The organism is Serratia sp. JSRIV001, from assembly GCF_019968745.1.
In the GTDB taxonomy this organism is placed as follows: Bacteria; Pseudomonadota; Gammaproteobacteria; order Enterobacterales; family Enterobacteriaceae; genus Chania; species Chania fonticola_B.
In genome coordinates this window covers 517,986-633,328 of the sequence record NZ_CP074147.1, presented here as the reverse complement: position 1 = coordinate 633,328, position 115,343 = coordinate 517,986, and the positions used below count along the sequence as shown (strand labels likewise).

The 115,343-nt window shown below is 52.9% G+C and carries 100 protein-coding genes and 1 tRNA gene (2 of these 101 cut by a window edge); 67 read left to right on the top strand and 34 right to left on the bottom strand.

Annotation, left to right across the window (positions count from 1 at the left end; all coding sequences use genetic code 11):
- From dptH to KGP17_RS02790, 5 genes are all read right to left on the bottom strand, one after another.
- A protein-coding gene (gene dptH / locus KGP17_RS02810) for a DNA phosphorothioation-dependent restriction protein DptH (RefSeq protein WP_223498812.1) crosses the window boundary here: on the bottom strand, nucleotides 1-1,997 show its start. The gene continues 3,091 nt to the left of window position 1, outside the view; only the first 1,997 of its 5,088 coding nucleotides appear in the window; its start codon is at nucleotides 1,995-1,997; the stop codon falls past the left edge of the window.
- Complete coding sequence (dptG, locus tag KGP17_RS02805) at nucleotides 1,978-3,300, bottom strand: DNA phosphorothioation-dependent restriction protein DptG (RefSeq protein ID WP_223498811.1); 1,323 nt, start codon at nucleotides 3,298-3,300, stop codon at nucleotides 1,978-1,980. Before dptG ends, dptH begins: the two co-directional genes overlap by 20 nt.
- Before the next feature lie 4 nt (nucleotides 3,301-3,304).
- Entirely contained in the window at nucleotides 3,305-4,951 is a 1,647-nt protein-coding gene (gene dptF, locus KGP17_RS02800; RefSeq protein ID WP_223498810.1) for a DNA phosphorothioation-dependent restriction protein DptF, read from the bottom strand.
- A 226-nt stretch (nucleotides 4,952-5,177) separates the two neighbouring features.
- A complete protein-coding gene (locus KGP17_RS02795) occupies nucleotides 5,178-6,443 on the bottom strand; it encodes an integrase arm-type DNA-binding domain-containing protein (RefSeq protein ID WP_223498809.1) in 1,266 nt (421 codons plus the stop codon).
- Nucleotides 6,444-6,629: 186 nt separating this feature from the next.
- Nucleotides 6,630-6,714 (bottom strand) — tRNA-Leu (locus KGP17_RS02790).
- Between the two features lie 532 nt (nucleotides 6,715-7,246).
- Here KGP17_RS02790 and KGP17_RS02785 point away from each other — a divergent pair.
- From KGP17_RS02785 to KGP17_RS02690, 20 genes are all read left to right on the top strand, one after another.
- Nucleotides 7,247-8,014: a DeoR/GlpR family DNA-binding transcription regulator gene (locus KGP17_RS02785; RefSeq protein WP_223498808.1), complete on the top strand. Its 768-nt coding sequence runs from the start codon at nucleotides 7,247-7,249 to the stop codon at nucleotides 8,012-8,014.
- A gap of 27 nt (nucleotides 8,015-8,041) precedes the next feature.
- The gene (gene denD, locus KGP17_RS02780) at nucleotides 8,042-9,004 is read left to right on the top strand and encodes a D-erythronate dehydrogenase (protein ID WP_179252849.1); all 963 of its coding nucleotides are present in this window, start codon (nucleotides 8,042-8,044) and stop codon (nucleotides 9,002-9,004) included.
- Nucleotides 9,004-10,392: a GntP family permease gene (locus tag KGP17_RS02775; RefSeq protein ID WP_223499601.1), complete on the top strand. Its 1,389-nt coding sequence runs from the start codon at nucleotides 9,004-9,006 to the stop codon at nucleotides 10,390-10,392. Before denD ends, KGP17_RS02775 begins: the two co-directional genes overlap by 1 nt.
- Nucleotides 10,393-10,678: 286 nt before the next feature.
- Nucleotides 10,679-11,245: a TetR/AcrR family transcriptional regulator gene (locus KGP17_RS02770; RefSeq protein ID WP_021179131.1), complete on the top strand. Its 567-nt coding sequence runs from the start codon at nucleotides 10,679-10,681 to the stop codon at nucleotides 11,243-11,245.
- Nucleotides 11,246-11,285: 40 nt separating this feature from the next.
- A complete protein-coding gene (locus tag KGP17_RS02765) occupies nucleotides 11,286-12,080 on the top strand; it encodes a winged helix-turn-helix domain-containing protein (RefSeq protein WP_223498807.1) in 795 nt (264 codons plus the stop codon).
- A 3-nt stretch (nucleotides 12,081-12,083) separates the two neighbouring features.
- Nucleotides 12,084-12,605, top strand: coding sequence for a FidL-like protein (locus KGP17_RS02760; RefSeq protein WP_223498806.1), 522 nt, complete (start codon nucleotides 12,084-12,086; stop codon nucleotides 12,603-12,605).
- Between the two features lie 576 nt (nucleotides 12,606-13,181).
- Nucleotides 13,182-13,460, top strand: coding sequence for a BMC domain-containing protein (locus tag KGP17_RS02755; protein WP_004249182.1), 279 nt, complete (start codon nucleotides 13,182-13,184; stop codon nucleotides 13,458-13,460).
- 24 nt (nucleotides 13,461-13,484) lie between these two features.
- On the top strand, nucleotides 13,485-13,769 hold the full coding sequence (locus tag KGP17_RS02750; protein WP_021807825.1) for a BMC domain-containing protein: 285 nt from the start codon (nucleotides 13,485-13,487) through the stop codon (nucleotides 13,767-13,769).
- A 14-nt stretch (nucleotides 13,770-13,783) separates the two neighbouring features.
- Nucleotides 13,784-14,062 (top strand): BMC domain-containing protein, encoded by a 279-nt coding sequence (locus KGP17_RS02745; protein ID WP_021179127.1) that lies wholly within the window; start codon nucleotides 13,784-13,786, stop codon nucleotides 14,060-14,062.
- Nucleotides 14,063-14,150: 88 nt separating this feature from the next.
- The gene (locus KGP17_RS02740; RefSeq protein WP_094982212.1) at nucleotides 14,151-15,767 is read left to right on the top strand and encodes an acetaldehyde dehydrogenase (acetylating); all 1,617 of its coding nucleotides are present in this window, start codon (nucleotides 14,151-14,153) and stop codon (nucleotides 15,765-15,767) included.
- A 22-nt stretch (nucleotides 15,768-15,789) separates the two neighbouring features.
- Complete coding sequence (locus tag KGP17_RS02735) at nucleotides 15,790-16,047, top strand: EutN/CcmL family microcompartment protein (RefSeq protein WP_021179125.1); 258 nt, start codon at nucleotides 15,790-15,792, stop codon at nucleotides 16,045-16,047.
- An 18-nt stretch (nucleotides 16,048-16,065) separates the two neighbouring features.
- Nucleotides 16,066-17,220, top strand: a complete 1,155-nt coding sequence (locus KGP17_RS02730; protein ID WP_094982213.1) for a 1-propanol dehydrogenase PduQ — start codon at nucleotides 16,066-16,068, stop codon at nucleotides 17,218-17,220.
- Nucleotides 17,221-17,290: 70 nt separating this feature from the next.
- Nucleotides 17,291-20,710: a choline trimethylamine-lyase gene (gene cutC, locus KGP17_RS02725; protein WP_223498805.1), complete on the top strand. Its 3,420-nt coding sequence runs from the start codon at nucleotides 17,291-17,293 to the stop codon at nucleotides 20,708-20,710.
- Between the two features lie 64 nt (nucleotides 20,711-20,774).
- The gene (cutD, locus tag KGP17_RS02720; RefSeq protein ID WP_021807820.1) at nucleotides 20,775-21,725 is read left to right on the top strand and encodes a choline TMA-lyase-activating enzyme; all 951 of its coding nucleotides are present in this window, start codon (nucleotides 20,775-20,777) and stop codon (nucleotides 21,723-21,725) included.
- A 10-nt stretch (nucleotides 21,726-21,735) separates the two neighbouring features.
- Complete coding sequence (locus tag KGP17_RS02715; protein ID WP_115160406.1) at nucleotides 21,736-22,170, top strand: BMC domain-containing protein; 435 nt, start codon at nucleotides 21,736-21,738, stop codon at nucleotides 22,168-22,170.
- Nucleotides 22,171-22,205: 35 nt separating this feature from the next.
- Nucleotides 22,206-22,841 carry a phosphate propanoyltransferase gene (locus KGP17_RS02710; RefSeq protein ID WP_115160405.1) on the top strand — a complete coding sequence of 212 codons (636 nt, stop codon included), beginning with the start codon at nucleotides 22,206-22,208 and terminating at the stop codon, nucleotides 22,839-22,841.
- Nucleotides 22,842-22,851: 10 nt separating this feature from the next.
- A complete protein-coding gene (locus KGP17_RS02705) occupies nucleotides 22,852-23,520 on the top strand; it encodes a hypothetical protein (protein ID WP_059199583.1) in 669 nt (222 codons plus the stop codon).
- A gap of 54 nt (nucleotides 23,521-23,574) precedes the next feature.
- Nucleotides 23,575-23,934: a multidrug efflux SMR transporter gene (locus tag KGP17_RS02700; RefSeq protein WP_223498804.1), complete on the top strand. Its 360-nt coding sequence runs from the start codon at nucleotides 23,575-23,577 to the stop codon at nucleotides 23,932-23,934.
- Between the two features lie 11 nt (nucleotides 23,935-23,945).
- On the top strand, nucleotides 23,946-24,275 hold the full coding sequence (locus KGP17_RS02695) for a multidrug efflux SMR transporter (RefSeq protein WP_021179117.1): 330 nt from the start codon (nucleotides 23,946-23,948) through the stop codon (nucleotides 24,273-24,275).
- 181 nt (nucleotides 24,276-24,456) lie between these two features.
- Complete coding sequence (locus KGP17_RS02690) at nucleotides 24,457-26,253, top strand: glycoside hydrolase family 28 protein (protein WP_223498803.1); 1,797 nt, start codon at nucleotides 24,457-24,459, stop codon at nucleotides 26,251-26,253.
- A 101-nt stretch (nucleotides 26,254-26,354) separates the two neighbouring features.
- On the opposite strand, the gene lptG is transcribed toward KGP17_RS02690, so the two are convergent.
- Both lptG and lptF read right to left on the bottom strand, forming a co-directional pair.
- Nucleotides 26,355-27,425, bottom strand: a complete 1,071-nt coding sequence (lptG, locus tag KGP17_RS02685) for an LPS export ABC transporter permease LptG (protein ID WP_021807815.1) — start codon at nucleotides 27,423-27,425, stop codon at nucleotides 26,355-26,357.
- Nucleotides 27,425-28,519, bottom strand: a complete 1,095-nt coding sequence (gene lptF, locus KGP17_RS02680; RefSeq protein ID WP_021807814.1) for an LPS export ABC transporter permease LptF — start codon at nucleotides 28,517-28,519, stop codon at nucleotides 27,425-27,427. The genes lptG and lptF overlap by 1 nt, the downstream gene beginning before the upstream one ends.
- A gap of 280 nt (nucleotides 28,520-28,799) precedes the next feature.
- Here lptF and pepA point away from each other — a divergent pair, with 280 nt between their 5' ends.
- The 5 genes from pepA to KGP17_RS02655 all read left to right on the top strand — a co-directional run bounded on the left by pepA (nucleotide 28,800) and on the right by KGP17_RS02655 (nucleotide 36,426).
- Complete coding sequence (gene pepA, locus KGP17_RS02675; protein WP_021179114.1) at nucleotides 28,800-30,311, top strand: leucyl aminopeptidase; 1,512 nt, start codon at nucleotides 28,800-28,802, stop codon at nucleotides 30,309-30,311.
- Between the two features lie 81 nt (nucleotides 30,312-30,392).
- Complete coding sequence (locus KGP17_RS02670; protein WP_021179113.1) at nucleotides 30,393-30,842, top strand: DNA polymerase III subunit chi; 450 nt, start codon at nucleotides 30,393-30,395, stop codon at nucleotides 30,840-30,842.
- 14 nt (nucleotides 30,843-30,856) lie between these two features.
- A complete protein-coding gene (locus tag KGP17_RS02665) occupies nucleotides 30,857-33,733 on the top strand; it encodes a valine--tRNA ligase (protein ID WP_059199580.1) in 2,877 nt (958 codons plus the stop codon).
- A gap of 171 nt (nucleotides 33,734-33,904) precedes the next feature.
- The gene (locus KGP17_RS02660; protein WP_223498802.1) at nucleotides 33,905-34,408 is read left to right on the top strand and encodes a GNAT family N-acetyltransferase; all 504 of its coding nucleotides are present in this window, start codon (nucleotides 33,905-33,907) and stop codon (nucleotides 34,406-34,408) included.
- Between the two features lie 410 nt (nucleotides 34,409-34,818).
- A complete protein-coding gene (locus KGP17_RS02655) occupies nucleotides 34,819-36,426 on the top strand; it encodes a GMC family oxidoreductase (RefSeq protein WP_223498801.1) in 1,608 nt (535 codons plus the stop codon).
- A gap of 5 nt (nucleotides 36,427-36,431) precedes the next feature.
- Here the strand turns inward: KGP17_RS02655 and miaE are convergent, their stop codons facing one another.
- Nucleotides 36,432-37,193, bottom strand: a complete 762-nt coding sequence (gene miaE, locus KGP17_RS02650; RefSeq protein WP_223498800.1) for a tRNA isopentenyl-2-thiomethyl-A-37 hydroxylase MiaE — start codon at nucleotides 37,191-37,193, stop codon at nucleotides 36,432-36,434.
- A 44-nt stretch (nucleotides 37,194-37,237) separates the two neighbouring features.
- Nucleotides 37,238-37,663 carry a ribonuclease E inhibitor RraB gene (rraB, locus tag KGP17_RS02645; protein WP_059199578.1) on the bottom strand — a complete coding sequence of 142 codons (426 nt, stop codon included), beginning with the start codon at nucleotides 37,661-37,663 and terminating at the stop codon, nucleotides 37,238-37,240.
- A gap of 162 nt (nucleotides 37,664-37,825) precedes the next feature.
- Between rraB and argF the strand changes: the two genes are divergently transcribed.
- The 9 genes from argF (at nucleotide 37,826) to ridA (ending at nucleotide 46,333) form a co-directional block, all read left to right on the top strand.
- Complete coding sequence (gene argF / locus KGP17_RS02640) at nucleotides 37,826-38,845, top strand: ornithine carbamoyltransferase (RefSeq protein ID WP_021807807.1); 1,020 nt, start codon at nucleotides 37,826-37,828, stop codon at nucleotides 38,843-38,845.
- Between the two features lie 221 nt (nucleotides 38,846-39,066).
- Nucleotides 39,067-40,635 carry an ABC transporter substrate-binding protein gene (locus KGP17_RS02635; protein ID WP_223498799.1) on the top strand — a complete coding sequence of 523 codons (1,569 nt, stop codon included), beginning with the start codon at nucleotides 39,067-39,069 and terminating at the stop codon, nucleotides 40,633-40,635.
- Nucleotides 40,636-40,646: 11 nt separating this feature from the next.
- Nucleotides 40,647-41,699 (top strand): ABC transporter permease, encoded by a 1,053-nt coding sequence (locus KGP17_RS02630; RefSeq protein ID WP_223498798.1) that lies wholly within the window; start codon nucleotides 40,647-40,649, stop codon nucleotides 41,697-41,699.
- Nucleotides 41,696-42,517, top strand: a complete 822-nt coding sequence (locus tag KGP17_RS02625; RefSeq protein WP_021807803.1) for an ABC transporter permease — start codon at nucleotides 41,696-41,698, stop codon at nucleotides 42,515-42,517. The genes KGP17_RS02630 and KGP17_RS02625 overlap by 4 nt, the downstream gene beginning before the upstream one ends.
- Nucleotides 42,510-43,346 carry an ABC transporter ATP-binding protein gene (locus tag KGP17_RS02620; protein WP_021807802.1) on the top strand — a complete coding sequence of 279 codons (837 nt, stop codon included), beginning with the start codon at nucleotides 42,510-42,512 and terminating at the stop codon, nucleotides 43,344-43,346. Before KGP17_RS02625 ends, KGP17_RS02620 begins: the two co-directional genes overlap by 8 nt.
- A complete protein-coding gene (locus tag KGP17_RS02615) occupies nucleotides 43,333-44,049 on the top strand; it encodes an ABC transporter ATP-binding protein (protein WP_223498797.1) in 717 nt (238 codons plus the stop codon). Before KGP17_RS02620 ends, KGP17_RS02615 begins: the two co-directional genes overlap by 14 nt.
- A gap of 348 nt (nucleotides 44,050-44,397) precedes the next feature.
- Entirely contained in the window at nucleotides 44,398-45,333 is a 936-nt protein-coding gene (gene pyrB / locus KGP17_RS02610) for an aspartate carbamoyltransferase (protein ID WP_021179101.1), read from the top strand.
- 12 nt (nucleotides 45,334-45,345) lie between these two features.
- A complete protein-coding gene (gene pyrI / locus KGP17_RS02605; RefSeq protein WP_021807800.1) occupies nucleotides 45,346-45,810 on the top strand; it encodes an aspartate carbamoyltransferase regulatory subunit in 465 nt (154 codons plus the stop codon).
- Nucleotides 45,811-45,946: 136 nt separating this feature from the next.
- Entirely contained in the window at nucleotides 45,947-46,333 is a 387-nt protein-coding gene (gene ridA / locus KGP17_RS02600) for a 2-iminobutanoate/2-iminopropanoate deaminase (protein ID WP_021179099.1), read from the top strand.
- A 57-nt stretch (nucleotides 46,334-46,390) separates the two neighbouring features.
- Here the strand turns inward: ridA and KGP17_RS02595 are convergent, their stop codons facing one another.
- From KGP17_RS02595 to mgtA, 4 genes are all read right to left on the bottom strand, one after another.
- Nucleotides 46,391-47,599, bottom strand: coding sequence for a hypothetical protein (locus tag KGP17_RS02595; protein WP_223498796.1), 1,209 nt, complete (start codon nucleotides 47,597-47,599; stop codon nucleotides 46,391-46,393).
- 425 nt (nucleotides 47,600-48,024) lie between these two features.
- Complete coding sequence (gene metC / locus KGP17_RS02590) at nucleotides 48,025-49,212, bottom strand: cystathionine beta-lyase (protein ID WP_223498795.1); 1,188 nt, start codon at nucleotides 49,210-49,212, stop codon at nucleotides 48,025-48,027.
- Nucleotides 49,213-49,346: 134 nt separating this feature from the next.
- Nucleotides 49,347-51,740: a beta-N-acetylhexosaminidase gene (locus KGP17_RS02585; protein ID WP_223498794.1), complete on the bottom strand. Its 2,394-nt coding sequence runs from the start codon at nucleotides 51,738-51,740 to the stop codon at nucleotides 49,347-49,349.
- A 155-nt stretch (nucleotides 51,741-51,895) separates the two neighbouring features.
- Nucleotides 51,896-54,604 (bottom strand): magnesium-translocating P-type ATPase, encoded by a 2,709-nt coding sequence (mgtA, locus tag KGP17_RS02580; RefSeq protein ID WP_094982225.1) that lies wholly within the window; start codon nucleotides 54,602-54,604, stop codon nucleotides 51,896-51,898.
- 412 nt (nucleotides 54,605-55,016) lie between these two features.
- Here mgtA and treR point away from each other — a divergent pair, with 412 nt between their 5' ends.
- The 4 genes from treR to KGP17_RS02560 all read left to right on the top strand — a co-directional run bounded on the left by treR (nucleotide 55,017) and on the right by KGP17_RS02560 (nucleotide 61,768).
- The gene (gene treR, locus KGP17_RS02575; RefSeq protein WP_223498793.1) at nucleotides 55,017-55,964 is read left to right on the top strand and encodes a trehalose operon repressor TreR; all 948 of its coding nucleotides are present in this window, start codon (nucleotides 55,017-55,019) and stop codon (nucleotides 55,962-55,964) included.
- A 190-nt stretch (nucleotides 55,965-56,154) separates the two neighbouring features.
- The gene (treB, locus tag KGP17_RS02570; RefSeq protein WP_021179093.1) at nucleotides 56,155-57,570 is read left to right on the top strand and encodes a PTS trehalose transporter subunit IIBC; all 1,416 of its coding nucleotides are present in this window, start codon (nucleotides 56,155-56,157) and stop codon (nucleotides 57,568-57,570) included.
- A gap of 18 nt (nucleotides 57,571-57,588) precedes the next feature.
- Nucleotides 57,589-59,253 carry an alpha,alpha-phosphotrehalase gene (gene treC, locus KGP17_RS02565; protein ID WP_223498792.1) on the top strand — a complete coding sequence of 555 codons (1,665 nt, stop codon included), beginning with the start codon at nucleotides 57,589-57,591 and terminating at the stop codon, nucleotides 59,251-59,253.
- 481 nt (nucleotides 59,254-59,734) lie between these two features.
- The gene (locus KGP17_RS02560; RefSeq protein ID WP_223498791.1) at nucleotides 59,735-61,768 is read left to right on the top strand and encodes a glycoside hydrolase family 3 N-terminal domain-containing protein; all 2,034 of its coding nucleotides are present in this window, start codon (nucleotides 59,735-59,737) and stop codon (nucleotides 61,766-61,768) included.
- Nucleotides 61,769-61,960: 192 nt separating this feature from the next.
- Here the strand turns inward: KGP17_RS02560 and KGP17_RS02555 are convergent, their stop codons facing one another.
- Nucleotides 61,961-62,485, bottom strand: coding sequence for an NAD(P)H-dependent oxidoreductase (locus KGP17_RS02555; protein WP_179252830.1), 525 nt, complete (start codon nucleotides 62,483-62,485; stop codon nucleotides 61,961-61,963).
- Between the two features lie 104 nt (nucleotides 62,486-62,589).
- On the opposite strand from KGP17_RS02555, the gene KGP17_RS02550 reads away from it, so the two are divergent.
- From KGP17_RS02550 to nrdG, 3 genes are all read left to right on the top strand, one after another.
- The gene (locus KGP17_RS02550; RefSeq protein WP_218519932.1) at nucleotides 62,590-63,477 is read left to right on the top strand and encodes a LysR family transcriptional regulator; all 888 of its coding nucleotides are present in this window, start codon (nucleotides 62,590-62,592) and stop codon (nucleotides 63,475-63,477) included.
- 311 nt (nucleotides 63,478-63,788) lie between these two features.
- Nucleotides 63,789-65,927, top strand: coding sequence for an anaerobic ribonucleoside-triphosphate reductase (gene nrdD, locus KGP17_RS02545; protein WP_166733970.1), 2,139 nt, complete (start codon nucleotides 63,789-63,791; stop codon nucleotides 65,925-65,927).
- A 278-nt stretch (nucleotides 65,928-66,205) separates the two neighbouring features.
- Nucleotides 66,206-66,670, top strand: coding sequence for an anaerobic ribonucleoside-triphosphate reductase-activating protein (nrdG, locus tag KGP17_RS02540; protein WP_021807485.1), 465 nt, complete (start codon nucleotides 66,206-66,208; stop codon nucleotides 66,668-66,670).
- Here nrdG and KGP17_RS02535 read toward each other — a convergent pair.
- Together KGP17_RS02535 and KGP17_RS02530 are read right to left on the bottom strand one after the other, a co-directional pair.
- Nucleotides 66,667-66,942, bottom strand: coding sequence for a type II toxin-antitoxin system RelE/ParE family toxin (locus tag KGP17_RS02535; protein WP_059199563.1), 276 nt, complete (start codon nucleotides 66,940-66,942; stop codon nucleotides 66,667-66,669). The genes nrdG and KGP17_RS02535 overlap by 4 nt on opposite strands.
- 8 nt (nucleotides 66,943-66,950) lie before the next feature.
- Nucleotides 66,951-67,238, bottom strand: coding sequence for a type II toxin-antitoxin system RelB/DinJ family antitoxin (locus KGP17_RS02530; protein ID WP_021179086.1), 288 nt, complete (start codon nucleotides 67,236-67,238; stop codon nucleotides 66,951-66,953).
- A 297-nt stretch (nucleotides 67,239-67,535) separates the two neighbouring features.
- Here KGP17_RS02530 and phnF point away from each other — a divergent pair, with 297 nt between their 5' ends.
- Genes phnF through phnP form a run of 10 tightly spaced genes read left to right on the top strand, consistent with a single transcriptional unit; the run spans nucleotide 67,536 to nucleotide 75,182 of the window.
- Nucleotides 67,536-68,264, top strand: coding sequence for a phosphonate metabolism transcriptional regulator PhnF (phnF, locus tag KGP17_RS02525; RefSeq protein ID WP_223498790.1), 729 nt, complete (start codon nucleotides 67,536-67,538; stop codon nucleotides 68,262-68,264).
- A complete protein-coding gene (phnG, locus tag KGP17_RS02520) occupies nucleotides 68,265-68,708 on the top strand; it encodes a phosphonate C-P lyase system protein PhnG (RefSeq protein WP_179248704.1) in 444 nt (147 codons plus the stop codon).
- Between the two features lie 3 nt (nucleotides 68,709-68,711).
- Nucleotides 68,712-69,308: a phosphonate C-P lyase system protein PhnH gene (phnH, locus tag KGP17_RS02515; protein ID WP_223498789.1), complete on the top strand. Its 597-nt coding sequence runs from the start codon at nucleotides 68,712-68,714 to the stop codon at nucleotides 69,306-69,308.
- Complete coding sequence (locus tag KGP17_RS02510; protein ID WP_021179082.1) at nucleotides 69,293-70,378, top strand: carbon-phosphorus lyase complex subunit PhnI; 1,086 nt, start codon at nucleotides 69,293-69,295, stop codon at nucleotides 70,376-70,378. Before phnH ends, KGP17_RS02510 begins: the two co-directional genes overlap by 16 nt.
- Nucleotides 70,371-71,222, top strand: coding sequence for an alpha-D-ribose 1-methylphosphonate 5-phosphate C-P-lyase PhnJ (locus KGP17_RS02505; RefSeq protein WP_021807491.1), 852 nt, complete (start codon nucleotides 70,371-70,373; stop codon nucleotides 71,220-71,222). Before KGP17_RS02510 ends, KGP17_RS02505 begins: the two co-directional genes overlap by 8 nt.
- Nucleotides 71,222-72,010, top strand: a complete 789-nt coding sequence (gene phnK, locus KGP17_RS02500; RefSeq protein ID WP_024483394.1) for a phosphonate C-P lyase system protein PhnK — start codon at nucleotides 71,222-71,224, stop codon at nucleotides 72,008-72,010. The genes KGP17_RS02505 and phnK overlap by 1 nt, the downstream gene beginning before the upstream one ends.
- 13 nt (nucleotides 72,011-72,023) lie before the next feature.
- The gene (gene phnL / locus KGP17_RS02495; RefSeq protein WP_218519935.1) at nucleotides 72,024-72,728 is read left to right on the top strand and encodes a phosphonate C-P lyase system protein PhnL; all 705 of its coding nucleotides are present in this window, start codon (nucleotides 72,024-72,026) and stop codon (nucleotides 72,726-72,728) included.
- The gene (gene phnM, locus KGP17_RS02490) at nucleotides 72,725-73,861 is read left to right on the top strand and encodes an alpha-D-ribose 1-methylphosphonate 5-triphosphate diphosphatase (protein WP_021807494.1); all 1,137 of its coding nucleotides are present in this window, start codon (nucleotides 72,725-72,727) and stop codon (nucleotides 73,859-73,861) included. The genes phnL and phnM overlap by 4 nt, the downstream gene beginning before the upstream one ends.
- Nucleotides 73,861-74,415, top strand: coding sequence for a ribose 1,5-bisphosphokinase (gene phnN / locus KGP17_RS02485; RefSeq protein ID WP_218519937.1), 555 nt, complete (start codon nucleotides 73,861-73,863; stop codon nucleotides 74,413-74,415). Before phnM ends, phnN begins: the two co-directional genes overlap by 1 nt.
- A gap of 17 nt (nucleotides 74,416-74,432) precedes the next feature.
- Nucleotides 74,433-75,182, top strand: a complete 750-nt coding sequence (phnP, locus tag KGP17_RS02480; protein ID WP_059199557.1) for a phosphonate metabolism protein PhnP — start codon at nucleotides 74,433-74,435, stop codon at nucleotides 75,180-75,182.
- Here phnP and KGP17_RS02475 read toward each other — a convergent pair.
- From KGP17_RS02475 to KGP17_RS02465, 3 genes are all read right to left on the bottom strand, one after another.
- Nucleotides 75,177-75,812 (bottom strand): NAD(P)H-binding protein, encoded by a 636-nt coding sequence (locus KGP17_RS02475; RefSeq protein ID WP_223498788.1) that lies wholly within the window; start codon nucleotides 75,810-75,812, stop codon nucleotides 75,177-75,179. The genes phnP and KGP17_RS02475 overlap by 6 nt on opposite strands.
- A 67-nt stretch (nucleotides 75,813-75,879) precedes the next feature.
- Nucleotides 75,880-76,935, bottom strand: coding sequence for a DUF1176 domain-containing protein (locus KGP17_RS02470; protein WP_209523773.1), 1,056 nt, complete (start codon nucleotides 76,933-76,935; stop codon nucleotides 75,880-75,882).
- Nucleotides 76,936-76,965: 30 nt separating this feature from the next.
- Nucleotides 76,966-77,397, bottom strand: a complete 432-nt coding sequence (locus KGP17_RS02465; RefSeq protein WP_021807499.1) for a YhbP family protein — start codon at nucleotides 77,395-77,397, stop codon at nucleotides 76,966-76,968.
- Nucleotides 77,398-77,826: 429 nt separating this feature from the next.
- Between KGP17_RS02465 and speFL the strand changes: the two genes are divergently transcribed.
- The 3 genes from speFL (at nucleotide 77,827) to potE (ending at nucleotide 81,813) form a co-directional block, all read left to right on the top strand.
- Nucleotides 77,827-77,931 (top strand): leader peptide SpeFL, encoded by a 105-nt coding sequence (speFL, locus tag KGP17_RS02460; protein ID WP_112363015.1) that lies wholly within the window; start codon nucleotides 77,827-77,829, stop codon nucleotides 77,929-77,931.
- Between the two features lie 286 nt (nucleotides 77,932-78,217).
- Entirely contained in the window at nucleotides 78,218-80,380 is a 2,163-nt protein-coding gene (speF, locus tag KGP17_RS02455) for an ornithine decarboxylase SpeF (protein WP_223498787.1), read from the top strand.
- A gap of 116 nt (nucleotides 80,381-80,496) precedes the next feature.
- Nucleotides 80,497-81,813 carry a putrescine-ornithine antiporter gene (gene potE / locus KGP17_RS02450; RefSeq protein WP_021807501.1) on the top strand — a complete coding sequence of 439 codons (1,317 nt, stop codon included), beginning with the start codon at nucleotides 80,497-80,499 and terminating at the stop codon, nucleotides 81,811-81,813.
- Between the two features lie 75 nt (nucleotides 81,814-81,888).
- Here the strand turns inward: potE and KGP17_RS02445 are convergent, their stop codons facing one another.
- Nucleotides 81,889-83,319 (bottom strand): 6-phospho-beta-glucosidase, encoded by a 1,431-nt coding sequence (locus KGP17_RS02445; RefSeq protein WP_223498786.1) that lies wholly within the window; start codon nucleotides 83,317-83,319, stop codon nucleotides 81,889-81,891.
- Between the two features lie 37 nt (nucleotides 83,320-83,356).
- On the bottom strand, nucleotides 83,357-84,796 hold the full coding sequence (gene ascF / locus KGP17_RS02440) for a PTS cellobiose/arbutin/salicin transporter subunit IIBC (protein ID WP_037376527.1): 1,440 nt from the start codon (nucleotides 84,794-84,796) through the stop codon (nucleotides 83,357-83,359).
- A 198-nt stretch (nucleotides 84,797-84,994) separates the two neighbouring features.
- Between ascF and KGP17_RS02435 the strand changes: the two genes are divergently transcribed.
- The 6 genes from KGP17_RS02435 to KGP17_RS02410 all read left to right on the top strand — a co-directional run bounded on the left by KGP17_RS02435 (nucleotide 84,995) and on the right by KGP17_RS02410 (nucleotide 92,838).
- The gene (locus tag KGP17_RS02435; protein WP_223498785.1) at nucleotides 84,995-86,014 is read left to right on the top strand and encodes a LacI family DNA-binding transcriptional regulator; all 1,020 of its coding nucleotides are present in this window, start codon (nucleotides 84,995-84,997) and stop codon (nucleotides 86,012-86,014) included.
- 962 nt (nucleotides 86,015-86,976) lie between these two features.
- The gene (locus KGP17_RS02430) at nucleotides 86,977-87,519 is read left to right on the top strand and encodes a fimbrial protein (protein WP_223498784.1); all 543 of its coding nucleotides are present in this window, start codon (nucleotides 86,977-86,979) and stop codon (nucleotides 87,517-87,519) included.
- Between the two features lie 58 nt (nucleotides 87,520-87,577).
- A complete protein-coding gene (locus KGP17_RS02425; RefSeq protein ID WP_223498783.1) occupies nucleotides 87,578-88,345 on the top strand; it encodes a molecular chaperone in 768 nt (255 codons plus the stop codon).
- Nucleotides 88,311-90,881, top strand: coding sequence for a fimbria/pilus outer membrane usher protein (locus KGP17_RS02420; RefSeq protein ID WP_223498782.1), 2,571 nt, complete (start codon nucleotides 88,311-88,313; stop codon nucleotides 90,879-90,881). Before KGP17_RS02425 ends, KGP17_RS02420 begins: the two co-directional genes overlap by 35 nt.
- Before the next feature lie 11 nt (nucleotides 90,882-90,892).
- Nucleotides 90,893-92,053, top strand: a complete 1,161-nt coding sequence (locus KGP17_RS02415) for a fimbrial protein (RefSeq protein WP_223498781.1) — start codon at nucleotides 90,893-90,895, stop codon at nucleotides 92,051-92,053.
- Nucleotides 92,054-92,058: 5 nt separating this feature from the next.
- Nucleotides 92,059-92,838: a molecular chaperone gene (locus KGP17_RS02410; RefSeq protein ID WP_223498780.1), complete on the top strand. Its 780-nt coding sequence runs from the start codon at nucleotides 92,059-92,061 to the stop codon at nucleotides 92,836-92,838.
- Nucleotides 92,839-93,163: 325 nt separating this feature from the next.
- Here KGP17_RS02410 and KGP17_RS02405 read toward each other — a convergent pair whose 3' ends face one another.
- The 6 genes from KGP17_RS02405 to KGP17_RS02380 form a co-directional block, all read right to left on the bottom strand.
- Nucleotides 93,164-93,811 (bottom strand): helix-turn-helix transcriptional regulator, encoded by a 648-nt coding sequence (locus KGP17_RS02405; protein ID WP_223498779.1) that lies wholly within the window; start codon nucleotides 93,809-93,811, stop codon nucleotides 93,164-93,166.
- A 142-nt stretch (nucleotides 93,812-93,953) separates the two neighbouring features.
- A complete protein-coding gene (locus KGP17_RS02400; protein ID WP_223498778.1) occupies nucleotides 93,954-94,583 on the bottom strand; it encodes a response regulator transcription factor in 630 nt (209 codons plus the stop codon).
- A gap of 80 nt (nucleotides 94,584-94,663) precedes the next feature.
- On the bottom strand, nucleotides 94,664-95,863 hold the full coding sequence (locus tag KGP17_RS02395; protein ID WP_223498777.1) for a fimbrial protein: 1,200 nt from the start codon (nucleotides 95,861-95,863) through the stop codon (nucleotides 94,664-94,666).
- Between the two features lie 17 nt (nucleotides 95,864-95,880).
- Nucleotides 95,881-98,418: a fimbria/pilus outer membrane usher protein gene (locus KGP17_RS02390; protein ID WP_223498776.1), complete on the bottom strand. Its 2,538-nt coding sequence runs from the start codon at nucleotides 98,416-98,418 to the stop codon at nucleotides 95,881-95,883.
- 35 nt (nucleotides 98,419-98,453) lie between these two features.
- Entirely contained in the window at nucleotides 98,454-99,191 is a 738-nt protein-coding gene (locus tag KGP17_RS02385) for a molecular chaperone (RefSeq protein WP_223498775.1), read from the bottom strand.
- 65 nt (nucleotides 99,192-99,256) lie between these two features.
- Nucleotides 99,257-99,778, bottom strand: a complete 522-nt coding sequence (locus KGP17_RS02380; RefSeq protein ID WP_223498774.1) for a fimbrial protein — start codon at nucleotides 99,776-99,778, stop codon at nucleotides 99,257-99,259.
- Nucleotides 99,779-101,650: 1,872 nt separating this feature from the next.
- Between KGP17_RS02380 and KGP17_RS02375 the strand changes: the two genes are divergently transcribed.
- The 4 genes from KGP17_RS02375 to KGP17_RS02360 all read left to right on the top strand — a co-directional run bounded on the left by KGP17_RS02375 (nucleotide 101,651) and on the right by KGP17_RS02360 (nucleotide 106,700).
- Nucleotides 101,651-102,178, top strand: coding sequence for a LuxR C-terminal-related transcriptional regulator (locus KGP17_RS02375; RefSeq protein ID WP_223498773.1), 528 nt, complete (start codon nucleotides 101,651-101,653; stop codon nucleotides 102,176-102,178).
- A 404-nt stretch (nucleotides 102,179-102,582) separates the two neighbouring features.
- Nucleotides 102,583-103,236: a response regulator transcription factor gene (locus KGP17_RS02370; RefSeq protein ID WP_223498772.1), complete on the top strand. Its 654-nt coding sequence runs from the start codon at nucleotides 102,583-102,585 to the stop codon at nucleotides 103,234-103,236.
- A gap of 31 nt (nucleotides 103,237-103,267) precedes the next feature.
- Nucleotides 103,268-106,294, top strand: a complete 3,027-nt coding sequence (locus KGP17_RS02365) for an ATP-binding protein (RefSeq protein ID WP_223498771.1) — start codon at nucleotides 103,268-103,270, stop codon at nucleotides 106,292-106,294.
- A 136-nt stretch (nucleotides 106,295-106,430) separates the two neighbouring features.
- Nucleotides 106,431-106,700 (top strand): GIY-YIG nuclease family protein, encoded by a 270-nt coding sequence (locus tag KGP17_RS02360; RefSeq protein ID WP_371822170.1) that lies wholly within the window; start codon nucleotides 106,431-106,433, stop codon nucleotides 106,698-106,700.
- On the opposite strand, the gene KGP17_RS02355 is transcribed toward KGP17_RS02360, so the two are convergent.
- Complete coding sequence (locus KGP17_RS02355) at nucleotides 106,687-107,190, bottom strand: GNAT family N-acetyltransferase (protein WP_223498769.1); 504 nt, start codon at nucleotides 107,188-107,190, stop codon at nucleotides 106,687-106,689. The two genes, KGP17_RS02360 and KGP17_RS02355, sit on opposite strands and share 14 nt — an antisense overlap.
- Nucleotides 107,184-107,705 (bottom strand): SCP2 domain-containing protein, encoded by a 522-nt coding sequence (locus tag KGP17_RS02350; protein ID WP_223498768.1) that lies wholly within the window; start codon nucleotides 107,703-107,705, stop codon nucleotides 107,184-107,186. The genes KGP17_RS02355 and KGP17_RS02350 overlap by 7 nt, the downstream gene beginning before the upstream one ends.
- 288 nt (nucleotides 107,706-107,993) lie before the next feature.
- Between KGP17_RS02350 and KGP17_RS02345 the strand changes: the two genes are divergently transcribed.
- Together KGP17_RS02345 and KGP17_RS02340 are read left to right on the top strand one after the other, a co-directional pair.
- Complete coding sequence (locus tag KGP17_RS02345; RefSeq protein WP_021179065.1) at nucleotides 107,994-108,989, top strand: peptidase U32 family protein; 996 nt, start codon at nucleotides 107,994-107,996, stop codon at nucleotides 108,987-108,989.
- Nucleotides 108,990-108,997: 8 nt separating this feature from the next.
- Entirely contained in the window at nucleotides 108,998-109,876 is an 879-nt protein-coding gene (locus KGP17_RS02340) for a U32 family peptidase (RefSeq protein WP_223498767.1), read from the top strand.
- A 35-nt stretch (nucleotides 109,877-109,911) separates the two neighbouring features.
- On the opposite strand, the gene KGP17_RS02335 is transcribed toward KGP17_RS02340, so the two are convergent.
- The 3 genes from KGP17_RS02335 to KGP17_RS02325 are packed head-to-tail and all read right to left on the bottom strand — an operon-like array spanning nucleotide 109,912 to nucleotide 113,158.
- Nucleotides 109,912-111,054, bottom strand: a complete 1,143-nt coding sequence (locus KGP17_RS02335; RefSeq protein ID WP_021179063.1) for an ABC transporter permease — start codon at nucleotides 111,052-111,054, stop codon at nucleotides 109,912-109,914.
- The gene (locus KGP17_RS02330) at nucleotides 111,051-112,205 is read right to left on the bottom strand and encodes an ABC transporter permease (RefSeq protein WP_021807510.1); all 1,155 of its coding nucleotides are present in this window, start codon (nucleotides 112,203-112,205) and stop codon (nucleotides 111,051-111,053) included. The genes KGP17_RS02335 and KGP17_RS02330 overlap by 4 nt, the downstream gene beginning before the upstream one ends.
- A complete protein-coding gene (locus KGP17_RS02325) occupies nucleotides 112,187-113,158 on the bottom strand; it encodes an HlyD family secretion protein (RefSeq protein WP_021179061.1) in 972 nt (323 codons plus the stop codon). The genes KGP17_RS02330 and KGP17_RS02325 overlap by 19 nt, the downstream gene beginning before the upstream one ends.
- Before the next feature lie 203 nt (nucleotides 113,159-113,361).
- Here KGP17_RS02325 and KGP17_RS02320 point away from each other — a divergent pair, with 203 nt between their 5' ends.
- Nucleotides 113,362-114,387 carry an LLM class flavin-dependent oxidoreductase gene (locus KGP17_RS02320; protein WP_059199546.1) on the top strand — a complete coding sequence of 342 codons (1,026 nt, stop codon included), beginning with the start codon at nucleotides 113,362-113,364 and terminating at the stop codon, nucleotides 114,385-114,387.
- 34 nt (nucleotides 114,388-114,421) lie between these two features.
- Here KGP17_RS02320 and yedF read toward each other — a convergent pair whose 3' ends face one another.
- Nucleotides 114,422-114,661, bottom strand: coding sequence for a sulfurtransferase-like selenium metabolism protein YedF (gene yedF / locus KGP17_RS02315; RefSeq protein ID WP_021179059.1), 240 nt, complete (start codon nucleotides 114,659-114,661; stop codon nucleotides 114,422-114,424).
- A protein-coding gene (yedE, locus tag KGP17_RS02310) for a selenium metabolism membrane protein YedE/FdhT (RefSeq protein ID WP_223498766.1) crosses the window boundary here: on the bottom strand, nucleotides 114,658-115,343 show its 3' portion. It continues 529 nt past the right edge of the window; only the last 686 of its 1,215 coding nucleotides appear in the window; its start codon lies beyond the right edge, outside the window — the gene reads right to left on this strand; it ends in the stop codon at nucleotides 114,658-114,660. Before yedE ends, yedF begins: the two co-directional genes overlap by 4 nt.

Below are 115,343 nucleotides of genomic sequence, written 5' to 3'. Positions count from 1 at the left end.
TGCTCCAACTCCGCTACGATAGTTTCTGCCAGTTGTAGATGGTAAGCCAGCACTAACGGATGCAGCGGTGAAAGGCGCTCATGACTATCAACGCGGCAGACCCCCAGATGCAGAAGGCGTTTCTCCTGCGCCGTCAGCGCTCTGCTCAGGCCGATTTGCTGGAGAGCCTGCTCAAACGTCGTAACAATGTAACTGACCAGCGTGCGGTATTCCGCTGACCACGACACCAGACTCGGCAGGGTACTACGACGCTGATAGTAGGCAAATAACTGCTCATAGGCACTATGGAGAGCGGGGTAGTTGGCAAGAAGTTCATCCAGCTTAAACTCGCTATCGTCATTTCCCGTCCCCAGCAGACGTCGCTCAATTAATGAGGCTTCCAGTATTAATAACTGCTGCCGAACACTGACAACCTTGTGCTCGGTATTATCGAGAATGATACGCCCTTTCAGTTGGTTCCAGGTTGCATTACCCACTTCTTTGAAAAGCTTATTGAAACGACTCTGGTCGAAAAGCAGCGGCAGCGTTAACCCTTCTTCAGCCCCCGGCCCCTCGATGTTAAACGACAGGCGGGATTCGCCGGAAACGAGCGCAAACTGAACCAGGTCACTTTGATTCGCCAACGTCTCAAAATTCACTTGGGCATAATGCTGGCTGTCTATGTCTTCGCTCTCGTCATCCAGCATACAGGTTAGGCTGCCCGACTCAGCAATACGCAGCACGTTATCTTCCAGTTGGAGCGTTATTTGCCCTTGCCCTTTACCGGGTTCAACGCGGTAGCAGTGCTGAATATCGTTTAGCCAGAATTGTCCCTGCTCAACCAACAGCAGGCGGAATTTATACTCTTCGGCTGAATTATTGCGGTTGATCAGTTCAAGACTAAAGAAGCAGGGACGCCCGTCAAAAGGCACCGACGCCATAATACGCGAGGTCTTGCCCCCCGCCCGACTGGTGCGCCAGAAAGGCGCGTTTTTTAACTGGCGATTATGGGCAATCTTTATCTGGTTGTCCTGAAGATCGTTTCCCTGAAAACTGAACTCCAACTCAGCTTTTGATTGTCCCGGCTGTATCTGCACCAGTAGACTGATATCGCGTTTGCCCGCCTTGCTGGCGCTTTTTGCTCGTTGCCAAACCTCTCCATTTTCGACAGAAACATTCTCCAGCACAAGTTTCTGTTCGCTGTTCTGTTCTTTCTCTTTCCTGTAGTCGGAAAAATCAAGCTCACGCCAGTCCTCTTTATCGACAAAGTGTTCCTGAATGAATTTCGTACTGAATTCGGTCAGTACATTTTCCAATTGTCCGCTGTAGCGTTCAACACTGTCTTCTATCTGGCGATATAATTTACGGTTTTCATTCAGCCTGGTGCGCAGCTGTTTCTGACTATAGTTCAGTAGTTCATCATCTTTAAATAGATGAAGCTCGGAGAAATCCAAATTGCCATCATCCAGCAGACGATACAGCGACGAGAAACCAAATACGGTAGCACCTTCATCCAGTACCGTCACCAGTTGATCATCCAGCAAGCAGCGGGACAATTCCGAACGGTTACTGTCGGTAGTAATGAGCTTTTCCAGTTGATGACTGAAGGTTTGCGGGAACCAGATAGCATCCGGTGCCGCCACGTCTTTCGTACTGTTAATCAGGGTATCGAGCATGCTGTTGTGAATAATCAACAGTGCCGTGTGGGCAAAAATACCGCTGCGCCCTGCCACTTCATCGCGCAGATGGGAAATATAGTTTTCCGTAAATGCCGGAGCCTCAGCACCGTGCAATACCGGAATAAGCTGAACACCATTACAGGGGAGGCAATCAATATGTTGCCCCGGCGCAATCTCCAGCTGATTTCCATCCGCCAAGGAGACAAATGCCTGCCAGAGTTTTAAGGCATTATCGGGATCGGGAGATTTAAACTGGTAACGCTCACCCGGCTGAATGATGCCGCCAACCCATTCAATAAAGGTTTCCGCCAGATAGGTTTCATACTGTTTTACGGACATATACGGCATCTCCACTGTCACTCATTCGCTCAACATTTCCCATGCGTTCATAAAACGACACCAGCGTTTGCGCCGACTGGTTATCCAGATAAAAGCCGCGTTGTTCAAAACCGCGGAGCAGTTCATGCAGGCGGAGTTTGTCATTTTTTCCAACGGTGAGGTTAGTTAGTAACAGCAGACGATCCTGATTCAGCACCAGTACCTTTCCCGCCCGACCGCGCACCTGAATGAAGTCAGTGCAAATCTGATTTTCCAACTCGTTGACGTATTTACGGTTCACTGTCGCACGGTCAGTTTTTTTACCCTGGAACTGCTCAACGGCAACGGATAATAACTGTTTGAAGGCACTTTCCAGGTTTGTAGCACGTTCACGAAGCGGGAGGCCGCGATCCACAATAAAGTCTTGTAAATAGACGTTAAGGTCATTTAATACCTGAGAAGATGAGTCAGAATCATTCAGAGTGTCCTGATAAATCTGCCATAGCGGACGCTTTTTCTGTCCTTTCCCCCATTGCAAAACCTCCAGTGCAGAGAGCAGCGGGAAAAGTTTTTCACTCTGGCTGGCGAACAATTTATAGCCATAACGCTTCACTTTATCCCGTTCCGAGCTGGCTTTTTCGCTATCAAGAATAAAAAACAGCGATTTGCTTTGTGGTTCTCCGTCCTGCCAGTTGTCCAGATTGAGCGCCAGTTGAGCACACCAACTAAAGGCGTACAAACGCAGGGTGTTCGTTAATTCTTGTAAAAGGTACTGTGGATGTTCCGCCAGAAACACCAGATCGGACTGAAAACACGTTACCATATACGGAAGATAGGATTGCTCTTCGGCAAACGGCCCTTTCCCCAATAACTTTATTTTTTCATTGAGCTTATTCAGCATTTTCTGCTCAATGTAGTTCAGTCTGTCCTGTATGGGATAACGAAGGCTGAAATCGCCCATCAAATTGGCAAACAGCGTACCAAGACGTTTATCTGCCGTTGAACCCGCACTTATTTTTTCACCGGAAAACTGGGCATGAAACAGTAAAAAAAGTGGGGAGACACGGAAAATATCCTGACTGGAAAAATACATTCGCTCAAGCACCGACCAGAAGGCAGGCTCATCAAGCAGCTCCTGCAAATGTGTTTTACAATCATCACGGAATTGGTCGGGATCGTAGGCTTCGATTTTGCGCTTCAGGGCATAGCTAAGGACCAGACCGGTGACAAATTGCCAGTTAACATCGTTATTTTTATTGCGTACCGGCAGGTAACTATCCAGTTGATTGTTACCCACTTTTAACGCAGTTGCGATAGGATACATTCTACTACCCCTCCATGCCGCTAATAGTGATCATATCGTCATCCGCCTTTGCGCGATAAACCCGTTGTCCAGCATCATAAAATTTGATTTCGCTGCTAGATTTAGCCTTTTTCGCAATCAACTCAACAATTTCATCCAGTAACACGATGGCGTTTTTATCGTATTTATTCGGACGATATCCATTATTCAACTTGTCCAATAGTTCAAACAAATTAAGTCCGATATGGATATGCGGCAGTGGGTTTTGCCCCACTTTTAAATAGACATCGAAGCCTGTTGAATGAGCCGTATGTTTATTTCTGATGGCGTCCCAGTCAGGCCTCACCTCTACCGGCGCAGTTATTTTAACCCCACCAAATTCACCCAAGAAGAACTCTTCTTTTTGCATACTTAATTCAGGTGCTTTACGGTTAGCGTAGCGCTGGATACCCGCGATAAGCTCAAAAGCATAGAAGCGATTCAGTAATTTTTTCTGTTCAGAGTCTGCAGTATAGTTTCTATGCAGATGCCAGATTTCTGAGTAACGTTCAAACAGCGATTCATTAAAGAATGCTGAAAATTTCCGGTGGTAATTATTTCCCAGTGATTCGTGTTGTAGCAGCCAAAAAAGCCGGACCAACGAAGTTGCGTCACCAAGCTTAACACACTGGCGATCAAACTTAATGTGCAACGGCTCAATTGCGGCTAAAAAATCGTCTAGTTCGGAGTCAACCAGTCCAAGTTCATAGCGCAAAATGAACTGGTCAAGTTCATAGGTGTGCAATCTGGCAGGATCAAAATCGGAAACTTTTTTAATCAGGTCATTTTCTGCACCGGTGAAAAGGTTATCAAATAAGTAACCTGGTCCCATCAGCAGGTGATGCAAAAAATCTAGCAGCGTTCTGGTCGTTACAAACTGGTCTTTAATTAACCTAGCTTTAAATAGCTGCGTAATTAACACATTCTGCACACCAGGTAAGCAAAGCAATTTATAGTTCGAGACCTCTTTAAGATCTGGACTAACTGACTCATCTCGCCGAAAAATAAACTGGAATAAATTATTATCATCATCACGGGTTAAATTATCTAATAAGGTTTTAATAAATGATGAGTATTGTTTATTTTCGTCAAACTGGAATTTAGGGTAGTGTTCAAAATCAAAAAAAGAACAATTTTCGTTACGGTAAGGGCGGCTTGCGTCCTGCTTAGCTAAAAATGAGTCAATTGCAGACCGGACCACCTGGTGGCATTCAGCACCTTCTCTGGCAAAATTGGCGAGCATCCCGGTGTTGATGCCAATGAGAAGCGGAGATGATTGCTGATGATGGTTAGCGAACAAATCATTCAAGGCATCAATGGCTGATTGTCGAGGGGCGAAGCTATGCGTGGCATCCAGGTGGAAACTAAATCGCCGCTGATAACGTGGATCTGACTGGCAACGGGTTAAAATTTCGGACTTTCCATCCCCGCTACTACCGCACAAAAAAATGATTTCACCTGGCTTAGCAAAATCTAAATAACGCTGCAATTCAGTTTCAATTTCTTGTTTAACAAAGAGTTGTTCCTTTAACTGATCGAATTCATCTTTCTGGCGGTGTGTCACGGTGGTGACGGAAAACGAAGATGACTTCGCAAGTACACCCAACGCTTTACGTAATGTGATTGCGCTCATAACTTCATGTTCTCTAAAGAATGAATACCCTTATTCTATACAAGCTAACAATTGAGCACCATATGCCTTTTTCTCCAGGTACGCTCAACGGTTTGTAAAATCCCTTGAAATCAATACGCGGGCATCTACGAGACTATTAACAATCATGGAATTGCAGCCAACTTTCACCAACGAGCCTACCTAACAAAGTGTGACGGTAGGCTCTATTGCTTTCTTTTACACCGCATTAACGCTTTGACGGCGTAGCAGTCTTGGCAAAATCAAACGGACTCACCCCCTTCTCCCTATTCGCATCCAAGAAGTCAGCCCACCACTGCAGCATTAACTTACGCTCATCCAGGTGCTCAGCCTTATGAATGTATGCTGCTCGCACAGAGTTGCGTTCCATGTGACTCATCTGCCGCTCAACGGCATCCTTCGACCATAAACCCGATTCGATCAATGAACTACAGGCCATAGTCCTAAAACCGTGGCCGCAGACTTCAACCTTTGTGTCATATCCCATTACTCGTAATGACTTGTTCACCGTGTTTTCACTCATTGGCTTGCGTGGGTCGTGGTCGCCAATAAAGATCAGGTCATGGCTGCCACTGAACTTCTGTATTTGCTTCAGGATGCTCAACGCTTGCAGTGAAAGCGGCACCAAGTGCGGAGTTCGCATTTTAGAGCCACGATGAGAGTGTTTTACACCTTCGATCGGTTCACGCTCAGGGGGAATAGTCCACATGGCGGTTTCAAAATCGATCTCTGACCAACGGGCAAATCGTAGTTCGCTGGAGCGGATAAAAATCAATAGCGTCAACTCCACCGCCAGCCGTGTTAACGGTCTGCCGGTGTAGCTATCAATTCGCTGAAGCAGTTCTGGAGTTCGCTTTAATTCCAGCGCCGGACGGTGTTGCCGATTGCTGGATGCAACAGCGCCTGCCATTTCCTGAGCCGGGTTGTAGTCAATCAGACCACTCTGTACGGCGTAACGCATTATCGCGGTCGAACGTTGTTGAAGGCGTGATGCCACTTCAAGACGCCCGGATTGCTCTACGACTTTGATCGGGGCTAACAGGTCACGGGTTTTAAGCTCGCCAATATTACGTTTGCCGATAGCGGGGAAGAGATTATCTTCCAGGCTTTTCAGCACGCGCTTGCTGTGTTCTTCCGACCACTTCTTATTGGTGGCATGCCATTCGATAGCGACCTCTTCAAAAGTACGAGCCTCATTCTGCTCGACCTTATCAGTTTTCTTTTTATCGCTTGGATCGATGCCGTTCGCTATCTGCTTGCGAGCTTCATCACGGCGGGCCCTGGCATCCGCCAGGGAGACGTCTGGATAGACACCTAAAGCCAGCATCTTTTGCTTCCCACCAAAGCGGTACTGCAAACGCCAGTACTTAGAGCCATTCGGGTGAACAAGAAGATGCATGCCATTGCCATCGGTCAGCTTGTATTGCTTCTCCTCAGTCTTGGATGTCCTGACTTTAATATCTGTTAATGCCATGGTTATCCCCTCCCCGTTGGTACACGCATTATCGAACCAAAAATACCATCATCTGTACCAACATCTGTTGGTAGATGTGGGTTGATGTCGGTTGACACTGAGAGAGTTAATATAGCGGGAAAGGTAGGTAAATACTGGATTTCAGGCATAAAAAAAGACCTCAATTGAGGTCTATTTACATACTGTTGGTGCCGAAGGCCGGACTCGAACCGGCACGTATCTCTACGGTTGATTTTGAATCAACTGCGTCTACCGATTTCGCCACTTCGGCACTGAAGTAGTATGCGGAAAACGTGGGCATTATACCTTCCCACTTGCCTCGCGCAACACTTATCAAGCATTCAACGAGTTGAATGTTGAAAAAAACGTCACCCGTCGATTTTTTCGGCTTACTCTGCTTATTTATTACCCTGGGCTTACCCAGTCAACGCGGCTAGAAGGTGTTGGAACAGTGGTGCAGGGCTCAAGCTATTAACGGGCGCAGCATGCAGCGCTCCTACGTTTTGCACCCGATGAAGTTTGTCAGCATGCTGTCCGAGCCCGGCAATCCCCTCACCACCATCCTGCACTTTTTTGTTACACCTCACACTTTTCATCACAACCTTCTGTGACTCCCAACATCGAAAAATAAAAACACAACATATTGAATATAAATAATTTTATAACAATACATCCTGCCACTCCCCCACCTCCCTTATGTGACAACCCTCGTTTATTTGTTAAATCCAATGATTGAATATTAATAACATAACAAAAAATAACAGCCACCCAGCGGCACCATCGCTACCGACCAGGAGTTGAGCATGATCCCATCGGAACGCCGCGATTTTATCTATCGCTATGTACATGAGTATCAGTTGGTCACCATCGTGGCCCTGGCCGAGTTGATGAGCGTTTCACATATGACCGTCAGGCGCGACATCCATCAACTGGAAGAAGAAGGCAAGGTGATTAGCGTCAGTGGCGGTGTGCGCCTGAGTGACGCGCTACGCCAGGAGCTGGCCTACAAAGAGAAGGCCCAACTGCATCACCGGCAGAAGCGAGCAATCGGCAAATATGCCGCCGGGTTGGTCGAAGATGGCCAAGTGGTCTATCTGGACGCGGGCACAACCAGCTTCGAGATCGCCCGCCAACTGGCCGAACGCTTCAACCTGACCGTAGTCACAAACGATTTTTCCATTATCCAGCACCTGATGAATCGCCCCCAGCTCAACCTGTTTCACACCGGTGGGCGGGTCGATCAGCGCAACTATTCCTGCGTCGGCAGCTGCGCCGCCATGCTGTTGCGCACCTTGAATATCGACGTGGCCTTTATCAGCACCAGTTCCTGGGATCTGGAACATGGTCTATCTACCCCACACGAGGAGAAAGTGCTGGTGAAACAGGCGCTGCTGGACGTGGCCCGGCGCAAGGTACTGGTCTCCGACAGCAGTAAATACGGCAAGTACGGCATGTTTCGCGTCTGCTCGCTGGCGGCGCTCGACGACATCATCTGCGATGCTGCCCTGCCGTCAGAAACGCAGCAACAACTCCAAGAGCGTGGCGTGCGGCTGCACAGCATCAACCTCTGATAACACCCCCTACAAAGGAATATAACCATGAAGGTCATCATTACTGGCGGAGCAGGTTTTTTGGGTCAACGCTTGGCAGCCGCGTTGCTGCAAGACAATACGCTACCTTTTGACGAACTGGTGCTGGCAGATATCCAACAACCTAACGCCCCGCTAGCCGATCCGCGAGTTCGCTGCCTGGCGCTCGATCTCACTCAACACGATGCCGCCGATCGGCTGATCGACAACGATTGCAGCGTGCTCTATCACCTGGCCGCCATCGTCAGCAGCCATGCGGAAAGCGATTTCGATCTCGGGATGCAGGTGAACTTTGACGCCACTCGCAAACTGTTGGAAGCCGCGCGCCGCAATGCCCCGGCAATGAAGTTTATCTTCACCAGCTCGCTGGCGGTGTTTGGCGGCCAGCTTCCGGCCACCGTCACCGATGAGTGCGCCGTGCAGCCACAATCCTCCTATGGCGCGCAAAAGGCCCTGTGTGAACTGTTGATCAACGATTACGCCCGCAAAGGGTTCGTCGATGCGCGGGTGCTGCGACTGCCCACCATCAGCGTGCGCCCCGGCAAGCCGAATAAGGCAGCGTCCTCCTTTGCCAGCGGCATCATCCGTGAACCATTGCACGGGGAGCCTTCAGTCTGCCCGGTCTCCCCAGAGTTGACGCTATGGCTGTCCAGCCCTGGCACCGTGGTACGCAACTTTATCCATGCCGCCACGTTGCCTACCGCGCAGTTCGGCACCTCACGCATCGTCAACCTGCCCGGCATCAGCGTCACAGTAGAGCAGATGCTAGCCGCACTGGAAGAGGTGGCCGGTGAGCAGGCTAGTGCCAAGGTGAACTTTGTGCCGGACGAAGCCATCAATCGCATTGTCGCCAGTTGGCCGGGCAACTTCGATATACAACGTGCATTGGCGTTGGGGTTCCGTGCCGATGAAAACTTCCAGCAGATCATCCGCGCCTTTATGCGTGATGAGATGCCACAGGCCGGGAGCTGATTATGGCACTTTATACTCCCATCATTGGTTTGGCGGTGGCCGTGTTCGTACTGGTGTGGCTGGTATTACGCACGCGGGTTCATGCATTGATCGCCATGCTGGCAGCAGCCTCTATCGCCGGGATCAGCGGCGGGTTGAGCGCCATGCAGACGGTAGATACCATCTCCAAAGGGTTTGGCAGCACGCTCGGCAGTATCGGGATTGTTATTGGCCTGGGGGTGATGATGGGCCGCGTGCTGGAAGTTTCCGGCGCGGCGGAGCAGATCGCCTTCAGCTTTATCAAGTGGCTGGGTAAAAAGCGCGAAGAGTGGGCGTTGGCGATCACCGGCTATATCGTCAGCATCCCGATTTTTGTCGATTCGGCCTTCGTCATCCTTTATCCGTTGGTCAAGGCACTGGCCAAGAAGGGTAAACGCAATCTTCTGACACTCGGCGTAGCCTTGGCGGGTGGCCTGATCATTACCCATCACGCAGTTCCACCAACACCGGGTCCATTAGGGGTGGCGGGGATTTTCGGCGTGGATATCGGCGCTATGATGCTGGCCGGGCTGGTGTTAGCCATTCCCTGCGTGATCGGCATTGTGATCTATGCGCGCTGGCTCGGCACCTATTACCCGGATTTTACACCAGAAGACCAGGAAGATGAGCCGGACGACCTACGGGCCGCCCACCAGCGCTATCTGGCTGAGAAAGAAGCCAAGGTGCTGCCGAGCTTAACGCTATCGCTGCTGCCAATCATCGCCCCCATCGTGCTGATCTTTATCAATGCGGTGAACACTATGCTGGCCAAGGCTGAAGGAATGTCCTGGCTGGGGGAAAGCCTGTGGGGACAAGCCTTTGCCTTCCTCGGCGCACCGGTGATTGCGTTGGCCATCAGCGTCCTGCTGGCGGTTTACACCCTGATGCCCAAGGTCGACAAGCACGAGACGCTGGAGCGGCTGGAGGAAGGCTTGCAGGCCGCCGGGATTATCTTGCTGGTGACCGGTGCCGGTGGCGCGCTAGGGGCGGTATTACGTGAAAGTGGCACCGGCACCTTGCTGGCGCAGCACGTCGCCAATCTGCCGCTGTCCCCGGTATTGATCCCATTCTTTATCGCTACGCTGGTGCGCTTGATACAGGGGTCGGGCACCGTTGCCATGATCACCGCAGCGTCTATCTCAGCTCCTATTGTTAGCCAGTTGCCCGGCGTCAATATGCTCGCTGCCGCGCAGGCCGCCACCATGGGCGCGCTGTTCTTCAGCTACTTTAACGACAGCATGTTCTGGGTCGTCAACCGGATGATGGGGATTAAGGACGTGAAGCAGCAGATGATGGTCTGGTCAGTACCCACCACCCTAGCCTGGGCGATCAGTCTGGTCGGTGTCCTGATACTGGATTGGTTGTTGTAAACGCCCCTCACCCCAACCCTCTCCCACCGTAAGAACCAAGACACTATCAACACTTGTATGGGGGAGAGGGAGCTTGTTCGGAGCAGCCGTCAGGTGCCGCTTTATACCTTTAGGTATCCCGCCATGAAGCCTGACGCTCCAATTAAGCTAGCAAAAACTTTCCTAATTACTTGATAAATAAAATAGTTTGACCTACCTATCATTATTCAAGATTGGTCTGACCTTTAGGGGAAGCGGATTGACCTCGATCAAAAATGACATACCGGCTGGTCGGTATGATCGCCGCATGAATACCCACGTACATCGCAAAAAAGACCCGGAACGGCTGCAAGAGCAGCTGCTGGAAGCCGCTAGTATCATCGCAGCCAAAGATGGGATTGCCGCGCTGTCGTTAAACGCCGTCGCCAAACAGGCTGGGGTCAGCAAGGGCGGGCTGCTACACCACTTTCCCGGCAGGCAGGAGCTAATCCACGCGCTGTTTATTCGCCTGCTGGCCGTGATGGATCGCGGCATTATGGCGCTAATGGCCGAGGACGATAACCCACGCGGGCGCTTCTCCCGGGCCTATCTGATGTATCTGGCAGGTATCAGTGAAAGCGACACCAGCCGTCAATTGGCCCTGCTGTCGCTGGCCATGCCGCATGAAATGGTGTTGCGTAAATGCTGGCGGGACTGGGTGCTGCAACATCTGGCCAACGCCGATGAACTGGATCGCAGCTACGTAGGTAACCTGGTGCGCTATGGTGCAGACGGCCTATGGCTATCTGAACTCACGGAAGGAGTCACTATGACGCCGGAAGAGCGGCTTGCATTGGTGACGAGGCTGGCGGCAATGACCTTCGAGGAGCTTTAACCTCCGCGGTTCGCGGGCAGCCAATCACCCAGGGGCGATAATGAAATACAAAATTAATGCCTTTCTTATTTATGACGCCACCGAAGGCTCGCTAAAGCTGGACGACGGCGGCAAGTCAGATAGCCAGCTCACCATCACTGCCAACGCCCTGCTGTTCTTCATGATCCAGCATCCTGGCGTGATCAGCCGCGATACGGTGATGCAGCGAGTGTGGGACGACAACGGGCTGATGTCCTCCAACAGCAACCTGAATCAGTACCTGAGCATCCTGCGTAAAGCCTTCCGCCGTTATGGCATTGAGAACGTGATCGTCACCGTGGCCAGGGGCCGGCTAGAAATCAACCCAGAGCTGACGATCGAGGTGATCGATGATTCCTTGGTGCATCCGGTGATACATGCCAGCGAACATCAATCCTCTGCCGAGATGGCTCCAGAACCAACGCCGGTAGCGGCGGTCATCACCAGCAACGATCGCGACTGGGGTTATGCCGGGGCGATGATATCGCTGTTGGCCATCGCGCTGATCGGCTGGTCGTGGAGTAACAACGGCAGCCTGACCCCTCTCACCTTCACCCCCGTCGCGCAGGACCCCATTGAGGTGTTATCCACCGACACCATGATAAATCCAAGAATGCGCGACAATTACCTGAAAAACTTTATTGCCGTCAAAGAAAAAAAGAACATCAAGTATGATAAAGACGAACGTTTTCTGTTCTTTTATGGTGATAAGCTGCAATCCAACGGTTTAGGCCGGACGTTTCTCGCACACTGTGCCAAACATCAAGATAATACATTCAGCTACTGCGATAACTATTTTTATTATTCATGGAAATAAATTATGAAAACAATCGGCTGGGGGAGAAGGCTGTTTGCCGTCTCTATCATATTGCTACTGGTCTCACTATTTATCACCGTTAAGCAGAATGTTATCCGGCGCGATGATATTTTAAACTGCTCAACCAAAGCCATTATGCATTTTGAAGACACCGTCACTGAATCCGTTAACGTCAATATTCACTTTAACTTTAATGCCAAAGGTAAAGGTTCGATCGTGGTGGAAGGATATTCAGACTCCGAGGTAGGCTGGCTTTATTTGCAACGCTACGTACAGTTTGATTATACCAGCAAGCGCGTTTCCCCCGGCGCCCGCTATTATCAGATCAACCGCTGGGTTTCCAGCAAGTCCTCTATCGATCAATCACCCGACGTGATCTTCGATTACTTTATGCGGGAAATGTCAGACAGCCACGACGGCCTGCAATTGGCAATGGGGAAAATCAATGCCGACACCGTGCTGCTCAGTTCGATCAACTCCCCATTGTTTATCTGCGCGTTAAAACCCGGCAGCCAGTTAGAGTAACGCCCGTTCCCCAGCAAAGCTGTTCCCCCTTGTCATAAGCCTCTGGCCTGCCTCTCATTACCCCAAAAACCCCCCTGATAGTCATAATGCCTACCGGTTATTCGACGATCGCTATTTCCCCCACCCCCAATCCTCTCCCCAAAAAGGAGAGGGAGCTAGTACGGTGATATCAGTAACAACGGCGGTCAATATGTAGCACGTGAAGCTACTCAAATAGCCACGGCAAAAACCTGCGCTACTCCACAGTCTGCAAGCCCCTCCGCTACCTAAAAAACCCATTTGAATACCATAGATTTAACATTCTTTTCCGCCCTTAAGTGAATGCCAAAACCCGCCATTTCTTGCCAGGGAGCAGAACTATTCTCGGGCTGATTATCAGAGCAAAAAGATAAACAGGGGATAAATAGAGGCTTATTATTAGAACAAAAAACTAAATAGATATCGATTAATGAATTTATATTTTGAATAACCACCGGAGGGGTATAGTGCCCTTAGCCGTCGGAAACCTTGATCCCCTCATGGCCGAACGGCACAGCAGATGACAACTCATAAACCGGCTTTGTGGAGGAAACAACAATGGGTGATGCATTAGGCTTAATCGAAACCAAAGGGTTGGTGGCCTGTATTGAAGCGGCGGATGCCATGTGCAAGGCGGCCAACGTCGAACTGATCGGCTATGAAAACGTCGGTTCCGGCCTGGTCACCGCCATGGTGAAAGGTGACGTCGGTGCGGTAAAAGCCGCCGTCGATTCCGGCGTGGAATCCGCACAACGCGTGGGTGAAGTAGTGACTTCACTGGTTATCGCCCGCCCACACAACGACATCAACAAAATCGTGATTAAGCACAAAGCGTAAACAGCGCATCAAGGAGAACGGATCATGGGTGACGCATTAGGATTGATTGAAACCAAAGGGCTGGTGGCCTGTATTGAAGCCGCCGATGCGATGTGCAAAGCGGCCAACGTGGAGCTGATCGGCTATGAGAACGTCGGTTCCGGCCTGGTTACCGCGATGGTGAAAGGCGACGTGGGCGCGGTCAAGGCGGCGGTGGATTCCGGTATCGAATCGGCCAAACGCGTGGGTGAAGTGGTTACCTCACTGGTCATTGCCCGCCCGCATAACGATATCCAGAAAATCATCTCGCAGTACAAAATCACCGAATAACAAGGAATTCACTGATGAAAGATGCACTCGGATTGATCGAAACCAAAGGGTTGGTGCCCGCCATCGAAGCCGCCGATGCCATGTGTAAGGCCGCCAATATTGAACTGATTGGCTATGAAAACGTCGGCTCCGGCCTGGTCACCGTGATGGTGAAAGGCGACGTGGGTGCCGTTAACGCAGCGGTGGAATCCGGTATTGAAGCCGCCAGCCGAATTGGCGAAGTGATTTCATCCCGGGTTATTGCACGCCCACATAATGATATTGAGAAAATTGCCTCACAGCATAAGGCGTAATTCAGCCTGATCACCGGCGGTGGCAGATAAGTACTCTACCCGATTGCAGCAAGTAAAAAATTAAACTCCTATTCAGGGGAATAGACTAATGACCACATTAGATCCGGATTTACAATCCATTCAGCAGGCTCGCACGCTGATTAAAAATGCCAAACAGGCACAATTGCTGTTTGCCAAATATTCACAGGAAAAGATCGACGGCATTATTAAACATATTGCCAGCGAAGCGGCCAGGCATGCCGAAGAATTGGCGAAGATGGCCCATGAAGAAACCGGCTTCGGCAATTGGCAAGACAAGGTGTTAAAAAACATTTTCGCCTCTGAAAAAGTTTTTGAGCATATTAAGGATTTAAAAACCGTCGGTATTATTCGTGACGACCAGCAGAATAAAGTGATGGACGTGGGCGTCCCGTTAGGGGTTATTACTGCCCTGGTGCCGTCGACCAACCCAACCTCAACTATTTTCTATAAAACGCTGATCGCGCTGAAGGCCGGGAACGCCATTATTTTCTCCCCGCACCCTAATGCGCGCCAGTGCAGCCAGCGGGCGATTGAAATCGTCAAGCAGGCTGCGCTTCAGGCCGGTGCCCCAGCAGGTATCGTTGACGGCCTGACCCAGCTGACGCTGGAAGCCACCAAAGCTCTGATGCACAGCAAAGACGTCGCGCTGATCCTGGCTACTGGCGGCGAAGGCATGGTTCGTGCGGCCTATAGCTCCGGCACGCCAACCATCAGCGGTGGCCCAGGCAACGGCCCGGCGTTTATCGAACGCAGCGCCAATATCCAGCAGGCGGTGAAAGACATCATCACCAGCAAGACCTTCGATAATGGCGTGATCTGCGCCTCTGAGCAGTCGATCATCGTGGAAAAGTGCATCTATCAGGATGTACACCGCGAGTTGCTGGCTCAGGGCTGCTACTTCATGAACGACGATGAATCTGCCCGCCTGGCCAATATCCTGTTACGCCCGAACGGCATGATTAATCCTGAAGTGGTGGGCAAAACCGCCATCTACCTCAGCGAACGCGCCGGGTTCTGCGTACCTGCGACCACCAGAGTGCTGATTTCATTGCAAAACAGCGTCTCGCGTAAAAACCCTTACGCCCGTGAAAAACTCTGCCCGGTGCTGGGGCTGTACATCGAAGAAGACTGGATGAGCGCCTGTGACCGCGTGGTGGAGTTGCTCACCAACGAAGGCCTGGGGCATACGCTGGTCATCCACACCCAGAACCAGCAGGTGATCCGCGAGTTTGCGCTGCAAAAACCGGTGCACCGCATCCTGATCAATACGCCCGCCGCGCTTGGAGGCATTGGCGCAACCACGAATCTTATACCTGCGTTAACGCTCGGTTGCGGTGCCGTTGGTGGCGGCTCCAGCTCGGACAACGTCGGCCCGATGAACCTGCTGAACGTACGTAAAGTCGGCTATGGCGTTCGTAGCATCGAGGATCTGCGCCAACCACAACCCGCAGCTCAGCCGTGCAGCGCGCCAATCAACCATAGCACCAGCATCTTCGACGATAACCGCTTTGCAGCTCCAACGGCGGCGGTAACCCCGCAGGCCGCACCGGCACCGCTGTATGCCCAGGGCGACGATCGTTTCGGGGCGGTCACCCGCGCAGTGGTTAACGCCGCAGCCAATGACATCACCGAAGAAAGCGTCGAACGGATCATTACTGAAGTGCTTGGACGCCTGTCCCGGTAACACATCAAACAAGGGTGAAAACATGATCCTCGCAAAGGTAACCGGCCATGTGGTGGCCACACAGAAAAGTGACGAACTACGCGGCAGTAACCTGCTGCTGGTCACGGCGCTGGGTGACGACTTGGAAGCCATCAAAGATCGCACCTACGTTGCCGTCGATAGCGTCGGTGCCGGTGAAAACGATCTGGTGTTGGTGGAAGAGTATTTCGCACTGAGTAAAGACCGCTACAAGGCCATGTCGATCGTTGCCATTGTCGAGAAGGTTCACCGGGAGCGTTAAGAGTAAGAGGAAGTAGGCATGAATGAGTTTCTGATTAAGCCAAAAATCCATTTCGGTGAGGATGCGCTGCTCGCGCTGAGCAGCTTGCCTGGACGCTCGGCGTTTTTGGTCACCGATCAGGCGATGGTGAAGTTTGGCTTGGCCGAGCGGGTGACCAGCCTGCTCCAACAGCAGCAGATCCGCTGTCGTCAGTATGACCAGGTGGCCTCAGACCCGGATATTTCCGCCATCGTCAGCGGCATGAAGCTGATGGATGACGACTACCCGGACCTGGTGATTGCCTTGGGCGGCGGCTCGGTCATCGATGCCGCCAAGGCGGTGATGTATGCGCTGTGGCATTGCCGTAAAGACAGCGGCCGCAGCAAGCCTTGTTTTGTCGCCATCCCCACCACCAGCGGCACCGGTTCCGAAGTCACCAGCTTCTCGGTGATCAAGTCCCGCAGCCAAAAGCTGGTGTTGGTGGACGAGTTCATGCTGCCCGACATCGCCATCCTCGATCCTCAGCTAGTGAAGTCGGTGCCGGCCAGTATTACCGCCGATACCGGGATGGATGTGCTGTGCCACGCCCTGGAGGCCTATGTCTCCCGCAAGGCCAGCGACTTCAGCGATGCGATGGCCGAAAAAGTGGTGCAGATGGTATTCGGCCACCTGCTGACCTGCTACCAACAGGGCAACAACCTGCCAGCGCGGGAAAAAATGCACAACGCTTCATGCATGGCCGGGATGGCGTTCACCAACGCATCGTTGGGCATTACCCACAGCCTGGCGCACGCCCTCGGCGGCATGTTTGGTATACCGCATGGCCGAGCCAATGCGCTGCTGATGACCTCGGTGGTCGCCTTCAATGCCGACGTTGACGGCAACTGCGACACCCCGGCCGCGCACAAATATGCCGCTCTGGCGCGCCTGTTGGGGCTGCCAAGCACCTCGGTACGCGATGGCGTCAATAGCCTGCTGGTGGCGATCGAAACGCTGAAACAGGAAATGCAGCTACCGGCCAATCTGCAAGCCGCAGGGGTGGAGGAACACCGCTTCCAGGTTTGCCTTGGCGAACTGGCCACGCAGGCGTTGCACGACAGTTGCACGCCAACCAACCCGCGCGACGTTAACGCGGCAGATTTGGAGAAACTGTACCGCCTCGCCTACAGCGGCGGCCCGGTACAGCTTCAATAACGCACTCATTACAGTCAACGGATTTTGCCAATTTGTGTGAAAGCCGCAGGACATCAGGAGAGATTTGAACATGGCCCATTATTCACTGACGCCACGCGTAAAACTGCTGGCAGAAAGACTCTTATCCCAAAACAGCACCATCAGCACCGAACGTGCCGCCATTCTGGAAACGCTGGGTGGCGATGTGGCCGGCATGCCGCAGTTGGTCAAGAATGCCAAGCTGTTCAATGAGCTGGTTAAGCAACTGCCCGGCTACATCGGCCCCGATGAGCTGATCATCGGCAGCCAATCCTCCATCCCGCGCGCCGCCGTGTTCCACAGCGAAAGTGAACTGCGCAGTCCTTCGGCCTTCACCGCCTTTGGCCAGACCTCACCGGACTATCTGGCGGTGATCACCAAAGGGCTGTTCGCCATCGAGGCCGAAATGGAAGACCGCGCCAGAAGCATCGGCAGCGCTGTCAGCCGTTCCGGGCTGGACGAGGTCAACCAATGCCGCGCCATGATCTACGCCTGCAATGCAGCGATGCATCTGGCGCAGAAACTGGCCAGCAAGGCCGAAAACATGGCGACGGTAGAAAACCATCCTTACCGCAAGGCGGAGCTGCAGGAAGCGGCTGCCATGCTGAAAAAAGTCCCGGCTTACGGGGCCAGCAGCTTTAAAGAGGCTTGCCAGTCGTTCTACTTCTTCCAACTGACGCTACATCTGGAAAACGGCAGCTACGCGGTTTACCCAGGCGGCTTCGACAAGCTGCTGTACAGCTTCTATCAGCAAGACGTCACCCGTGGCGTGCTGACGCCGGAGCAGGCTTATGAAATCGTCGAGTGCCTGTGGCTGAAGCTGTGCGAGCTTTCCGAAGTGCGCGCACCACGTGAGCTGGATGGCTATCCGATGTTTGACGCCATGCTGCACGGCGTGCGCCTGGACGACCCGGCATTGGTGATCAACGATCTGTCCGCCATGCTGCTGGCAGCCCGTAGCAATCTGATGACGCTCAACAGCAACCTGCAGGTAAAACTGTTTGCTGGCCAGGCGGCTGCTCGCCCGCAGTACAGTGCGCCATCGGCCCCGTTCGTGGCGGCCTCGGCGCAAGACGTGGCAACGCACAAACTGATGGAAGGGCTGACGCCGCGCCTGCAACGCCTGCGTGACAACTACCTCGATGCTCGCCCTAGCGTCTCTATCTATCGCGCCATCACCTTTACCGAGATGGCAAAAAACAACCCGGGTCTGCCAACCATTCTGCTGCGCGCCAAGTCTTTCCGTGCCGCCTGTGAAACCGCGCCGATCCTGATCCAGCAAGATGAGCTGATCGTCGGCCATCCGTGCGGCAAACCACGTGCTGGGGCATTCTCACCGGATATCGCCTGGCGCTGGGTGCGTGACGAACTGGACACCATGGGCACCCGTCCGCAGGATCCATTTATTATCTCCGAGGCCGACAAGAAGACGATCCGTGAAGAGATCGTGCCATTCTGGGAAGGCCGTTCGCTCGATGAGATCTGTGAAGCACAGTACCGCGAAGCGGGCGTTTGGGCCTTCAGCGGCGAAACCTTTGTCAGCGATCTTTCCTACCACCAGATTAACGGCGGCGGCGACACCTGCCCAGGCTACGACATCCTGCTGTTCACCAAAGGGATGAACGGTATCAAGGCCGATGCCCAGCAGCATCTCGCGGCGCTGAGCATGGAAAACCCGGCGGATATCGACAAGATCTACTTCTACAAAGCGGCCATTGAAACCTGTGACGGCGTGGTGGCCTACGCCAAACGCATCGCAGATAAGGCCCGTGAACTGGCCGCCGTTGAGCAGGATCCAGCGCGCCGTGCCGAGCTGCTGACCATCGCAGAAACCAACGAGAACGTCCCAGCCAACCCACCGAAGACCCTGCAAGAAGCGCTGCAAAGCATCTGGACGGTGGAGTCGCTGTTTGAAGTGGAAGAGAACCAGACCGGGCTGTCGCTGGGCCGTCTGGATCAGTATTGCTACCCGATGTACCAGGCCGATATCGCCTCTGGCCGCCTGACGCAGGAACAGGCGCTGGAACTGTTGCAGGCCTTCATCATCAAGTGTGCCGAACTGATGTGGATGTCCAGCGAACTGGGCGCCAAGTACTTCGCCGGTTACCAGCCGTTTATCAACCTGACCATCGGCGGGCAGAAACGCAGCGGTGGCGATGCCTGTAACGACCTGACCTATCTGATCATGGACGCCGTACGCTTTGTCAAAGTGTACCAGCCGTCGCTGGCCTGCCGTATCCATAACCAGTCACCGCAGAAGTACATGGAGAAGATCGTCGACGTGGTGAAAGCGGGTATGGGCTTCCCGGCCTGCCACTTTGATGATTCGCACATCAAGATGATGCTGCGCAAGGGCTTCGACTTTGAAGACGCGCGCGACTACTGCCTGATGGGTTGTGTAGAGCCGCAAAAATCCGGCCGCATCTATCAGTGGACCTCCACCGGCTATACCCAATGGCCGATTGCCATCGAGTTCGTGCTCAACCGTGGCCGCATGGTGCTGTTCGACAGCTATCAAGGCTTGGATACCGGTGAGCTGAGTACCCTGAAAACCTACGAAGAGTTCGACAATGCGGTGAAGGCGCAGATCGCGCACATCGTCAAACTGTCGGCTATTGGCACCGTGATCAGCCAGCGTGTCCACCGCGACGTGGCACCAAAACCACTGATGTCGCTGCTGGTGGAAGGCTGTATGGAACAGGGTAAAGACGTAGCCGCCGGTGGCGCAGTGATCAACCACGGCCCAGGGCTGATCTTCTCCGGCCTGGCGACCTATGTCGACTCCATGGCCGCGATCCGCAAGCTGGTATATCAGGATGGTAAATACACCCTGGAGCAGATCCGTGACGCACTGCTGGCCAACTTTGAAGGCTTTGAACAGCTGCGCCGCGACTGTCTGAACGCGCCGAAGTACGGCAATGACGATGACACGGTCGATCAGTACGCGCTGGACATCACCGAGTGGACCGAGCGCGAGTGCCGCAAGTACAAGATGCTCTACTCCACGCTGAGCCACGGCACCCTGTCGATTTCCAACAACACGCCGATCGGTGAACTGACCGCCGCAACGCCAAACGGCCGCTTGGCCTGGATGCCACTCTCCGACGGGATCAGCCCGACGCAGGGTGCGGACAAGCAGGGCCCAACCGCCATCATCAAGTCCGTCAGCAAGATGAACGTGGAAACCATGAACATCGGCATGGTGCACAACTTCAAGTTCCTCAAAGGGCTGCTCGATACCCCGGAAGGCAAGAACGGGCTGATCACCCTGCTGCGTACCGCGTCCATTCTGGGCAACGGCCAGATGCAGTTCAGCTACGTGGATAACGAAGTACTGAAGCAGGCGCAGGTAGAGCCAGAGAAATATCGCGACCTGATCGTCCGCGTAGCCGGTTACAGCGCCTACTTCGTCGAGCTATGCAAAGAAGTGCAGGACGAAATCATCAGCCGTACCGTTATTGAGAAGTTCTGACCTTAGCCTTGGATAAGACAGGGATGTCTTATCCCATCAGCCTTCGAAGAAAGGGGAAAATAGTATGGATAACACGCTGGAGAAAAAGGGTCGGATATTCAATATCCAGAAATACTCGATCTATGACGGAGACGGTATTCGCACCCTGATTTTTTTCAAAGGTTGTAACATCCTCTGCGCCTGGTGCGCCAACCCCGAGGGGCTCACCAGCAATTTCCAGGTGATGTATTCACATGATTTGTGCGTTGACTGTGGGCAATGTGTTGATGTCTGCCCGGTGGGGATCCATTCCCAGCGCCAAAACGCACAAGGCGATCTCAAGCACCACCTCGATCGCAACATAGACTGCATCGGTTGCCGCAAATGCGAAGAAGTCTGCATCTCCGGCGCGCTGGACATCATGGGCAAGGACGTCACGGTGCAGGAGTTGATGGATATCATCCTGCAGGACGTCGATTTCTATCATGCCTCTGGCGGTGGCGTCACCTTGGGCGGTGGCGAGCTGAGCCTGCAAACCGACTTTGCAGCCGCGCTGCTGACCGAATGCAAAAAACAGATGATCAACACCGCCATCGAAACCAATGGCACCACCACTTTAGCCAATTATGAAAAGCTGGCGACCTGCACCGACATGTTCCTGTTCGATATCAAGCATATCGATAGCGCACGGCATAAAGCGTTGTTTGGCGTCGGCAACGAGGGCGTAAAAAGAAACCTGGAGCGCCTGGTGGAACTGGGCAGCCATATCGTGGTGCGCATGCCTTTGGTACGCGGCTATAACGATTCTTACGATGCCATCACCGGTGCCATTGACTATGTCATGGCCCTGGCACGCAAAGGCAATATCAGCCGCATCGACGTTTTGCCTTATCACCAGTTGGGTAAAAACAAATACCAGCGGCTCGACATGATCTATCCGGTCAAAGACGACCCAAGTTACAGCAATGAAGAACTGGACCAACTGGCGGCTTTTTTCCAGCGCTTTGACTTTGATATCCGCCTGGTAAGGCACTAAGGAGATGGAGATGAACTTAAGCCTGGGAGTGATTGAAACCTATGGCCTGACCGCCGCGATCCACGCGGCCGATGCGGCCTGTAAATCCGCTGCGGTAACGGTGCTGGGATACAAGAAGATTGGTTCCGGCCTGGTTAGCGTGTTCTTTGCCGGGGAAATCAGCGCGGTGAAAACCGCCATCGACAGCGGTGTGGCAGTGATCAAACAACCGGCGTTTATCAAAGGCCAGTTGGTGATTGCCCGCCCGGAAAAACAGGTTGTCGCGCTGCTGACCGGGCTGAAAGGCAAGGAGCTTACGCCGCCAGCGGCCAAAGTACAGCAAGAAACGCCTGCGCCAGTAGCAGAAGTGGCCGCCCCGCAGGCAGAGGCCGCAGCGCCGGTAGTCGAAGCCCCTGTTGCCGACAACAAACCCGCACGCACCGGCGGCAAGAAAGAGTCTAAATAACCGTACAGCTTCTGAGATCGGGTAGGAATAACAGTATGTTTAATGAGTCGTTACTGGAAAGGATCCGCCATAACCTGGCAGATAACTATGCTTCTCCCACCGGCATCGCCATCCCGGTTGGGGTCTCTAACCGGCATGTCCATCTGTCGCAGCAGGATATTGAAAAGCTGTTTGGTGCGGGCTATCGGCTAACGCCATGCAAAGAGCTACGCCAGCCTGGGCAGTTCGCCGCGAAAGAGTGCGTGATGATCGTCGGCCCAAAAGGCTCGCTCTCCAAGGTGCGGGTGCTGGGGCCTGCGCGCGAATGTACTCAGTTGGAAATCTCCAAGGCGGACTGCTTTACCCTGGGGCTGAAGGCTCCGGTACGCGAATCCGGCAATCTGAACGCCTCCGGTGACGCCATGCTGGCTGGCCCGGCGGGCTACGTTTCGCTGCATTCACAGGTGATTTGTGCCCAGCGCCATATCCATATGAACCCGCAGGATGCCGCCAGGTTGGGCGTGCAGAACGGGCAGAAGGTGCGGGTGAAAGCGGCAGGCGTGCGTGGGCTGATCTTTGACGAAGTCATCGTGCGGATCAAAGCCAGTTTTGCTCTGGAACTGCACATTGATACCGATGAAGCCAACGCCGCCGGGCTGGCTTCCGGTGACAACGTGGTTATCGTTCCCTAAGGCGGCAAATATGATGCAGCGTGAAATCATCGATAAGTTGGTCAGTGAAGTGCTCTCACGGATGCGGCCACGGGCGTTGGTGTTGTTAACCGCAGCGGATGGTTACCACGAAATTATCCGCGCGCGCTTGCAGCACTGCCAGGCGTTCTCGCCGGTGATCCTGTTTAGCGATAATGCCCGGCAGTTTCACGCAGAAACAGATTGGAGCCAACTAGGGCCAATCACTTCGCTGGCGGAAATCAGTCAAACCGGCGCGTTGGATAATATTGAGCGGGTATTAATTCCTTTTCTCGATTTCGCGACGGCGGCAGAAGTGGCCAATGGTTTATTACAGTCTGATGCTGCCCGGTTTATTCATCTGGCTCGAATGAGCGGCAGGCCAATTATGGCGCTGGATTATAACTGCAACCCGAACAGCGAATTAAATCAGCTGAAAGGCCTGAGCCGCGCAGGTGAAAATGCCCCTCAGGCAGATTATCTGCCAAAGCTGGCGGCACAAGGCATTGAGCTCTGTACGTTGGATCGGATGCTATCGGCCCAGCCCACAGCTACGGAGCCGTTGGCAGCACCGACGCAGGGCTACGTAACGCTTAGCGAACTCAAGCGACTCAATGGTCGTTCACCACCGGGAGCCAAGCTGACCGATTTGGCATTGGAATATAGCCGAGGGAAAAAATAACCAAGCTTCAAAATTTCACTTTATATCAATAATTATTAATCAGGAGCGAACTCTATGTCTACCAAGGCAAAAGCATGGGTATGGATGTTATTGGTCATCTTCTCCGAGACCTCGGCCACCTCAACCTTAAAAATGTTTGATAACAGCGAAGGTACCGCCAAGACGTTATTACTCGGCTTGATCGTCGTGTTGTACTGCGTTTGTTATTACTCGTTATCCAACGCGGTGAAATACATTCCTGTCGGCCTGGCTTACGCCACCTGGTCAGGCACCGGGATTTTACTGGTCTCAAGCCTGGGCATGCTGTTTTACGGCCAGCACCCTGATATGCCAGCCATTATCGGCATGATCGTGATTGCCAGCGGCATCGTGATCATGAACCTCTTTTCCAAAATGGGCTCCTCCGAAGAATAAGGGTATCAACTATGTTTAACATTGGCTTCTTGTGGCTGGCACTGTCGATTGGTTCAGAAATCACCGGGACCTCGATGATCAAAAAAACCAACAACTTTAAAAAGCTGGGGCCTTCGGTGCTGGTGATTAGCGCTTACTGCCTGTGCTATTTCGCCCTGACCAAAGCGATGGGGTTTATCCCGGTGGGCGTCGCCTACTCGCTGTGGTGCGGCTTTGGCATCGTCGGGGTGACCTTCGTTTCCATGCTGCTCTACAAGCAGAAACCGGATCTCCCTGCCATCTTCGCCATGGCGCTGATCATCGGCGGTGGCGTCATCATGAATATCTTCTCGCAGATGTAAGATCTCAGCCCCTTGCAGCGCAGCGGCAACGTTGCACTGTAGGGGGCTGATTGACGCCATCAATAAGTAATGCTGGCTAATGATTTGACGCTGCATAATCCAGATATGTAATAGTTGCAGTCACGTATTTTGCAAGACAATATCTAATTTCGGAACGGTGTTTCATTATTAGGGATAAATCATGCAAAGAAATATCAAGTCATTATCAGCTATGGCGATTTTTCTGCTGGCCCTGACGGGTTGTGATAACTCGGATGGTAGTGTCGCCTCTCCTGTTGAGCCAGTTAAACCCGTTGTTCCCCCTGAAACTGAGAAACCTGTCGCTGACCGCAGTGGTGCCTGGCCAGCCTCAGCCCTTAACGATCCCGAATTGGCCGGGAAAGAACCAGTAATACCTGAAGTCTGCCAAACACTCTCAGCCGAACTGAACCAGAATGCCAAAGGGCTACTGGATGAAGCCATTGATGCTGACGTGAATGATTCCCAACCCGATACCCAACGTATTCAAGCCGCGATCGACGCCTGCAACACCGGTGCCGTTAAACTGGTCGCTGGCAGTAACGAAGAGAATGCGTTCTTGAGCGGCCCACTTACGCTAAAAAGTGGCGTCACACTCTGGGTAGATCAAGGGATCACCCTGTTTGCCTCACGTAGCCCGGTGGATTACCAGATTGCCGGTAAGAATAACTGCGGCGAAACCGCCAGTGCCGATAATGGCTGTAACGCATTGATTACCGCCACCGATGCGATAAACAGCGGCGTGATTGGTGAAGGTATTATCGACGGACGAGGGGGAGCAGTGCTCACCAGCGGAAAATATGCCGATATCCTAACCTGGTGGGATGTAGGCGCATTAACCAAAACCGTTTCCGGCGCCAATCAGAACAACCCGCGGCTAATTCAGGTCACCAACAAGAATTCCGCCAAGCCGACCAGCCAGAACTTCACGCTGTATAAGATCACCTTACAGAATGCACCCAAATTCCACTTTGTCCCCAGTGGGGTCAATGGAGTGGTCGTCTGGGGCGTGAAGGTGTTAACGCCTTCACTGGCCTATACGGTTCCAGGCTATGATTGCCCGAAAGGGACAACCCCTGCGACATCGGGTTCCCCTAACTATACCCGATCAAGCACCTGCTTTACCCCGGATACGACCAAGAACACCGACGCGATCGATCCTGGCCAATCGCAGAATGTCCTGATTGCCTATAACCACATCAGTACCGGTGATGACGGTATTGCCATCAAAGCCCATAGCAGCAATGCCTGTGTCCCACCGATTGCCGAAAAGTATGCAGGGCAGTTGCCTATTTACACCGTCAGCAACGTCAAAATTCTGCATAACCGCCTCTACTTCACCCATGGCATGTCAATCGGCAGTGAAACCGACTGCGCGGTCAAAGACGTGGAGATTCGGGATATGAGCATTGACGGCCATGATGCTGACTTTGCCGTCGGCGTGCGTATCAAAACCGATATGAGCGTTGGAGGAGAGGTGAGGAACATCAACTATGATGGCATTTGCATCCGCCGCGCTCAGGAAGCGCTGACCATAGATACCTATTACAGCAAAAAAACCGGCCAGGCCTACCCCGATATTCAAGATGTCACCATCAAGAATTACCACTATGTGGATACGCCAGACTCCATTTATAACGGAGATAACGTTCGGGTCACCTTACGCGGCTTCAGCTCTGATGGCCAGGATCTGCCATTAAGAAATATTGTGCTCGATAACACCGTGTTTGACAGCTCACCACAGTTGGCTAGCAAAGCCTCGGCAACAATCCCTGCCGCACCTTCTTATGCCCAGATCCTGATGGGACCTGGCCCGGTATCCCTGGCGGATCTGCTGTTGGAGGCTGCGAACAACGGTGCCGCAGAGTTTGAAGTGCTGGATAACCGTAATGGATCCGAAGAGCCTTACGATTGCCGCGAAGCCTTTGCACTGTTCCCTTCTAGCGCCTCTGCACTCTAAGCGAAAAACGGGCAGGATCTCTCCCACCCGTCTTTCCTCTGCTCCGGTGACTAACACATCGCGGCTTTGATTTGCATACAGGCCCAGTCTATTGGGCCTGACTATTTCCGCTTCAGCAGCAAAACAAGGCTGATCAACAGGAACAGCAAGCTTGGCAACAGGGCACCCAGAATTGGCGGCATGCTGTACACCATGCTCAGCGGGCCGAAGATCTGATCCAGCACGTAGAACAGGAAGCCGAAGCTGATACCGATCACCACTCGCACGCCCATCGGCACGCTACGCAGCGGGCCAAAGATAAACGACAGCGCCATCAGCATCATCACCGCCACCGACAGCGGCGAGAAGATCTTGCTCCACATATTCAGCTGATAACGGCTGGCCTCCTGGCCACTCTGCTTGAGGTACTTCACATAGTTGTGCAAGCCGCTGATGGAAAGCGAATCCGGATCCAACGCCACCACGCCCAGCTTGTCCGGGGTCAGGTTGGTTTTCCACACCCCGGTCAGCGTCTGGGTACTGGTGACCTGATTCGGATTGGTCAGATCGGAAGTATCCACCTGCGAAAGCTGCCACGCGCCGTCTTCAAAATCTGCGGTACCGGCATAGCGAACCGTCTCTAACCGGCGCTGATCGTTGAAGTGGTAAATGTTGACGCCAGCCAGCTCTTTTTCACCCGCCACCCGTTCGATGTAGATAAAGTCGTTGCCGTCCTTCGCCCACAGGCCGCTCTTGGTGGAAAGCAGTGAGCCGCCGTACATCTGCTGTGCGCGGTAGTTACGCGCCATCTGTTCGCCCTGCGGTGCCACCCATTCGCCGATTGCCATCGTCAGCAAGACCAGCGGAATAGCGGTTTTCATCACCGACCCAGCAATCTGCAGCCGGGTGAAGCCAGAAGCTTGCATTACCACCAGTTCGCTACGCGTAGCCAGGGTGCCCAAACCGAGCAATGCCCCTAGCAGCGCCGCCATCGGGAAGAAGATCTCAATATCCTTTGGCACGCTGAGCAGGGTATAAACCCCCGCACCCAGCGCCGAGTATTCACCCTGCCCGACTTTACGCAGCTGATCGACAAACTTGATGATGCCGGAAAGCGAAACCAGCATGAACAGCGTCATCATGATGGTGTTGAAAATCGTTTTACCGATATAACGGTCCAGTACACCAAACATCAGGCCGCTCCTCTCAGGCGTGCACGCAGTTTGCGCATCGGCACGGTATCCCACAGGTTAAGTGCCAGAGCAATCGCGAAGTACGCCAGGTTCACCAGCCACATCCACACCAACGGATCCAGCTTGCCCTTACCGGCATTGGAACGCAGCGAGGTCTGCAGCAGGAAGAAGATCAGATACAGCAGCATCGCTGGCAACATGCTCAGCACTCGGCCTTGGCGCGGGTTGACCACGCTAAGCGGCACCACCAGCAGCGCCATCAGCACCACGGAAACCACCAGCGTCAGACGCCAGTGGAATTCGGCGCGCGCATCCGGTTCATTCGATTCCCACAACGTGCGCATCGACATCTGCTCGGACTGGGTATTATCGATAGTGACCGACTGATGGCCGATAACCGCTTTATAGTCGGTGAAGTCGGTAATGCGGAAATCACGCAGCAGCGCGGTGCCTTCAAATCGGGTGCCTTTGTCCAGGGTGACAACCTGCGATCCGTCGCGACCCTGATTGATCATTCCATGCTCGGCCACCACTACCGAAGGGCGTTGGTTACCGTTCGGGCGTAGCTGCGCCAGGAACACGTCGTTGAAGGTGTTGCCCTTTACGCTGCCGACAAACAGCACAGCGTTACCATCCTGTGAGGGTTGGAACTGCCCTTCAGCCAGCCCGGCAATGCTGGGGTTGGCTTTGGCTTCGGCAATCACTTCGTCCTGATGGCTGGCCGCCCATGGCCCGACCCAGAAGACGTTTACCGCAGCCACCGCCGAGGTAAAGATCGCCAACACCATAGCGGCAATGATCAGGGTCCGTTTCCCCAGACCGCAGGCGTGCATAACGGTGATTTCGCTTTCGGTATACAACCGTCCAAGCGTCATCAAGAGGCCAAGAAACAGGCTTAAGGGCAAGATTAGCTGCGCCATCTTCGGCACACCCAATGCAAGCAGGGATAAGACTAAATTTGTCGGGATATTGCCGTCGACCGCATCACCTAACACCCTGACCAGGTTCTGACAAAAGAAGATCAGAAGCAGGATAAACAGGATGGCAATTTGGCTCTTCAGCGTTTCCCGTACCAGATATCTAATGATGATCACGCTTATTACGCCTGTGAAAACTTGTCTTTTTGCAGGAAAATCGATAGTTTCATCGCTAATCCGCCATTTTTTCTCATCATGTGGCAACCTTCACAGCTAAAATAGTATTAGAACATCAAGCTGTTTGGCCTTCCTATAGGAACAGACCTATAGTAGCCAAAACAGAACGTTTACGCCGTTCAGGTTAACCTAGTTAGTTAACTCAATGACGGAAGATCTTGGCGGAGCAGATCATTCTAGCCGTAGCTTTCGTCGTTGTCTTTAAGATTCAGGAGAGTGCATGGAGTTCAGTGTAAAAAGCGGTAGCCCGGAAAAACAGCGCAGCGCCTGTATTGTAGTAGGTGTTTTCGAACCACGCCGCCTGTCACCTATCGCAGAACAGCTCGACAAAATCAGTGATGGTTATATCAGCGCACTACTGCGCCGGGGCGAACTGGAAGGCAAAGTCGGGCAGACGTTACTGCTGCACCATGTGCCGAACATTCTCTCCGAACGCATCCTGCTGATTGGCTGTGGCAAAGAGCGCGAGCTCGATGAACGCCAGTACAAGCAGGTGATCCAGAAAACCATCAATACCCTTAACGACACCGGTTCCATGGAGGCCGTCTGCTTCCTGACAGAACTGCACGTCAAAGGCCGCAATACTTACTGGAAGGTGCGCCAGGCGGTAGAAACTGCCAAAGAAACGCTCTACACCTTCGATCAGTTGAAGAGCAACAAGGTGGAGCCACGTCGCCCGCTGCGTAAAATGGTGTTCAACGTGCCAACCCGCCGCGAACTGACCAGCGGTGAACGTGCCATCCAGCACGGCCTGGCCGTGGCTTCTGGCATCAAGGCCGCCAAAGATCTCGGCAATATGCCACCAAACATCTGTAACGCCGGTTATCTGGCCTCACAGGCACGTCAGTTGGCCGATGCCTTCAGCACCCACATCACCACCCGCGTCATCGGCGAACAGCAGATGAAAGAGCTGGGGATGAACGCCTATCTGGCGGTCGGTGCCGGTTCGCAAAATGAATCGCTGATGTCGGTGATGGAATATAAGGGAAATCCTAACCCGGACGCTAAGCCGATCGTGCTGGTAGGTAAAGGGTTGACCTTCGACTCCGGCGGCATCTCGATCAAACCGGCCGACGGCATGGACGAGATGAAATACGACATGTGCGGTGCGGCAACCGTATACGGCGTCATGCGTGTGGTGGCAGAACTGAACCTGCCGCTGAACGTGATCGGCGTGCTGGCTGGCTGCGAAAACATGCCGGGTGGACGAGCCTATCGCCCAGGCGACGTGTTGACCACCATGTCGGGCCAGACGGTAGAAGTGCTGAACACCGACGCCGAAGGCCGTCTGGTACTGTGCGATACCCTCACCTACGTGGAACGCTTCGAGCCAGAGCTGGTGATTGATATCGCCACTCTGACCGGTGCCTGCGTGATCGCACTGGGCCACCACATCACTGGCCTGATGTCGAACCACAACCCGCTGGCTCACGAGCTGATCGGCGCTTCCGAGCAATCGGGTGACCGTGCGTGGCGCTTGCCGATGGCCGACGAGTATTACGAGCAGTTGGATTCCAACTTTGCGGATATGGCCAACATCGGCGGCCGCCCAGGTGGTGCCATCACCGCCGCGTGCTTCCTTTCACGCTTTACCCGCAAGTACAGCTGGGCGCACCTGGACATCGCCGGTACCGCCTGGCGCTCCGGCAAGGCCAAAGGGGCCACTGGCCGCCCGGTAGCCCTGCTGGCGCAGTTCCTGCTCAATCGTGCTGGTCTAAACGGCGACGATTAAATCCGCGCGGTAATTCAGGTATAATCACCGAGGGCACAGCACGCTGTGCCCTTACATTTTTTGGCCACGGTGAATTGAATCATGAAACAGGCAACGTTCTACCTTCTTGAACACGCAGAACCCGCTGGTGCGCTCAGTGCACACGAGGCTGTGGCCTGTGCCGTTGCCGCCGAAAGATGGCGCGCTGGCAAGCGGGTGCTGATCGCCTGTGAAAGCCAGGAGCAGGCCCAGCGGCTGGACGAAGCCCTGTGGCAACGTGAGCCACACCAATTTGTACCGCACAACCTGGCAGGCGAAGGGCCAAACTTTGGCGCCCCGGTCGAGCTGTGCTGGCCAGGTAAACGCGGCAATGCCCCGCGCGATCTGCTGATCGCCCTGCTGCCGCAGTTTGCAGATTTTGCTACTGCTTTCCATGAAGTGGTAGACTTCGTCCCTTACGAAGACACCTTGAAACAGTTGGCGCGCGAACGTTACAAAGCCTATCGCAGCGTCGGCTTCCATTTGACCACGGCCACGCCGCCAACTAACTGAACCTTGAAATAAAAATGGAAAAGACCAACACCGATCTCGATACCGCCTATGACCCAACCCAGATCGAACAGAAGCTGTACGATCACTGGGAAAGCCAGGGCTATTTCAAACCGAATGGCGATACCAGCCAGGAAAGTTTCTGCATCATGATCCCGCCGCCGAACGTTACCGGCAGCCTGCATATGGGCCACGCGTTCCAGCAGACCATCATGGACACCATGACCCGCTACCAGCGCATGCAGGGTAAAAATACCCTGTGGCAAGCCGGTACCGACCATGCCGGTATCGCGACCCAGATGGTGGTTGAGCGCAAGATCGCCGCAGAAGAAAATAAAACTCGCCATGATTATGGCCGCGACGCGTTTATCGACAAAATCTGGCAGTGGAAGGACGAGTCCGGCGGCACCATCACCCGCCAGATGCGCCGTCTGGGCAACTCCGTGGATTGGGAGCGCGAGCGCTTCACCATGGATGAAGGCCTGTCCAACGCGGTGAAAGAAGTGTTTGTCCGCCTGTACAAAGAAGACCTGATCTACCGTGGCAAACGCCTGGTGAACTGGGATCCAAAACTGCGCACCGCCATCTCCGATCTGGAAGTGGAAAACCGCGAGTCCAAAGGTTCCATGTGGCACCTGCGCTATCCGCTGGCCGATGGGGCAAAAACGGCGGAAGGCAAAGACTACCTGGTGGTTGCCACCACCCGTCCGGAAACCGTGCTGGGTGATACCGGCGTAGCGGTAAACCCGGAAGATCCACGCTACAAGGATCTGATTGGCAAAGAGATCATTCTGCCATTGGTGGGCCGCCGCATCCGCATCGTGGGTGACGAGCACGCCGATATGGAGAAAGGCACCGGCTGCGTGAAAATCACCCCGGCGCACGACTTCAACGACTATGAGGTGGGTAAGCGTCACGGCCTGCCGATGATCAATATCCTGAGCTTCGACGGTGACATCCTCGAAGTGGCAGAGGTGTTCGATACCCTGGGCGAAGCCAGCACCGCCTACAGCGGCGAGCTGCCAGAGCAGTTCCGTGGCCTGGAGCGCTTTGCTGCGCGTAAAGCCGTGGTTGCCGCCTTTGACGAACTCGGCCTGCTGGAAGAGATCAAACCTCACGATCTGACCGTGCCTTACGGCGACCGTGGCGGCGTGGTTATCGAGCCAATGCTGACCGACCAATGGTACGTGCGTACCGCGCCGCTGGCGAAAGTCGCGGTGGAAGCGGTTGAGCAAGGTGAGATCCAGTTCGTGCCTAAGCAGTACGAAAACATGTACTTCAGCTGGATGCGCGATATCCAGGACTGGTGTATCTCCCGTCAGTTGTGGTGGGGCCACCGCATCCCGGCCTGGTACGACGCCGAAGGCAAAGTGTACGTTGGCCGCACCGAAGAAGAAGTGCGCCGCGAAAACAACCTGGGTGCCGACGTGGCGCTGAACCAGGACGAAGACGTGCTGGATACCTGGTTCTCCTCCGGCCTGTGGACCTTCTCGACCCTGGGTTGGCCAGAGCAGACTCCAGATCTGAAGACCTTCCACCCGACCAGCGTGCTGGTCAGCGGCTTCGACATCATCTTCTTCTGGATTGCCCGCATGATCATGCTGACCATGCACTTCGTCAAAGATGAAAACGGCAAACCGCAGGTTCCGTTCAAGACCGTGTACATGACCGGCCTGATCCGCGACGACGAAGGGCAGAAGATGTCCAAGTCGAAGGGTAACGTCATCGATCCGCTGGATATGGTTGACGGTATCTCGCTGGAAGACCTGCTGGAGAAACGTACCGGCAACATGATGCAGCCGCAGTTGGCAGAGAAAATCCGCAAGCGCACCGAGAAGCAGTTCCCGAACGGCATCGAACCGCACGGCACCGACGCCCTGCGCTTCACCCTGGCAGCACTGGCCTCTACTGGCCGTGACATCAACTGGGACATGAAGCGCCTGGAAGGCTACCGCAACTTCTGTAACAAGCTGTGGAACGCCAGCCGCTTTGTACTGATGAACACCGAAGCGCACGACTGCGGCTTCAACGGTGGCGAAATGCAGCTCTCCTTGGCCGACCGCTGGATCCTGGCCGAATTCAACCGCACGGTGAAAGCCTACCGTGAGGCGCTGGACACCTATCGCTTCGATATCGCGGCGGGCATCCTGTACGAATTCACCTGGAACCAGTTCTGCGACTGGTATCTGGAATTGACCAAACCGGTCGTGATCAACGGCAGCGAAGCGGAACAGCGTGGCACACGTAATACGCTGATCACCGTGCTGGAAGCGTTGCTGCGCCTGGCGCACCCAATCATTCCATTTATCACCGAAACCATCTGGCAGCGCGTCAAGCCTCTGACCGGTGAAACCGCAGACACCATCATGCTGCAGCCGTTCCCGGCCTTCGACGCCGCGCTGGAAGACCAGCAGGCATTGAACGATCTGGAATGGATCAAGCAGGCGATCATCGCGGTGCGTAACATCCGCGCCGAGATGAACATCGCGCCAAGCAAACAGCTGGAAGTGCTGCTGCGTAACGCCAATGGTGATGCCCAACGCCGCGTACAGGAAAACCAGAGCTTTATCGAACGCCTGGCACGCCTGAGCTCTATCACCCTGCTGCCTGCAGGCGAGAAAGGCCCGGTTTCGGTCACCAAGCTGGTAGACGGTGCCGAACTGCTGATCCCGATGGCTGGCTTTATCGACAAGGATGCGGAAATCGCGCGCCTGTCGAAAGAGATGGGCAAGCTGGATGGTGAGATTGCGTCTATCGAAGGCAAGCTGTCCAACGAAGGCTTTGTGGCTCGCGCACCGGAAGCGGTAGTGGCCAAAGAGCGTGAACGTCTGGCAGCCTGCAAAGAAGGCAAGCTGAAGCTACAGGAACAGCAGGCGACTATCGCCGCGCTGTAATCTGCGAGCTACCGATCAAAAACAGCGGGTGATTTTTCCCCGCTGTTTTTTTATCGGCATTGCCAAGGGCCAGGCTTAAGTGTTATTACAAAGTATTATTGATGCGGTGCATTCCGTAATAACAACGAAATTCCGGGGCCCTTCAGGTTCCCTTTGATGGTGAGTAAAAACATGACAACAGCTACCCCAGTGCGTCTTCTGGTACGCCCAATCACGGCCGAGGACAACGCCGCGATTGCTCACGTCATTCGCGAAGTCTCCGCCGAGCATGGCCTGACGGCGGATAAGGGTTATACCGTTTCCGATCCCAATCTGGACGCCTTGTTCCAACTCTATAGCCAACCGCGCAGTGCCTACTGGGTGGTGGAGATAGACGGTCAGATTGCCGGTGGGGGTGGCGTTGCGCCGCTGCAAGGCGGGGAACCCGACGTCTGCGAATTACAGAAAATGTATTTCCTACCGGTACTGCGTGGCAAAGGTTTGGCAAAACGCCTGGCGCTGCAGGCGCTGGAGTTTGCCCGCCAACAGGGATTCGGCCGTTGTTATCTGGAAACCACCGCCACGTTGCAGCAGGCGATCGGTCTGTATGAGCATCTTGGTTTTGAGCATATCGGCTATGCCATGGGTAATACCGGCCACGGTGACTGCGAAGTCACCATGCTGAAAGCGCTTTAACATTAGCGATCTACATACCCCTCACCCTAACCCTCTCCCACAGAGAGAGGGGACCGAATGTGCCACGATTTGCTCCTTCGCCTGACTGTAACTTCGTATCAACACCCTCTGCTTCCATAGTCACAGTTCTACACTGCCCCTATTCACAACTCCGGGCTAGCTCCCTCTCCTTGGGGAGAGGGTTGGGGTGAGGGAGAGAGCACATCACTCACAAATAAAATTATTAATATCTACATCATTCGAAAAATTACACGGTAATTATATATTTCAACCAGTTAAATTGATTCTACATGCTTAAATGTAAATTTATTGTGATATTCATTAATAAATTAACGATCGCAAATTGACCTACTGTTCTGCTGAGTTACTCTGCCATGACAGTCTCTAACCATCACGCACAGGGAACGGTCATGTCAGAAAATAACTTCGATTACATCATTGTTGGCGCAGGCTCGGCGGGTTGCGTGTTGGCGGCACAGCTCATCCGCCGTACCCAGGCCCGTATCCTGCTGCTGGAAGCCGGTGGCGACGACAATAATCTGTTTATCAAAATGCCCGCTGGGGTCGCCAAGATCATCGCCAAGAAAAGCTGGCCGTATGAAACCGAACCAGAGCCGCACGCCAATAATCGCCGCATGCAGATCGCCCAGGGCAAGGTGCTGGGCGGCAGTAGCTCGGTCAACGGTATGATCTATCTGCGCGGCCAACCGCAGGATTACGACGACTGGGCGCATCAATATGGCTGTACCGGCTGGAGCTATCAGGACGTGCTGCCCTACTTCAAACGCGCCGAAGCCAATGAAAGCCTGGCGGATGAGTATCACGGCAACGAAGGGCTGCTACCGGTCAGCGAGAACCGCTACCGCCATCCGCTCAGCATGGCGTTTATCCGCGCGGGCCAGGAGTTGGATCTGCCCTACCGCAACGACTTTAATGGTGAAAATCAGCACGGCGTAGGTTTCTACCAGACCACCACCCACAATGGCGAACGCGCCAGCACCTCCCGCACCTATCTGCAAGCCGTGCGCGATAGCTCGCGGCTAGTGGTGAAACTCAACGCGCTGGTGCATCGCGTCACCTTCGAAAACAACGTGGCAACTGGAGTGGTCTACAGCCTGAACGGTGGCAATGAGATCGCCGCCCATGCCAGCCAGGAAGTGATCCTCAGCGCCGGGGCGATTGGCTCACCGAAGATCCTGATGCTGTCCGGCATCGGCCCGCGCGAACATCTGGAGCAGTTAGGCATTACGCCGCTGGCCGATCTGCCGGTGGGCAAAAACTTCCACGATCACCTGCATATGTCGATTAACGTCAGCACCCGCGAACCTGTCAGTCTGTTCGGTGCCGACCGGGGATTACAGGCGCTACGCCACGGTGCAGAGTGGCTGGCGTTTCGCAGCGGCGTATTGACCTCTAACGTACTGGAGGGGGCCGCCTTTGCAGACTCCCTGGGTAATGGCAGGCCAGACGTGCAGGTACATTTCCTGCCGATTCTGGACAGTTGGGACGACGTGCCCGGCGAACCGCTACCGGCAATCCACGGTATGTCGCTCAAGGTCGGTTATCTGCAACCCAAAGCGCGTGGCCAGGTGCAGTTACGCAGCCGTAACCCTGCCGATCCGGTCAAGCTACAGGCCAACTACCTTGGTCATCCAGACGATCTGGCAGGCAGCATTCGCGCGGTGAAATTTGGCCTGCGCTTCCTGGAAACCGCCTCTCTCAAGCCGTTGATTAAAGATCTGCTGATGCCACAACCGGCGTGGGTGAACGATGAAGCGCAGATGGAGGAGTTTGTGCGTAACTTCTGCAAGACGGTCTACCACCCAGTGGGTAGTTGCCGGATGGGGAAAAATACGGAGGACTCGGTGACCGACTTGCAGCTACGAGTGCATGGCTTTGAGCACCTGCGGGTGGTCGACTGTTCGGTGATGCCGCAGGTCACCAGCGGCAACACCAATGCCCCCACCATTATGCTAGCCGAAAAGGCAGTGGATTTGATATTAGGGGAAACGCTGTAATTCCCTCACGCCACCGGCACGCCGCTGTGGAAGCGGAACTCGGTGTCCGGTGAGCGGATCAGTTCCGCCTCCAACTGGCCAAAAAACGCCACGCGTTCGCTGATATCGCCGCCGGCAATTTGCTCTGCCAGCGTCAGGTAATCCTGATAATGGCGGGCTTCGGAACGCAGCAGCGAGACGTAAAACCGGTTCAGCTCATCGTCCAGGAACGGGGCCAGCTTGGCGAAGCGTTCGCAGGAGCGGGCCTCGATATACGCGCCGCAAATCAGTTTATCGATCAGGGTAGCCGGATCGTGAGTGCGCACCTCGCGGATCACGCTTTTGGCATAGCGGCTGGCGGTGATCTTTCTATAAGGGATCTGCCGGGCCTGCATGATCTCCAACACCTGCGAGAAGTGATGCAGCTCCTCTTTGATCAGCAACACCATCTTGTCGACCAGATCCTGGCCATAGGCCGAGCCGTTCTTCGGCAGGATCTTCCTGGTAAACGCGCTCTGACGGAACAGCTCTTCTGGTACTTCCTGCGCCTCGTGCACAAACGCCTCATAGGGCCTGAGCAGTGCCAGCAGGGCATCTCCACTCTCTTTGTCTGCCACATAGCGGCGGATCAGCCACATGCCGGTCTGCGCCGCTTTCAGCTCGCATACCAGGTGGTCGGTCAGCAACAGTGGCAAGTTTTCCGGGCGACGGGCCGCTTCGATCCAGCCATCCGGGGTTTCGCAGTGCAGGAAGTTTAAAATCGGGGATAACAGTGATTGGTATTTCATCGGGTTCTATCAGGGGCCAGCTTGCGCCAGCCCGCAGGATTTAATTAATGACGTTTGCCGTCGTCGTCTTCATCGATAAAGTCGCCGTCTTCGTCGTCGTCGCCTTCTTCACCGTTCGGATCTTCATAGTAGGTGCCCCAACCGTCGTAATTGACACCGCATTTTTCTGCCAGCGCCACCAGTTGTTCTACCTGGCTGTCGATCAGCTCGGCATTCAGCGCAACTTCGCTGATCACGTCACAGCACATCACCATGGAGCCATCTTCCACTTCCAGCTCTTCGGCATCGGTCACTTCGTAGCCCAACTTGAAGGCTTCCACGGCGGCCTGCTCCAAAACGTCAAACTTTTCGGCAGAGAAATGGTGCTCGATGGTGTAGAGCGCATCCGGATCGCTGCCGTCTTCCAGCAGTTCTTCGATGATCAGGCGGGTCTCTTCACGTTGTTCTTCCAGCAATTCGCGGTTTGCCATGCCTCTATCCTCAATAAAATGGGCTTCGTTACTTCTATTTTCACACACCGCTGTCACCGCTGCCACGATAAACGTGAAAGATTTCTGCCTTGGGGTTGAAATTGAATATTCATACATATAAAGTGAATTTAAATTCAATCAAAACGATAGGGATTTACGGAGATGAGCCAGATGAACCCGTTCTACAGTCGTCACTTTTTGAGATTAATGGATTTTACCCCCAGTGAGATCCAGTCCTTGTTGCAGTTGGCCGCCGATTTGAAGCAGGCCAAGAAGCAAGGCCAGGAAACCCGCTATCTGCAAGGCAAAAACATTGCGCTCATCTTCGAAAAAGACTCCACCCGTACCCGATGCTCTTTCGAAGTTGCCGCATTCGATCAGGGCGCTCAGGTGACCTACCTTGGCCCAAGCGGCAGCCAGATCGGCCATAAAGAGTCGATGAAAGACACCGCCCGCGTGCTGGGCCGGATGTACGACGGTATTCAATATCGCGGTTTTGGCCAGTGCCTGGTGGAAACCTTGGCAGAACATGCTGGTGTGCCAGTGTGGAATGGCCTGACCAACGAGTTCCATCCCACCCAACTGCTGGCAGATTTGCTCACCGTGCGTGAACACCTGCCGGGGAAAGCGTTGAGCGAGGTGAAATTCGCTTACATTGGCGATGCACGTAACAATATGGGCAATACCCTGTTGGAAGCCGCCGCGCTAGTGGGCATGGATCTGCGGTTGGTCGCGCCGAAGGCCTGTTGGCCGCAGGCCGAGCTGGTTGCTGAATGCCAGGCGCTGGCACAGCAGACCGGCGGTAAAATCACCCTGACGGAAGATATTGCCGAAGGCGTGCAAGGTGCCGATTTCCTGTATACCGACGTTTGGGTTTCCATGGGGGAAGCCAAAGAAGTCTGGCAGGAGCGGATTGCCCTGCTCAGGCCGTATCAGGTGAATATGGCGATGGTGAAACTGACCGGTAATCCACAGGTGAAGTTCCTGCACTGCTTGCCAGCATTCCATGACGATCAAACCACGTTGGGTAAACAGATGGCCGAGCAGTATGGCATGCACGGCGGTATGGAAGTGACCAACGAGGTGTTCGAGTCGGAGCACAGCATCGTATTCGATCAGGCAGAGAACCGCCTGCACACCATTAAGGCCGTGATGGTCGCCACGCTGAGCAAAACCCTGTAAATCGCCCTCTCCAAAAACCCTTCTTATTGAAGGGTTTTTTCTGGTTAATCCCCCCTTCTGGCTCTATAGTCTTTTTCGTTATTGTTAATAACTTATTGGCCTTTGCCTGTTTTTTACCAACGTTCTACCGTGGCATTCTGGCGGCGGAAATGCCGTAAAAAACTAATGAGAACAACCTCTTCTCCGTTCTGGTTTACCGGCACATTTAAGGGAAAACATCTATGAAAGCCAAAGTCTTGCCGCTGTTTATTCTTGCCGCCCTCTCCACCACTGCACTGGCCGCCACGCCGCCGAATACGCTGGTGGTAGTGCAATCACTGGATGATATTGTCAGCCTGGATCCGGCGGAGGCCAATGAGCTCTCCAGCATCCAGACCGTACCCAGCCTCTATCAGCGTCTGGTGCAGGCCGATCGTGATAATCCGGCCAAGGTGATCCCGGTGCTGGCTGAAAGCTGGCAGGATGATGCCGCCGCCAAGACCCTGACGATCAAGCTACGCCCACAGGCAGCGTTTTCCTCCGGTAACCCGCTGACCGCCGACGACGTGATTTTCTCTTATACCCGCGCAGTGAAGATGAACAAGTCACCAGCATTTATCCTCAACGTGCTCGGCTGGCAGCCAGACAATATCGAAAAGCAGCTTAAGAAGATCGACGACCATACCGTACAACTGAGCTGGACGGCAGACGTCAGCCCGGCGGTGGCCCTGAATATCCTCTCGACGCCGATCGCCTCAATCGTCGACAGCAAAGCCGTGCAGCCTAACGTGAAGGGTGACGATTTCGGCAACGCCTGGTTGAAGATGCACTCTGCGGGCAGCGGCCCGTTCAAGATGCGGGTTTACCAGCCGCACCAGGCGATCGTGCTGGATGCCAACCCAACTTCACCGGGCGATAAGCCACTGCTAAGCAACATCATTATCAAAAACGTGCCAGACCCAAGCGCGCGCCGCCTGCTGATCCAGCAAGGGGATGCCGACGTGGCCCGTGAACTCGGCCCGGATCAAACCGCCGCGCTGAAAAGCCAGGCGGGTGTGAAGGTGTTGGAAATCCCTTCCGCCGAGCAGAACTATCTGGTGTTCAACACCGGAAATACCGCCAACCCGCTGCTGAAAAATCCGGCCTTCTGGGAAGCAGCCCGCTATCTGGTAGATTATCAGGGCATCACCAAGGATCTGCTGAAAGGACAATACTTCGTCCATCAAAGCTTCCTGCCGGTCGGCCTACCGGGAGCGCTGGAAGATAACCCGTTCAGCTTCGATCCGGCCAAGGCCAAGGCAATTTTGGAAAAAGCTGGCATCACCAACGCCAGCCTGACGCTGGACGTGGAAAACAAACCGCCGTTCATCACCATCGCCCAGTCGCTACAGGCCAGCTTTGCCCAGGGTGGCGTGAAGCTCGATCTGTTGCCAGCAGCCGGTAGCCAGGTCTATGCCCGCGTACGCGCCAAGCAGCATCAGGCAGCGATCCGCCTGTGGATCCCGGATTACTTCGATGCGCACTCCAACGCCAGCGCCTTCGCCTATAACGATGGCAAAAGCAGCACGGTGGCCGGGCTGAACAGCTGGCAGATCCCTGAGTTGAGCAAACAAACGCTGGCAGCCGTCGCAGAAGCCGAGCCGGCCAAACGCACCGCGCTGTATACCGCCATGCAGCAGGAATTGCAGCGTAGCTCGCCGTATGTGTTTATCGATCAGGCCAAAACGCAGGTGGTGCTGCGCGATAACGTCAAAGGCTATCAACAGGGCCTGAATGCGGATATGGTCTATTACGATCGCGTTAGCAAATAATCAGGATTGTCATGTCGGTAGCAATAAAATCCACGCCGGGAAGCAGGTCCCGGCGTCGTCTTTGGGGATTGGCGCAAGGGCTGCTCACGCTGGCGCTGACCCTGTTCGGCCTGCTGTTGATCACCTTCCTACTGTCTGCCCTGTCGCCGGTGGATCGCGTGTTGCAGATCGTCGGCGATCACGCCAGCGCGGCCACCTATGAGCAGGTAAAACAGCAGCTTGGTCTGGATCGCTCTTTGCCGGTGCAGTTCTGGCACTATCTGGAACGGCTGGCCCATGGCGATCTCGGCACCGCCAGCGCCACCGGCCAACCGGTGTTGCAGGATCTGCTGCATGCCTTCCCGGCCACGCTGGAACTGGCCACACTCTCGTTGGTGATTGGTGCCCCGCTCGGCGTGCTGGCTGGCATCTTGTGTGCGCGTTTTGCCGGCAGCAAGCTGGATATCGGCGTGCGCTTTATTACCCTGCTCGGCAACTCGGTACCCATCTTCTGGCTGGGGCTGCTGATGCTGTTGCTGTTCTACGCCAAGCTACAGTGGAGCGCCGGACCGGGGCGGTTGGACGATATCTACCAATACACCGTGGAGGCCAAAACCGGCTTCGCGCTGATTGATACCTGGCTTTCCGGCGATGCGGGGGCCGTGAGCAATGCGTTGGCACATCTGGTGCTGCCGGTCTGCCTGCTGGCCTATTATTCGTTGGCCAGCATTACCCGCCTGACCCGTTCCGCCTGCCTGAGCGAACTAAATAAAGAGTACATCACCCTGGCACGCGCCAAAGGGGCCAGCGAGATGCTCATCATGTTCCGCCACGTGCTGCCCAACATCAGCGGCACCCTGCTGACGGTAATCGCTCTTGCCTATACCAGCATGCTGGAGGGCGCGGTTCTGACCGAAACCGTGTTCTCCTGGCCGGGCATTGGCCGCTATCTGACCACCGCGCTGTTTGCCGGGGACACCACCGCCATCATGGGTGGTACGCTGCTGATCGGCCTGTGCTTTGTGATTATCAACAATTTCACTGACCTGCTGGTGCGCCTGCTTGATCCGAGGGCGCGCCAATGACTATGACGCTACTTAAACGTTCGCCCTCCGCCACCTGCGGAGCCACCATTCTGCTGGTACTGGTGCTGATAGCGCTGTTCGCGCCTTGGTTGGCACCGGTCGATCCCAACTGGCAAAACGCCGCCAACCGCCTATTACCGCCGGGAGCGGGCCATTGGCTCGGCACCGACAGCTATGGCCGCGACGTCCTTTCCCGCCTGATCTACGGCACCCGACCAACCCTTGGGCTAGTGCTGTTGGTCACGGCCATCACCCTGCCGCTCGGCCTGCTGATTGGCGTGCTATCCGGCTACTACGGCGGCTGGCTGGAGCGCGTGCTGATGCGTTTTACCGACGTGGTGATGTCGATGCCACGACTGATCCTGGCCTTCGCCTTTGTGGCGATGCTCGGTCCTGGGCTGGTCAACGGTGCGTTGGCGTTGGCGCTCACCACCTGGCCCGCCTATGCTCGCCAGGCCAGAGCCGAGATCCAACTGCTGCGTAAAAGTGACTACCTGGCCGCCGCCGAGATGATGGGTATTCAGGGCCCGCGCCTGCTGTGGGGCCATATTCTGCCCATGTGCCTGCCCTCTGCCGTCGTTCGCCTGGCTTTGGATCTGGCGGGGATTATTCTGGCCGCTGCCGGTCTGGGGTTCCTGGGGCTGGGTGCACGACCGCCGATGGCGGAATGGGGATCGATGGTAGCCGACGGGATGCAAGTGATCTTCGATCAGTGGTGGATCGCCGCGATCCCTGGCGGTGCGATCCTGATCAGCAGCCTGGCGTTTAACCTGCTGGGCGACGGCCTGCGCGACTTACTGGATCCGCATCATGACTGAACCACTGCTGACAGCACAGAACCTGAGTATCGAATTTAACGGCCACAAGGTAGTGGATAACCTTTCTTTCAGCATTGGCCGGGAGAAAGTGGCGCTGGTGGGGGAATCCGGCTCTGGCAAATCCATGACCGCCCGTGCCCTGATGGGGCTGGTGCGTAAGCCGGGCATCGTCACCGCCGATAAACTGCACTATCGCGAGACCGATTTACTGAAGCTTCAACCACGCCAATGGAACGAAGTACGCGGCGCCAAAATTGCCATGGTGCTGCAAGATCCGCGCTACGCATTGAATCCGGTGCGCAGTATCGGGAAGCAGATCGAAGAATCCCTGGTGCTGCATAACGCACTAACCCGGGCCGATCGCCATGAGCGGGTGCTGAACTCACTGGCCGCCGTCGGCTTACCGGAGAGCCTTTATCACAGCTACCCCGGCCAGCTTTCCGGCGGCATGGGGCAACGTGCCATGTTGGCGATTGCGCTGGTCAACGATCCGCAACTGCTGATTGCCGATGAGCCAACCTCGGCGCTGGATGCCAGATTGCGTAATCAGATCCTCGATCTGATCGTCGAACAAACCACGCGGCGTAACATGGGGCTGTTGCTGATCAGCCACGATCTGCCGCTGGTGGCCGAGCGCTGCGACCGGGTATTGGTGATGTATCAGGGCAAGCTGGTGGATCAGGGGATCGCGGCCAACCTGCCACTAGCCACTCATCCTTACACTCGCACGCTGTGGGCCTGCCGCCCCAATGCCAGCACCTACGGCCAGGATCTGCCGGTGCTGGATCGCAGCATCGATTTTACCCGGAGCGAACATGGCGCTGATTGAAATTGAAAATTTGCAGGTCAGCTTCCCACAGGGCAACGGCCATAAGATCGCTGTGGAGTCGGTCAGCTTTGGCGTTGAGGCGGGGGAAACCTTCAGCCTGATTGGGGCTTCAGGCTGCGGCAAATCTACCGTGCTGCGCGTGCTGGCCGGTTTGCAACGTGAATGGCGCGGAGAAGTTCGCTTGCTCGGCCAGCCTCTGCAACCACAACAACGCTTCACCGGCCAATTACGCCGCGACGTGCAGATGGTGTTTCAAGATCCTTACGCTTCGCTGCACCCGCAGCATCAGATTGCCCGTACGCTGGGTGAACCGTTGAAGATCCATGGTGAGAAACACATTACGGCGCGGATTGACGAAGCCTTGCGGCAGGTAGGGCTGAGCGCGGCCACGGCACAGCGTTATCCCCACCAGCTTTCCGGTGGCCAGCGCCAGCGCGTTGCTATCGCCCGTGCCTTGCTGCTGCGGCCTAAGCTTCTGCTGTTGGATGAGCCCACCTCGGCGCTGGATATGTCAGTACAGGCTGAGATCCTCAACCTGCTCAACCATCTCAAACGCGAGCATGGCATGACCTATCTGCTGGTCAGTCACGACGGCGAAGTGATAGCCCATATGTCCGAACGCGCCGCCCTGATGGAAAACGGCCACATCGTGCAGCATTACGACCGGGCTGCCTTACAGGCCGGTGAGCATATGCATGATTAAGCGCTAGCGGCAGCATGGCCAAACAACCAGACACCAAGTTCTACTCGCAGCGGTAATCATCAAGCCAATCGATTGCGAAATCGCAAAAAGTGGTGTTTTTACCCTTGCAGAGAAAAAAAGCGCGAGTATAATGCGCGACAATTTGCCAGGAGAAAGCATGAAAAACGAGCTTTGTTTTGTTCGCCACACTCGACAAGACCGCCAGCCAATCGGCGGGCAACTGCCGTTATTTCCCCTGTTGCATGAACCATCATTTAAAGCCCCTCGTTGAGGGGCTTTTTTTTGTCCAAAGCATTGCTATTACATTGAAAAGCCCCGCGCCAAGGGCAAGAGTCGAGGAGAGTGAACATGGCCAATCCGCTGTATCGCAAGAACATCATCTCTATTAACGATCTCAGCCGTGAAGATCTGGAGCTGGTGCTCAGCACCGCCGCCAGCCTGAAAGCTAACCCGCAGCCGGAGCTGCTCAAACACCTGGTGATCGCCAGTTGCTTCTTTGAAGCGTCTACGCGTACCCGCCTGTCGTTTGAGACCGCCATCCAGCGCCTGGGGGCTTCGGTGGTCGGCTTCTCCGACAGCAGCAACACCTCCCTCGGCAAAAAGGGCGAAACGCTGGCCGATACCATCTCGGTGATCAGCACCTACGTTGATGCCATTGTGATGCGTCATCCGCAGGAAGGCGCTTCCCGTCTGGCCGCTGAATTCTCTGGCGGTATCCCGGTGTTGAATGCCGGTGACGGCTCGAACCAGCACCCAACCCAAACGCTGCTGGATCTGTTCACCATCCAGGAAACCCAGGGCCGCCTGAGCAATATCAATATCGCCATGGTCGGCGACCTGAAATATGGCCGCACCGTGCATTCACTCACCCAGGCGCTGGCAAAATATGAAGGGAACCACTTCTTCTTCATCGCACCAGACGCCCTGGCAATGCCGAGCTATATCCTGAAGATGCTGGACGAAAAAGGCATCTCCTACAGCCGCCACAACAGCATTGAAGAAGTGGTGCCGGAACTGGATATTCTGTATATGACCCGCGTGCAGAAAGAGCGTCTGGACCCGTCCGAATACGCCAACGTGAAGGCGCAGTTCATCCTGCGTGCGTCTGACTTGGCCGGAGCCCGGGACAACATGAAGGTGCTGCATCCGCTGCCGCGCATCGACGAGATTGCCATTGAGGTGGACAAGACACCGTATGCCCACTATTTCCAACAGGCAGGCAACGGTATTTACGCCCGTCAGGCGCTGTTGGCACTGGTTTTAAACGCAGAATTGGCTCTTTAAGGGGGAACCGTCATGACTCACGATAACAAACTCCAGGTTGAAGCGATCAAGTGCGGCACGGTAATCGACCATATTCCGGCGCAAATCGGCTTTAAGCTGCTCTCGCTGTTCAAACTGACCGCCACCGATCAGCGCATCACCATCGGCCTGAACCTGCCCTCCAAAGAGCTGGGCCGCAAGGATTTGATCAAGATCGAGAACACCTTCCTGACCGAGCAGCAGGCCAACCAGCTGGCGATGTACGCGCCCAAGGCTACGGTCAACCGTATCGATAACTATGAAGTGGTGCGCAAGCTGACGCTCAGCCTGCCGGATCATATCGACGGCGTACTGACCTGCCCGAACAGCAACTGCATCAGCCGTAGCGAGCCGGTGGCCTCCAGTTTCAGCGTCAAATCCCATGCTGGGGAAGTGCACCTGAAGTGCCGTTACTGCGAGAAAGAGTTCGATCATCAGGTGGTGTTACAGACGGACTAAAATTGGGGGGTGGCGCTGTCAATCTGGCGGGCACCCTTTATAATGGTGCGTCGTAGGGGCGCTGCATGCTGCGTCCATGTGAGTTTACGGCGGGCCGACTCGCCGTTTGAACAACAACAGGATATCAGGAGAAAAAATGTCACGTAATATCAGCACTGAACTCGCGCCAGCCGCCATTGGTCCTTACGTGCAGGGCGTTGACCTGGGCAGCATGATCATCACCTCCGGCCAGATCCCGGTCGATCCGAAAACCGGTGCCGTACCCGATGACGTTGCCGCTCAGGCGCGCCAGTCATTGGCCAACGTGAAGGCGATCGTGGAAGCCGCAGGCCTGAAAGTGGGCGACATCGTTAAAACTACCGTTTTCGTCAAAGACCTCAACGACTTCGCTACCGTTAACGCGGCCTATGAAGCGTTCTTCACCGAGCACAACGCCTCGTTCCCAGCGCGTTCTTGCGTTGAAGTGGCACGTTTGCCAAAAGACGTGAAAATCGAGATCGAAGCCATCGCCGTTCGCCGTTAATCGGCAACCCGGTGCGATCGAATGCGGCCAGCCTTTGCTGGCCGTTTTATTTCGCGGTTACTGACTCGCCATAATATCCCGGCTAGCGCATTCAGGATCGGCCTGCGCGGAAACGGCCTCCATCATAAAACCGCCGACAATCGGCTGAATAATAAAATAGGCCTGTTGCTCCGCAACCGCAGGTTTTAAGCGGGATGCATCGCGTGCGCTAAACAGCATTTCGACCTGATAACGCTCCGGCTTACCCTTGCATAACCGTACCGCTCCGTAGTTGCCATAGCGGTTTTTCAACAACAGGTGTTGTTCTGCCAATGCGCTGGCGGCCTGTGGCATACTCCAGCGGTTCGCCGTCTCGTCGTCAACCTGTAGCCATTCATCCACAAAATCGCGCCCGTTCATAGCCGCTGGTTGAATCCGCTCTACCCGCTCGCCATTGATGCGATAGCGGAAGATTCCTTGGCGCGTCATCACGTCCGAATCCAACATGCCTACCTCTGCCCGCACTTCAAATCCTTGCGGAGTAGTTTTAACACGTAGGGCCGGCGTGTCGTCGTCCGTAAAACGGACATAATCTTCCTGGGTGTGGAATAACGTGCGCTGTTCCGCATTCTGCGTTGCCAATTCAATCAAGTTGAGCTGAAACACGCTCCACCGAGACGTGCACCAGGGCGTACCCTGTGCCACTACCATTCTGGGCGTTGTGGCTGGCTGTGGAGAAGGGATCAGGTGGTAGGTAAAGTTGTCGCCAAAGGCACCCGAAATCTTATGATAGTCATCGCTTTGCCAGCGCAGAATGCGGCTCCACTTCCCCTCGCGCCGCTGATAGGCCAGCAGCACGTTGTCGTCGCCGCAAGGAATTGCGAAACCACTGCGGATCAGCACAATATCGGGGAATTCAGGCTGGCGGGTGACTTCAAAACCTGGCTCTGAGCCATAGAAGTTCGATTCCGGCACTTGTACTGGCAAAGCGACCATGGGCAACAGCGCTTGCTGAAGTGAGGCGTCATCGCTGTCTATGGGGCTGCAACTGAGATGGCCATCGATCCCCTTCACCAGGGCATCCTTGTACTTATGGAGTTGTTCGCGGGCAATGGCGGAAACGGCAGTATCACCGCCCTCTTCCCCATCTTCCTTGACGGCCTGTAGCTCTGTCAGTGCACTTCTGGTGTCTTGGTTGAGGCGTTCAAGCGATTGCGGTGTGCAATCGGCCTGCGCCAGTACGCTGGCGGCTAACCCGAGGCACAACAGCACGATTTTCTGCAACATGACGGATCCTTGTCATTGAAGCCATATTGATGATAGGTGAAGCTAGCCTACACCTGGGGCTTTCCTCTCTCAATAGAAATTCCTGGCCAGTTTAAATGCCGCTAATCGGTGTGGGAAAGATGATTGAAATGTTCTGGTTTGGCCATGGTGAATTCTCCCTCACCCCAACCCTCTCCCCAAGGAGAGGGAGCCAGTTCAGTGCTGTTATCAGGTGCGGGAGTTAGTCTGTGACATGTAAACCGATCATAGTCAATCTGTGGCATGTACAGTCCCCTCTGCATTTCCCCAAGGAGAGGGAGCTGATAGCCTCTGCTCTTTTGGAAGTAAAGAGGTAATAGCGCCCAGCAGAGCCAAGGTAAGTCACTACAATTTCAAACACACTCGGTCGGTCCCCTCTCCCTGTGGGAGAGGGTTAGGGTGAGGGGTCACTTCAGACGCGCAAAGCCCGCTTCCAGATCGGCGATCAGGTCGTCAATATTCTCAAAACCGATATGAACACGCACTAATGTGCCGCTAAAGTCCACCTTGGCCGCCGGGCGGATCTCGTTCAATTCTTCCGGCTGGTTGGCCAGGATCAGCGATTCAAACCCGCCCCACGAATAGGCCATGCTGAAGTGCTCAAAATGGTCCAGATAGTGGGCAACCTGCTCATTGGTCAGCCGTGCTTTCAGCACAAAAGAGAATAACCCGCAGCTACCGCTGAAATCCCGCTGGAAGAATTCATGCCCTTTACAAGAAGGCAGCGCCGGATGGTTGACCCGCTCCACCTCCGGCCGTGCCGCCAACCATTCGGCAATGGCGATACTGCTGATCTCATGTTGCTTGAGGCGGACACCCAGCGTTCTCAGGCCACGGCTACCGTTATAGGCGGTATCCGCGTCGGCCATTTGCCCCATCAGGTAGGAGTTTTCACGCAGTTGGTCCCAGCAACGAGCGTTCGACACGGCGGTACCCAGCATCGCGTCGGAATGGCCGATGATATATTTGGTTCCAGCCTGAATAGAGATATCCACGTCAAAATCCAGTGCTTTGAACAGAATGCCCGCCGCCCAGGTGTTATCAATCATGATGACGATATCTGGGTTCACGGCCCGAGCTGCCTTCACCATCGCCGGTACGTCCTGGACTTCCATGGTGATAGAGCTTGGGGACTCCAGGAACAGCACTTTGGTATTGGACTGGATCAGCTCGGCAATCCCGGCACCGATCAGCGGGTCATAATAGGTGGTTGCCACGCCCAGCTTGCTCAGGATCTTGTTGCAGAAATCCTGCGTCGGCTCATAGGCGGCTCCGGTCATCAGGATATGGTCGCCACTGGCAACAAACGCCAGGATAGCATTAGTGACAGCCGCCGCCCCACAAGGGTAAAGCGAGCAGCCTACCCCGCCTTCCAGCTCGGCCATCGCGTCCTGGAATGAGAAATGCGTCAGGGTGCCGCGACGCCCGTAGAATAGCTCACCTTTAGCACGGTTGGCGGTGGCAAACTTTTTGGCCTTCACCGTATCAAAGGTTAAGGAAGAGGCGCGTTGGATCACCGGGTTGACCGATCCTTGGGTGAATCGAGGCTTACGGCCAGCGGTGACCAGGGCGGTTTCTATTTTTTTAGCTGTCATAATCTGCCTGCTATTTATCGTCAATCAATAAAGTAGAGCGATATCCTTCACCTTTCAAGCTGAAGCTTGATAACGATAAAACTCTCACCAAGGAAAGCAACGGGGACGGCAATAGCGGCCATCCCCTGTCAGGATTATTGCACCTTTACGGCGCGCAACAGCGTTTCCAGCGGGTACACCGCCGCAATCACCACTTCATCCCGGATCTGTGCTGCTGCATCCAACTGTTGCTGTGCCTGTTCCGCCTCGTCTTTACTCAAAGGCTTCCCTTGCTGATAGCGTTCCAACAGCATCAAGCCCAGATCGGCCAACGCGCTGACATCCTGTACCACCGGTGCCAAATCCTTCATCACCACGTTACCGGCTATCACCTGCTTCACCGGTGCACCGTTACGTTGCCAGCGTTGCAGACGTTCACGGATCGCCTCCGCCGCTGCCCGATGGTTCTTGTCTTTGAGCAACAACGCCACCTGCTGATCGAGATCGCGTACCGCCGCACTTTCCGGTGGGATGGCATCGGCAAAGCGGTTCAGCGGCTCAAATTGATGGTAATTACCTGCCTTGAACTTCAGGTGCTGACGGGTGTAATACTGCCCCGGCTCCACCGCTTCGGCCAAGACCTGCAATGGGGTGATATCGACGCTGTTAGCTAAGCGGGTAAACTCACGCGCCGTTTCAGCGTGCTGTTGCAGGCCAACAGACACCACCGACCAGGCATCTATCCCCGCCAGGCGTTGGTACATATTATCCTCGTTGGTCACATCCTTGGCCGACCACATACGTTCCGCCACGGCAAAGGTTCTTGGCCACAGCTTGAGATCGAGCACCGGCGCACGGATGTTTTCCGCCCAGAAGGCGGCTTCGCCCCCCAGAATATTGGCCTGATGCTGCTCATCCGGCACCACAGGCATCACACCCGCCGGGATCGCAGTCAATTTACTGCCGCTGGTTGGGTAGCGCACGTTGCCCACCAGCGTGTAACCGCTCAATTGGTCCTGCTGCAAAGTAAATACCGGACGCGTGTCACCCATCCAGGTATCAATGCGGAAGGTCACCTGTTCTGGCGTACGCCACTCGATATCCCGTACAGCACGGCGCGATTTGTCTTTGAAATCGATAAAGCCACGCCATCCCTGCTTGCCTTCGATCAGCGTGAAGGTGCCTTCCACCGGGCTCCCCTTGAAACGCGGCATGCTGAACTGCCAGCTCTGCGCCTGCTCCCCCGCCTGCACGTTGGTATCTACCCCCAGCGGCTGCGGCAAAATTTCATTGCGATAGTGGTAGGCGGTGCTGTGCGGCTGATCGAGATAGAAACCGGTGGAGAGAATGCCTTGATAGCCATCCTGGGCGCTGGCCCCTAGCGAATCTGGCCCACGCCAGGATTGGATCACGATGGTGCGCGGCAAGGTCGGGTGGTAAATCTCATCCCAACCCACCATGCGGCGCTGATGCTTTTCGAGGATCTTTTCCAGCTTCTGGTTGAAGAAAGCCTGCAGCGCATGGGCATCCGCCAGCTGGTTCTGCTGCATAAACGCCTGGATGGTTTTGGACTCTTTCCACTGGGTGGCATCCACCTCATCCCCACCGATATGCAAGTAAGGATCGGGGAAGATCGCCACCAATTCGCCGATGATGCTGTCGACAAACTGATAAACCTGGTCGTTCGAAGGATCGAGCGTGGGCTTGTGGACACCCCAGTGGCGTTCCATCTGATACGGCCCCGGCGCGCTGAGCAGCTCTGGGTAGGCAACGGCAATGGTAGAAGCATGACCCGGAAGATCGATTTCTGGCACCACCCGGATACCCCGCGCCGTGGCATAGGCGACTACCTGCTGCATCTGTTCACGGGTGTAGAAATGACCGTCACTGGCCAGTTGCTGTAGCTTTGGATAGTGCTCGGAAGCAAAGCGCCAGCCCTGATCGTCGGTTAGATGCCAGTGGAATACGTTGAGTTTAGCGGCCGCCATGCCATCAAGCTGGCGCAGAATATCCTCGACCGGCAGGAAATGGCGCGCCGAATCCAGCAGCACGCCGCGCCAAGGGAAACGCGGGACGTCGGTAATAAACACCTGCGGCATGAAAGTGTTTTCACCGTCGGTCTGCACCAGTTGCAGCAGCGTTTCCATGCCGCGTAGCGCACCGAAGCGAGTGTTGGCCGTCAGCGTCGCGCCCTGCGATGTCACCTTGAGCTGGTAGCTCTCATCGCTATCCGGTAACGGCTGGGCTGCAACCTGGTGTTTGATGATGATGTTGATCGTTGCCGCCTGGTTTTTCTCGCCCTGTGGGGCCAACGTCCAACCGGTTTGCCGTTCCAGGCGAACGCGCCAGCGAGCCTGCGCTTCGCTCAAGTCATCGCCCTGAACGTTGAACGATAAGCGGTAATCCAGCACCAGCTTGCCTTGCGGCTGAGCTAACTCAACCTGCTGCGGCCAGGGCATCAGCGGCAGATCGCCAGCCGGTTTAGCCAGCGCATTAAGGGAAAATAACAGCGAAGAAGCCAGTAGCGTATAACTGAAGGGTTTGTGCATCGGAAATTCCTCAGAGGAAAAATCAATCTAGCCAAGGAAGTAGATAAAGACCGAGCCGGAGGGAGATGTCCAACCGCAGGGGCAAAACGGTGCGATGGATCACAAATTGATTTGGTGGTGAGGAGATTTCCCTCCTCACCTCACCACCAGCAAAATTACTGCCAGCCATACCGGCGGACAAACCAGCCTTTCACGCACTGGGTCAGCACCATGTAACCCGTCAGGATCAGCACCAGCCAAGGGAAATAGCTCAGCGGCAACGCCTGCAACTGCAGGAAGCCCGCCAGCGGCGAGAAGGTCAGGCCGATACCGACGGCGATCACCGCCAACGTCATCACGCACAGCGGCCAGGATGGGCGGCTCTGGATAAACGGAATTTTGCGCGTACGGATCATATGGACGATCAGCGTCTGCGACAGCAGTCCTTCCACAAACCAGCCGGACTGGAACAGCGTCTGCATTTCCGGCGTATTGGCCTGGAACACGTACCACATCAGGGCAAAGGTCAGTACGTCAAAGATCGAGCTGATCGGCCCAAAGAACACCATAAAGCGCCCCAGATCGCCAGAGTTCCAACGCTGTGGCTTGGTGATCTGATCGTCATCGACGTTATCGAACGGGATGGCAATCTGCGAAATATCGTACAGCAGGTTCTGGATCAACAGATGCAGCGGCAACATCGGCAGGAAGGGTAAAAAGGCGCTGGCGATCAGCACGCTGAAGACGTTACCGAAGTTGGAGCTGGCCGTCATCTTGATGTATTTCAGCATGTTGGCAAAGGTGCGACGGCCTTCGATCACCCCCTGCTCCAGCACCATCAGGCTTTTTTCCAACAGGATGATATCCGCCGCTTCCTTGGCGATATCCACCGCAGAATCTACCGAAATACCGATATCCGCTGCACGCAGTGCCGGGGCATCGTTGATACCGTCACCCATAAAGCCCACCACGTGGCCCTGCTTACGCAGCAGTTGGACGATGCGCTCTTTGTGCAGCGGCGTCAGCTTGGCAAACACCGTGGTACGCGCCGCCGCGGCGACCAGCGTGGCGTCATCCATCAGTTCGATCTCGCTGCCACGCAGGATATGCTCCGCATCCAGCCCCACGTCCTTACACACCTTGGCGGCGACCAGTTCGTTGTCGCCGGTGAGGATTTTGACGGTTACACCATTCTTTTTCAGCGCAGCCAACGCCGGTGCGGTGCTCTCCTTCGGCGGATCGAGGAAGGCGATATAGCCTTCGAGGATCAGATCCGATTCATCCGCCACGCCATACTCATGATCCGTCGCTGGCAGGATCTTGTTGGCCACCGCCACCACGCGCAGCCCTTGCTGGTTCAGCTCGTCGGTAACACGGCGGATGCGCGCCAGCAGCGCTTCACTGAGCGGGATCACTTCATCTCCCTGCCGCACGTGGCTACAGATCGACAGCATCTCTTCCAGTGCGCCCTTACAGATTAGCTCGTGGTATTGCGCCTCTTTGGCAACGACTACCGACATGCGGCGACGTTCGAAATCGAACGGGATCTCGTCCACTTTGCGGTAATGCTGCAACGCGTCCGGCTGCTGGCTTTCGTCGGCACAGGTCAGCACCGCCACATCCAGCAGGTTTTTCAGCCCGGTCTGGTAGAAGCTATTCAGCCAGGCGTAGCGCAGCACCCGCTCGCTGTTAGCACCAAACACGTCGGTATGGCGCTCCAGCACAATTTTGTCCTGAGTCAGCGTGCCGGTTTTATCGGTGCACAGTATATCCATCGCGCCAAAGTTCTGGATCGCGTCCAGACGTTTGACGATCACCTTCTGGCGCGACAGCTTGACCGCCCCTTTCGCCAAAGTAGAGGTGACGATCATCGGCAGCATTTCCGGCGTCAGCCCCACGGCCACCGAGAGCGCAAACAGCGCCGCTTCCCACCAGTCGCCTTTGGTAAAGCCGTTAATCAGCAGCACGATCGGCGTCATCACCAGCATGAAGCGGATCAACAGCCAGCTTACTTTGCTGATACCGGCCTGGAAGGCGTTGGGCTGCTCATCCTGGCTGGTCACCCGCTGTGCCAACTGGCCGAAGTAGGTTTCGCTGCCGGTGCCGATCACCATGGCCAGCGCGGTACCGCTAACGACGTTGGTGCCCATGAAGCACAGGTTTTGGCACTCCAACGGATCGCTCACCTGGCTACGGGGATCTGCCACTTTTTCTACCGGCAGTGACTCACCGGTCAACGCTGCCTGGCTGATAAACAGATCCTTGGCAGACAACAACCGCAGATCCGCCGGGATCATATCCCCAGCCGATAGCTTGATGATATCGCCCGGCACCAACTGTGAGATCGGCAGTTCGCTATGTTCACTTTTACCGGTATGCGCATCGCTGCGGTACACCGTTGCGGTGTTGCTGACCATAGCCTTCAGCGCGTCCGCCGCCTTGTTGGAGCGGGCTTCCTGGATAAAATGCAGTAACGTGGAGATCAGCACCATCAGCCCAATCACCAGCGCGGCAATCAGATCTTCGGTGGCGTAGGAAATCAGCCCCAGTACGGTCAGCAGCAGATTGAACGGGTTGCTGTAGCAGTGCCACAAATGCTTCCACCAACTTTCAGCAAGCTGGTTTTCGATGGTGTTGCTACCAAACTGGCCGCGGGCGGTTTCTGCTTCCTGCTCGGTGATGCCTTCCGGGTGGCTGTTGAAACGCTCATACAGTTGCATCGCGCTGGCGGCGGCACATTCCAGACGTTGTTGCGCCAAACCGGCAGGCAACTCTTGCGCCGATCCACTGACGCTTTCCAACAGCGCATCACGCCGCACCAGACGGCGTGGCAAATTGCGGCTGAGTAGACCCAGCAGCCGACGGGGGATTTGTTTTAATTTCATCGTTCGCACCTCATTGCCCAGCGCCTCACGGCAGTGGGTGAACGGCGGATCGGCTCGCTGGCTTGATTTTCGGACGCGCCAAAAATCCTCCGCCGGAGCAGATCACTGATTTTCAATCACAACAGAGGCGAACTATCGAACAAGTGCCGCTGCTTACCTAAACCGGTAAAACAGCAACGCAGAGCGGAGAGGTTTTACCGGGGAACCGAATGAGTAGTGTCGGGGCTCGGATCAGGATCCATTCAGGGATTTACCTCAGGTCAAAGAAAAAGTGGGAACGGCAAAGGCGGCCATTCCGTTTTGCAACACTATGGGCTGCGCACCAAGATCCGCGCGTTAAAATGCGCTATGGTAGCGAGCATAAGTGGGATGTTGTAAGTTTAAGCCTCATAACCTAAACGATAAGTAAACCATGCAAAACCGGCTGACAATCAAGGATATCGCCCGCCTGAGCGGGGTAGGCAAGTCTACCGTCTCACGCGTGATGAATAACGAAGGCAGCGTAAGCCCGCAAACCCGTGAACGGGTGGAGGCGGTGATCCGCAGCCAGGGGTTTACCCCATCAAAATCGGCGCGAGCCATGCGCGGCCAGAGCGACAAAGTGGTCGCCATTATCGTTTCCCGTCTGGATTCCCCTTCGGAAAATCAGGCCGTGCGCACCATGCTGCCGCTGCTGTATCAGCAGGGCTTCGATCCGATCGTGATGGAAAGCCAGTTTGAGACCTGGCTGGTAGAGGAGCACCTCAACGTACTGCGCCAGCGCAACGTCGACGGCGTGATCCTGTTCGGCTTTACCGGCCTGACCGCTGACATGCTCAAACCATGGCAGGAAAAGATGGTGGTAGTCGCCCGCGAATATCCGGGGATCTCCTCCGTTTGTTATGACGATGAAGGAGCCGTGAAACTGCTGATGCAGCGCTTACGCAAGCAGGGTCATAGCCATATCAGCTACCTTGGCGTACAGGAGTCCGATGCCACCACCGGGATGCGTCGTCATCAGGCCTATCTGGATACCTGTCGCGAACAGAAGATCTCACCGGTCGTGGCGCTGGGAGAACTGAGCTATCAGAGCGGCTTCCAACAGGCCGCCAACGTGATTGAACCGCAAACCACCGCGCTGGTGTGCGCCTCCGATACCATCGCGCTAGGTGCGATGAAGTACCTGCAACAGCAACAGATTACGCCAATCCAGGTGTGCGCCATCGGTAACACTCCAATGCTCAACTTCTTGTTCCCAGAGACATTTTCCGTTGAATTAGGTTATGGCACCGCTGGGCAGCAGGCGGCCCTTCAACTGCTGGGCCAGTTGAGTGGTGAACTGAGCATCCGCCAAATCATTATCCCCTGCAAACTTGCCTGACAACGGGCGCACCATGCGGCGCCCCCTTCGTATCGTAGCCAGCATTCGTTGTGACGCTACCTGAGGCTTTCTTGTTCGTTTTGTGATCCTTACCGCAAGTTGGGAACGTTCCCATTTAATAACCACGGCCAAGTGACTAAGCTTAAAAACATCAATACCTCTGAGCCTCACTGATAACAAAGGTGCCATAATGAGCAAAGTTCAGCAGCAGGACATCGATCGCCTGATCGTGCTGGTGGGTGGCCGCGAGAATATCGCCACCGTCAGCCACTGCATTACCCGCCTGCGTTTCGTCCTTAACGATCCCGCCAAGGCCAAGCCGAAAGAGATTGAGCAGTTGCGCATGGTCAAAGGCTGCTTCACCAACGCCGGGCAGTTCCAGGTGGTGATCGGCCCCGAAGTCGGTGATTACTATCAGGCGTTAATCGCTGCCACCGGCATCAACGAAGCCGATAAAGAACAGGCCAAGCTGGCCGCCCGCCAGAATATGACCTGGTTTGAACGTGGCATCTCCCACTTCGCCGAGATCTTCTTCCCGCTGCTGCCAGCCCTGATCAGCGGCGGTTTGATCCTGGGTTTCCGCAACGTGATCGGCGATATCCCGATGTCCGGCGGCCAAACGCTGGCCCAGATGCACCCCGCCTGGAAAACCATTTACGACTTCCTGTGGCTCTTGGGCGAGGCCATCTTTATGTTCCTGCCGGTGGCCATCTGTTGGTCAACGGTGAAGAAGATGGGCGGTACCCCGGTGCTAGGCATCGTGATGGGGATCACCCTGGTCTCCCCACAGCTGATGAACTCATACCTGCTCGGCCAGCAAGTGCCGGAAGTGTGGAACTTTGGCTGGTTCACCATTGAGAAAGTGGGCTATCAGGCGCAGGTGATCCCGTCGATCCTCGCCGGTATGGCGCTGGGCTGGATCGAAACCCGTCTGAAAAAGATCGTGCCGGATTATCTGTATCTGGTGGTGGTACCGGTAGTTTCTCTGCTGCTGGCCGTGTTCTTGGCACACACGCTGATCGGTCCGTTTGGCCGCATGATCGGTGATGGCGTAGCTTGGGCGGTGAAGTGGGTGATGACCGGTAGTTTTGCCCCAATCGGCGCGGCACTGTTTGGCTTCCTGTATGCACCGTTGGTGATCACCGGGGTGCATCAGACCACGCTGGCCATCGATATGCAGATGATCCAAAGCATGGGCGGCACGCCAGTCTGGCCACTGATTGCCCTGTCCAATATCGCGCAAGCCTCGGCGGTGCTGGGCATCATCATCGTCAGCCGCAAGGCCAACGAACGTGAAATTTCCGTACCGGCCGCTATCTCCGCCTATCTCGGCGTTACCGAACCGGCCATGTACGGTATCAACCTGAAATATCGCTTCCCTATGCTGTGCGCGATGATCGGCTCCGCCTTCGCAGGCTTGATTTGTGGCCTGACCGGCGTGATGGCCAACGGCATCGGCGTGGGCGGCCTGCCGGGCATCCTGTCTATCCAACCGCAGTTCTGGCTGATCTACTCCGTAGCCATCCTGGTGGCCGTAGTGATCCCGCTGCTGTTGACCATGATGGTTTACAAACGCAAAGCCAGCCGCGGCGAGTTACCGGTTTAAACTGAAAGGTATTTTTTTATGAGCAATATCATCCCTTGGTGGCAGAACGGCGTTATTTATCAAATCTATCCGAAGAGCTTCCAGGACAGCACCGGTAACGGCTATGGCGATCTGGCTGGGGTGACACAACGGCTGGACTACTTGCAGGAACTGGGCGTCGATGCCATTTGGCTGACGCCGGTCTATGTCTCGCCCCAGGTCGATAATGGCTACGACGTCGCCGATTACTGCGCCATCGATCCGGCCTACGGCACCATGGCCGACTTCGAACACCTGGTGGCACAGGCCCACCAGCGCAGCATCCGTATCGTGATGGATATGGTGTTTAACCACACCTCCACCGAGCATCCGTGGTTTAAGGCTTCGCAGGATCCTGCCAGCCCGCTGCGTCAGTTCTACATCTGGCGCGATGGCGAAGGTGACGCCCTGCCCAACAACTGGCGTTCCAAGTTTGGCGGTAACGCCTGGCAATGGCATGCCGACAGCGGCCAATATTACCTGCACCTGTTTGCTACCGAGCAGGCCGACCTGAACTGGGAACACCCGCCGGTGCGCGAAGAGCTGAAGAAAGTGTGCCAGTTCTGGGCAGATAAAGGCGTGGATGGGCTGCGCCTTGACGTAATCAACCTGGTGTCCAAGCAGCAGGACTTCCCAAGCGATAGCCAGGGCGATGGCCGCCGTTTCTACACCGACGGCCCGCGCATTCACGAGTTTTTGCAGGAGATGAGCCGCGACGTGTTCCAGCCACGCGGCCTGATGACCGTGGGCGAGATGTCTTCAACCTCGCTGGAGCATTGCCAACAGTATGCGGCGCAAAGCGGTGCCGAGCTGTCGATGACCTTCAACTTCCACCATCTGAAAGTAGACTATGCCAATGGGCAGAAATGGACGCTGGCCGCGCCGGATTACGTCGAGTTGAAGCAGATTTTCCACCACTGGCAGCAAGGCATGCATAACCGCGCCTGGAACGCTTTGTTCTGGTGCAATCACGACCAGCCGCGCATCGTTTCGCGCTTTGGCGACGAGGGCGAACTGCGAGTCACCGCTGCCAAGATGCTGGCGATGGTGCTGCACGGTATGCAGGGCACGCCGTATATCTATCAGGGTGAAGAGATCGGCATGACCAATCCGGGCTTCCAGCAAATCGAAAGCTATCGCGATGTGGAAAGCCTGAATATGTACGCCGAACTGCTGGCTCAGGGAAGAAACCAAGACGAACTGTTGGCTATTCTGGCCAGCAAATCACGGGACAATGGTCGTACGCCGATGCAGTGGGACGCAACAGCCCACGCTGGCTTCACCACCGGTACGCCTTGGATTGCCTGTGCAGAGAACTACCCGCAGATTAATGCCACGGCAGCATTGGCCGATCGGGATTCGGTGTTTTACGCTTATCGCCATCTGATCGCCCTGCGCAAGCAGTATCCGCTGCTGACTCGCGGCGACTATCAGGATCTGGCCCCGGCTCACCCGGCATTGTGGTGTTATCAACGGAGTTGGAATGGGCAACGGTTGCTGGTCGTTGCGAACCTGAGCCGCGAACCGTTGGCATGGGATGCCGCCGGCGTTGAGTTTTCTGAACTGTGGCGACCGCTGATAAGCAACTATATGGATGCTGCAGAGCAGCCACGGGCCGGAGTTTTGCGGCCTTTCGAAGCAAGTTGGTGGCTGCTGGAGTCCTGATGGGTCACCGGGAGTTGTTTGATACAACCTATACATAATCGTTTGAAAAATAATGATTTTGTAGGGCTTGAACATTGAAATTGGCGCTGAGAACACTTCCTCTGTGACTCAGCGCCTGCCAGGCAGCGGATCTCACCGCGACGCCCTACCGTTGAATCATATATTTAACACTGAGTAATTGACCTTTATTATTCCCCGTATAAATAAGTCACCCGGCACAATTACACTTAACTCCCCTATATTTCTTCCCAAATCATTATTACGCTATTTCTGGCGTAAAAAGATCTGCATCCAAGATTAAAATGTGAAGGATATCCCAAATTGCAAATAGATTTATTTCACGCTGTAAAAAAAACATGCAATAATAGGTAAAAACCAGATTAAAAACATAACTAAATAATAAATATAACTATTTTAATTAAACCACCAGACTGATTTTTCCCATCGGCCTTTTTACCGCTCGTGAAATGGAGCACTCTTTATGACCATCAAAAGGAAGTCGATATTTATAGTCAGTGGTTTATTCGCCGCCGGATTGACCGGCTGTGACAATAATGACACCCAGATTACTCCGAGTAATCAGGCGGAGCTGGAGAGCAGAAATATTCCCACGCTTACCGTCGACGGGCTGAAATTTAAAGATCTGAATAAAAACGGCCAGCTAGACCCTTATGAAGACTGGCGTCTTGATAGCGCCACCCGCGCCCGCGATCTGACCGCCCGCATGAACGTGGAAGAAAAAGCCGGTGCCATGATGCATGGTACCATTGGCCTCGATGGTGCTGGCCGCGTCGATATCAGCGCCGCCGAAGAAGATGTGAATCAACGCTTCGTCAACACCTTCATTACCCGCATGGCGGGCGATCCACAGCATATTTCTGCCGATAACAATGCGTTGCAGGAAATGGCCGAGAAGTCTCGCCTCGGTATTCCGGTGACCATCAGTACCGACCCGCGCAACCACTTCGTTAACGATCCGAATGCCACCAGCGTCGCGGCAGGCAGCTTCTCACAATGGCCAGAGCCGCTCGGCCTGGCGGCAATCGATGATACGGCACTGTCCAAAACCTTTGGTGATATCGCCCGTCAGGAGTATCGGGCCGTTGGGATCCATATGGCGTTATCACCGCAGGCCGACCTTGCTACCGAACCGCGCTGGGGCCGCATCAACGGTACCTTCGGCGAGGATAACCAACTCGCCAAACGCCAGGTGCAAGCCTATATCGAAGGCTTCCAGCATGGTGACAAAGGCCTGACCCAAGACAGCGTCATTACCGTAGTAAAACACTTTGCCGGTGGCGGTCCACAGCTTGGCGGGTTGGATCCGCACAATATCTTTGGCAAAGAGCAGGTCTATCCGGGCGATAATCTGGAATACCACCTGGTACCGTTCGAAGGGGCATTTGCCGCCAATGTGGCCTCGGTGATGCCCTATTACGGCCAACCGATCAACCTGTGGTACAAGGATCAGCTGATTGAAGAAGTAGGCTTTGGCTTTAACAAGCAGGTGTTGACCGAGATGCTGCGTGGCCGCTTTGGCTTCACCGGCGTAGTGCTGAGTGACTGGGGCATCCTGGAAAGCTGCGAAGGTAAATGCGCCACCGGCATCAGCGATGCCGACATCGCCGCCGGAGTCTCACCTTGGGCTGCCGGGATCGGCATGTCGTGGGGCGTTGAGAATCTCACCCGCCAGGAACGCGTAGTGAAAGCGGTGGAAGCCGGTATCGATCAGTTCGGCGGTACCAGCGATCCTAGCGATCTGATAGAAGCCATCAATCAGCAACAGCTGCCGATCGCCACCATCGACGCTTCCGTCACACGTATTTTGCAGCAGAAGTTTGAGCTGGGGCTGTTTGAGAAACCTTACGTGGACGAAGCCAAAGCGGTGAAAATCGTCGGCAACGCGGAGTTCCAGCAGAAAGGGGATGATGCACAGCGCCGTGCGCAGATCCTGTTGCAGAATAACCGGGCCCTGTTGCCATTGGCACTGAGCGGCAAGAAGGTGTTCCTGCATAACGTCAACGCTACCGTGGCGGCACGCTATGGGTTGGAAGTCGTCGCTACGCCGCAAGAGGCGGAGATCGCCATCCTGCGAGTAGATACGCCGCATCAGAACGATCCGCACTACCCGTTTGGCGTTTCGGTCAACTTTGGCCAACTGGGCTTTGACGATGCCGAAACCGTGGTGCTGGATCAGAAAGCGGGCACTTACAGCGGCAGTGAAGACTATCAGTTGATCAAACAGGTGAAGGCGCTCAACATTCCAACGGTGATTTCCGTTTACCTCGATCGCCCGGCGATCCTGACCAACATCGTGGATAAAACCGACGTACTGCTGGCCAACTTCGGTGCTTCCGATGAGGCGGTGCTGGATGTGATCACCGGCAAGAGCAAGGCACAGGGTAAGTTACCGTTTGAGCTGCCATCCAGCTGGCAGGCGGTGCTGGATCAGAAAGAGGACGTGGCACACGATTCTGTCGATCCTCTGTTCCCAATCGGCGCGGGTATTCTGTAATACGGCCCTCACCCCAACCCTCTCCCAAAGGGAGAGGGAGCTGATAGCCCCTGCTCGTTTGGTAGTAAAGCGATAACCTCAGCAAACACGCTCGATCGGTCCCCTCCCACAGGGAGACGGGTTATCAAACAGTTGCCACACTTAACACCGAGCAGCAAACTTCAGTGTTAAGTGTTCAGGATGTCCCCGAACTCAAAAACTTTTCACCAGCTTCACTACGTCCGCCGCTTCCTCTGCCAGCTTCTCATCGCTCATATCAAATACGCCCTGCACCAGGTGCGGCGGCAAATAATCCATGCCGGTCAGATTGGCGACGGCGTTAAACGGCCGCAGCAGGTCGGCTACCGGATAGCGGTTATAGCCCGCCGGTGAATAGGCCTGCGCGTTGCCCCCGGTGCTGACCACCAGTTGCAAAGGCTTACCCTGCAGTTGGGTGCCTTCGCTGCCATAGGCGAAACCGTGGGTTAATACCGCATCCTGCCATTCGCTGAGGATCGCCGGTGAGCTGTACCAATAAAACGGAAACAGCATCACTACCACATCGTGCGCTTGCAGCAGTTCCTGCTCGCGGGCCACATCAATCTGGTAGTCCGGGTAAACGCGCATCAATTCATGCACGGTGACGTTAGGTAAAGGACGCAGCGCCTCGATCAGCGCCTTATTGATGCGGGATTCGTCGGGGTAACGGTGGGCGGTCAACACTAAAATACGCGACATGGGGAAATCCTTGTTTATCGAAAGTAAGCCATTTTTTCATTTCCTCCGTTTCCGGTGTAGTCTGTAAACAGTCACATTAACTTCAACCTAAAGTATCAACCACTATGTCGCTGCCGATTGACGTGCACCGCCTGTTACCGGCGTTTCTCAGCGCCGCTCAGACAGAGAACTTCTCCGCTGCTGCACGCCAGCTGGGCGTGACGCCAGCGGCGATCAGCAAGAATATCCGCGTGCTGGAAGAGAAGCTGGCGCTGCGGCTGTTCCAACGTAACACCCACAGCGTGGTGCTGACTGACGAAGGCAAAGCCCTGTTGCAACAGGTGGCACCGCTATGGCAAGCGCTGACCGCCACGTTAGAGCTGGCTGGGGGCACACAACTCCCTCCCGCCGGTAGCGTGCGCGTCAGCATGATCCCAGGCTTTGGCCGCCAGGTACTGATGCCGCTGATCCCTGAGTTTTTACAACGCTACCCGATGATCGATCTGGATCTGTCACTGGATGCCCGGGTGGTGAATCTCGTTGGTGAAGGCTTTGATGTGGGCATCGGCAGCCAGGTCGATCCCGATAGCCGGCTGGTAGCACGACCGCTCTACGCGATGCAGATGCTCTTGGTCGCTGCCCCCGGTTACCTTGCCCAACATGGCACACCGCAGGTGCCGGCAGATCTGCTGCAACATAGCTGCCTGCTGCACCGCAATCCGGCCACCGGGCGTAATGTAAAGTGGCCTCTGGCACACAAAACGCTGGATTTGCATGGCCGCCTGACGGCCAGCAGCCCGGAGATGTTGCTAGATTCCGCGCTGGCCGGGCTGGGCATTGCTTGCCTGTCGCGCTGGTATGTGGAACAGCACTTTGCCCAGGGAACATTGCTACCGGTGCTGCCAGATCACTGGCCTAAACCCACGCAAATCTGGCTCTACTACGCCTCTGCAGATTTGCCGCCACGGGTGCGTGTCTGGGTCGATTTTTTACTGGCGCATTTTCGCCGCTAACCGGCATGATGCGATCGCAATCACGCTTTAACGATCTTTCGGATAATCGGCATTTTCCATTCAAGCCGCTGATAGCAAGGGTTACAAATATTCCTGTAACGGGTAGCTGTACAGCGTTCAAACTGCTCCCCCCATTCTTTGACCCACGTCAAAAAAAGCGGCACCACACCCATATATAGTGCCCCTAGAGATTCAACCACCTATATGTAGTAGTTATCCACAATATCATCCACACCCTCCGCAGCCCTTGCGCCCTGCGGTTTTGCCCTGTGGATAAGCCGACGCTCCCCCATGGGGACAGGAGTTACAACGTGAAACCAGTAGTGATTAAACGGGACGGTTGCCAGGTATCTTTTGACGAGATGCTGATCAAGCAGGCCATCGAGCGGGCCGCTTTGGCCGCTGAAGTTGTCGATGCCGACTACTGTGCTACCGTCGCCCGCGTGGTCGCTCAACAGATGGAAAACCGACCGCGAGTCGATATCCACGAAATCCAGCAGGCGGTAGAAAACCAGCTGATGTCTGGCCCGTATAAGCAACTGGCACGTACCTACATCGAATATCGCCACGATCGTGACGTCTCGCGTGAGCTGCGCGGGCGGCTGAACCAGGAAATTCGTGGCCTGGTGGAACAAAGCAACGTTGCGCTGCTCAATGAGAACGCCAATAAAGACAGCAAGGTGATCCCTACCCAGCGCGATCTGCTGGCCGGTATCGTCGCCAAGCACTACGCCAAACAGCATATCCTGCCGCGCGATGTGGTGCTGGCGCATGAGCGCGGCGAAATCCACTATCACGATCTCGACTACTCTCCGTTCTTCCCGATGTTCAACTGTATGCTGATCGATCTGAAAGGCATGCTGACCAACGGCTTCAAGATGGGTAACGCCGAGATCGAGCCGCCGAAGTCGATCTCCACCGCCACCGCCGTGACCGCGCAGATCATCGCTCAGGTTGCCAGCCATATTTATGGCGGCACTACCATCAACCGCATCGATGAGATCCTGGCCCCCTTCGTTACCGAGAGCTTCCACAAGCATCAGCAGGTAGCGCAGCAGTGGCAGATCCCAGACGTGGCAGGCTATGCGATGACCCGTACCGAGAAAGAGTGTTACGACGCCTTCCAGTCGCTGGAATATGAAGTCAACACTCTGCATACCGCCAACGGCCAGACGCCGTTTGTCACCTTCGGTTTCGGCCTGGGTACCAGTTGGGAATCGCGCATGATCCAGCAGTCGATCCTGAAAAATCGTATCGCCGGGCTGGGTAAAAATCGTAAAACCGCCGTGTTCCCGAAACTGGTCTTCGCTATCCGCGACGGCCTGAACCACAAGTTTGGTGACGCCAACTACGACATCAAACAGCTGGCGCTTGAATGTGCCAGCAAACGCATGTATCCGGACATCCTCAATTACGATCAGGTGGTCAAGGTCACCGGTTCGTTTAAAACGCCGATGGGTTGCCGCAGTTTCCTCGGCACCTATGAAGAAAACGGCGAGCAAATTCACGATGGCCGCAACAATATCGGCGTGATCAGCCTGAACCTGCCACGTATTGCTCTGGAAGCCCAGGGTAACGAAGACCGCTTCTGGCAGTTGCTGGATGAGCGCCTGCTGCTGGCCAAGAAAGCCCTGATGACCCGCATTGCCCGCCTGGAAGGTATCAAGGCCCGCGTGGCACCGATCCTGTATATGGAAGGAGCCTGCGGCGTGCGGTTGAAAGCCGACGACAATATCGCGGAGATCTTCAAGAACGGCCGCGCCTCGATTTCGCTGGGCTACATCGGCGTGCATGAAACCATCAACGCGCTGTTTGGCGCAGAAAAACACGTGTACGACGACGAGCAACTGCGCGCCAAAGCCATTGCCATCGTTGAGCGCTTGAAAAACGCCACCGAAAGCTGGAAAGAAGAAACCGGCTACGGCTTCAGCCTGTACAGCACGCCAAGTGAGAACCTGTGCGATCGCTTCTGCCGCCTGGATACCAGCGAGTTTGGCGTGGTCGCCGGGGTGACTGACAAGGGTTATTACACCAATAGTTTCCACCTCGACGTGGAGAAAAAGGTTAATCCGTACGACAAGCTGGACTTCGAGGCGCCGTATCCACCTTTGGCCAACGGCGGTTTTATCTGTTACGGCGAATACCCGAACCTGCAGCACAACCTGAAGGCGCTGGAAGACGTGTGGGATTACAGCTACACCCGCGTGCCTTATTACGGCACCAACACGCCGATCGATGAGTGCTACGAGTGTGGCTACACCGGTGAGTTTTCCTGTACCAGCAAGGGTTTCACCTGCCCGAAATGTGGCAACCATGATTCGGCAAAAGTGTCGGTGACCCGCCGCGTGTGTGGCTATCTGGGCAGCCCGGATGCCCGGCCGTTCAACGCCGGTAAGCAGGAAGAAGTGAAACGCCGGGTGAAACATCTGGGCAATGGGCAGATCGGCTAATTTCAGCCAGCGGCCCCTCACCCTAACCCTCTCCCACAGGGAGAGGGGACCGAATGTGCCACAACTTAACGACGGCATTCGTCCTCAACATAGTCTAGCTACAGATTAACTTCCGCATCTAAGCACAACATCAGGCCAGTTCCCTCTTACTAAAGGAGAGGCTTGAGATGAGTGGATGCGTCACAGGTGACTTCCATACCTGACCACCGCACCGGGCCAGCTCCCTCTCCCCGTGGGAGAGGGTTGGGGTGAGGGGCCATATAAAAGAACGCAACATTATGAATTTTCACCAGTATTATCCTATCGACGTGGTCAACGGCCCCGGCACCCGCTGCACGCTGTTTGTCGCAGGCTGCGTGCACCAATGCCCCGGTTGCTATAACAAAAGCACCTGGCGGCTGAACTCTGGCCTGCCGTTTACCCAGCAGATGGAAGATCAGGTCATAGCCGATCTCAACGACACGCGTATTCCACGCCAAGGGTTGTCGCTGTCCGGTGGTGATCCGCTGCACCCGGCCAACGTCGCCGCCGTATTGCAGTTGGTCAAGCGAGTACACGCCGAATGCCCCGGCAAAGATATCTGGCTGTGGACCGGCTATAAGCTGGATGAACTGGATAGCGAGCAGATGCAGATCGTTGATCGGATTAACGTGTTGATAGACGGCAAGTTTGTGCAGGATTTAAAAGACCCGGCGCTGATCTGGCGCGGCAGCGCTAATCAGGTGGTGCATAAGCTGCGTTAATTGGGGAATTTTTCACGCTGATGGGCGACGGCTAAAACCTTTATCACCTCATCCAAAATGACATAAATCAGCAATAGGGAGGCTTTACTGATCACCAGTTTGCGAGCTTCCCCATACCAAGGCCTGCCCATTTCTGGGTTTTCTAGCAGAGACTCAACGGCAAGTTCAATCTCATCATCAACTTGTTCCGCGGCCAATGAATTGAGTGGATAAAGAAATTCAAAAATGCGTTCCCGATCTTGCAACGCAACGTCGTCCCATTCGATGCGCATAATAATCCTTATTTGGTTGCGTATTTCGCCCTGACTTTGGCTTTAAAGTCGCTCATTCTCTCCTCAGCTTGCCGCTGGGTAAGATAAACAGCCTCTCCTTCATGCAAACGGGCAAAGGCTGCATCAACCTTATCTTTCAACCAGTTTTCGTGTTCTTCAGCAGCACGTTGATCGTCCGCCATTTGTTGCGCTAAACGCCGACAGGCTTCACTTAAGGTCGTCCCTTTCGCTTCAGCAGCTTTCTGTGCCAACAGTTTAGTTTCATTTTCAATGCGAAACTGGATACGGCTTTCCATCTTCAAAACTCCTACATACTCCGTATTCAACATCCATAAACGTTAGCACGTTTGTGACAACAAAATAAGCCTTGCTGGTGTTTTTTTACTCAACCCAGCAAGTCAGCATCCACTCTTTACATTAATCTAAGCCATCATCTCCCTGTCCCAAATTGTTCATCAGTTCGCCACCTGCGCGTCACCTGATTGTCATCTGCCCCCGGCAACATTAGCCCAACTTTGTTACCGAGTGCCGATCATGAATGCTATCGCCGCTTTTTCGCTTTCTCCCCCAACCGAAGTGCCGAGGTATTGGCTATGACGCACTTATCTAGACATCCGACCAGTTACCCTACCCGATATCAACAGATTGCCGCCCAACTGGAGCAGGAACTGTGCAGCCAATACCGTTGCGGAGATTATCTACCTTCAGAACAACAGCTTGCCGAACGTTTTGAGGTCAATCGCCACACGCTGCGCCGCGCCGTAGACGAGCTGGTAGAGCGCGGTTGGCTGCAGCGCCGCCACGGCATCGGCATTCTGGTATTGCTACACCCGTATAACTATCCGCTGCACGCCAACACCCGCTTCAGCCAGAACCTGTTCGAGCAGGGCAGTCACCCCACCAGTGAGCGCTTACTCGCTGTTTTACGCCCGTGTAATGGGCATATCGCCAGCGCGCTCAACCGCGAAGAGGGGGAAACGATTATCCACTTACGCACCCTGCGCCGAGTGAACGGCGTTCCCCTCAGCGTGATCGACCACTATCTGCCCGATCTGGACTGGTGGCCCGCACTGCAACAGTTCCACAGCGGCTCGCTGCATGAGTTTATCCAACAACAGATCCACCAGCCGCTGACCCGCCGCCAGACCCGCATCAGCGCACGGCGTGCCCAGGCCAAAGAGAGCCGCCTGCTGGAGATAGCAACCCATGCCCCTTTGCTATGCGTGCGCACCCTAAATACCTGTATCGGCAGCGATTTGGTGGCGGAATACTCCGTCAGCCTGGCGCGCGCCGACATGATCGAACTGACGATGGAGCACTGAATGCAATCCTTACAGCAGAGACAACGCTGGATGTCGGTCCTGGCGCATAGCCAACCCGCCCAGTTGCGCAGCCACTGGCAGGCGCTGAACCTCAACCCAAGCTACCAGCGCCTGCGCGCCCCTGAGATTGGCCTGACACAGCTGCTAGGGCGGATGGGAGCGACCGGCCGCCGCTTTGTACTGGGCGACATGACCGTCACCCGTGCCGTGGTGCAGTTGGAAAACGGTGGCCAGGGCTACAGCTACATAACCGGGCGTGACAAGGAACATGCCGAACTCTGTGCGCTGATCGACGCCCTGCTACAACAACCCGCCAACCATGAATTGCTACAGCTTCAGCTGATTGAGCCCCTGGCCGCACTGCAGCAGGAGCAGCGCCAACTGCGCGCCCGTGCCGTAGCAGCCAGCCGGGTAGACTTCTTTACGCTGGTGCGAGGGGATTAAGCCATGACGTTATTAGCCGGTTTTGACCAGCCGATTGAGCAATCCCAGTCTGCTTTCCGTTTGATTTTAAAGGCGTTGAGTGAGCCTGGCGTGATTGTTGAACTGCCAAATTGCCCGGCATGGGGTGCGCTGAATGCCGCCAGCACTGCCGTGATACTGACGCTGGCAGATCAGGAAACCCCGCTCCAGCTCTGTGCCGACCTTAAAAGTGAGCAAGTGCTAACTAACATTCGTTTTCATACCGGTGCTCCGCTGGCGACCCGGCAGGAAGATATCCATCTGGCGGTATGGGATGACCAATTACGGCCTGCCGAGCTGAGCGCATTACCCCACGGCAATGAAGTCTCACCGGAGTTCGGTGCCACGCTGGTGGTACAGGTTACCGCATTGGCAGGCAGCCACACACTGCGCCTTTCCGGCCCCGGTATTGAAAAAAAACGGGAAATTGCCCCGCCGTTGCCAGCTGCCCTACGGGCTTATCTACTCGAACGGCCTCAGCGCTTCCCGCTAGGTCTGGACATTATCTTGACCTGCGGTGAGCGTCTGATGGCGCTGCCAAGAACCACCCGCGTGGAGGAGTGCTTATGTACGTTGCGGTGAAAGGGGGCGAAAAGGCCATCGAGGCTGCCCATCAACTACAGGAAAATCTGCGCCGGGGTGACGAAGCTGTCCCAGCACTTAGCGCGGAGCAAATCGGTGAACAGCTTGGCTTGGCGGTTGACCGGGTGATGACGGAGGGCGGTATTTACGATCGCCAACTGGCCGCGTTAGCGATAAAACAGGCCAGTGGCGACCTGGTAGAGGCTATTTTCCTGCTGCGTGCCTATCGCACTACTCTGCCGCGCCTGGCCGTCAGCGAACCGCTAGCTAGCGAGAACATGCGGTTGGAGCGGCGCATCTCAGCGGTTTACAAAGACTTGCCCGGTGGCCAGGTGCTTGGCCCGACCTACGACTATACCCACCGCCTGCTGGATTTTGCGCTGTTGGCCAACGGTGAAACACCTCCGGCACCACAGGCCGATGAGCCACTACCAGAGAACTGCGCCCACGTGTTCGACCTTCTCAACCAGCAACGGCTGGCGCTGGCAGAAGAGGATGACGGCAGCACTCCGGACGATATTACCCGTAACCCGCCGGTTTACCCCTGCTCCCGCTCGGCGCGCTTACAGCAGCTAGTGCGTGGAGATGAGGGCTTTCTGCTGGCATTAAGCTATTCCACCCAACGCGGGTATGGCCGTAACCATCCGTTCGCCGGAGAGATCCGCAGCGGTTACGTTACCGTGGAGATCGTGCCGGAAGAGTTGGGTTTCGCCGTCGATATCGGCGAGATCCTGCTGACTGAGTGCGAGATGGTGAACGGCTTTGTCGACCCGCAGGACCGGCCACCGCACTTTACCCGTGGCTATGGGCTGGTATTTGGCCGCTCGGAACGTAAAGCCATGGCGATGGCGCTGGTGGATCGCGCCCTGCAAACCACCGAGTACGGCGAGGACGTGGCAGGCCCGGCACAGGACGAAGAGTTTGTGCTGGCGCACGCCGATAACGTGGAGGCCGCCGGTTTCGTCTCCCATCTCAAGCTGCCGCACTACGTCGATTTCCAGGCCGAACTGGAGCTGCTCAAACGCCTGCAGCAGGAATTTGCCGCCCTTCAGGAGACCCGCCATGAGTGAAGTATTGACCGGCTATAACCTCGGTTATCTGGATGAACAAACCAAGCGTATGATCCGCCGCGCCCTGCTCAAAGCGGTGGCGATCCCCGGCTATCAGGTGCCGTTTGGTGGCCGTGAGATGCCGATGCCTTATGGCTGGGGCACCGGCGGCATTCAGATCACTGCCAGCATCATTGGCCGTGCCGACGTGCTGAAGGTCATCGATCAGGGCGCAGACGACACCACCAACGCGGTCTCCATCCGCCGCTTCTTCCAGCGCGTAGCCGGTGTTGCTACCACTGAGCGTACGCCAGAAGCCACGCTGATCCAGACCCGCCACCGTATTCCGGAAACACCCTTACAGGCGGATCAAATCCTGATTTATCAGGTGCCCATCCCGGAGCCGCTGCGCTTTATCGAACCGCGCGAGACCGAAACGCGCAAGATGCACGCGCTGGAAGAGTACGGCGTGATGCAGGTGAAGCTGTATGAAGATATCGCCCGCTACGGCCATATCGCCACCACCTATGCCTATCCGGTGAAGGTTAACGATCGCTATGTGATGGACCCATCACCGATCCCTAAATTCGATAATCCGAAGATGCACATGATGCCCGCGTTGCAACTGTTCGGCGCCGGGCGTGAAAAACGCATCTACGCCCTGCCGCCGTTTACCAAGGTGGAAAGCCTGGACTTTGACGACCATCCGTTCAGCGTACAGCAGTGGGAAGAACCTTGCGCCCTGTGCGGCTCGCGCCACAGCTATCTGGATGAGGTGGTGCTCGACGACCAGGGCAACCGGATGTTCGTCTGCTCAGACACCGATTTCTGCCAGCAACAACTCAACCAAGAGGTACCGCACTGATGACTTCCGCTCCATTGAGTGCCACGCCGTTGCTGACGGTCGACAACCTCACCCACCTTTACGCGCCGGGCAAGGGTTTCAGCAACGTGTCATTCGATATCTATCCTGGTGAAGTACTGGGCATCGTCGGCGAATCCGGCTCGGGTAAAACCACGTTGCTCAAGTCGATCTCCGCCCGGCTGGCCCCACAACAGGGGCAGATCCTTTACCGCCCACAACCGGGGCAACAGCAGGATCTGTACGCCATGGCAGAAAGCGATCGCCGCCGCCTGCTGCGCACCGACTGGGGCGTGGTCCATCAGCATCCGCTCGACGGTCTGCGGCCACAGGTGTCTGCCGGTGGCAACATCGGTGAGCGCCTGATGGCTATCGGCCAGCGTCATTACGGCGATATTCGCCAGCAGGCTAAACAATGGCTGGAAGACGTGGAGATCCCGGTTTCTCGTCTGGATGACCTGCCCACCACCTTCTCCGGCGGTATGCAGCAGCGCTTACAGATCGCCCGCAATCTGGTAACCCATCCCAAGCTGGTGTTTATGGATGAGCCGACCGGCGGGCTGGACGTTTCCGTGCAGGCGCGCCTGCTGGATCTGCTGCGCAATCTGGTGGTGGAAATGCAGCTGGCGGCGGTGATCGTCACTCACGATCTGGGGGTTGCACGCCTGCTGGCCCACCGTTTGCTGGTGATGAAGGAAGGTGAAGTGGTGGAAAGCGGTCTGACCGATCGGGTGCTGGACGACCCGCACCATCCATACACCCAACTGCTGGTCTCTTCGGTTCTGTCGTAACGTAGGTGAGATAATGACAATTAAAATCCGGGTTGAACACCTGAGTAAAACCTTTGTCCTGCACCAACAGCACGGCACCCGCCTGCCGGTGTTGCAGGATGCCAACCTGACCGTCAGCAGCGGCGAATGCGTGGTGCTGCATGGCCACTCCGGCAGTGGGAAATCCACCCTGCTGCGCTCGCTGTATGCCAACTATCTGCCAGACAGCGGCAAGATCTGGATCCATCACCAAAACGACTGGCTGGAGCTGGTTCAGGCCGAGGCTCGTCAGATCCTGGCGGTGCGCCGCCACACCATCGGCTGGGTCAGCCAGTTTCTACGGGTGATACCCCGCATCAGCGCGCTGGAAGTGGTGATGCAGCCGTTGCTGGGATCCGGCGTTGAGCGTAGCGAATGCCGTGAACGTGCCGAAGCCCTACTTAACCAGCTCAACGTGCCGCAGCGCCTATGGCAGTTGGCCCCTTCGACCTTTTCCGGTGGTGAGCAACAGCGGGTGAATATCGCCCGTGGCTTTATCAAGGATTACCCCATTCTGCTGCTGGACGAGCCGACCGCCTCCCTCGACAGCCGCAATAGCGCGGCGGTGGTGAACCTGATCGAACAGGCCAAACAGCGTGGCGCTGCCATCGTCGGTATTTTCCACGACGCAGGCACCCGTCAGCAGGTGGCAGACCGTTTACATACCATGCAGGCCCCACAGGTTCTGGAGACGCCATGATTATCAATAACGTCAAGCTGGTGCTGGAACACCAGATCGTTGCAGGTTCACTGGAAATGACCGACGGCGTGATCCGCAGCTTTGCCGATACCCCAAGCCAGTTACCGCAGGCGCTGGATGGCGAAGGCGGCTGGTTGCTACCCGGGTTGATCGAGCTGCATACCGACAATCTGGACAAGTTTTTCACCCCGCGCCCCAACGTGGACTGGCCAGCGCATTCGGCCATGAGCAGCCACGACGCGCTGATGGTCGCCAACGGCATCACCACGGTGCTGGATGCGGTGGCGATCGGTGACGTGCGCGACGGCGGGCATCGGCTGGAAAACCTGCAAAAAATGATCGACGCGGTGATCTACAGCCAGCGAGCCGGAGTGAACCGGGCCGAACACCGGTTGCACCTGCGCTGCGAGTTACCCCATAGCAGTACCCTGCCGCTGTTCGAACAGTTGATGGATAAACCGGGCGTGTCTTTGGTGTCGCTGATGGACCATTCGCCGGGCCAGCGCCAGTTCGCCTCTCGGGAGAAATATCGTGAATACTACCAGGGCAAATATCACCTCAATGACCAGCAGATGAGCGAGTTCGAGATAGAGCAGATGAGCCTGTCCGAACGCTGGGCCACACCGAACCGCGAGGCGATCGCCGCTCACTGCCGGGCGCGTAATATCGCCCTGGCCAGCCACGACGATGCCACCGCCGATCACGTCAGCGAATCCAGTGCGCTGGGCAGCGTGATTGCCGAATTCCCGACCACCGAAGCGGCAGCCCGGGCCTCACATCAGCAAGGTTTGCAGGTGCTGATGGGCGCACCGAATATCGTGCGCGGGGGTTCACACTCCGGCAACGTGGCGGCTCATCATCTGGCGGCCCTTGGCGTGCTCGATATCCTCTCTTCCGATTATTACCCCGCCAGCCTGTTGGATGCGGCGTTTCGTCTGGCAAACGACGATCGCAACGCTTTCAGCCTGCCGCAGGCGGTACAGTTGATCACCCGCAACCCGGCACGAGCGTTGGGTTTGCAGGATCGTGGCCTGATCGCTGAGGGGCTGCGCGCAGATCTGGTATTGGCCAGGCCGCACGGCGAGCATATCTACGTGCAAAACGTCTGGCGTCAGGGCAAACAGGTGTTCTGATGGCTTATCTCATCTATCTGATGGGCCCGTCTGGGGCAGGCAAGGACAGCCTGCTCGAGCGGCTGCGGGCAGCCACCGGTGCCGGGCCGCTGGTGGCGCACCGTTACATCACCCGCCCGGCCAATGCTGGCTGCGAGAACCATATCGCCCTGAGCGAACAGGAGTTTCTGCGCCGCCGTGCCAAGGGGTTATTCGCCCTGGACTGGCAGGCGCATGAGCACCGATACGCCTTTGGTATTGAGGTCGATCTGTGGCTATTGCAAGGGATCGACGTGGTGGTCAACGGATCCCGCGCTCATTTGCCACAGGCGCTGCAACGCTATGGCGCTCAACTGTTGCCGGTCTGTCTGCAGGTTTCCCCGACGGTGCTGCGCCAAAGGTTGGAACAACGCGGGCGGGAGAACGCGATACAGATCGAGCAACGGCTGGCGCGGGCGGCCGACTATCAGCAGACTCTGCCGGTTGGCTGCCACCTGCTGGATAACAACGGCGATCTCGGACATACCCTCGACGCACTGCTGGCCTTAACCACCGGGCAGCCTGCAATGCAGTAAGAAAAGAGGAAACCCACATGCAACTGACCTTTCTTGGTACCGGCGGCGCTCAGCAGGTGCCCGCCTTTGGCTGCGAATGCCTAGTGTGCCAACGGGCGCGGCGTGAACCAGCATTTCGGCGGCGAGCGTGCAGCGCGATGATCACATTTCAAGGGGAAACAACGTTACTGGATGCGGGATTGAGCTCATTGGAAAGGCGTTTTGCGGCGGGGGAAATTCAACGTTTTTTACTGACACATTACCACATGGATCACGTTCAGGGGTTATTTCCTTTGCGCTGGGGGTGCGGAAATGCGATCCCGGTCTACGGCCCAGCCGATGAGCAAGGCTGTGACGACCTGTTCAAACACCCCGGTATTCTGGCGTTCCAACCCCCGTTGCCCCCCTTTGAAACGGTTAAACTAGGCGGGCTGCACATCACGCCGTTACCGTTGATCCATTCCAAACTCACCCACGGCTATCTGATCCAGGCCGCAGGCAAAGCCCTGGCCTATCTGACCGACACCGTCGGCCTGCCGCCAGAAACCACACGCTACCTGCAACAGGTCACTCTCGATTTACTGGTGTTGGATTGCAGCCTGCCGCCGCAGCCACAGACACCGCGTAATCACAACGATCTGCCCCGCGCGCAGGAGATCCAGCAACGCTTGCAGCCGCGGCGTACGCTGCTGACGCACATCAGCCATCACCTCGATTTGTGGTTGATGACCAACGAACTGCCGCCAGGCATGGAGCTGGCATTCGATAATCTGTGCGTTGAGCTATAAACGGTGCGAGCAGTGCAACTGGTCGGATTCTAAAATCTTGACGCCGCTGCCAGGGCTGAAGGCCTGTGTCAGCAGCGTTTGCGCCACATCTTTGGCAGCAACGCCCTTCCATTTGCCAGGCAGCAGGCCGAACAACGGTTGACTGAGCCGTTCCAGCAAACGCGGTTCAGCACGGGAACCGAACAACATTGAAGGACGTACCAACGTCAGGCGCGGCCAGTTCTGCTCACGCAGCGCCTGCTCCATCTGCCCTTTGGTGCGGTTGTACAGAAATAAGGATTTCGAGTTGGCCCCAATTGCGCTCACCACCAGGCAATGCTGCGCGCCGAGGCGCTGCCCGGTAAGGGCCGTTTCAACCACCAACTGATAGTCGACATGGCGGAATGCCTCCGCGCTCCCGGCCTGACTGCGCGTGGTGCCCAGGCAGCAGAATACCTCATCCACCGGCTGTGCCAGTTGCGTCAACAACTCGTGCAGATCGCCCCCGACCGGATTGTGCAATTTGGCGTGTGGTGGCAACGCCTTACGCGTGGGAGCAATGACCGAAGTGACCTGCCTATCTGCCAACAACAGACGCAGCAGTTCACTTCCCACCAGCCCGCTGGCGCCTGTGATCAGTACCCGTGCCATATGTTTTCCTCCTCACCCTCTGTTTGCCCAAGGCACAGAACCGCCCGTGGAGACTCTCTAGTTCTTTTTACTGCGCCGCTTTCACCTCGGCGACGTACGTCGGTAAATCCCAGGTTCCGCCCGCATGGATTAAACGGCACAGGCCGGTGGTGGCCTCGTTGCTTTGACGGAACGCCGTGCCATCCCATACCCAACTGGCAGTGGCCCAGCAATCACCCAATCCACGCCCCTTTTGCCCCATTGAGATTATCCCTTCATCATAGCCAGAGCCGGAATTGGTCACCAATACCGGGGCCTGCTTCAGGGCGCTGTCGATCACCCAATAACCGTAACCTTCGTTATAGGCCGCCCGCCAACACACGGCGGTGATCAGGGCATGCCCATTACCGAGCGGGGTCAGCGTGATGCCATCCTCGCTTGCGCCATCGTTATCCTCTGGGGACTGCATGCGGTCGCAATCATCCGGTTGCAGCGTCGCCAGCAGTTTAGGTGTCAGCGCGGCGATCTCGGGTGCCGTAAGCGGGCGCTCTTCCGCCTTGGGCACCTTCACTGCCTGGATCACCGGGGCAGGAATGGCTGCTGGCACGCTGCTTTCCGGCTTGTCGCCTTTTTTAGTCAAAGCACCAGGCGTGCCGATACGCCCCTGCACATCATCCATCTTCAATAAGGTGGCCGAAGCCCCATCGCCTGACAGCACGAAAGGTGCGGGGCCGCCTTTAAATTCAACCGTACCGCTGCCTTTGATTGCGCCGATCAATGCCAGAGTCTGGCTTGCTGACAGGTTCCAGTTTCCCTCCTTGGTCGGTTTGAGCGCACCAACCGCCTTGCCGTTGATCCACAGCGTCAGCTTTGCCACCGCGGCTGAATCACCCTCTTCGTAGTCCGCCAAGGTCACTTCCCCCGTTGGGACAGTGCCAGGGCCAGCAATGCGCGTGATCAGCACCGAACCGTTCGAAGCGTTTGGCTCATCTTCATTAGCGTAGCCCGCCGCACGACAGGTATTGGTGTTGTCACAGGCCAATTCCCAGTTCTTATGGCTAAAGGAAACTCCGCTGTCTTGCGCCATCGCCGGGGAAACCAATGCCGCCAATAACGATAAAGCAGCTATCTCGGTGTTTTTCATGCCATCGGTCCTTAATATTCAGCTCGATTATCAACGTGCCCAGTGCAGCTTTTTGCCAAAGCCCAGGGTGTTATCGGTCATCTTCACTTCCTGCAACGCGATCTGCCAAATAGGCGCTTTCATCACCTTGGCCACCGGGAAGCGTTTGCAGTAACGCGTTCGGGCCAGTTCGGCCTCGTCCCCGGCCAACAGCGTGATTTCCCCCGCGTATTGTACCCCTTTGATCAGCGCAACGGTCTTGGGCTGCGGCGCAATAGTGCCCACAATCCGGTTGTTGCGTTGCATCAGTTCGCCATGGCGAGTGTGCGGTTCGGTCATCAGCCATAGCGCCATGCGCTCGGCATCGAATACGTAAAAGCAGTTGGCGCACCACATCGCCGTGCCATCACCGGCACAAAGCGTGAGCACATGCTGCTTACTGAGAAAACGGATAATGTGCAGCCGATCTTCGATCTGATCCAACGTAAGTTCTCCTTATCACCTCCGCCATCTTACCTGCAGATTTGAAGACAGTCACAATTAGCGACAAATTATGCTCAACATAAAACTAGCATATTAATTAGCAATTCATGCATCTTTATGCAAGATAAGCCTGACTACAGTAATAACAAATAAAAAACATCCTAGCTTTATTTCTGCTATTACCCGCTTTTATTGAGGGTGATTTACAGGAGCTTGGTTAGCCTAAACCAAATTTATCCAGTCCGTTGGTTCCATTTGTAGCAATTACTTCACATATACCCTCACGGTAGATTTCATAGCTATTCACTCCGGTGCATAGAAAATGAATAGTTAAGTATAAATCGCATGATTAACGTGATCTGCATCACTTTATTTCCGTATTTAGGGGATAAAATAGCGCCAAGTCCGAAACCCATAGGTAAATGGAAAATGGAAAACAACAACAGAAAGATGGCTCACATCCGACGAACTACACATATTATGATGATGGCTCACCGCAGCTGCTTTAGCTTTGCCTTTTTTAACTTCAGATAAACTCCCTCCTCTGCGTTCTTATTACGTCTTGCAGCCAGACCTATGCCAACGATCATTCCCTGCGCCTGATGGCGATGGTATCGCTTTGTTTTGCTTAAAAACAGAGTGGATCCGGCATCATTGCAACCTCGTTTAAGAACCCAAAAAATTTCGTCAAAATAAACTCGTAACCTAATTATGTTTTATGAACATGATTACGCTCACGCATACCTTTATTTTAACGAAAATATTTTCTGGCAAAGACCTTATTTGCCGGCGGGATATTTTCGCCTGAAGAATGACAAAAATGAACAAACTAAAAATTGCAGCGAACCCAAAAACTCTCTCTTGCTTTGAAACCACACGTGAAATTAGCGATGTGCACCACAGCGACTTTAATGACGTAGCCGCCATCGTGCTTTCCGTGGAAGACGTACAGCAAGGCCTGGTGGCACAGTTGGAAGAAACCGGTTTACACATTCCGATCTTTGTCGCCGTCTGCTGTGAAGAAGAACTGGATAACGCCGTATTACCGGCGCTGAACGGCGTATTTGAACTCTGTGGCAAGAACACTCAGTTCTACGGCAAGCAACTGGAAGCCGCAGCGGTAAAATATGAAAGCGAGCTGCTACCACCGTTCTTTAATACCCTGACCCAATATGTAGAGATGGGTAACGCTACCTTCGCCTGCCCAGGACATCAGGGCGGTGAGTTCTTCCGCAAGCACCCCGCAGGCCGCCAGTTCTTTGATTTCTATGGTGAAACGCTGTTCCGCTCCGATATGTGCAACGCCGACGTTAAGCTGGGCGATCTGCTGATCCACGAAGGCGCGCCTTGCGATGCACAAAAACACGCCGCCAAGGTGTTCAACGCCGATAAAACCTATTTCGTGCTGAACGGGACTTCGGCTTCCAATAAAGTGGTAACCAACGCCCTGCTGAGCCGTGGCGATCTGGTCCTGTTCGACCGTAACAACCATAAGTCCAACCACCATGGCGCGCTGATCCAGGCCGGGGCAACGCCGGTATATCTGGAAACGGCACGTAACCCGTTCGGCTTTATCGGCGGCATCGATGCTCACTGCTTTGAAGAAGGCTATCTGCGCCAGCAAATCCGCGAGACCGCACCGGAACGCGCCAACGACGCGCGGCCATTCCGCCTGGCGATTATCCAACTGGGGACTTACGACGGCACGATCTATAACGCTCGCCAGGTAGTAGACAAGATTGGGCACCTGTGTGATTACATCCTGTTTGACTCTGCATGGGTCGGCTATGAGCAGTTCATCCCAATGATGAAAGACTGCTCGCCGCTGCTGCTGGAACTGAACGAAAACGATCCGGGGATCATCGTTACCCAGTCGGTACATAAACAGCAGGCCGGTTTCTCACAGACCTCGCAGATCCATAAAAAAGACAAGCACATCAAAGGGCAAGATCGTTACTGCAACCATAAGCGTTTCAATAACGCCTTTATGCTGCACGCGTCCACCAGCCCGTTCTACCCGCTGTTTGCCGCACTGGATGTGAACGCTAAAATGCATGAAGGCAAGAGCGGCCAACGCCTTTGGAAAGAGTGTGTGCGCATCGGCATTGAGTCACGCAAAATGCTGTTGGACACCTGCACCATGATCAAACCTTTTGTCCCAGAGCAAATCGACGGTAAACCTTGGCAGTCCTACAGCACCGAAGCCATGGCCAACGATCTGCGCTTCTTCAACTTTATCCCTGGCGAAAAATGGCATGCCTTCGAGGGTTATGAGGAATCACAATACTTTGTGGATCCCTGCAAGCTGCTGTTGACCACGCCGGGCATCGATACCGCCAGCGGCGAATACAGCAGCTTTGGTATCCCGGCGACCATTCTGGCTAACTACCTGCGTGAAAACGGTATTGTGCCGGAGAAATGTGACCTGAACTCTATCCTGTTCCTGCTCACCCCGGCGGAAGATATCGCCAAAATGCAGCATCTGGTGGCGCTGATTGCCCGCTTCGAAAAACACGTCGAACAAGACTCCTTGCTGAGCGAAGTCCTGCCAACCGTGTACAAGAACAACGAAAAACGTTACCGGAACTACACCCTGCGCCAGCTGTGCCAAGAGATGCACGATCTGTACGTCAGCTACAATGTGAAAGAATTGCAGAAGGAAATGTTCCGTAAAAGCCATTTCCCACGCGTCGCCATGGATCCACAAACCGCCAATACCGAATTCGTACGTGGCAAGGTGGAGCTGGTTACTCTCGCTAAAGCCGAAGGCCGCATTGCCGCCGAAGGTGCGTTGCCTTACCCACCGGGCGTGCTGTGCGTAGTCCCAGGGGAAATCTGGGGGGGATCTGCTCAACGCTATTTCCTGGCGTTGGAAGAAGGGATTAATTTATTACCCGGATTTGCTCCAGAATTACAAGGCGTTTATATCCAGCAGGATGAAGATGGCTGGAACCGGGCTTACGGTTATGTCATGAAAGCATAAATAACTCCAGGGAGGCGGCATATTCTTGCCGCCAGACATACAGAGATATTCCTCGAATTTCAAGCGGAATGGATATGGCTGGAAAAAATTCGAGAAATATAAGAGCGAGAATGATCATGAGCAAATCAAATAATAAGATGGGGGTTGTGCAATTAACGATCCTGACAGCGGTCAATATGATGGGATCCGGCATAATTATGCTGCCAACCAAGCTGGCCGAAGTGGGGACGATTTCTATCGTTTCCTGGCTGGTGACCGCCGTAGGCTCGATGGCCCTGGCCTATGCGTTTGCCAAATGCGGCATGTTCAGCCGTAAATCCGGCGGGATGGGCGGCTATGCCGAGTATGCCTTCGGTAAATCCGGCAACTTTATGGCCAACTACACGTACGGCGTTTCGCTGCTGATCGCCAATATCGCCATCGCCATTTCTGCCGTGGGTTATGGCACCGAACTGTTCGGCGTTGCCCTGACACCATTGGGCATCTGTATAGCCACTATCGCCGTGCTGTGGCTGGCTACGGTTGCCAACTTTGGTGGCGCACGCATCACCGGGCAGATCAGCGGGATCACCGTCTGGGGGGTGATTATCCCGGTGGTCGGCATCTCGATTATTGGTTGGTATTGGTTCAGCGGTACCGCTTATCTAGCCGCCTGGAACCCGCATGCAGTGCCTACCTTTGAAGCCATCGGGTCTTCTATCTCGATGACTCTGTGGGCCTTCCTGGGTCTTGAATCTGCCTGCGCCAATACCGACGTGGTAGAAAACCCGGAACGTAACGTGCCTATCGCCGTACTCGGGGGCACATTGGGTGCCGCAGTGATCTACATTGTTTCCACCAACGTGATCGCCGGTATCGTGCCGAATATGGAACTGGCTAACTCCACCGCTCCGTTTGGCCTGGCGTTCTCACATATGTTCAACCCAACGGTCGGTAAAATCATCATGGCATTGATGATCATGTCCTGCGTGGGTTCGCTACTGGGCTGGCAGTTCACTATCGCGCAGGTATTCAAATCCTCTGCCGACAGCGGCTTCTTCCCGAAAATTTTCTCTAAAGTCAGTAAATCTGATGCGCCAGTGAAAGGCATGCTGACCATCGTGATTATTCAGAGCGTGATGTCGCTGATGACCATCAGCCCGTCGCTGAATAAGCAGTTTAACGTGCTGGTTAACCTGGCCGTAGTGACCAATATTATTCCGTACATTCTGTCGATGGCCGCACTGATTATTATCCAGAAAGTGGCCAAAGTACCGGAGAACAAGGCGCGTATTGCCAACGTGATTGCCGTGATTGGGGCGCTGTATAGCTTCTATGCGCTTTATAGTTCCGGTGAAGAGGCGATGATGTGGGGCGCTATTGCTACCTTCTTCGGCTGGACGTTGTATGGGTTGGTTTCACCTCGCTTTGAGATGACTGAGAAGAAGGTATGAGTTTTGATTACAAAGGGCGCTGCATGCAGCGCCCATAAAGTTGATGTCTAAATGGGCACTTCGGTGCCCATTTTGCTAACTCAAATCCGCCCCATTGCTGGCAATCACCTTCTTATACCAGTAAAAGGATTTCTTTCTGGTTCTGGCCAAGGTGCCATTGCTCTGATCATCGCGGTCCACATAGACAAAACCATAGCGCTTACTCATTTCCCCGGTAGAAGCAGAAACCAAATCGATGCAGCCCCAGGAGGTATAACCCATCACCGGAATACCATCCTCGATAGCGTCCGCCATGGCTTTGATATGCTCACGCAAATAGCTGATGCGGTATTCGTCGTCGATCTCGCCCTGCGGGTTGATTTCGTCCTTCGCTCCCAGTCCGTTCTCCACCAGGAACAGCGGCTTCTGGTAACGATCATACATCATGTTCATAGTAATACGCAGGCCCAACGGATCGATACCCCAGCCCCACTCACTGGCTTGGATATGCGGGTTTTTCAGCGATTTGACGATATTGGCCGCACTGCTGTTATGCTCGTTCATATCAGCCGAGGCGCAGCGGGAGGCGTAATAGCTAAAGGAGACAAAGTCGACGCTGTTTTTCAGGATCTCACTGTCGCCTGGCTCCATTGTTATAGTGATACCCTTTTCCTTAAACAGGCGCTTGGTGTATGACGGGTAAGCGCCTCGAGCCTGAACGTCGATGAAGAACAGGTTCTCGCGGTCTTTCTCTAACGCAGCCCAAACGTCTTCGGGTTTACAGGACCACGGGTAGAAATTGCCCCCAGCCAGCATGCAGCCAACCTGATTGTGCGGGTTAATCTCATGGGCGATTTTGGTCGCTAACGCGCTGGCCAACAGTTCATGATGCGCAGCCTGATATTTCACCTGCTCCTGATTATCGCCTGGCTCGAACACCAGCCCCGCACCGGAGAACGGGCTATGCAGCAGGATATTGATTTCATTAAACGTCAGCCAGTATTTCACTAGCCCGTCAAAGGCCTCAAAACAGGTACGAGCATAGTGGGTGAAGAACTCCACCATTTTCCGATTGCGCCAAGAACCGTATTCCCGCACCAGATGCATCGGCACATCAAAGTGGCATAGCGTGACCAGCGGTTCGATGCCGTGCTTTTTGCATTCGGTAAACACGTCACGGTAGAAAGCGATCCCTTCAGCGTTCGGCACCCTTTCATCCCCGTTAGGGAAAATGCGGCTCCAGGCGATCGAAGTACGGAATACGCTGAATCCCATCTCTGCCATCAGGGCAATGTCATCTTTATAGCGATGATAAAAATCTATGCCGACATGGCTAGGGTAGAACTCGTCTTCACGCAGCTCAAAGCGTTTTTCCTGACCCAGCTTTACCGCCAGCCGATCTTTGCCATGAGGGATCATATCCACCGTGGTCAGCCCTTTGCCGCCCTCAAGATAAGCGCCTTCGGCCTGGTTAGCCGCTAGTGCACCACCCCATAAAAAGTCTGCGGGGAAAACAGATGCTGGCATAAGATACCTCTTCTCAAATATGCATTTTTACAACAGGTTATACGGATAACGCGGGCGCCGATTTGGCTTTTTCGCTTTCCGCCTCTTCAGTCACCGGGATATCTTCAAAGCCCAGCAACAGCGTGAGGATAAAGGAAAGCACCACCGCCAAAATCATCACGCCAAACACCCAGACAATGGTCATTGGGTTGGCCGGATCAAAGAACTGCACGCTGGTAAATAGACCCGGAGAGGCCATCGAGTGGCTCGCCAACCCGGCAATTCCGGCCACGCCGCCGCAGACAAAACCACTGATCAGCGCGGCGATAAGCGGGCGCTTCAAGCGTATTGCCACCCCGTAGAGCGCGGGTTCGGAAATCCCGGCCACAATCGCCGATGCCGCAGCGGCCAGCGCCGTCTGACGCAGCTCCGGGTTTTTGGTCCGCCAGGCTACCGCCAACGATGAACCGCCCAGCGAGAGGTTGGCACCAATTTCAGAGGGCATCACCATGCCTTCTTTGCCGGTTTCCGCGATGGTTTGAATGATGGTTGGCGTAAATACGCGGTGCATCCCGGTCATCACCAGCAGCGGCCATAGCCCGCCCATAATCGCTACGGATAACCACCCCAGATAGCTGTGAATGGTGTACACCAGCGCGGAAATGCCGCTACCAATCCAGATGCCCAGTGGGCCAATCAATAGGATGGCGATTGGCGCAGAGATCAGCACGATCAGCATCGGTTTGAGGAAGTTTTTCGTCACGGCTGGCGTGATGCGATCGACCCATCTTTCAATGTAGGAGAGCAACCAGGTCATGAACAACGCCGGGATCACCGTGTAGGTGTATTTTACCGCCGTGACCGGTATGCCCATAAATTCAACCTGTTGGCCCTGAGCGGCTTTCGCCATCAGATCGATAAATGCGGGATGAACCAGTACCCCGGCGATGGCGATCGCCAGCGACATATTGGTTTTGAATTTCACCGCTGCGGAAGCGGCAACCATCACCGGCAGGAAGAAGAACGCCCCGTCGCCAATGACGTTGAGGATAATCAGCGTCGAGGAGCCTTTACCGAACACGCCGGTCATATCGAGGATCATGGCGAGCAGTTTCACCATCGAGCCGCCGATAATGGCCGGTATCAACGGTGACATGGTGCCAATCAGCGCGTCCAGGATCCCCGCACCGATACGTTTGAGAGTGATCTTGTTCTTTTCCGGCGCCGGTGGCTGGACTACCGACCCTTCGGGCAACAGTTTCAACACCTCGGCATAGGCCTGTGAAACGGTGTTGCCAATGATCACCTGGCACTGATTTTCGCTTCTTACCACGCCCAGTACGCCGCCAATTGCCTTCAGCCTGGCGGCATCAACAAGGGTGTCGTCGTTGAGCACAAAGCGTAAACGCGTCATGCAATGAGTCACCGCCGCGACGTTACTCGCTCCCCCAACTGCATCCACTATCGATCTTGATACTGCCGCATAATTCTTAGACATGAGGACAACTCTCATAGATAGGTAACCGGTTTCACACAAGAGTGTTGATATTGAGATTGCAGATCAACCTATAAATTTTTTTATTGTCTATTTTGTGATTGTGATCGACATGAATGGGTTCGAGAAGCTGCAAAGGCTCTGCTCTAATACGGCGGAATGTGTAGAATGGGGATAATTGTTAAAAGCCGGGAAAACCCTATGTCTACCATGCAGGAAGTGGCAAAAAAGGCAGGCGTCTCAAAAGCCACTGTTTCACGCGTTCTTTCCGGCAAAGGGTACGTCAGCGAAGCCACCAAAGATCAGGTGTTTAAAGCCATCGAAGAGGCGGGTTATCGTCCTAATCTGCTGGCGAGAAATCTGGCCACCAATAAATCCCAGTGCATTGGTCTGGTGGTCACCAACACCCTCTATAACGGCAGTTATTTCAGTGAAATACTTTCCCAGGCGGCGCAAAAGCTGGAAGACAACGGTCGACAGTTGATCCTGGTGGACGGTAAACACAGTGCCGCAGAAGAGCAAGAGGCGATCCGATTCCTGCTCGATTTACGCTGCGACGCCATCATCATCTACCCGCGTTTCTTAACCATCGAAGCGATGGACGACATCATCGAGCAACACAAGCAACCTATCATGGTGGTTAACCGCAGGCTGAGAAAACACCAAAGCCACTGCATCTGCTGCGACCACAAAGGGGCCAGTTTTAAGGCAACAAAATACCTGATTGAGCAGGGCCACAGGAATATCGCCTTTATTACCGGTTCACTGGATTCGCCAACGGCGATTGAGCGACTATCCGGCCATAAAGAAGCCTTAAATCAATACGATATCGAACTGGATGATAAGCTCATCATCAAAGGAAAGTGGACGCCAGCCAGCGGTGCGGCGGCGATGGAGTCCTTGCTCAAGGAGAAAATCACCTTTAGCGCGGTACTCTCCAGCAACGATGATATGGCCGTTGGTGCCATCAAGAAATTGAACGAGGCGGGCATTGCCGTGCCCAATGACGTCTCGGTTATCGGCTTCGATAATATTCCAACGGCTCCCTATCTCTCCCCCGCGTTATCCAGCGTTAAAGATCCGGTGAGCGATATGATGAGCGAAGTGATCGACCGGCTGATCGCTATGCTCGACGGCGGCTATCTGTCGAAGGACAACATTTTTTCTTCGGAACTGCTGGTTAGAGATTCTGTTGCTAAGGGACCTTTTTGGGAGCAGTGAGCTCGCGGGCACAGCATCCGGAGCCAGCGCGCAAAGGCTACTTCTGCCCTACCCTCCATACACAGTGTGATTTCCACGCGTATTACCATCTTTTCCTCAAGAAACTCGAATTACTCTTAGCATAACTTATTGATTTTAAATTGATAGAGGTTTTAATTTTGATGGCCCCCCTATTGATTCAACAGCGCCGAAGCAACATCGAGCGACATTTCAACTTCATTTCCGCCAGACCAACACTACGGAGATAGAAAATGTATCTATTAAAAAATGTAACAATAAGCTTCCAGGACAAGGTATTTTGAAAAGTATATTCATAAATCAACAAGCTTTGACATTACATAACGCTCACCAAATAAATTTGCTATTTTTCAATTATTTAAAAATAGACCTTTAGCAACACTCTGTTTTTTTACGAAAAAAACCACTATAAATTGACTGTATCAGTATAAATGACTACCACTCACTGTATTTATATAAAAAAAATCAAAATAAGTCTAAACGCAGGTATGAAACTCTAGGTTCATAGCATCTTGTATAACTTACCTATATAAACAGGAATCACCTTAGTTTAAATTAAGATTTTTCACATTTGCACATAGGTACTTTCTCACCCTTAATAACTGTCTTTCCCAGGATAAATTAAGAACTTTTAAAAAACATAATAAAAAAGAGAGGGCCACGCATTAGTAAGATAATTGACAGAATTAAGCACCCCCTCTATCTTATGCTCCAAGCTTGGTACTCAATGGTCATTTATTATTAACCTATTCGCCAATACCAGCTCTAGCATCAAGGTTTTTTAATAAATGACTAAAGTACCAGGCCAACGACAGGTTAGGGAGTCTCTGTTGTGATGGATTCAAAAGTAAACTGGTGAAGAAATTGATTTCTTCTGCAAATGAAATTGGTTCAATCCGTTCTCACTAACCAATTTAAATAATGTAAATGGAATGACAATTATTATGAAAATCAATAAATCAACGTTGTTGTTAAGCGTATTCGGTTTGGTCTTTGCCGGTTCTGCTTTGGCTTCTAGTGGCACTATTACTATCACTGGTAAAATCACTGACACTACCTGTAACATCAGTGTTGATGGCCAGACTAATAACGCGACGGTAACGCTGCCAACGGTACCTGCAAGTGCGTTACCTGTAGCAGGTAATACTGCGGGCACCACGCCTTTCAGTATTGCTCTGTCAGGCTGTACTGGTAGTGTCTTTACTACAGCCCATACCTTGTTTGAAGCCGGTACTTATGTTGAACAGTCTACTGGCCGTCTGAACCTTACCGCTGCCAGTACTGCTACTAACGTGCAGGTGGAATTGCTGAACTCCGCATTAAGCCCAATCAAGGCTGGTGCAACAGACGCGACTCAAGGCGATATCAAGACTAACTTCACCGCTGATACTACCACTCTGAATTACTTTGCCCGTTACTACGCAACCGATGCAGCTGGCGCGGGTTCAGTAAATACTGCTGTCGATTACACCATTATTTACCTGTAATAACAGAAATTATTAGTATTAGGTGGGGGATACCCCACCTTTCTATAAGGGGTAGCATGTGCTCCGTAAAACGGCTTTTATCGTAATCAGCTTATTTTCCCTGTTTAATTTTCAGCTTGCGCAAGCGGCTGTGGTGATTAATGCCACCCGGGTTATTTATAATCAGCAAGATGACGAATCCGTATTGCAATTGCAAAACAAAGGGCAGGACGCATTGTTGGTCCAATCCTGGATTGATGATGGTGATTTAAAGGCAACGCCAGATACGGCACGTAGTCCGTTTACGCTGATGCCGCCAGTGGCGCGTATTGACCCTAGTAAAGGGCAGGCGCTGAGAATTGTCCGCACCAAGCCGATTGCCGCGGCAGATCGGGAAACATTGTACTGGCTTAACGTCCTGGAGATCCCGCCAAAGGCAACCAAGCAGATGGCTGCGGGCGCTAACCTGATGCAGTTCTCTTTTCGCAGCAGGATCAAGATATTTTACCGCCCGGCCAATTTGGCGATAACGCCTAGGCAAGGCTATGACAAGCTTTCTTTCAATTTCAAGAAGGAGGGTAATAATTACGTGGTCCTGGTGAAAAACCCTTCACCCTATTTCGTTACGTTTCGTAATATAGAACTAAAAAATAATAAGGACTCGATTCTCCTTGGCGGGATAGGTAAGCAGCCACGCATGATATCGCCGTTCAATGAGTTGAAATTTACGCTAGAGGGTTTAAAAAGCCAACCGCAACCCAGTACCACGATTTTTTACAGTATAATTGATGACTTTGGCGGAGATATACATAATGAATGGAAGCTCAATAGCAAAATCAGCCAATGATGGCTGCTTAAATTTCCCAAAGTTAATTCATCTTGTTGGCATATTCACGTTAACACCGCTGGCCCTTTTTTTTAGCGCATTCGCATCCGCAGCAGATAGTGTGGAGTTTAATGATTCATTTCTCCGCTCACCGGTCAATGTCCGTTCTTTTGAAAAAGGTAACCCGGTCTCCGCCGGGGTGCACCGTGTCGATATTTATTTAAATGACCAATGGATTGGCCGCGAAGATATCAACTTTGCGCTGCCTGTTGCTGCAGCAACGATTGCTCAACCTTGTTTTACGCTGAAGTTGATGGATCTGCTGGGCTTTGATCTGGATAAAATCGACAAGGATACTCAGGCAAAACTGGCCTCCGCTGAACAATGCCTGCCATTGAGCCAATTAGCGCCAGGAACCCAGGCATCTTATGATAGTGGTAGCCAGCAATTAAATATTTCCGCCCCGCAAATTATCCTTAAACGCAATGCCAGAGGCTATGTCAACCCGGCGTTATGGGATAAAGGCATCACTGCCGCCATGTTACAATACAATTATAACGCCTATCATTCGGAGCAATCAGGGGTGTCGTCTCAGACATCACAGTATCTGGGCTTACGTGGCGGGTTTAATTGGGATGTTTGGCGTTTGCGCTACCGTGCGACAGCAAACTGGGGCAATGGGCAAGGCTCAAGTTATCGCGGGTCGGAATTATATGCGGAACGTGCGTTAGTTAACTGGCGCAGCAAACTGATTATTGGCCAGTCGAGCACCGACGGACAAGTCTTTGACAGCATCGGTTATGTGGGTGCTCAGGTTGCTTCCGATGACCGTATGTATACAGACTCACAGCGTGGATTTGCCCCGGTGATCCGTGGCGTTGCCAATACCACTGCCCTGGTGAGGGTTTCTCAGCGTGGTAACCAGATTTATGAAACCACCGTGCCCCCCGGTCCATTCCAGATAGATGATCTCTATCCTTCTGGTGTTGGTGGTGATCTGTTGGTCACCATAAAAGAGGCTAATGGTAACGAGCGTAGTTTTACCGTGGTGTATTCATCCACCCCCGAGCTGTTACGCCCAGGGGTAACACGTTATTCGGTGGCTGCCGGTAGTTATCACAACACAGCGGTTTCCTCCGCCCCGGCCTTGCTGGTGGGTACGGTAAGACGGGGGTTCTCAAACATTGTGACCGGTTATTCCGGGGTTATTGGTTCGAACTATTATCAATCGGTCTCCGCCGGGTTAGCATTCAATACCGGCATTGGCGCTATTTCTTCCGATATTACCCAGTCAAGGAGCCAATTAAGCAATAATGAGTTCACTCAGGGCCAAAGTATCAGGCTAACTTACGCAAAAATATTACCCGTCATTGATACCAACATCACCCTGGCCAGCTATCAGTACTCCAGCTCAGGTTATTACGGCATGGATGAGGCCATGAGCATCCGTGAAAGATATCAAAACAATATTTATAGCAATTATTACTACACCACGATAAATCGCCGCAATCGTTTCCAGATCAATGCGTCACAAGCCTTACCTGAGGGCTGGGGCAGTGTTTCTGTCAATGCCAACATGCAGAATTACTGGAATAGAAGCGGTACCGATACTGAATATCAGATGGCTTATAATAACTATTACAAACGAGTTAACTATGGGGTTAACGTCGGGCGTACCCGCGATCTGGTAACCAATAGTTGGGATAACAAAGTGATGTTTAGCGTGTCGATCCCATTGGGTTCGAGCGATAAGGCCCCCTACTTAACCACCAGTTATACGCAAGAGAAAGATCACCAGGGTATACAGAACTCTGTTGCCGGCAGTGCCGGGGAAGATCGTCAATATGGTTACAATGTGTTTGCCAATGGCGACCGTAATTCCGGTGATCAATCACAGACCACCGCCACCGGTGGGGGCAGTGCTTCCTGGTCAGCGCCTTATGCCACCTTGGGCAGCAGTTTCTCTACCAGCCGAAATTACCAGCAGTACGGTGCCGATATTTCTGGGGGCATCGTAGCTTACAGTGGTGGTGTGGTGTTTACCCCCCTGTTGGGGGATACCGCGGCAATTGTTGAGGCCAAAAATGCCCAAGGGGCGCGCGTCACCAACTATAACGGCTTGCGGCTGGATAAATGGGGTCGCGCCGTGGTGCCTTACCTGACGCCCTATCGCCAGAACGGAGTTGAAATTGACCCCAAAGGGATCTCCCACGATATCGAACTCAAAAGCACTAGCCAGAACGTAGCGCCAACGGCAGGGGCAGTCACTCTGTTGCGCTATGAAACGGCAGAGGGTTATTCCGTGCTGATTAATACTAAAGATGTCCGTGGATTGCCGCTCCCCTTCGGTGCAACAGTATTTGATACAGCACACAGAAACGTCGGTTATATCGCGCAGTCGGGTCAAGGATTATTAAGGGTCAAACAGCAGCAGGGAGAATTAACCGTGCAATGGGGCGATGAGGCTGGGGAACGTTGTAAATTTAAGTACAATCTACCGCAATTTGTCGCTAAAACAGCGGCCGACTTCCGTCGTCTTGATGCTATTTGTAAGTAATTAAGGAATAAATGAAGATGATGACTATGCGAGCTGTCACCAACTGCGTTGTACCACAGCTGACGATACAGGTAATTGACAGAGCAAGGATGGTTCTGCTTATTCTGTTGGCCACCATCCTGGTAGGAATACACTCGCCAGCGAAAGCTGAGGGTTACGTGGTAGACTGCCTCCGGAATGGGGGAAACTATTACCAGTTCTTCAATACTACAACAATTCAGGTCGGTAATAATGCTCAAGTAGGGGATTTGCTGGGGACTTGGATAAATTCATCGGACCCTGTCGCCTGGAACTGTACGCCGGTGGTGTTCAGCTATCCCAATGCGGTAGTACAAATGAGCACGCAGGGCTATCCGCCTTATACCGTCTGGGGAAGCAAGAATGTGGACGGATCGACGTACACCGTCTACAACACTACCGTTAAAGCAGGTTTAGGCTATGTAGTCCGTTGGCGCTATACCATTAATGGCACCACCAGTGCCTGGCAACCACTGACGATCGCCCAAGGCGGGCAGCAGGATTCAACCACTTCGGTCACCACATCCAACACCAATGGGTCTTTTACTTTCGGCGTTGATGTGCAAGTTCTTTTTGTCAAGACCACCACGGCGTTGACAGCGGGTACCACCAGTGCGTTCGACCCGATATATGTTCGCTGGAAGCAGGTTTCTAATACCGTCGTCGGCACCCAAGTTGGTAGCGGCACCTATATGATCGCCGATTTTCAGCCAGGGAATTTGATTACCCTAACTGGAGGAACCTGTACCACGCCAAATGTGCCCGTAAATCTACCAGAGGTCGGGCGAAACCAGTTTATCGGTATCGGGACGTCCGGAGGATTAACACCCTTTGTTTTGAAATTTAATAATTGCTCTAGTGGGATGAATCTTGTGCAGTACAGCTTTACGCCAACCACCTCTGTAGCAAATGCGGCGAATGGTGTGGTGATGCTCGATAGTAGTTCGACAGCCACTGGAGTTGGAATGCAACTATTATTGAATCCGACGACACCGGTGACTTTTGGCACCACTTATCCACTCACCAGTTACAATCCAGCGGTGAGCAACGGAAATTATACGCTGCCGTTGTATGCCGGTTTGTATCAAACCGGAACCGGGGTGACACCAGGCTTGGTCAAGAGCTCGATAACCTTTACCGCAAGTTATAAGTAACCACTATGACAATGTTAAGCCGAAACCTGTATACCGTGCCCGTTTTGTTACGCGGGCTGATTATAGCCCTGGCTCTGTCATCTGTTCATCCGTCGTGGGCGGCTATTTCTCTGGGCCAAACACGACTGATTATCAGTGCTAAGGATAAAGAATCCACATTAAACGTAAGTAATGAAGGGGCACAGCCAGTACTGTTGCAAATGTGGATAGACCTCGGTGACAATAGTATTTCACCTGAGAAAATTGCGGTTCCCTTTGTGATTACCCCGCCGATCGTACGTCTGGATGGGAAAAAGACGCAAAGGTTACGGGTGATGTTTACAGGTAGCGATGCCGACGTTCCTGCTGACAAAGAATCTGTCTATTGGTTGAATGTTTTGGAAATCCCCCCGAAACCGGCAGGCATTGTACCAGCGAATGAAGTTCAGCTGGCATTTATAACCCGAATAAAAATTTTTTATCGACCGCAGAAAGTCAACGCTATGGACATTTCCCATGTAGAGGAAAAACTACACTTTAGCTTACTCAATCAAAGTGGGAAGATGCTACGCATCGAGAATCCTACGCCTATAAATCAGACGCTGATTTCCATATCGATTGGGCATGATATAAAAAAAACAATCTTCAGTTTTCATCCTGAAGAAAGCATGGTCCCCCCCTACTCGACAAAAGACTATCCACTATTAAAAATAAAAGGGAGTGTTGACAAGACGATGATGGTGTTTATTTCAACGATTGGTGATTATGGTGAGATAATTAACAGTGAGAAACCCTTGGATGACTAGAGACTTAATGGTCATTGCTATGCGTGTAGATGAGTTAATCCAGAGTTACCAGAAAAGTAATGATATACTACCCCATTCTTTTTGATGAGTTATTAGTCAGTAAAATCACGTTCCCCATCAAGGATGTCAATTCCATCCTTGAGACGGCTCGCCCGCCTGAGCTCTGGCGGGCGAGGACTGGAAAGTATAAAGTAACTGTAATTTCATGTACCAGTCACGTTCCCGAGAATTACACACATCATTCAAATCACTGTTGATTCGTTAGAAGTTTGCGAGCGTCCGCTTTATCCTTAAGGATATATGATTACTATCACACCAATACGAGTTATAACCGCGCGCAAATTTGAGCGCACGCCAGAACAGGAGGGATCCTAAACAATTGGTTAGTAGGAATCAAGAGTGACTGAATAGTCCTAACGCCTAATTTTTTTAACGCTTTTCGTTTATAATACCCCACTAATTTAGGGCTAATAGAGAGAACTTGAGATATCTTTTTATAATCAAACTCCATTAAAATGCCATTTAATACTTGCCTCTCACGTAATGACAAAGGTTTGGCTACCTTCTTAAAATACCCTGAAAATTCCGACAAATCATTACTCATGAGTTCATTAATCTGTCGCGTGATAGATGAAAGAGAGTTTTGTGTATCGATAAAACCTATCCGTGCACAAGTCTCCAGCAAGTAATCTATCAAACCGGAACTTCTGTATACATCCAAAATTATTATCACTCGGTGCTGATGACTTTCTTGGAAAATAATTTCTATAAAAGACAGAATATCCATTACGGTATAGTCTGACCCTTGCAAAGATATAATAAAGAGATTAGCTTTATTTACCGAAAGTAGATGTAAATGACATTGATGTATTTTTTCATAACTGAGTACTCTGCAACTTGATGGCAGAAGCTCGCTTAACCCCAGTCGGGTAAATTGGCACGGGTGCAAAATAGTAGCATGCTTGATACTCATTTTTAAATCCTTAAGTTTTTACGTGTTATCCATAACAGACATCTTTACAACGTAATCATTACAAAAATAACCAAAATGAAATAGGAAAACAAAATATAATAAACATGTTGACCATGCAGTATATACTTGTAAAAATCAGCATTCAGTCGATAATGTTATTTACTTCAAGCAAACCAACAAGGTCGATTACGCTATGAATATTCAACTTTCCTAATATATTTCTCTTGTGAGAACTTACTGTTTTTGCACTGATATTAAAAAACTTTGAAATCTCATGGTTTTTAAGACCTTTAGCCAAGGCAATAGCAATAGAAACCTCTCGCTTTGAAAGCTGACTAAAAACACCCAACTGAACGCCATCACTATGATCACTGTAACTTGGAAAGCAGTTAATGTCGTTAACAATTAAATTAATTGCATTCAACAACACTTCAAATGAGTGTTTTCTGGAAATGAAACCATTAGCCCCCATCTGTGAAACCCTGCGCGAATAAACCCCCTCATTACTTCCAGAATAAACTAATATCTTGGTATTCTTGCACTCTCTTTTTAAACTAGAAATCACCTTCATAGTTGACATATTGACATCCAGAATAATTAATCCCGGTTTTTCTTTTACTATCTCCACAAGGAGATCTAAGTTATTTTCAGGACTGACAATAACTCGCATACCCAAGCGACTACTGATTAATGTCGCTAGAGAATCACGAACTATAGGATGCTCGTCAATAATATAAACTGATGGCCTAATGACTTTATTTATAGTATCCATAAAGAAACCGCTACTTGAAGAAAGGACTCATTAAATTTTAATAGCCACTTTTTAAGGGACAGCAAATTAACTGAAATCCTCTATTGATAATTGATATCAATAGTTGCCGTTGCATTTGCAGTTCCACTGCTGGAACTCTGCGCATTTGCTGTCCTGTAATAGTTAGCCGTGAACCGAATAACATCTGAGGTCACACTACCCACAGCATCACCTACGGCAAGTGCAGACGAGGTGTTTGCTACGCCAAATTTAACGGGTTGGTATTGCCCACCAGACGGCCCAAAAGGTAATGATTTAAGCTGAAGTGCAAACCCTTTTGCCACATTACTGCCACTGAATGCAATCAAGCCAAGCGTATTACTAGGATCATTGATGGTATCAGCCTGACCGGCATTAACTCGATAAGTGACTGCGGTTTTCGGCAAGCAACGCAGGCCAATTCGGAATGATATCGGTGTCGTGGTCGCCCCCACATTCTGACTGGAAAATTCAGAGGAAATCCGGTTACCCATATTGACTGTTTTATACAGATCGCTGGAAACAATACCGCAGGTACGGACCGAAAAATTCACATGGTCAACATATAAGTTAAAATAAAAGTCATCATAAGCGGTTTTATCCGAACTGGTATAATTAACCATCCGAAATCGCATATAGTGCAGGAGACCACCTGTTCCCCAAGTAAACGAACCGGCTACGGCGTTAGCCGTTTGATACCCCTGAAAACCCACATTCTGGATCCCAAAATCCTGCATACGGATCACCACCGGGTTGGTAGGTGTTGAGTTGGCAGCCAGGATAAAAGGTGCACCCAGAGTATTAGTACCTGCGGCACCGGTAAACCAGACCTTATCCCCGGCCGGGCTGTTGTACCACATTTCTGCAGAATAGTAATAGTTACCATTACCATAGGCGGTGGTCTGCTGCATATTCGGATAACCCTTATTGGTAAACCGGGTATCTGGAATCAAGTGTGTTTGTAACACCGGAGTGACCTGCACGGGTGCTGTACAGGTCATGCTCCATGCAGCACTGCCGCTGTTCGATGATGGCGTAGCATAAGTGCTATTCGTCGGGCTGGGATATTTACCATCATTTACAGCGACAATACCGTTTGCTGAGGGTATTTCTACGTAGGGACTCATTACTGGAATACCCGGAGTCCAGACACAGGCACGAACGGCCAGTGCCTGTTGCGGTAACAGGCCAGATAACAGGGTGATAAGGAATACTCCTATCGCCCGTTCATTACGGATAATATTTACTAGAAATAGTTTCATTTTTGTTCTCTGGCAGCTTATTTCATAGGTGTACATGGCAGGGATAATTGGCGCATCCCATGAGTTTTGTCAGTCGTTTTCTCTTTGGCAAAATGATAGCGAATACGGCACTGGCCGGTTAAATCGGAGCGCCAAGAGACAAGCAGCAGGCCATCATCATTCAAGCCACTGGCATACAGTACGCCACCCTGACCAACCATACCGACATTATTACCCTTCTCATCCACAACCATTGCTCCCATAGGTAAAGGTTCACCATCAGGTGTCGTACTTTCGATGAACGCCTTATTTCCTGAACGGGTATCGAATTTAACTTTGACGATTGCGCCACTATAGGGTACAACTTTGCTACCACTGCTTAAAAGCTCTGTATTTTCAGGCATGCCTTGTGGATCGATATTAATAGTGTTATTGCGATAAGCACTGAGATAAGGCACAATCGCATAACCGAAACGGTCAATAGTGACGCCTGAAATATTTTCCACTCTGGCACCTGCGGCATCTTTTGCCTCTACCAATGCCATGGCATCTGCAGCATATTGCCCCAAAGTCAGCCCACCTGAATGAACAACCGCAGACCCGGACATCCCCAAGGCATATTGCCGGAAATTTCGTCCCTGACTGGCTGACACTGATGCCTGCCCCATGGAGTGATTTTTAGCCATATTGCCAGACACAGAGCTTTGATTGTGGGAATCAGTACTGCCTGACATTCCATAAGACAGAGAGTTATCCTGCCCCAATGAGCCATTAAGACCCAGCGTGGTTTGCGACAAGCCTTCGCTATTCGTGTTAAGGCTAGTGGTAACACTATGATATCCATAACGTTCACTACCAAAGGGGATACTTAATGTCAGCATATATTGATTTTCGCTTTCGCCTGAATTATTGCTTACTCGCGAAATAGAAGTGCCGACATTAATATTCTTAACTAAAAATGAATATCCTGCCTGATAATTGCTCGATGAGCCAGGCCTATCCCAATAGGATAGGATAGAACCAGAAATAAACAGACTACCGTAATCTAAAACTTGTTGACTGATTGCCAGTTCAAAGCGCCCTTTCTGGCGCAGAACATGACTATAATCCAGCTCACGCTGCTGTGCTGCCTCATTGAAACCATAATAACCCTTATCAGAATAGCGATAGGTCGCTAATGATAAAAACGTTTGGCTAATTTCCAAATACTTGCTATGAGAGGCTTTAACACTCCAACCTCGGCTGTTACCCGATGGCAGGTCTGTCGATGAGCCTGTAATATCAACCCCCAGTGCGCCAAGACGGGTATTGAATGCAGAACCTACTACAGCAGACTGATAATTTTCAGCGAACTGACTCCCTACATAGGCCGTTACATTATTAGATACCCCACGGGAATAGAGTGCTTGCAAAAATGTAGGCTTGCTACGTAAAATTTGGTTATTCAACTGACCAAAGGTCACAGCATAACGGGAGCTATTGTCCCGTAATAATGATGCTACCGAAGAGTAAGGTACTGAAAATGTCTGTACCGTCCCATCCGTTTCAGTAACAACCACATCCAGTTCACCGCCATATCCAGTAGGATAAAGATCATCGATCGCAAAAGCGCCAGGAGCAACGGTAGTTTTATTTAGCAAAACTCCTCGCTGACTTACTTGTACCAGTGCATTGGTACGCGCTACGCCACGAACTACCGGTGCAAATCCCTGCTGTGAAGCAGGCAGCATACGGTCATCGGAAGCAAGTTGGATGCCACGAAAGCTCAAGCTATCGAAGTATTGTCCGGATGTATTGTATTCACCGGCTACCAACATACCCTTAAAGGCTGGTAATGGGCGTTGCAGATAACTGTTCAGCGTTGTCCATTTACTAATACCGTTATTGCTGCTGCTATAGTTGGAATTATTTCTCAGTTGCCACAAACCCAAGTTCACGCCACTATTGAGTAAGGTGAAAAAGTTAGAATTAGTAAGTGCCTGTTGATTACCATTAATACGGGACTCATAATAGTTTGCATTATAATTAATAAAGCCCGCGTTAATACCCGCATCCCACAATGCTTGACTGACGTCCCCTTGAGATTCACGTTGCAAGTAAACCTGCGGGATCGAAAAATCCACAGCCAAGTCTGGCATGTTTATGATATAACTGGCAGTAGGTATCAGTGAGTTGAGTAACACACAGCTGCCGGAGTCTGAATCAAGCGGCACATTTTCAACTTTAAGATCCAGCAATCTTATTAGCTCTTTACTCAGACAGACAACTTTTTTATTTTCAATATCTTTTATGAGTAGGTTAACCTTACCCACAAGCTTTTTATTAACCAGAATAGACATGCTGTAACTACCTGGTGTAATATCATTACCATATGCAAAACGAGCAACATCGACCTTTTCTGATCCCACTAAGAAACTAGTGTTATATAAGTACGCCTGCCCCTTGGAACTATCCTGCGGTATCACAGATGCATCAGCACCCCAGGCTGCCCCCACCAGAGTTATATTGGCTAACAATAATACCAGAGCAACTTTAGACGTTGAATTCCTGGTATTCGCTTCATTTATCTGGTCCATAGAGAGAATGTCGTCCTTATGTAATTCAAAGCAGGTTATAAAAGTGTTTCAGTGTATTCCTTTGCACCACCTTGATCGTTAATGAGAAGGTAGTTCAGTTTTATAGGCAATGTACTTTCTGGCACTTTAACCTTGGTACTCAAGGACCCGAATGGTGCGATCATGCCAAAACGTTGTAATGAAACCGACACGGGCTTATTATTCACCATGACATCAACCTGAGAGAAAGACAGATAGTAAGGCGATGTATTTTTACAACTGAGCGTCAGCATCTGCGGTGTCTCTTTGTTGCCAGTACACTGCATCTGTTTAGCCAGCTCATCCGTTTTTGGTGTTGCCAGTTCTGCTGGGCGATAAAATAGTTTTATCCTACTTCTGAATGCCAACTGTAAACTATTTTCTTTATTATTGGCGTCTGTTGTCGGTATTTCAAAGACATTAACCCAAAATACAGACTCTCTATCTTTTACCGATATGCTGCCATTATAAATTATACGTAATGACTGTCCCTGCTTAGGTTCCATACGAAACATTGGCGGTGTAATAGCAAACGGTGTTTTAGGCATTTTTGCCGACATGGCTGAATGACCATCATCAACCCATGCTTGAACTAGCACTGGCAATGAATTGTCATTTTCAATGCGCAGTGAAACCTCCTGTTTATCGCTAGGAAAAACCACACGCGTGCCGTGTATAATAACACTAGCGGATGCATAACTGACATAGTTACTTAATGCCAATACCAAGATGATATAGGGATTTAATTTATTCATATTCGTCTTGTGAAAATTAAAAATGAATAGAGGGGTACCCCCCTCTATATAATAATTTAGCTAACTTACTGGTATGACAGAGTGTAAGATACTTCAGAATTTGCAGTCCCTACCTCAGCCTCACCGGTAGCGTAATAGGCTGCAACATAGTTCAGTGTCGCATTACCGCCAGTCAGCGTAACGAAGGTTTGTGCCGGAATAACACCGTTGACAGGCTGCAAAGCACCCATGCTGTCATAGAGCGCGATTTCAACATTACTGGCTTCTGAGGTAGCATCCAGATTCAAGCGGCCAGCCGGGTTACCCAACGTCAGAGACTCGAAATGAGCGGCAACCGCGGTGTTACCCCCTGTACAGCCTGTCAATTCTATTGCGAAGTTTTTCGCGCCTGCAGTCTGTCCAGAAGTCATCAGGGATGATGCCGGAACATTGCCCAGATTGACTAATTGCGGAGCCGCAACGCCACCATTAATTGAACAGGTGCTTGCAGTGATATTACCGGTGAAATTAACTTGGCCATCCGCAGCACTTGCTAAATGGGAGGCACCAGCCAAGAGGAATGATAATGCTAATGCAATTTTTTTCATTTAAAATACCATTTAAGAAGTAAGTTTCCCTATAATCTATGACTAGATCATATCATTTGAGTCATTCCTTAGCGAACTAGGGAATATTAATAACTCAACACCCCGACAAAGCAGAACACACTTAGCCTTGAATGCCTGACTATAATAGTTATCTTTTCCTATTTGTGTATAGATATGAATCACCCATTTTGGGGTAAGCCTTTTCCTGAATTTTTCTAGGATTTTACTTATTTTTTGCTCAGAACAACGCCCTGAAATATACCATCCTATTGTTTTTGTTATATTTATACACATATCTCTATTGCATTCATATTAATTGATAAGCATTCGTATTTGTAAATAAAGCTATATCATGTTCCAATTTATACCGTGCACCCGTTCGATATAGGATACAGATGGCATTGCAACGCCGGTTTTACCTGACGCTGACTGAAAATAGGAGCATTTATCTACTCAGATACAGATGGTAAGGTAAGTTTAGGCGTTATAAATCATGGTAGTTTCAGTATGTAAACCGGGCCATTGTCGGTAATGCCTTCGATCAGGGCAAAGAAGTCTCCTAATTGGTCAACGATGCCAATCCCCCCGTCTTAACGGTCAGTTTATTTCAAGACGGTAAATGTTTTAGCCCTGCTATAGCCACAATCAAGCTGATTTTTCCGGTGGCTAAAACCCTTGATGCAGCCAGCGTAGTAGACCTGAAAACTGCCAAACGGAGTAACAACCTATTGGTGGGTAGTGCCTTTTGTGGCAATCGCAGGCCAGGTAGTCGAAGTTCTCACATCGGTTGAGCGAGTATTGCTGATAGCGGCAAAAACAGCTGTCTGATTTTCTTCATGTTAACCCACCCAACTTAAAGACCACGTGATATCACCTTCATAAGAGTGATATGCACTTTCATGTCAGCGGCTAACCCCCTCCGTCTACTACCTATCTATTTTCACGACTATATATATTGAAGCGCTCGTTATAGCTTAACGAGAGATTAATTTGGCTATTACGGCCTATTTTTAACATACCACTTACAATTAAAACTAATTTCATATACTTGCAGCGTGTACCTATCAACATTTGCTTTGTCCTATTCCTATTGATATATTATGCTGTTTTAGTTAAATAAATGAAATTAATTACCACACCTAAATTGATTTGCAGAATTAAAATGCCATTTTTTGTTAAATAATAAAATATATACCCAATTGATATTTACCTCAGTATCATAAGTAGGGATAATAAGAATCGATTATGATCTGATGATAATAAAAATTGAACGTAAAACACTGGGTTGTCAGTCATAGTCAGAAGCAATAGTTTGGTAAATTACTGGGAACTTCCTAAGTTCAGTAGTTGTACTGTAGGAAAGGGTGATGGGGTCACTATAGGGGTAAGATGACGACGACCTAAATGGTCTTTACAGCTATAATCTCACGACTGCAAGTCAGACATAACGAGAGTTGTATGAGCCCACATTATAGCTTGAGGGGACACCCATGAAATAGGTGTTAAATATACAATAGATAACACTATTTTCGGTACCATTAGTATATTTTATCTAATTTTTCCCTTGAGCATACCCCCTCCCCTCCAGGGAACGTTGAAGAGTCTTTTATCGGTTCCAATTTTCAATCCATCCATACTTAATTTTAAAAAATCACTTTAAATGGATGTTTATTGAAGTATTTAGCACTGCAAAAAATCAATGTGAATAGATTTCATTATGTTAAGGTGTGGAACTAACAAACTTACCTATATGTTTAACGAGTTATAATTTTAAACTTATTGATTTTTAATGTTAAATCTTGCTCTGAGGTACAAGAAATCAATGAGCGTCAATAATCGGGTATTTTTAATTTATAATTTTAGGTGGATAACTTGAATATTTATTTATTTTCAGAAGATATGTTTTTCCATGCTGGTTTAAATGATTTAGTAGAAAAGGAATACGGAATTTCAGTTAAACTCATTACCATTAGAATGATGATGAATTCACATAAAAATGGTTTTATAATGGAAGATGACGTATTTATGATAGCCGCTGGCGGCTTTAATTTTACAATGTCTATATTAGTGATGCTAGATTATTTTTGTTGTCGTGCATATATACTCCCCTATGATAGAAATGGATTGCTAAATACGAATTTATTTTCTTCATTCCTATCCTGCAAAGTAGACGAAAATTACATTAAAAGCATAGTTAAAGGACACGTTATATCAAACCTTCCTAAAATGTGTAAATTGAGCTATAAAGAGGCAAGCGTTTTAAGCTATAGACTTCAGGGAATAGATGTCTACAATCTGAGCCGACTGTTAGCAGTGAGCATAAAAACAGTTTACACTCAGCAAGAAAATGCTCTAAAAAAACTAGGTGTTAGAACACTCTCACATTTGCATATGATCTGAACTGTTGGCTTCTTTCATATTAAACAAGTCAGCCAGAAGATAAAAACATGATTTAAACAGCTAATAAGATGACATTTGAAATAAACTAACGCTCTTCCTGAAATCATTCTAGATAACTTTCACAACCCCATTAAATTTAGTTTTTTTTTGGAGAAGAACGGAGCATATTCTGTACATCCGCTCTACATTTCTTGTTACAAAACGAGGGTGGTAACAGATTAAGTAACTATAAAATTCCGCTAATCGCATTAGATTTTTGCTACGCTGGGCCAAAATGATATCATTTACTTAAAAAAACAGCATAATTCTATAAATGAACTATAATGATAATAACCATTGGAAATTATAATGCTTAAATTAAGTTAATAAGTCGGTTTTATTATATATGATTTTGGAGTGGTATCATGGCCCTTGACGTTCAGTTGAATAAGTCAGTCGTTATTATTGAGGATCACCCATCAGTACGTTTTGCACTTAGAACTATCCTGTCAACAGAAAATAATATTGATGTTATTGGTGAGGCAAGTAATGGCCAAGAAGGTATATTAGCTGTCAAAAAGCTAAAGCCTGACCTAATTATACTTGACTTAATCCTACCTGGCACCAACGGTCTCGAGCTTGTTTTCAATATTAAAAATCATGCCGAAAACTCAAAGATATTAATTTTTTCAAGTCATGATCCGCGTATTTACGCTGAAAAACTAGCCGCAATAGGGTGTAATGGATATATCAGTAAGAGTTGCACCACGGAGGAAATATTGAGCATGGTACGTTCAGTACTTGCTGGATATAACTGTTTTCCTTCGAATTCTCAATGGAGTAAAGAAGTTAAGAACTCTGACACTGGCGACATAGTTAATAGATTGACACATCGAGAACTCACTATTTTCATTGCTCTAGCCAAAGGGCAGAGTAACATAGGTATTGCACAGGCATTAAATATAAGTGAAAAAACGGTTAGCACTCACAAACTAAATATAAAGAAAAAACTTAACCTTAATAGTTCTGTTGAGATGGCTTCATTCGCTATACTTCATGGCTTAATCAATGGAGGTTGATTCATTATAGAGTTTCATAAGGAGATATTTTATGAATAACGCTAAAATAAATTTTATTTTTATGTTTTTATCTATTTTTAGTGTTAGTACTTCTTTTAGGGTCGCGGCTATCGAAACCTTAAAAAAATATCCATTAACTAAAATTGAAACGGTAACCGCCTCCTTCCCAGCATCCAAATTGATAAAAGAGTGTTGTTTGTCAAGCTATTCACCTTCCCTCCTAAAACCTGAGAGTTACCTATTCAGGGATGCAAAAAAATCGGAACAAAAGATTATTTTCAATCAGGATGAACAAGATTGGATAAAATCTCACCCGATAATATTTTATAGTATCACCAATGATGAGACACCGTTATCTTTTTCCTCAACTACAGGTACGCCCGCAGGCTTTGCTGCTGAAAAACTTAATGATCTAGGTCAGCGTATTGGTGTCGTTTTTCAGGGCCGGTTAAGGCGCACACAACAAGAGTTGTTCACTGATATTCAACAAGGGAATAGCACATTTATACCTTATATCTATAAAATGCCTAAAGATAAACCTGACTTACTGTCGCTAACTATCCCCTACAACTATTCAGTGCTAGTCATCATCTCACGTAAAGAAGGGCCACACTTTGAGAGTATGGCAGCCTTAAAGGGAAAGATTATTGCGTTAACAGCATCACCCAAGCGCGCATTACTAGAGGAATTCAAGTCTTTTCCGGTCAATATGACATTACAATCAAAAACATCAGATGCTTTAAACCTATTAACCCAAGGTAATGTCGATGCGGTCGTCGCTGATTTTACTCTTGCAAGTTACGAGATTTCACATAACTACCAGAATGAATTGGTGATTGATGGGCCCGCATTACCCACCCCTAGCTATATTCCTTACAGTATAGGTGTCGCTAAAGGCCAACCTGAGTTTCTGAGTATAATGAACAAAGTGATACTGGGATTGCCAACTAATTACTTTGAATTCAAACAACAGTATGATGCCAACTCACCTTTCCCAGAGAAACCATTCCTTTGGAATCAAAATAAATTCCTTGTAGGTGCCACTATTGTTTTTATTATTATTTTACTCTCTTTGTTCTGGGTTAAGCTATTGTGGGTACAGGTAAAAAAAAGAAAAAGCACGGAAATAAAATTACTGGATGAACTGTCTTTTCAACGAGTACTGTTTGATAACTTACCATTAGCAATGTTTGTCGTGAAAGCTGATTTTCAAATAGAATCAGGCAATCCAGCTTTTATGGAGCTATTGCAAATCCCAGCCTCCGATGCTGATGAACCCACTCTCTTCATACTTAATGAGCATCCCCATTTCTTCACTCAACTCAGAGAGATCTATTATCAATCGAAGGATACCGGAAAAGCCTGTTTTAAAGACTTGAGTTTTACTACCGAACATGAAACCAGTCATTTATATACCTGGAGCATTCCTTTCTATAACAGCCTTGGCGATATTGCGGGTATGTTAAGTGGTTGGCTGGACATCAGCGAACGTACACGTCTTGAGACAGCGCTGCGCCAGGCTAAGGAACTCGCCGACAAGGCGAATCGTGCCAAGTCAACTTTCCTGTCTACGATAAGTCACGAAATTCGTACCCCGTTGAACGTGATCATTGGTATGTTGGAATTGCAGCTACACAGTAATGAATTAGCGCTGCAACAGCGCAATGAATTGACGATTGCCAATGAATCTTCGCAACATTTATTAATGCTTATTGACGACCTTCTGGATTTATCCAAGATTGAAGCGGGTAAAATGGTTTTACAACCACAACCTGTCTGTCTGTCTGAACAGCTTGGATTGTTAGAACGGATGTTTTCTCCTATGGCCAAGAGTAAAGGTCTCGATTTTATTTTGCAGCTCAGCGGGGATGCGACAGATTGTTGGCTACTGGCGGATCCTTTGCGACTGCGTCAGATCTTGGCCAATCTGCTGTCCAATGCGGTGAAATTTACCCGGCAAGGAAAGATTACCTTCCAATGCACGGCCAATAGAAAACCTGATAGCGATTCCATAACGGTAACATTCGAAGTTAGTGATACGGGCGTAGGGATTGCAATATCGGACATTCCAAGATTGTTCTCGCCATTTACTCAGATTGAGGAAGCTGCAAGGTATGCCGGAGGCACCGGTTTAGGTTTAACCATTAGCAGACGCCTATTGGATATGATGGCAGGTTACATTACGTTGAACAGCGAGCTGGGTAAAGGTACACAACTGCAGGTCTGTGTCACATTTTCTGCGGTGCAACCCGTTGAGAACGCTTTGCCAATTGACGCAGCCACTTCGGTGCAATCATTGCCGGAGTCTCCCCCTATACTCATCGTTGACGATCATTCTGCGAATAGAATATTGCTATCTACTCAATTGCAGCAACTCGGTGCCAACGTCACGACTGCAAATGACGGGATTCACGCTCTGGAATTGATGGCTAATAATAAATTTTCATTAATAATCACAGATGTCGCTATGCCAGTAATGTCAGGAATGACGTTGGCAGAAAAAATACGCCAGCGTGAAGTCACACAGGGAGAAACCAGAGTCCCGATCGTTGGTTTAACTGCTTTTGTAGAACCTGAAATATTTGACGAGGCAATCGCTGCGGGGATGGATCTTTGTTTACGTAAGCCTATCGGTCTGGTGAAATGGGCCGAGATATTGCCGCAGTTTTGTCTATCCCCACTTAATCCCGGCACTGAACTTTCTTTAGACCAAGGTTTACAACAACGTTTACTGGAAGCTTTAGCAAATCAGCAATCTGCAGTCGCGATATTCTTACAGTCACTTTGGCAAAGTACGTTGGCCGATCGGCTCGAAGCACAACTTCACCGGCAGAATGGGGATTGGCTGTTACTATCCGAAACCATACATAGGCTCAAAGGCCCATTTAGTTTTATTCATCAAGATGACATTGTGAGCATATGTAATCAATTAGATACCCTGTGTCGCGAAAATGCGCCAAACCCGGACGCCATCTCACAGGCTCTGACATTTTTGGTGCAACAGCTTGATGACTTTAAGAGCCAGCTAGACAAACTTGGATATCTCAACCTTGAGTAAACTGATGGTCTACAGCTTCGTCATTTATCTGTTGAACTCTGGTGGGTAACGCTGAAAAATAGTGCAGTCCATCCACCAGAATGATCACTGGAAATTTACGCAGGCCGTTTTGAATGAAACAACCTGGCATCTCTATATGCTGCGAATGCCAAGCGGGATGTTGTACACCGGTATCACGACAGACGTCGCCCGGCGAGCGGCGCAGCATCAGGCCGGTAATGGTGCCAAAGCCCTACGTGGCAAAGGGGAGCTGGAACTGGTTTTTCACTGCCAGGTGGGGGATCGCTCGATGGCGTTGCGGCTGGAGTATCGGGTGAAGCAGTTGAGCAAAAAGCAAAAAGAGGAGCTGATAGTTAATCCGCCCCTCTCATTGGAATACCTACTGCCGGTAGTTAAAAGCGACTAAAGGGCGCCGAATACTCCACCAGCCCATTCACACCGCTCAGTGCATCTTCCGCCAACGGATAAACCTGGAATGCGGCTTCCGTTCCTGGCCAGCGGCAACGCAGATCGAACTGGGCAGCCGTTTTAAAGCCGAAACGCCCGTAGTAAGCCGGTTCGCCCAGCACCACCACGGCGGCATAGCCGAACTCATTCAGCGCATCCAGCCCTTCGTAAACCAGCTTTTCGGCCAGCCCTTGGCGACGCAGGCTTTCCTCAACTGCCAACGGCGCGAGTCCAACCCATTGGCGATCCTCGCCCGCAACGTCAACCGGGCTGAAAGCGGCATAACCGACCACGCCCCCCTCTTCGTCGGTAGCAACGATACCCAGCGTCAACAACCCGTCTTCACGCAGTTGTTGCACCAGATCGGCTTCGTCGTCACGGCCAAAGGCGTTACGCAGCAGCGCATCAATACCTGCGGCATCCACCGGAATTTCAACGCGGATCAACATGGCTGCGGCACACGGGAACTTTGCGCCGTGTCCTCCTGCAAACCGGCTTCCACAAAGTCCGCTAACCGCAGCAGCCCAACGCGTAACGGCGTAGGCATCGCATCCAGATCGATAGCGTCCATCAGATTTTTTACATACAGGCCCAATTCGGTATCTCCTTCAATCTGCAACCGACGCTGGAAAAACAGCGTGTCGGGATCTTGCTTGCGTGCCGCAATCAAAATCAGATCGTTGGCTTCGCCACTGAAGCTGACGTCCGCCTCAGCCTGTTGGCTCACCACCAGCCTATCGTTTTCTACTGTCATAAACCATTGCAGTGCCAGATCGCGCACTTCAATCTTCAGCCAGCGCGATTCGAGAAATTCTAAATCCCCCTCAGCCAGCGCCTGACGGAACTGCCAGCTCAGCACCTGTTGCAAAACCTGACGCTGCAGAGCAAACGGCGTGAATTTTAACGGTACGCGCAACAGCGACGGCCCTTGACGCACAATGCGTGCTCGTAGTTTTTCCAACACTGTTATTCACTCCTTTCTACTCAGTCTGAGGTTATTTTGCCACATTGCGGCTACGCGTAACCGGTCTATATCAACAAATGGTGCAATTAACGCTCATCTTTCCCTACAGATTTCAAGTTACCGCTTGAATATCAATACGCCAGAAGCTGCCTCAAATCAAAGCTTGTTAACCTCGGGTTCACTAAAATTGTCTCCCCTTTTACATCATTGCCAGGCGAATCAATGGCCCGGCAACGTTTATCACAGCATATACCTGGCCAGGTATATGGCTGGGATCAGGATAGATCTATGGAGCTGCTTTGCCCCGCTGGCAACCTGCCGGCCTTGAAAGCCGCGGTAGATAATGGCGCAGACGCCGTTTACATCGGCCTGAAAGACGATACCAATGCGCGCCACTTTGCCGGGCTGAACTTTACCGAGAAGAAGCTGCAGGAAGCGGCTGACTATGTGCACCGGCATGGCCGCAAGCTGCATATCGCCATCAACACCTTTGCTCACCCCGATGGCTACGCACGCTGGCAGAGAGCCGTGGATATGGCCGCCCAGTTGGGTGCCGACGCGCTGATCCTGGCTGATTTGGCAATGCTGGAGTACGCAGCGGAACGTTATCCGCAGGTGGAGCGCCATGTTTCGGTGCAAGCCTCTGCGACCAATGAAGAAGCCATCCGTTTTTATCAACGCCACTTTGATGTGGCCCGCGTGGTGCTGCCTCGTGTGCTGTCGATGCACCAAGTGAAGCAATTATCACGCACCAGCCCAGTACCGTTGGAAGTGTTCGCCTTTGGCAGCCTGTGCATCATGGCCGAAGGGCGGTGTTACCTCTCCTCTTATCTGACCGGGGAATCACCTAACACCGTGGGCGCCTGCTCACCTGCCCGCTTTGTACGCTGGCAACAAACACCGCAGGGGATGGAATCGCGCCTGAATGACGTGCTGATCGACCGCTATCAGGACGGTGAAAACGCCGGTTACCCAACGCTGTGCAAAGGCCGCTATCTGGTAGATAACGTGCTCTATCACCCGCTGGAAGAGCCCACCAGCCTGAATACGCTGGAGCTGCTGCCAGAGCTACTGGCCGCCAATATTGCCTCGGTGAAGATTGAAGGCCGCCAACGCAGCCCTGCCTATGTCAGCCAGGTTGCGCGCGTCTGGCGCCAGGCTATAGATCGCTGTATGGCCAACCCGGCTGGCTATCAAGCCGACGCAGCCTGGATGGAAACGCTCGGCGCAATGTCCGAAGGCACCCAGACCACGCTTGGCGCGTACCACCGCAAATGGCAGTAGGAGAAACCATGAAATATGCATTAGGCCCGGTGCTCTACTACTGGCCAAACAGCGAGATAGAAGCCTTTTATCAGCAGGCGATAAGCAGCAGCGCCGATATTATCTATCTTGGCGAGAGCGTCTGCACCAAACGGCGTGAAATGAAAGTAGGTGACTGGCTGGCGCTAGCGCAGGAGATCGCCAAATCGGGTAAGCAGGTGGTGATCTCTACCTTGGCTTTGCTACAGGCACCCTCAGAGCTGAATGAGCTGAAGCGTTATGTGGAGAACGGCGAATTCCTGATCGAAGCCAACGATCTTGGTACGGTGAATATGGCCGCCGATCGCGGTTTGCCGTTTGTCGCCGGGCATGCCCTCAATTGCTACAACGCCTACACTCTGCGCCTGCTGCACAAGCAGGGCATGATGCGCTGGTGCATGCCGGTAGAGCTTTCACGCGACTGGCTGGTCAATTTATTGCAGCAATGTGATGAGTTAGGGTTCCGCCAGGGGTTTGAAGTGGAAGTGTTGAGTTACGGGCACTTGCCACTGGCCTATTCGGCGCGCTGTTTTACTGCACGCTCGGAAAACCGGGGCAAGGATGAATGCGAAACCTGCTGCATCAAATATCCGCAGGGGCGCATCGTCAATTCTCAAGAGAACCAACAGGTGTTTGTGCTCAACGGTATTCAGACCATGAGTGGCTATTGCTACAACCTGGGCAACGAACTGACCAGCATGCAGGGGTTGGTGGATATTGTACGCCTGTCACCACAGGGCGTAGAAACACTGGCGATGCTTGATAATTTCCGGGCTAATGAGCAAGGCACGGAGCCGCTGACGTTAACCGACCATACCGAATGCAACGGTTACTGGCGGCGCGTAGCCGGGTTGGAGCTGGTGCAGTAATAACTCATGGGGCCAGCATTCTGGCCCCATGGTTATCAGGAAGTCCGACGTTTACGAAATAGATTGCGCAGCCCCACGCGGTTACGCACGGCTCCAACGCCAATACCAATCAGCGTATAAATCGCCCCCAATAGCAGCAGCATGGCCACGTCCCCGCCGACATCACGCAGCGATAGCCCCATCTGATTCACGCCAGCAATGGCTTTGGTCGCCCAGGTTGAAGGGATCATCGATGAAATCGCCCTGACCCACTGCGGCATCGCTTGCAGCGGCCAGATAGTGCCAGAAAGGTAAAACACCGGGGTGGTGATAAACGACAGCGTCAGGTAGATCATTTCCACGCTGCGCAAGCATTCGGTTACCAGCTTGCCTAGCCCAAGCACCGCAAGCAGGAACGGGAAGGTCAGCAGCAAGATCTCGGGGATCGTCGCAGTCTGTCGATAGCCCAAAACCCAGGGCCACAGCACAAATAACACAATCGACAGGAACAGCCAGATCGGCAACAGGGCCGATAGCCCCCCCAGATAAACAGGAAGCGACGGCTTGCCGCCCGGCGTTCCTTTCAACACAATGCTGACGCGCACGCAGGCAATCAACAGCGAGTGCTGCAATAACATCACTAACAACCCTGGGAAGATAATCGCCGCAAAACTGATACCGGGGTTGAATACGTCCAGCGTTTGGCTCTGGATCGGCATCATGATCACCTGAGCCTGCCGTTCGCTGAACCCACTTCGCATCAACAGTGAGGTGTTGTACTGGCCGAGCAACTGCTGGTAAGCAGCCACCACGTCCTGCTGGATCTGGCCGTTTGCCAGCCGGTTGGTGGCATCACCGAACACCGGGATCTCAATGTTTTTGCCATTGAGGATCTTCTTCTCCAGATCCACCGGCATGATGATCACTGCAAACAGTTTGCGCCAACCCAGATCGCGTTTTGCCTCGTCCAAGCTGTCGTAAGTTTGGATGGCGATCTTCGGGGTGGCATCCAACTGGCGGATAAGCTGGCGGCTGGCGGTGCTGTGATCCTGATCGATCACTGCCACCGGTAGATCCCACACCGTGCGGTTGGCATAAACCGTGCTCATGATGCACAACGACAGGATCAACATTAGCCACATCGGCCGTTCCAACATGCTCGTCAATACTTTGCGGAAGGTGAGCCAATAGCTTTTCATCCCACCGTCTCCTCTTTTGCCAGCCGCTTCAGCAGCCGGTTACGCACCAACAGTGCGGTCACCAACGGGTAGACAATCAGCAGCGCACATACGCTGAGGATGGCGCTGGCGGGCACCTGACGCAGGAAGACGTCGAACATGGCGTACAGCGCGTGGGTAAGAGGCTCGATATTGGAGATGATGCGTGCGGGTAGCGGCATGGAAAGCTCGGGTACTGCCATGCCAGAGAAAGTCAGTGCAATACTCACCAACATGCCAATCAGGGTGTAGGCGGTAATGGCGCTGCCGGTAAAGGTGTAGAGCAACAGGCCGATGCTTTGTGCCGCCATCACGTAGAAGAAGCCAATCATCAGCATAAACAGCGGGTTGCCGCTGACGCGAGCGTCAAAAATGCCCACCAACGCAGCAATCTCAACCATCAGCAAAGTGGTAAAGCACAGGGTGTAAGGGGCCAGTTTCCCCAGCAGGGCCAGGCTAAAGGGCTTGGCTTTCAGCAAGGACTTACTGCGCGCCATCACGTAAATCATGCAGGTAACCACAAACAGCTGCAGCATATGAATAGTAGCGGCAAACTGCTGATAATAGATATAGCTGCCACTGGCATTGAACAGGCTGCCGTAGTTGAGGGTGACATCCGCCAGCGGCGGCAGCGACTTGCCCATGGCCCCGGCAATGATCGAACGGTAATTGGCGTTGGCCTCGGCCATCAGGCCGCTGAAATCCTGAGTAGAATACAGCCCGGCACCGTAAAACAGCGCGTTGTAATACAGCACCACGCTCGGCTGATTGCCCGCCAGCGCGTCCGCCTCAAAATCGGCCGGGATAGACAGCAAAGCATAATCCTGCGCGCTACGCAGACGGCGCAACGACTCATCAAGACCGCCGTCATAGGCTTGCACATGGGCATGAGAACCCGCATCCAGCTTGCGGATCAGATTTTTGGATAGCGGGCTGTGATCGTTATCCACCACCGAGACCGGCAGATCGAGCAAGGTCCCTTCCGAGAAGTTACTGCTGATCAGGCCAAACAGGATCAACGGGAATATCCATCCCAGCCAGTGCACCACCGGCCGGCGAAAAGCGATGCGGCACTCGTTGCTGAACGCGTGGCTGAAGCAGCGCCAACCTGCCCTTACTCTTTCCATTGCCATAAGGTGCTCATCCCTGGGCGCAGGCCATCTATCGGCTGCGACGGATACAAACGAACTTCAAAGGTTTTCAGATCAAAGTCACCGGTGGCTCGCGTGGCACGCTTGGTAGCGTAATCCCCCAACGGGGCGATATAGCGCACTTCTGCCTCGATCGTTTGGTCTTTCAACGCTGGGACGCGCAACTGGACCTTATCCCCCTTGCGGACATGCGCCAGAATATCTTCCCGCAGGTTAAACACGAAATAGGCGTCCGGTACGCGGATCAACGTCATCAACGGGCTGGAGGCGTTGAGCAGCTCACCGACTTCAGCCGGGATCGGCCCCACTTCGCCATCAACCGGAGCTTTAACCAGTAGATCGTCGGTCTGGGCCTGAATTTCTAGCAGGTCTTGCTCGGAGGCCCGCAGGGCTGCTTCATATTTCTGCCGCAGTTCAATGCGATCGCCATTGATGCCTTCGTCCAAATTGGCTTTGGCGGCCTGCACCTGTTGATAGGCGGTATCACGCGCACGGCGTGAGCTGTCCAATTCAGATTTGGATACATAACCCTTGCTGGCAACGCTCAGGTTACGGTCGTAATCGTGTTGGGCATTCTGGTATTGCGCCTCGGCCTGTGCCAGATTGGCCCGCAGGTTACGGATGCTTTCTTCACGGGTGCCATGCAGCGATTGGTCCAACTGCGCTTGGGCCTCATCCCGCGAAGCCTGCGCCGAACGTAGCTGGGCCATCAGTTCCGGGCTTTCCAGCCGCAGCAGCAGTTGCCCGGTTTTCACATCGTCCCCGCGCTCTACCAGGCGCTCGATCACCCGGCCCTTGGCTTTGGAAGCGACGATCACTTCGGGGGCATCCACTTCGCCCTGCAACAACAAATCCTGATTATGCGCGCGGAATAGCACCGCCATGGCGATAGCTATCCCCATCAGCAGCAGGGTAAACAGCGTCTTCTTCTTCATTACTTCAGCCCCTTGAACATCAGCGTGCAAACAAAAACCATCATAGCTGTAAAAAAACCATTATTCTCATAAGGATATTGCGAGCACATATATCCCCTTTTATAACCGTATTTTCGATTATGCTTTTAACACAAAAAGCATAATCGCTTTTTTAGTTGCAGAACCCTGCAATCGCCCTTTAAGCGATCAACCTGATAAGCACAATGGACGATGAAATGACTGAACACACACGGGTACCGCTTTCGGTACTGGATTTATCCCCGATCCCTCAGGGAGCCAAGGCACGCGATGCGTTTCACTGCTCGCTGGATTTGGCGCAACATGCCGAAAAGTGGGGCTATCAGCGCTACTGGCTAGCGGAACACCACAATATGACCGGCATCGGCAGTGCCGCGACGTCGGTATTACTGGGTTATTTAGCCTCCGGTACGCAGAGCATTCGCCTCGGTTCAGGTGGCGTGATGTTGCCAAACCATGCGCCGCTGGTGATCGCCGAACAGTTCGGCACCTTGGAATCGCTCTATCCTGGGCGTATCGATCTGGGGCTTGGCCGGGCACCGGGTACCGACCAACGCACCATGATGGCGCTGCGTCGCCACCTCTCTGGCGAGGTAGATAACTTCCCGCGTGACGTGCAGGAACTGCAACATTACTTTGGCGAAGTACAGCCGGGGCAAGCAGTGCAGGCCGTACCGGGCCAAGGGTTACATGTGCCAATCTGGCTGTTGGGTTCCAGCCTGTACAGTGCGCAGTTGGCGGCACAGCTCGGCTTGCCGTTTGCCTTCGCCTCGCACTTTGCGCCAGATATGCTGTTCCAGGCACTGAATGTGTACCGCGAGAACTTTACGCCGTCTGAGCAGTGCCAGCAGCCGCACGCGATGGTGTGTGTCAACGTGGTCGCCGCAGACAGCGATCAAAACGCCCGTTTCCTGTTCACTTCCATGCAGCAGCAGTTTATCAACCTGCGCCGTGGCTCACCAGGCCCACTGCCACCGCCGGTCGATAATATCCACGCTTTGTGGACAGCAGGCGAGCAGTATGGTGTCGATCAGGCACTGCGTATGTCGATCGTCGGTAGCGAAAGCACCATCCGCCATGGCCTGCAAAGCCTGCTGCGTGAAACCGGTGCGGATGAGATCATGGTTAACGGCCAGATTTTCGATCATCAGGCGCGTTTACGGTCGTTTGAGATTGTTGCCGGGGTGAAAGGCGACTTAGTGAAGGGATGAATGATAAGGGCACCGTAATGGTGCCCTTGTTCGATTAACGCTGGATGAGGTAACGAATGGTTGGCCCATCCTGCTGAATATCCAGCACCTTGTAGCCGTGGTTACGGGCATCGAGTGGAATATTATTGATTGACTGCGGGCAGTCGCTGATCACTTCCAGTATTTCGCCCGGTTTCAACTGCGGCATAGCCTCTAACGTAGCCACCGCCGGATAAGGACAAGGCTCTCCCACCATATCCAACCGGTAATCCGGCACGATCTCGGTCTGTTTCATGCTTCACTCCTTAAATTCACCACCTGCGCATCTGGCTTGGCGCGGAAAAAGCGTTTCTCCCACCACAGCATCGCGGCAAAGGCTATGGCCAGCAGCAGATAGGTCACCAGCAGGCCGCCGATCGGCCCGAAGGTATCCAGCAGGTTAATCTTGTCGTAGTTGGTCGCCAGGGCTGGCGCCAGATCGTCCCAGTAGTAGGCTAACAGCGTGGCGCCGATAATGTTGCCCAACCCCACCCACCAGTAATGGACCTGGCCTTCTACCGCACGATACATCCAGCCGGTTTCGCAGCCGCCCGCCAGCACAATACCGAAGCCAAACAGCAGGCCGCCCAGTACCGCATTGGGCCCGGCCCACATGATCTTCGGCGAGACGCCCAATTGCACATAGCTGAAGATGCCGATGGCGCTGACCGCCATGCCGATAATAATCGCTTTGGCCATATGCGTACGGCCAGTGATCCACAGATCGCGGAACGCTGAGGTAAAGCAGATCTGTGCCCGTTCAATCAGCAGACCAAAACCGATACCAAACAGCATGGCAATGCCGAGTTTCGGCGCATCAAATAACGTCCATAATGACCAAGCCACCGTGAGGCAGAAAATCACCATTCCCAAACGGAAACGGCGGCGTGCCCGCTCAGGTTTTTGCGTCAACGGTGAGGCCGCTTTCACTCTTTGCA

Coding starts and splice junctions, on each gene's coding strand:
- dptG (WP_223498811.1), bottom strand. CDS start 3,300: ATGTATCCTATCGCAACTGCGTTAAAAGTGGGTAACAATCAACTGGAT.
- dptF (WP_223498810.1), bottom strand. CDS start 4,951: ATGAGCGCAATCACATTACGTAAAGCGTTGGGTGTACTTGCGAAGTCA.
- KGP17_RS02795 (WP_223498809.1), bottom strand. CDS start 6,443: ATGGCATTAACAGATATTAAAGTCAGGACATCCAAGACTGAGGAGAAG.
- KGP17_RS02785 (WP_223498808.1), top strand. CDS start 7,247: ATGATCCCATCGGAACGCCGCGATTTTATCTATCGCTATGTACATGAG.
- denD (WP_179252849.1), top strand. CDS start 8,042: ATGAAGGTCATCATTACTGGCGGAGCAGGTTTTTTGGGTCAACGCTTG.
- KGP17_RS02770 (WP_021179131.1), top strand. CDS start 10,679: ATGAATACCCACGTACATCGCAAAAAAGACCCGGAACGGCTGCAAGAG.
- KGP17_RS02765 (WP_223498807.1), top strand. CDS start 11,286: ATGAAATACAAAATTAATGCCTTTCTTATTTATGACGCCACCGAAGGC.
- KGP17_RS02760 (WP_223498806.1), top strand. CDS start 12,084: ATGAAAACAATCGGCTGGGGGAGAAGGCTGTTTGCCGTCTCTATCATA.
- KGP17_RS02755 (WP_004249182.1), top strand. CDS start 13,182: ATGGGTGATGCATTAGGCTTAATCGAAACCAAAGGGTTGGTGGCCTGT.
- KGP17_RS02750 (WP_021807825.1), top strand. CDS start 13,485: ATGGGTGACGCATTAGGATTGATTGAAACCAAAGGGCTGGTGGCCTGT.
- KGP17_RS02745 (WP_021179127.1), top strand. CDS start 13,784: ATGAAAGATGCACTCGGATTGATCGAAACCAAAGGGTTGGTGCCCGCC.
- KGP17_RS02740 (WP_094982212.1), top strand. CDS start 14,151: ATGACCACATTAGATCCGGATTTACAATCCATTCAGCAGGCTCGCACG.
- KGP17_RS02735 (WP_021179125.1), top strand. CDS start 15,790: ATGATCCTCGCAAAGGTAACCGGCCATGTGGTGGCCACACAGAAAAGT.
- KGP17_RS02730 (WP_094982213.1), top strand. CDS start 16,066: ATGAATGAGTTTCTGATTAAGCCAAAAATCCATTTCGGTGAGGATGCG.
- cutC (WP_223498805.1), top strand. CDS start 17,291: ATGGCCCATTATTCACTGACGCCACGCGTAAAACTGCTGGCAGAAAGA.
- cutD (WP_021807820.1), top strand. CDS start 20,775: ATGGATAACACGCTGGAGAAAAAGGGTCGGATATTCAATATCCAGAAA.
- KGP17_RS02715 (WP_115160406.1), top strand. CDS start 21,736: ATGAACTTAAGCCTGGGAGTGATTGAAACCTATGGCCTGACCGCCGCG.
- KGP17_RS02710 (WP_115160405.1), top strand. CDS start 22,206: ATGTTTAATGAGTCGTTACTGGAAAGGATCCGCCATAACCTGGCAGAT.
- KGP17_RS02705 (WP_059199583.1), top strand. CDS start 22,852: ATGATGCAGCGTGAAATCATCGATAAGTTGGTCAGTGAAGTGCTCTCA.
- KGP17_RS02700 (WP_223498804.1), top strand. CDS start 23,575: ATGTCTACCAAGGCAAAAGCATGGGTATGGATGTTATTGGTCATCTTC.
- KGP17_RS02695 (WP_021179117.1), top strand. CDS start 23,946: ATGTTTAACATTGGCTTCTTGTGGCTGGCACTGTCGATTGGTTCAGAA.
- KGP17_RS02690 (WP_223498803.1), top strand. CDS start 24,457: ATGCAAAGAAATATCAAGTCATTATCAGCTATGGCGATTTTTCTGCTG.
- lptG (WP_021807815.1), bottom strand. CDS start 27,425: ATGTTTGGTGTACTGGACCGTTATATCGGTAAAACGATTTTCAACACC.
- pepA (WP_021179114.1), top strand. CDS start 28,800: ATGGAGTTCAGTGTAAAAAGCGGTAGCCCGGAAAAACAGCGCAGCGCC.
- KGP17_RS02670 (WP_021179113.1), top strand. CDS start 30,393: ATGAAACAGGCAACGTTCTACCTTCTTGAACACGCAGAACCCGCTGGT.
- KGP17_RS02665 (WP_059199580.1), top strand. CDS start 30,857: ATGGAAAAGACCAACACCGATCTCGATACCGCCTATGACCCAACCCAG.
- KGP17_RS02660 (WP_223498802.1), top strand. CDS start 33,905: ATGACAACAGCTACCCCAGTGCGTCTTCTGGTACGCCCAATCACGGCC.
- KGP17_RS02655 (WP_223498801.1), top strand. CDS start 34,819: ATGTCAGAAAATAACTTCGATTACATCATTGTTGGCGCAGGCTCGGCG.
- miaE (WP_223498800.1), bottom strand. CDS start 37,193: ATGAAATACCAATCACTGTTATCCCCGATTTTAAACTTCCTGCACTGC.
- rraB (WP_059199578.1), bottom strand. CDS start 37,663: ATGGCAAACCGCGAATTGCTGGAAGAACAACGTGAAGAGACCCGCCTG.
- argF (WP_021807807.1), top strand. CDS start 37,826: ATGAGCCAGATGAACCCGTTCTACAGTCGTCACTTTTTGAGATTAATG.
- KGP17_RS02635 (WP_223498799.1), top strand. CDS start 39,067: ATGAAAGCCAAAGTCTTGCCGCTGTTTATTCTTGCCGCCCTCTCCACC.
- KGP17_RS02630 (WP_223498798.1), top strand. CDS start 40,647: ATGTCGGTAGCAATAAAATCCACGCCGGGAAGCAGGTCCCGGCGTCGT.
- KGP17_RS02625 (WP_021807803.1), top strand. CDS start 41,696: ATGACTATGACGCTACTTAAACGTTCGCCCTCCGCCACCTGCGGAGCC.
- KGP17_RS02620 (WP_021807802.1), top strand. CDS start 42,510: ATGACTGAACCACTGCTGACAGCACAGAACCTGAGTATCGAATTTAAC.
- KGP17_RS02615 (WP_223498797.1), top strand. CDS start 43,333: ATGGCGCTGATTGAAATTGAAAATTTGCAGGTCAGCTTCCCACAGGGC.
- pyrB (WP_021179101.1), top strand. CDS start 44,398: ATGGCCAATCCGCTGTATCGCAAGAACATCATCTCTATTAACGATCTC.
- pyrI (WP_021807800.1), top strand. CDS start 45,346: ATGACTCACGATAACAAACTCCAGGTTGAAGCGATCAAGTGCGGCACG.
- ridA (WP_021179099.1), top strand. CDS start 45,947: ATGTCACGTAATATCAGCACTGAACTCGCGCCAGCCGCCATTGGTCCT.
- KGP17_RS02595 (WP_223498796.1), bottom strand. CDS start 47,599: ATGTTGCAGAAAATCGTGCTGTTGTGCCTCGGGTTAGCCGCCAGCGTA.
- metC (WP_223498795.1), bottom strand. CDS start 49,212: ATGACAGCTAAAAAAATAGAAACCGCCCTGGTCACCGCTGGCCGTAAG.
- KGP17_RS02585 (WP_223498794.1), bottom strand. CDS start 51,740: ATGCACAAACCCTTCAGTTATACGCTACTGGCTTCTTCGCTGTTATTT.
- mgtA (WP_094982225.1), bottom strand. CDS start 54,604: ATGAAATTAAAACAAATCCCCCGTCGGCTGCTGGGTCTACTCAGCCGC.
- treR (WP_223498793.1), top strand. CDS start 55,017: ATGCAAAACCGGCTGACAATCAAGGATATCGCCCGCCTGAGCGGGGTA.
- treB (WP_021179093.1), top strand. CDS start 56,155: ATGAGCAAAGTTCAGCAGCAGGACATCGATCGCCTGATCGTGCTGGTG.
- treC (WP_223498792.1), top strand. CDS start 57,589: ATGAGCAATATCATCCCTTGGTGGCAGAACGGCGTTATTTATCAAATC.
- KGP17_RS02560 (WP_223498791.1), top strand. CDS start 59,735: ATGACCATCAAAAGGAAGTCGATATTTATAGTCAGTGGTTTATTCGCC.
- KGP17_RS02555 (WP_179252830.1), bottom strand. CDS start 62,485: ATGTCGCGTATTTTAGTGTTGACCGCCCACCGTTACCCCGACGAATCC.
- KGP17_RS02550 (WP_218519932.1), top strand. CDS start 62,590: ATGTCGCTGCCGATTGACGTGCACCGCCTGTTACCGGCGTTTCTCAGC.
- nrdG (WP_021807485.1), top strand. CDS start 66,206: ATGAATTTTCACCAGTATTATCCTATCGACGTGGTCAACGGCCCCGGC.
- KGP17_RS02535 (WP_059199563.1), bottom strand. CDS start 66,942: ATGCGCATCGAATGGGACGACGTTGCGTTGCAAGATCGGGAACGCATT.
- KGP17_RS02530 (WP_021179086.1), bottom strand. CDS start 67,238: ATGGAAAGCCGTATCCAGTTTCGCATTGAAAATGAAACTAAACTGTTG.
- phnF (WP_223498790.1), top strand. CDS start 67,536: ATGACGCACTTATCTAGACATCCGACCAGTTACCCTACCCGATATCAA.
- phnG (WP_179248704.1), top strand. CDS start 68,265: ATGCAATCCTTACAGCAGAGACAACGCTGGATGTCGGTCCTGGCGCAT.
- phnH (WP_223498789.1), top strand. CDS start 68,712: ATGACGTTATTAGCCGGTTTTGACCAGCCGATTGAGCAATCCCAGTCT.
- KGP17_RS02510 (WP_021179082.1), top strand. CDS start 69,293: ATGTACGTTGCGGTGAAAGGGGGCGAAAAGGCCATCGAGGCTGCCCAT.
- KGP17_RS02505 (WP_021807491.1), top strand. CDS start 70,371: ATGAGTGAAGTATTGACCGGCTATAACCTCGGTTATCTGGATGAACAA.
- phnK (WP_024483394.1), top strand. CDS start 71,222: ATGACTTCCGCTCCATTGAGTGCCACGCCGTTGCTGACGGTCGACAAC.
- phnL (WP_218519935.1), top strand. CDS start 72,024: ATGACAATTAAAATCCGGGTTGAACACCTGAGTAAAACCTTTGTCCTG.
- phnM (WP_021807494.1), top strand. CDS start 72,725: ATGATTATCAATAACGTCAAGCTGGTGCTGGAACACCAGATCGTTGCA.
- phnN (WP_218519937.1), top strand. CDS start 73,861: ATGGCTTATCTCATCTATCTGATGGGCCCGTCTGGGGCAGGCAAGGAC.
- phnP (WP_059199557.1), top strand. CDS start 74,433: ATGCAACTGACCTTTCTTGGTACCGGCGGCGCTCAGCAGGTGCCCGCC.
- KGP17_RS02475 (WP_223498788.1), bottom strand. CDS start 75,812: ATGGCACGGGTACTGATCACAGGCGCCAGCGGGCTGGTGGGAAGTGAA.
- KGP17_RS02470 (WP_209523773.1), bottom strand. CDS start 76,935: ATGAAAAACACCGAGATAGCTGCTTTATCGTTATTGGCGGCATTGGTT.
- speFL (WP_112363015.1), top strand. CDS start 77,827: ATGGAAAACAACAACAGAAAGATGGCTCACATCCGACGAACTACACAT.
- speF (WP_223498787.1), top strand. CDS start 78,218: ATGAACAAACTAAAAATTGCAGCGAACCCAAAAACTCTCTCTTGCTTT.
- potE (WP_021807501.1), top strand. CDS start 80,497: ATGAGCAAATCAAATAATAAGATGGGGGTTGTGCAATTAACGATCCTG.
- KGP17_RS02445 (WP_223498786.1), bottom strand. CDS start 83,319: ATGCCAGCATCTGTTTTCCCCGCAGACTTTTTATGGGGTGGTGCACTA.
- ascF (WP_037376527.1), bottom strand. CDS start 84,796: ATGTCTAAGAATTATGCGGCAGTATCAAGATCGATAGTGGATGCAGTT.
- KGP17_RS02435 (WP_223498785.1), top strand. CDS start 84,995: ATGTCTACCATGCAGGAAGTGGCAAAAAAGGCAGGCGTCTCAAAAGCC.
- KGP17_RS02430 (WP_223498784.1), top strand. CDS start 86,977: ATGAAAATCAATAAATCAACGTTGTTGTTAAGCGTATTCGGTTTGGTC.
- KGP17_RS02420 (WP_223498782.1), top strand. CDS start 88,311: ATGAATGGAAGCTCAATAGCAAAATCAGCCAATGATGGCTGCTTAAAT.
- KGP17_RS02415 (WP_223498781.1), top strand. CDS start 90,893: ATGAAGATGATGACTATGCGAGCTGTCACCAACTGCGTTGTACCACAG.
- KGP17_RS02410 (WP_223498780.1), top strand. CDS start 92,059: ATGACAATGTTAAGCCGAAACCTGTATACCGTGCCCGTTTTGTTACGC.
- KGP17_RS02405 (WP_223498779.1), bottom strand. CDS start 93,811: ATGAGTATCAAGCATGCTACTATTTTGCACCCGTGCCAATTTACCCGA.
- KGP17_RS02400 (WP_223498778.1), bottom strand. CDS start 94,583: ATGGATACTATAAATAAAGTCATTAGGCCATCAGTTTATATTATTGAC.
- KGP17_RS02395 (WP_223498777.1), bottom strand. CDS start 95,863: ATGAAACTATTTCTAGTAAATATTATCCGTAATGAACGGGCGATAGGA.
- KGP17_RS02390 (WP_223498776.1), bottom strand. CDS start 98,418: ATGGACCAGATAAATGAAGCGAATACCAGGAATTCAACGTCTAAAGTT.
- KGP17_RS02385 (WP_223498775.1), bottom strand. CDS start 99,191: ATGAATAAATTAAATCCCTATATCATCTTGGTATTGGCATTAAGTAAC.
- KGP17_RS02380 (WP_223498774.1), bottom strand. CDS start 99,778: ATGAAAAAAATTGCATTAGCATTATCATTCCTCTTGGCTGGTGCCTCC.
- KGP17_RS02370 (WP_223498772.1), top strand. CDS start 102,583: ATGGCCCTTGACGTTCAGTTGAATAAGTCAGTCGTTATTATTGAGGAT.
- KGP17_RS02365 (WP_223498771.1), top strand. CDS start 103,268: ATGAATAACGCTAAAATAAATTTTATTTTTATGTTTTTATCTATTTTT.
- KGP17_RS02360 (WP_371822170.1), top strand. CDS start 106,431: ATGCTGCGAATGCCAAGCGGGATGTTGTACACCGGTATCACGACAGAC.
- KGP17_RS02355 (WP_223498769.1), bottom strand. CDS start 107,190: ATGTTGATCCGCGTTGAAATTCCGGTGGATGCCGCAGGTATTGATGCG.
- KGP17_RS02345 (WP_021179065.1), top strand. CDS start 107,994: ATGGAGCTGCTTTGCCCCGCTGGCAACCTGCCGGCCTTGAAAGCCGCG.
- KGP17_RS02340 (WP_223498767.1), top strand. CDS start 108,998: ATGAAATATGCATTAGGCCCGGTGCTCTACTACTGGCCAAACAGCGAG.
- KGP17_RS02335 (WP_021179063.1), bottom strand. CDS start 111,054: ATGAAAAGCTATTGGCTCACCTTCCGCAAAGTATTGACGAGCATGTTG.
- KGP17_RS02330 (WP_021807510.1), bottom strand. CDS start 112,205: ATGGCAATGGAAAGAGTAAGGGCAGGTTGGCGCTGCTTCAGCCACGCG.
- KGP17_RS02325 (WP_021179061.1), bottom strand. CDS start 113,158: ATGAAGAAGAAGACGCTGTTTACCCTGCTGCTGATGGGGATAGCTATC.
- KGP17_RS02320 (WP_059199546.1), top strand. CDS start 113,362: ATGGACGATGAAATGACTGAACACACACGGGTACCGCTTTCGGTACTG.
- yedF (WP_021179059.1), bottom strand. CDS start 114,661: ATGAAACAGACCGAGATCGTGCCGGATTACCGGTTGGATATGGTGGGA.